Genomic DNA, 115,343 nt, shown 5'->3' on the forward strand with positions numbered 1-115,343 from the left:
ATCTCCAAGGCAAAGGCCATCAAGTTCAAGCTCGGCGGCCGCATGTCTCACGTCGAAACGCCGCCGGACCGCAGCGCAAGGCTCATCCCCATGGTCCGCAAAACCTTCGGCGACAGCATGGTCATCTCCGCCGACTCCAACGGTTCCTACACCCCCGAGCAAGCTATTCCCATCGGCAAACTCATGCAGGAGTACAAGTACGCCTTCTACGAAGAGCCCGTCCCCTTCGACGATTATGACGGCCTCCAGAAGGTCGCCGACGCGCTCGAAATCCCCATCGCGCTCGGCGAGCAGGAGCCCTCCACCTTCAACTTCCGCCACGTCCTCGCTAACAACTCCGTCGGCATCGTCCAGCAGGACATGTTCTACTTCGGCGGCATGGTCCGCTGCATGAAGGTCGCGCGCATGGCCGCCGTACTCGGCAAGCAATGCATCCCGCATATCTCCTCGACCGGCCTGGGCTACGTCTACATGATGCACTTCGTCTCCGCCATCACCAACTCCGGCCCCTACCACGAGTTCAAGGAGTTCAATAACGACCTCCCTTACACCTGCCCTACCAGCACCCTACGCTCCGACGACAACGGAGTCATCACCGTCCCCACCGGCCCCGGAGTAGGTGTAGAAATAGATCCCGACTACATCAAAAAACACGAAGTCATGAAAGTAATCAAACCCGCCAACTTCAAAGACGCCGAGTAACGACTCGTCCTATTTGCCTTTGCCTTTGCCTTTGCCTCTGCCTTTGCCTCTGCCTTTGCCTTTGCCTTTTTTCCTGTTCTTGAATTTCCATTCCGAGCGCAGCAAGGAACCTGCTTCTCGCCCACAGCGCCACACCTGCCAAGGGCGTCCCCTACCAATCCGCCGCCAAATCCTCCCACGTCGGATTCACCTTCTCGATCAGCGCCACCTTCTTTGCCCGCGTCCAGCTCTTGATCTCATTCTCCCGTGCGATCGCCCGGTTCACATATTGAAACCGCTCGAAATAAACCAGCCGATGAATCTCATAGCGCGCCGTATGCGCCCGCGCATTCACCTTTTCCCGATGCTGCCGCACCCGCACTCGAAGCTGCGTAGTGAATCCGGTATACAAATTCCGCGACCGGCTGCTCAGGATATAGACATAAAACTCATAGGTGTATGCCATGTCGACGAGTCTACTCCGCTAACAATCCGTGACTTGCAGAGGAATCGCCTCGTCTTCCAGTTGCTCCTGCTTGCGCTATTGCTATTACTTTGCCTCTGCCTTGCTCTTGCCTCTGCTTTGCTCTTGCTCTTGCCTTTGCCTCTTTTCTTGTCCTTGCCTTTCCATTCCGAGCGCAGCGAGGAACCTGCTTCTCGCCAGTCGATTGCACCGCAGCAAAAGGGGAAGGAACCGCTGTGGCCGTTGTCGTTGGCCTCTTGTTTCCGTTCCCGATGAAAATCCGCGTTTCACAGACGCATCTCTCCCACCGCCGGCCTACGCACCAAACTCCGTCGTCCTGAGCAAAGCGCCTCGCGACACGCGCCGTCGAAGGACCCCGAACCTCCACGCCCCGCCACAACCTCCCAAACCGTCCCGCCACCCGACCACCAGTTGTCATTCCCGAAGGGGATCCGCGTCTGCACTTGCAGCGCATAAGGACGGGAAGCGCGTTGATGGGGTCTTCAGCGCCATCGGCCCGACCCTATACCAGCCTGGGGTGAAGCGAAGCGCAGCCCCAGCTGCACGCCCACCAAATCTCCCGAGCGCTGAAGGCGCGACCCATCGCTGCCTACGAAGCTGACGGGAACGGCGTTTATCATTACTAATCCGATGAGGCAAGCCAGTGCCCACGGCGCGAAAGAGGGCAGCGATTTTATTCCAGCATATGGACGCAGTTGGAACGCTAAGAGGGAGGCCTCTAAAGGTATCCGTTCTTGCAGGCGCAGCTACCGTTTTCGTCTGCAGAGGAGCGGATCGAATTTACGTACCTGTTCCTGACAGTGAAACTCACGATCGGGCGGCGCGAGGTATTGAAATGTTACCCCTAGAACGCCGAGGGCTCGTCTCCTTAGTAGATCGCGAGGGTGAGGTATTTGCGCGAGTCGTCGACTACCTCAGGCCTCTCGGTTTGCAGGCGAAGAAGTGGCCAGAAGATGCGTTCGTTCAATTTGCAGCGGAATTTCTCTACGAAGTAGCTTTAGCCTCGAAGTACAAATCTCCGATTGCGAGCGGCAGCATTCAATGTGTGAGAGAGTTTGTGCCCATTATCGATCCTCGTGCGTTCACCGGCGAGGCGCGGTTTCGGCTGGCCGAATGCATTTCGCTTATCTGCGACTACGATACGGATGTAATCGCGCACGGGAACCTTCAAATTGACGCGCCCGGTTCCCTATCGAAGTCGCCTGACATTTGGAAGCTTCTGGATTTTGCGGAATTTCGCGAGATCGAAGCAGCCACAGGGGCACTGGGGTATCTCAAATCTCCCGCCGCCGGACTTAAACGACTACGATACGCAATCAGTAAGTTCGTTGAGCGTCCTGACGCCAAGGCCTTACTCTCGACTGCGGCGGTTGTAGCAAATCTCGCAGGTGTGAAACGGGCCGAGAAGGTAGGAAAATTGGCCGAAAGCTTGAGCATATTGAACATGCAGCACTTCAGGCCTCCGTTCATACCCTTAGGACCAGTCGAACTAGGGTTATACCGATCAACCTTGGCGGAAGTTTCGCCAGAAGCGGAGCCACCGGAAGGAACGACTCTTGTCTTCGAGGGTAAGCGAGGGACCTCGTGGCTAAGCGTAGGCCAGGAACTCAAACTTGCGACAGAGGCAGCCGATGTCGCGGGCGCTAAAGCTACTGTAGACGCAGCTCGTACCTCGATGGCACGATTCTATTGAGACCATTCATCGTTCTATGTAGCGAGGAGCGTATGTGAAAGTGAAATTCGACCAAAAGACGAAGGATAGCCTATTGAAGCTCTTCCTTCGCTCAATCCCTTTCTTTTCGGCGGGCCCAGAACTGTTCGATGTCATGCGAAATATTCAAAGTTCGCAAACTGCCTTTGACCAGCAAGTGACGGAAGCGGTAAACGCATTGCAGAACACGTCCGCTTTAGTGGCAACATTGCAACAAGGCGTCACGGACCGGATGGCGAAACTCGAGGAACTGCAGAAGGAACACGAAAAGTACTCGCAGCTAGCGCAAATTGAAGCAAAGCAAGCAGAGGCATTAATCAACCAGGTAAAGGACGCTCTGGGTGAGGAACAGACGAAGGAGAGGTGGATTGCTCTGGCGATGCATCTTGGCGTTGGAGTCTTATTTTTTGTGCTGGGGGTTTTAGCGAGCGATCCCTTCAAGGCCTGGTGTGAACGTCTTTTGAGCAAGCTCCCTCATTGATATTTGAGCTGCCGGCACGCCGGAGCATGATCGCTACCGATAAGTCGGCTTATAGTCCGTGACCCTCGCCGACGCGGTCGGCGGACTGACAGCATCGCCAAATCCTCTCCTGCCCGCACCGCATATCGCCCACGAGCCCACCATGCACCCCCTCATCAAACGCATCATCATCTGGCTCTTGATCCTCGCCACGCTCCTGCTCCTCTGGAAGTTCGTCGTCTCGAGCATGGAACGCTCCCGCAAGCACGACGCCGCAGCCTCCGAGCGCACCTTGGACACTACGCACCCACCAGCGTCCTGATCGCCCCGGGAAACGTCCTCCCCTTCACCGGCGGCGTTCCCAGGCGGCCCACGGCCCGGCATCTGGAACACTGGCATCTGGCAACTGGAACTCGAAACCCCCGACGCAAGGCTCGAAACTCGATGCAGACCTCTTTCGAAACCCTCCCGGCCAAAATCTCACCAGACCTCACCACCAAGTGGCAGACTTCCCAGCCCAAATCTCTACAATGGATTCAGAGGCCGTCTCGGCTCACTGGAAAGCGCAGCCACAATCCTCATTCCGAGCCCACTGAGGAACTCCGGCACCCCGGCAGTCCAGCCAAAGCTGTGCGCGAGAGGTCCGGAGCTAAAGTCTTTCCTTTGAACACTTCCACCAAAAGAGGGGGAGGGGGGGTACCCGCCCTCGCCGCCGCAATTCTGCTGTTCGCCAGCCTCGCCGCGTCGGCGCAAACCGTCTCACGAGCCCAGCTCGAGCAATGGCGCGAGCAAGGCATCCACGCGCTCTCCATCGATAGCCCGCTGCCTCCGGTAGCAGCCCACAGCTTCGGCTCCCAACCCGCCGCACCCGGCGTGCACATCGAGCACGTCACCTTCGCGACCCAGTTCGGCCGCCGCGTCCCGGCCATCGTCTACGTGCCCGATCATCCACGCACCCATCTCCCCGCCATCGTCGTCGTCAACGGCCATGGCGGCGACAAGAGCTCCTGGTACGCCGTCTACACCGGCCTGCTCTACGCCACCGGCGGCGCCGTCGTCGTCACCTACGATCCCGTCGGCGAGTTCGAGCGCTCCACATCTCGCGGCTCCGAGGTCGGCGAGCACGACAAGCCCATCCCCGGCCTCACCCACCCCGAGCGAGTCGGCGGCCTCATGATCGAGGACGCCCTCCAGGCCCTGCGCTACGCCGCCTCACGCCCCGACGTCGACCGCAGCCGCATCGCCCTTGTCGGCTACTCCATGGGCTCCTTCCATGCCGCCCTCGCCGCCGCGCTCGCCAGCAAGGACGTACCCCGCATCCGCGCGCTGGTCCTCTCCGGAGGCGGCAACCTCGACGGCAACGGCGGCAGCTGGGACAAGAGCACCGCCATCAACTGCCAGGGTGCCCCCTACCGCGCCCTCAGCTTCATGCCCGACAAAGGCGCAGACCTCTACGCCCTGCGCTCCGAAGCCGGCCCGACGCTGGTCATGAACGGCTACCTCGACCACGTCGTCTCCAACGAGCACGAGTTCGAGCCCTTCTTCGAAGACCTGCGCCGCCGCATCGCCGCCATCACCGGCTCAACGCAGAACCTGCCCCAGAGCGTGTGGTTGCCCAACGTCGGCCATCGCCCCAGCTTCATGACCCGGCCCGCCGCCATCTTCCTCGAGTACCAGCTCCACTTCCCCAACTGGACACCCGAGCAGATCGAGCAGATGCCCACGATCAAAGCCGCCGACTGGGTCAAACGCACCGGCGTCCGCATCTCCAAGGGCTACATCGTGGACGTCAAGGAAGGCGGCATCCCCATCCTCGATCTCAACCTCCCCGGACTCACCCGCGAACAGCTCACCGCCGTGCCCCGCGCCGAATGGGACAAAGACCCCGGCACCTACACCCTGGCAGGATGGATCCCCTTCGCCCTCAAAGCGGATGAGGCAGCGAAGTAGCGCGTGCCCACAGTACTTCCGCTCTCGATAGAATGAAGTTGCATGCCCTCCGATCAACTTCAGACCTCCATCGAGCACTTCTTCTCACTTGGCTCCGCAGCCGTAAGCAATCCCGACGCGCTCAAGGCCTTCCTCGAACTCCGCGACGCCCTCGAGGCCGGTCAGCTCCGCTCCGCTGAGCCCGACGCCTCCTCACCCACCGGCTGGCGCGTCAACGCCTGGGTCAAGCGAGGCATCCTGCTCGGTTTCCGCCTCGGCCATCTTGAGAGCGTAGGTTGCGGCGTGCTGCACTGCGTCGACAAGCACACCTACCCCACCCGCAAGTTCACGCCCGAGCAGAACATCCGCATCGTCACCGGCGGCTCGGCGGTACGCGCTGGAGCCTACCTGGCGTCGGGCGTGGTAGTCGTTCCGCCCGCCTACGTCAACACCGGAGCCTACGTCGACGAAGGCACCATGGTCGACTCACACGCCCTGGTCGGCTCCTGCGCGCAGATCGGCAGGCGCGTACATCTCTCTGCGGCAGCACAGATCGGCGGCGTGCTCGAGCCCGTCAACGCCTCGCCCGTCATCATCGAGGACGATGCCCTCGTCGGCGGCAACACCGGCGTCTACGAAGGCACCATCGTCCGCTCGCGCGCCGTGCTGGCCGCCGGAGTCATCCTCACCCGTGGCACCCCGGTCTTCGACCTGGTCCACAACACCGTCCTCAAGGCCACGCCGGAGATGCCGCTCATCATCCCCTCCGGCGCGGTAGTAGTCGCCGGCTCCCGAGCCATCACCAAAGGCCCCGGCAAAGACCTGGGCCTCTCGGTCTACACTCCCATCATCGTCAAGTACCGCGACGAGAAAACAGACCTGTCCACCGCACTCGAGGATGTCCTTCGCTAACTCGTCTGCCGCTCTCCCTTCAGGTAAACCGAGCCCGCCTGGAACTCATTCCGGTGGGCTCTCGTATCTCTGATCGCGAGGTTTGTGACCCATGATCAACTTCCTTCTCTTCCTGATTCTCCTGATCCTCTGCTGGCCGCTGGCGCTGGTTGCAATCGTCCTTTATCCCATCGTGTGGCTCATCATGCTTCCCTTCCGCATCGTGGGCATCACGGTCAAGGGCGTTCTGGAGCTCATCGCGGCGATCTTCTACTTCCCCGTGCGTGTGCTGCGCGGAGTCTAGCCATCGAGTCGCGCAGCCGCCGGATTTCCGTAAGCTCCGGCGGCCGTCTCTGCTACCCTGTCCGCAATGAACGCCCTGCATGAGCACATCGCGCGGGACGGCTTTCGTCTACGGGGCGTCTCGATGTCCCGGGTCGACGGCTTCTCCGATGTCGTATTCGGCTTCGCGCTGACCCTCATTGTCGTCTCGCTCGAAGTGCCCCGCACCTTCGACGAGTTGCATCAGCTCCTGCTCGGCTTCTTTCCCTTCTCTATCTGTTTCGTACTCTTCCTGCTGGTATGGTGGACCCACTTCCGCTTCTTCCGGCGGTACGGCCTGCATGACCCCGCGACCATCGTCATCAACAGCCTGCTGCTGCTCACCGTGCTCTTTTACGTCTACCCGCTGAAGTTCCTCTTCACCATCGCGGTAGCCTCCGGAGCGGCAGATCACGCCTTTTCCCGACCAGAGCAGCAGCGCGAGTTGATGGTGGTGTTCGGCCTCGGCTTCACCGCCATCTACCTGTGCTTCACCGGCCTTTATGCCAACGCCTGGCGGTTGCGCGGGATGATGCACCTCAATCCGCTCGAAGTCTCGATCACGCTGGGACAGCTCTGGTACAACGTCGGCATTGCCTGCATCGGGCTCCTGACCTGCGCGATCGCCTGCGTGTTACCTGTAAACCGGTCGGGCGAAGCCGGATACTTCTTCTTCACGATCATGATCTGGACGTCGGTCCAACGCCGCGTAATGGCCAAACGCCTCCGCGCCGCACGTGCGCGGACCCCGCCCGACGAGCTCACCATGCCGGCCCACTCCGCCTGAATCGAAACACCCAGCAGAGCAGCCCTCCCGCGGCGGCGGCCAAAGTGAACTACACTGGTAAGTGATGCCTTCTGAGAAGCTGCAACTAATTCCGCTCGGCGGCCTGGGTGAGTTCGGCATGAACTGCCTCGCCCTCCGCTTCGGCGATGACATCCTCGTCATCGATGCCGGCCTTATGTTTCCTGAAGAGGAGCTGCTGGGCGTCGACATCGTCGTTCCCGACATCAGCTACCTCGTTGAGAATCGCGACAAGGTGCGCGCCATCCTCCTTACCCACGGGCACGAGGATCACATCGGCGGCCTGCCGTGGATCCTCTCCGAGCTGAACGTGCCGGTCTACGGCACCGAGTTCACCCTCGCGTATGTCGAAGGCAAGCTCGATGAGCACCGCCTGCTGGACGATGCTGACCTGATCGAGCTGCAGCCTGGCCGCCGGGTCACCATCGGCCCGTTCTCGGTGCTGCCCATCAGGGTGACGCACTCGCTGGTGGATTGCGTCGCGCTGGCCATCCACACACCCGTCGGCATCGTGCTCCACACCGGCGACTTCAAGATCGATCTCTCCTCGCCGGACGGCCACCCCTTCGATCTGCAGGCGTTCGCGGATCTCGGCAAGCAGGGCGTGCTCTGCCTGCTGCAGGACTCGACCAACGTCGACCGCCCGGGCTTCACGCCCGGAGAAAAAGCCGTCATCCCGCGCCTCGACGACATCTTCGCCGCCGCGCCGCGCAAGATCTTCTTCTCCTGCTTCTCGTCTTCCATCCATCGCATGAAGATCGCGATGGACCTGGCGCACAAGCACAATCGCAAAATCGCCATCATCGGCCGGTCTATGGATAACAGCGCGGAGATCGCGCAGGACCTTGGCTATCTCGACCCCCAGCCGGGCCTGCTCATCAACCCTGGCCAGATCCGCGACTACGCTCCCAACCAGCTCTGCATCCTGATCAGCGGAACCCAGGGCGAGCCGATGTCCGCGCTCTCGCGCGCCGCGGTGGACAACCACAAGCACGCCAAGATCGATTCCGGCGACACGGTCCTGCTCAGCTCGCGCATCATCCCCGGCAACGAGAAGGCCATCTATCGCGTCATCGATCACCTCGAGCGCCGCGACGCGCGCGTGATCTCCGACGACGGCAGTAACGGCCTCATCCACGTCTCCGGCCATGGCTCGCAGGAAGAACTGCGCATGATGATCAACCTCGTCAAGCCCAAGTTCTTCGTTCCGGTTCACGGCGATTACCGCCATCTGAAGCGTCATATCGAGCTGGCCAAGGCGACCGGCATTCCCGAGAAGGCGATCCTGCTCGAAGACGGCGAAGTGCTGACGCTGGACAAGGATCACGCCGAGAAGACCGGCAAGGTGACCACCGGCCGCGTCTGCATCGACAACAACTCCACCGCCGATGTCGTCGAGGACACCGTCATCCGCGACCGCAAGCACCTCGGTGCGGACGGGCTGTTCCTTCCGATCATTGCCATCAACAAGGCTACGGGCACCGTCGAGGGCATGCCCGAGATCACCACCCGAGGCTTTGCCGCGGACGATCCGGAACTGCTGCGCAACGCCCGCGATATCGTGGCCCGCACGCTCGAGACCTCCAGCACCGAAGAGCGCCGCGACTACGGTGTGATGAAGGACAAGATCCGCAGCGATCTCAAGCGATTCCTGCAGAAGAACGCGAATCGTCGCCCGCTGATCATGCCCATCATCCTCGAGATCTGACGCTCGCATTCCCTGCCGTCAAAGCCCGTGGCGTTCGCGCTGCGGGCTTTGCGTTTCAGCCCTGCCGGCCCATTGGCTCCGTTACCGCAGGGTCGCCGAGCTCCGCCTCCACGTTGGCCAGCCACCGCATCAGCAGAATCTCCAGCGTCTCCAGGTCTCGCGGGCTGAATCCGTGGCTCGCCACGGCAAACCCGCTCTCGAGCTCCTCGCGGATCTTCGGCATCGTGCTCTCCGCCAACGGCGTGAGATGGATGTACTCGCTGCGACCATCGGCTGGATTCGGGCTGCGGACGATCAGGCCATCCCGCTCCATCCTTGCGAGCGTCTGCGCCATCGTGGGCTGCTCAGTCCCAATGCGCCGCGCGAGCTCCCGCTGGGTCATGCCGTCCTGAATTTTGAGCGCTGCCAGCACAGGCACAGCGGCGGCGGCGACCCCGAGTGGCGCCAGCCGGGTCTCCAGCCAGCGCTGCCCCAGCCGGGCGCTGCGGTTGATGAGCATACCGAGGGTAAGCGGGGCTTCGTGGAACATGCTGAAATTTTACATTGGATCCTATTCATTTGCATTGCATCCTATTTACCTATATTGCATCCTATGTACATATACATAGGAGCCTATACAGATGACACAAGTGCCTCATATCGCGATTGTTGGCGCTGGACCCGGAGGCCTGGTGCTGGCCAACATCCTTCACCGTCACGGCGTCGCCTCTACCGTCTTCGAGGCGGATTCCTCATCCGAGGCCCGGTCGCAGGGTGGGGTGCTGGACATGCATTCTGACGGCGGCCAGTACGCCATGCGCGCAGCCGGCCTCTGGGAGGAGTTCCAGAAGATCGCCCGCTACGACGAGCAGGACTTTATCGTCTACAACCGGGACGGCGAGACTGAAATCTTCCATCCGACGCGACCGGAAGACTACGAACCAGCCCGTGCGCGCCCCGAGACCGACCGCCCTCAGATCCGTGCGGTGCTGCTGAACGGGCTCCCGGAGGGTGCAGTCCGGTGGGAGCATGCCCTACAGGAGATCGCTCAGCCGGTCCCAGGCGGCCCGGTGAGCCTGCGCTTCCGCCACGGCGCAGAGGAGGAGTTCGACCTCGTCGTCGGGGCGGACGGCACGTGGTCAAGGGTGCGCCCGCTGCTGTCCAGCGCCGTCCCGCAGTACACCGGCGTCACGTTCTTCGAGATGCACCACTCGGAAGCTGCAGCGCACGATCCTGCCAGCGTTGCCACGGTCGGCAAAGGCAACATGTTTGCCCTTGGGGAGCGGCGCGCCATCAACGGACACCTGACCGCCTCGGGCGGCTTACACCTCTACGCGGCGACGAGGACGGAACTACCGGCACGCGACGCGATGGTGCATCGCGATGAGGTGCTGGCGCTCTTCCCCGGCTGGTCACCCAGGTTGCTGCATCTGCTCGCCACCGCGGAGCCGGAGGTGACGCCACGACCGCTCTGGGCGCTGCCGGTGGGGCACGCCTGGGAGCACCGCGCCGGCGTGACGCTGCTGGGCGACGCCGCGCACGTGATGTCGCCCTTCTCCGGCGAAGGAGCCAACCTCGCCATGCGCGATGGTGCGGACCTTGCCCATACGATCCTGCGGGGCATACAGGCTGGAGCGGATCTCGACGTCCAGATACGGGACCACGAGGCCACCATGCAAGCCCGCGCTGCCGTAGCCGCGGAAGGTGCGCTGCAGGGACTCGAAGACGCGTTTTCAGAGGACGCAATCGAGCGGCTGCGTGCCGAATTCGCAAGGCACGCAGCCGGGTAGGAGCGAGCCGTTACTTGCCGCTGCTGGGTGAGGTCTTTGCCGGGGTCTTAGGAGCGGTCGACTTGGGAGCCGCAGGCGTCGTCTCCTTCAGCTGCCTCAGGAACTCCTCGGACATCTCGCGCATCCGCGGTTGCAGCGTCACCATCCGTTCCTGCACCACCTTCATCGTCTGCTGGCCAATCTCCGGGGTCTTGTCGAGCAGAGCCTGCCCGGCATGCGAGGCGTAAAAGGTCGTCACCGCATCAATCTCTGCCTCGGAGAACTCAGCCGCGTAGATCTTTGCGTACTCGGGCTCCATCGCCTTCCAGCCCATGGTCTCGTTGGCCAGCGCCATGGCCCGCTTCTGATAGTCAGCGACGAGCTTTTGCTGCTCGGGCGTCATGGCGTCCATCCCTGGCGAGCTCTTGAAGCTCTGCACGATCATCTGCTGCATCATGCCCATCATCTGGTCCATGGTGCGCTCAATATGCATCACGGCGAAGAGCTTCTCGACCTTGGCAAGCTTGGCGGGATCGACCGGAGATGCCGGGCTGGACTGTTCGCTGGTGCCGAGACGAACAGACGGCGGGGTTGTCTGCGCGGCAGAGGCGAGAGAGACGACGGCCAGGGCCGCGACTGCGAGAAGGCGCTTCATGGGAACTCCGATTCCTTGTGGCGGTTGTCCGATTTCTTGTTGCGGTTGAAAGACACGAGAGGAAAACTACTCCGGCCGCTGGCCGTCCTGCTCCTCTACCTGCTCAAGGATAGCCTCGGCGGGCATAGGCTTGCGGGCGAAGTGGTAGAGGCTGAAGCCGAGCAGAGCGAAGCACAATACGCTGACGCCGGCGTTATGCAGAGGATTGTCCGGCGAGAAGTGCGGGAAGGTCTTGTCGAAGGCCTGGAAGGCCACGCCGACGAGGCCCATGATGCCGCCTGAAGCAATGAGCCCCGAGGCGAACAGACTTCCGGGCGAGACTTCGCTCTCGGCGTCGGTCTGCGGAGCGTTGCCCGAGCGAGCGATGGCTTGATCCGCGAGCCAGCGCACCGCGCCGCCGCAGAAGATCGCCAGCGTCGTGCCAATGGAGAGATACGCTCCGACGGCAAAGGTGAGCGACCGCACGCCGAGCAGCTCGATGCCGATGACCAGCGCGACGCCGAGCAGTACCAGCCCCCATGGCAGCTTGCGGCTGAGGATGCCGTTGATGACCGTGGCCATCAGGCGGCCCTGCGGCGCGGCGGCCTTCTCGCTGCCGATGCCCTGCGTCCACTGCACTTCGATCTGTTGTGTGGCAGGGTTGTAGAGATACTTGCCATCTTCCAGCGTGGGCGAGCCAATGGCGTTGAGCAGGATATAGCTGTGCGGGTTGGTGAGATCGCCGACGACAGGCGCGCTGGACGAGGCCGCTGAACGCAGCTTCACCACATCGCGCGTGAATGCGCCCTGGTTCTGCACGCCTTCAGGTAGTGCGGAGAGCGAGAGAGTGCGCGGCTGCGGAAGGCGGCTGAAGCTCTCAAAGCCCTTGTTGACGAGGTTGAGCGTGAGGCCGATGACCAGCGTCGAGATCACTACACCGAACATCACCGCGACCTGCTGCTTCCACGGCGTCGCTCCGATGAGGAAGCCCGTTTTAAGGTCCTGCGACGTGTCACCCGCATTGGACGCCGCGATGCACACGACGCCGCCAATCGTGATCGCGAGAGCACCGAACGCAGGAGCGGTCCAGCCTTTGACGAGGAAGATCGCCGCGGTCGCCATCAGCGTGGCGATGGTCATGCCGCTGACCGGCGAAGCCGACGACCCCACGATGCCAACGATCCTTGCGCTCACGGTGACGAAGAGAAAGCCAAAGACAATGACCAGCAGTGCAGCGGCGAAGTTCGCCAGCGCTCCCACCTGCGCTCCCGGGACAGGCTTGAACTGCAGGAAAACGAACATCAGCAGCACGAGCAAAAGGCTGCCTCCAGCGACGACACTCATCGGCAGGTCATGCTCGATGCGAGAACGTGTAGTAGCGAGCTTGGCCTCGGCCTTGGCTCCCATGTTGGCGAAGCCCGAGGTCAGCGCGCCGATGATGGTCGGTGCGGTGCGCAGCAGCGTGATGAGGCCCGAAGCCGCAACCGCTCCCGCGCCCATGGGCCGCACGTAGGTGCGCCATAGCGAGCTCGGGTCCATCATGCTGATGGGCACTGTACCGGGATACAACGGAGTGGTGAGATGTTTGCCGAAGAAGATGATCGTCGGCATCATGACCAGCCAGGAGAAGACGCCGCCAGCGAGCATGATCGCGGCCACGCGGACGCCAATGATGTAGCCCACGCCGAGATATTCGGGCGTGACGTCGGCGCGGATGGCCGCGCCCTTCATGATCTGCTGGCCGTTGGGATCGAAGTTGAAGTTCTTATTCGGCGTCGCAGGAAACAGTGCCGTCAGGCCTTCGTTCTGGAAGAGCGCATAGAGCGCGCCAAAACCAAGGCCGAGGAAGACACGGCTCGCGAACGAGCCTCCACGCTCACCGGCCTTCAGCACCTCGGCGCACGCAGTGCCTTCGGGATAAGTCAGCGTGCCGTGCTCTTCGACGATGAGCTGACGTCGCAGCGGGATCATGAACAGCACGCCCAGCCATCCGCCAAACAACGCCAGCGCGAAGATGCGGAAGCCCTCGAGGTCGAAGCCGAGGAAGACCAGCGCGGGCAGCGTGAAGATGACTCCGGACGCAATCGACTGACCTGCGTTGCCGGTCGTCTGCACGATGTTGTTCTCGAGAATGGACGCCCTGCCGAACACGCGGAGGATCGAGATCGACAGGACAGAGATGGGGATGGACGCCGCCACCGTGAGGCCGGCCTTGAGGCCGACGTAAACCGTCACCGCACCGAAGATGATGCCGAAGATGGCTCCCAGGAACAGCGCCCGGAAGGTGAGCTCCTTGGGGCTCTCGTCGGCGGAGACAAATGGGCGATAGGTGGACGGTGCGGCCATGCGGCGGCTCTCCCTTACGCGCAGAGATGTGGAGACTGCGGCTCGAATGGGAGTGTATCAGTGGGGACGCGGAGGCAGCGGTGATGCGGGCGCGAACGGCTGCGCTTCTACTTGCCCTTCATGTGACGCCCATGGCGGCAGACGATAGCCAGCGGCTCGGCGGCGAGAATCCGCTTGGCCTGCTGGCGCGCATGGCTGGCCCAGGGGCCGGTGGGGTCGAGCTTGGCGTAGGCCGTCCAGTGGCGGAGCGCCTTGCGCGGCTCCTTCATGCGCTCATACGCCAGCGCGATGTTGTAATGCGCATCGGCATAACCCGGAACGAGCTTCAAGGCCTGCTCATACGACTCGATAGCTTCGGGCAGGCGCTGCTGCTCATCCAGCACATTGCCGAGATCGAAGAACGCCAGCGCGTACTCGGGATCGGCGACGGTGGCCTGGCGGTACATGCCCTCGGCTGCGGCGAAATCGCGCTGGTTGTAATAGATGGTGCCGAGGTTGATGGCCGCAGGAGCATGACTGGGCTGCAGCTCAAGGATGCCGCGGTACATCTCAATGGCGTCAGCCACCGTGCGTGCGCTCTCCTCCAGCCGCACCGCGCGCAGGAACATGTCCTGCGCCTGCGCTGCTATCTCGGGATTGGCCGAGAACGTGCGCCTCGCCGTCTCCATCCCTGCGCAGGGTGCCAGTTCAAAGTCGAACGCCATCTGCCGCGAGATCGGATTCACCAGAGCCCCCCATTGGCGAAAAACTACACCAGAACCCACCCGCAAGGCAGCCGACTGCACCAGTGGGTTGGCCAGCCCGGAGACCTTCTGCATCGCGTCCACCGAGCGGCGAATGCTGGAGACAGAGATGCGGGTCGAGGTCAGGTCGCGGAGCTTTCTGAGCTGAGCGAGGTCCTGGAAGCTGTACTCTTCCGTGCTCGGCACCAGGCCAGCTCGCTCCCACGTGGAGAGCTGACGGCTCGGCAACCGAAGGATGCGGAGGACGTCTTCTCGGCGGTAAGCGGTCACAGGTCCGGGGCTCTCGTTCTAGGAAGCTCGAGCGCAACACAACTGGCTCTTGAGCCGAGTATGGATTGCAAGGCCTGTGGCTTCAAGGCCCTACCCCGGGGTAACGCAAGTTTTCAGTGGATATCGGGAACCAAACGAGGTTCAACCGTTACGCGGCCGTCACAAACGGCGCCTTGAAGCGGTTTGGTTATGCTTGACGCGCCGCGCCGCGGAGAGAGAAAAGGACCCGCGCCATGAGGGTGACGCGGGCCTTTTTCGGTGCGATGGTAGCCGCACCGAACTTGATTTATTGAAACCCTCCCTGCTCCTACAGCTCCGCCCATTGCCGCAGCAGGTTGTGATACACCCCCGTAAGCTGCACCACGCTGCGTTGCACCCCGCCCTCGGGATTGGAGGCGACACGCTGGATCGCGTTGTCCAGGTCGAAGAGCAGCGAGCGCTGCACGTCCTGGCGGATCATGCTCTGCAGCCAGAAGAAGCTGGAGACGCGGGCGCCGCGCGTCACCGGCGTAACGTGATGCAGGCTGGTCGAGGGATACAGGACCATGTCGCCCGCGGGCAGCTTCACTTCCTTGGAGCCGTAGGTGTCCTCGACGACGAGTTCGCCGCCGTCGTACTCGTCCGGCTCGGAGAAGAAGAGCGTGCAGGAGAGATCCGTGCGGATGCGGCCACCGCTGGCCGCATGCGTGCGGATCGCGTTATCCACATGCGTGCCGAAGGTCTGTCCGCCGGCGTAGCGGTTGAAGAGCGGCGGAAATACCTTGAGCGGAAGCGCTGCCGAACGAAACAACGGATGCGTTCCCAGCGCGTGCAGGATGCGCTCGCCGACTTCACGCGCGACGGGATGATTCTCCGGGATCTGCGAGTTGTTCTTGGCCTGCGCGGACTGGTGACCGGCGGTGACGCGGCCATCCACCCACTCCGCGGCGTCGAGCTTGGCGCGCAGCTCGCGCACCTGGCCTTTGGTGAATACCTCGGGGATAACGATGAGCATGGTGCTTCCTTTGCTTCGCGCGTGCGGGCCGCTCCCGCGCAGCCCGCACGCACGTTGATGGTTGTAGCTAGAACTTGTAGTTGATCCCGAACTGCGCGTTGCGGCCTTCGCCGGGTACGAGGTGGTTCGGGTGTGGCTGGTCGATGAAGAAGGCGTTGGTCAGGTTCACGATGTTGACCTGCCCGCTGAAGTGCTCTCCAATGGACCGCTTCACCATGAGGTTCAGCGCGGTGTAGCCGCCGACGACCTTCGGAACAAATGCCACCGTCGAGGGATCGAGCAATGCCTGCGTGTTGTACACGCCGACAAGAGCGGTGGAGCTGGCGCGACGGGCGCCCACGTAATTGCCGCCAAAGCCTCCCACGAAGCCGTAGAAGAGCTTGTGCGTCACCCAGAAGTTGCCGGAGTTCTTCGGCACGTTCGCCAGCGGATAGCCCTTGGGGCTGACGAAGAACGGCGCGGTATTGGCCCGCGGATCCTTCGCCGCAATCAGCACCGTATTGACCGCAACGAACGGCGACGCATTGAGGATCGACTTCTCCACCTCGCCATCGAGGTATGCATAGCCAACGATGAGGTCGAAGCTCGCCGGCATGTGGCCCAGCGCTCCAATCTGCACACCGCGCACCAGCTGATTGCCGGAGTTGACGATGTTGTTGGAGTTGGTGGGATCGGTCTCGCGTGCGTTGAGTTTCTCGGTGCGGAAGATGCTGCCGTTGAGGTTCAGCTTGTCGTGCAGGAACTCCCACTTCGCGCCCAGCTCGAAGGTTTGGTTGTACTCCGGCGGCGAGGTCGCGTTGTTGCCGCTGAGCGAAAGCGATTCGGCTGAGGGATTGAAGGACGTGCCCCAGTCGAAGTAAACACTTCCCTCTGTCCTGGGCTTCACGACAACGGCCGCGCGGTAGGTAGGCTGCTTATCCAGGCGCTCGCCGAAGGTCGCCGCTGTAACCGGCGATGTCCCATTGTTCACCGGGCTCTGCGAGGTGGTGCTGAAGTAATCGAAGCGAACGCCACCGGAGAGCTGCAGCCAGCGGTTGATCTCCATCGTGTCGAGGAAGTCGATGCCGTAGCTCTGCGAGGCCACATGCGTGGTCACGCCAGGCGTTGTCACCGTGGGAGCAAAGGCGTCGTAGGGATTGGGATTCAGCGCGGTGACATAGGGCAGCGTGTACGCGGGCCGGTTAGGGTTGGAGCGCTCGCGGCCACCTTCCACCAGCACCACAGCATTATTGGCGATGTGATGCACGCTGAAGTGCAGCGCCGCGCTGAGCTGATCCCACAGCATGTCCTCGGTGGAGATGCCATTGATCTGGTTGCGTTTGACGAAGACCTGACTGAGCGGCGTGTTGAAGGGATAACAGGAAGACGCGGCGGCGGCCGCGATGGCGCACTGCACCAGGATCTTCGTGCTCGGCCCTTCATACGCATTCTTGCCGTCGGGGTTGCTGTAGACGACCGTCGCCACCGTGTTGATCTGCGGCTCAGTAATGCGGAAGATGCGTGGATAGTTCGCCCAGCGAAAGGAGTTGCGCACCGAGATTCGCGAGCCAAAGTCATGATCCACACGAGCGGTCAGGATGTCCGGCGTGGTCTTCAGGAAGTTCGCATTGGCCAGGCCGTAGTAGGTGTTGTGCGGCACCTTCGCATAGCCCGCGCCAAAGTACGGCAGGCCGTAGTCGGGGATGTCGTTCTCGGCCTCATGCAAATAGCTAACGGTGACGCGCGTCGGCGTCTCCAGCCCAAAGCTCACCGCCGGCGCGATGCCGAAGCGCTTCGCGTCGGTGATGTCGCGGCCAGCCACTCCCGTCTCTTCACCAACGATGTTCAGGCGTGCAGACGAATCGCCCATCACATCATGGAAGTGGCGATTGATGTCCAGCGTGCCGCGCCGCATGGCATTCGTGCCGAACTGCCCGCTGGCGATAGCGAAGTTGCGAGCCTCCGGCTGCTTGCTCTCCTGGTTCACCACGCCGCCGGTCGAGCCGCGGCCAAACTCCACCGATGCCGGGCCTTCGAGCACATCCACCGCGCTGTAGTTGAAGCTGTCGCGATAGTAGGAGCCGAAGTCGCGGATGCCGTCCAGGAAGATATCATTGCGCGCATTGAAGCCGCGGATCGTCAGGCTGTCTCCCTGCGACCCGCCCTCTCCGGCAGCGATGGAGATGCCCGGAACGTTGCGCAGCGAGTCGCGCAGCGTGGTGTCGGCCTGCTCGCTGAGGATGTACTGCGGGACCACGCTGACGCTCTGCGCGGTGTCCAGCAGCGGCTGCGGAAACTGCTGCAGCGTGACCTGCGACGCTTCGCCCGTAACCTCAACGTGTTCGGCATTGCGGATGGCTACCTCGACGCGATCGGGAGCGGCAAACCAGCCATCGAGGCCAGTGGTCCCGAGCAGCTCATGCAGAGCCTGTTCTGGCGTGTACTCGCCCTGCACCCCCTTCGTCTGGAAGGTCGCGAGCTTGTCTGCGGGAACAGCCGTGTGCACGTGGATGCCGGTAGCTTGCGAGAACGCTTCGAGCGCCGGGCCGAGGTCGCCGGCAGGAATATCGAAGCGCTGGGGATGCGGATCGAGACCCGCAGTTGCGGCTGCCAGCAACGCCGGGCCGGCGGCCGGAATCTCCGCGGCAAGCAGGGAGTCTGCATTTTTCCCAGCTTCGCCCTGCGGCGAGGGTCCGGACTGCGCGCTCGCGCCCGCTCCCAGCACGCTCATGGTGGATAGCACGGTCGCCTGCGCAACCTTGCGCCATCGTGCGGGGCTCTCTGCGTTGCGACGTGTCTTCTGCCTCTTCGTAGCCTTCATCGTTCCTTGCTTCCTCTCGTGCTGGTTCCTGGGTCGCGACGCCCCCTCAAACGCCGCCGGGCCGGTTTGGAGACGCACGTCTGCCTGCGACGCAGGACGCGCGCCCTCTTCGTGGGCTAATGAAATGTCAGGGAGTTATGGGCTGCCCCGCAGACGAGTCCTGCGGGAGGAGGGTATTCGGCGCGCACACAGCCCGGTATGCGGGCGCGGCGCCTTCAGAGAAGCGGTCATCGTACTGGCTCCAGGGTACGGTCGAAACGGGCCCCTCAACCCATCTACGACCAATTGAGTCTCATATCTGGAGATAGCATACCGCAAATCTCGGACTACGCAAGTCCGAGATTCGATTTTCATGCGCGAAGCCAGCAATGCTCGCAATTCAGGACGAGAAGACGGTCTTGACGTACGCCGTCAGAGCCCGCTTAAACTCTTGCACCACGAGCGCCTTGTCCGCCTGGCTGGCCGCGGCATAGGTCTCCACCATGCCGCGCACCAGCTGCAGCACGACGCTGGCGCTGATCTCTGCCGCAGTGAGGCTGAGCTTGGGCTGGCGGCGTCGCAAGGCCTCGAGGAACGTGGCGCGGAAGGCGCGCTTGGCCGCGGCGCTGCGGCGCAGGCGAATGGGTGCGGCCTGCAGCTGAAGGTACGCCGGGTTCGCAGCGAGGAAGTCGAGAAAGCGGTCCATGAAGCCCACCGAGAACTCCTTTGCGGAGAGCTTCGTGATCTCGTCGAACAGCGGCTTCCAGTGCGCTTCCATCTTGCCGGCATAGGTATCCAGCAACGCGACCGCGAGCACCTTCTTGTCCGGGAAGTAGCTGTAAAGCGCGCCGATGGAGGAGCCCGCCCGTTCGGCGATCGCGGTCATGGTCGTCGCCTCGAAGCCGGATTCCGCGAACAGCTCTTCCGCCACCTCCAGGATCGCGGTGACGCGTCGCGTCGAACGATCCTGCTGCGGCGAGCGGCGGCCTGGAATTGACGAACGCGAGGGCATCCTCATATTCTAGATCTACGAATGTGAGGATGCTCTCACATTTGTCTTTTGAGGTGATGATGAGCGAGACACTGAAGCTGGACCTGGCAACTACCGCGCTGGTGCTGATCGACCTGCAGAACGGCATCGTCGGCCGCGACACCAAACCCTATACGGCGACCGAAGTCGTCGAGCGCTCCCGCGCGATGGCGGACGCGTTCCGCGCCAAGGGCGCGACGGTGGTCTACGTGCGGGTGGACATGAACGACTTCCACACGTTGCCGTCAGATGAGCCCATGAATGTGCCGAAGGATGTTCCGGCAGCGATGAGCGAGATCGTGGAATCCGCCGGCATGCAGAGTGGCGACCTTCTCATCACGAAGCGGCACTGGGGAGCCTTTGCGGGAACGAACCTCGAAGCGGAGCTGCGCGCGCGCGGCATCGAGACGGTGGTGCTTGCCGGCATCGCCACCAACATCGGAGTAGAAAGCACGCTCCGCCAAGGAACGGGTCTGGGCTTCGCGTTCGTCACCGTCGAAGACGCCTGCACCACCTTCTCGCCGGAGATGCAGGCGTTTGCCTTCAAATCGATCTTCCCTCGGCTCTCGAAGGTCCGGACGACGCAGCAGGTGCTCGAGGCTATCGCCTAGCGCGGCGAAGACTGGCGGGCGCGAGCGATGGCTCCCTGCACCACGGTGACTAGGTGTTCCACGTCGATCGGGTAGCTGAGGAAAGATGTAGCTCCCAGGTCGATCACCCGTTCGCGAGCCGACTGCGTGTCGTGCGTGGCCGAATGAAAGATGACGGGGATGCGGCGCGTCTCCGGATTCTGCTTCAGCCGCTCGCAGATATCAAAGCCGGTCATGTCCGGCAGATTGATATCCAGCAGGACGACATCAGGCTGGTGCGCAGCCACGAGTACGAGGGCTAACGCCTGGGCTCCGGTCTCGGCATGAAGCACCTCAAACCCGGACTCTTCCAGGTGTCGGCCCAGGGAATACTGGTGTGTGCTGTCGTCATCCACGAGCAGGACGGAGTGCTTCTTCACGGGGGCCGGCGTTCTGTAGCAGGATTTGATTCTGTGAAATTCATTTTAGCCCCGGGAGGCATGCAGGTCTATGCCTTGCACAAGAGGCTTAACCAGCTGATCTCAGAAGCGTTAGTTCCCGGCACGAACCGAAATTCGCTATACTCCGAGCAAGTATTCCGCTGATCAAACAAGACCGAGGGCCCGTGACGACATCTCAAATTCCTGAAATCCTCCGCAAATATGAAGCAGACCTGCTGGACGATTGGACAACCGCCCAGTCTTCCATCGGGAACCTCAGTGTCCGGCTCTCCACATCGGAGATCCGCACCCAGTCGCGACGTTTCATTGAGCTTCTCCAGGAAGCGGTGACGCGAGGGGATGTCGCCAACATCGATACCGAGGCCTTCCGCGACCTGCGCAAGTTTCTGGAAGAGATCTCCGCGAGCCGCGCGAATCTCGGCTTCAGCCCCAGCGAAACCGCGATGTTCGTGTTTTCGTTCAAGCAGCCGCTGTTCGGAAAGCTTCGCTCCGCCGTCGAGGATCCTGCGCAGCAGGTAGCCGAGATCTGGAACGCGACCGTACTGCTCGACAAGCTTGGCCTCTTCACCATGGAGATGTACCAGAAGTCTCGTGAGTCGGTGATCCGGCGTCAGCAGGAAGAGATGCTGGAGCTTTCGACGCCCGTGGTGAAGCTCTGGGATGGCGTGCTCGCGCTGCCGATCATCGGCACCCTGGATTCCAGCCGCACGCAGACCATCATGGAGAACCTGCTGGAGAAGATCGTCGAGACCGGGTCGGAGCTTGCCATCATTGACATCACCGGCGTTCCGACGGTGGACACGCTGACCGCGCAGCACCTGCTGAAGACTGTCACCGCAGCTCGCCTGATGGGCGCCGAGTGCATCATCAGCGGCATTCGCCCGCAGATCGCGCAGACCATCGTGCATCTCGGCGTGGAGCTGGGCGACATCGTCACCAAGGCAAGCCTCGCCGATGCGTTCCGTGTCGCGATGCAGCGCACCGGCCACGTCGTTGTTCGCAAGAGCGTCCTCACCGGCAAGGCCTAGGAGCAAACCGTGGAACATATTCCTATTCTCAGGATGGGAGAATTCCTCCTGATCACGGTGCAGGTCGACATGCACGATCGCCTCGCGCTGCAGCTGCAGGACGATCTAACCGAAAAGATCGTGAAACACGGGTCCCGCGGAGTTCTGATCGACATCTCCGCACTGGAAGTCGTCGACTCCTTCATTGGAAGGATGCTCGGCAATATCGCCTCCATGTCCCGTGTGCTCGACGCGCAGACTGTCGTCGTCGGCATGCGCCCCGCCGTCGCCATCACCCTGGTCGAACTGGGCATGTCCTTGCCCGGGATTCGCACCGCCCTCACCGTGGAGCGCGGCATGGAGATCCTCCGTGCCGATGTATCCCGCGCCATGGAGGACTTCGAGGTGCAGGAGCTGGAGGAGACGGCGGATGGAAGTTCTCAAGTCTGAATCTATCCCCGTCCGAACCTCGGAAGACGTGGTGACGGTGCGCACCTCCGTGCGCAAGCTGGCAGCGGAGCTGCGCTTCGGCATCGTCGACCAGACCAAGATCGTCACCGCGGCCAGCGAGATTGCCCGCAATACTCTGGACTACGGCCGTGGCGGCGATCTTCGCATGGAGGCCGTCGACAACGGCATCAAGAAGGGCCTGCGTCTGATCTTTGCCGACAACGGCCCCGGCATCCGCGACATCAGCCAGGCGCTGACGGATGGCTTTACCAGCGGTAACGGCATGGGACTCGGGCTGGGTGGAACGCGCCGTCTCATGGACGAGTTCGATATTGCATCCAAGGTGGATGAAGGGACGACCGTGACAATCACCAAATGGAGCCGCTGACCCAAACCTCGATCATCCCTATCCAGGATTCCTCGCAGATTGCCGTTGCAAGGCGAGCTGCGACCGCCATAGCGCAGCACCTGGGGCTGGATGACCAGCGCATCTCCGCGATCAGTGTGGTCGTGGTGGAGCTGGCGAACAATCTCCTGCAACACGCGGGCGGCGGCGAGCTCTACATCCGCTTGCTGGAGCCCATCGCGGCGCTGGACATTGCTTCTGTCGACCATGGACGAGGGATGCCGAACGTCGAACGCTGTCTCGAAGACGGCTTCAGCACAAGATCGACTCCTGGTCTGGGCTTGGGTGCCGTCCGCCGGTTCGCAACGCGGTTCGCGGCGTACTCGATCCTAGATCGCACAACGGTAATCGCAGCGCGCATGGCGGAGAAAAAAACATATCCCGACTTCTCCGTGGTCTGCACAGCCATCCATGGGGAGACCCTCAGCGGCGACTCCTGGAGCGTCTCGGACGATGGCAACACGATCCTCGTCGTCGATGGCCTCGGCCACGGCGTCTTTGCCGCGGACGCTGCACGGTGTGCCGTGGATGTCTTTCAGAAGCACCAGTCCTCTTCGCCTGCGACGATCATCGAGAGGATGCACGCCGCTATGCGGTCCACTCGCGGGGCCGCTGCCGCGGTGGCGAAGATCAATCCCGAAACCCGGACGCTCGAGTTTGCCGGCCTCGGCAACATCGGCTGCTCCATTCTGAATAGCACTCGCAGCCAGAGCCTGGTCTCGCACAATGGGACGTTGGGGCATCAAATGCGCAAGGTCCAGCAGTTCTCTTATCCCTACCAGGCGGGAGACCTGTTGCTGATGCAGTCGGACGGGCTCACGACCCACTCCAAGCTGGGGATTCCGCCTTCGCTCGTGTTGCAGCCTCCCATGGTCATCGCTCCGCTTCTCTTCTCCGAGCAGGTGCGCGGACGCGATGACGCGACCTTACTGGTAACCCGCCTTGGCTAAGACCACCACATCCCGGCTCCTCTCGGTCACGCTCGCGGCCGAGACAGACTTCCTCCTCGCGAGACAGCGAGCCAAGCAGGTCGCGGGCATCCTCGGCTTTGAGAATCAGGACCAGACCCGCATCGCGACTGCTGTTTCGGAGATTGCGCGCAACGCGTACGAGTACGCCGGCGGCGGGACCGTCGAGCTGCACTTCGATCGCGAAGACAGCCCTGCCCTGCGCATCGTCGTCAAGGACCAGGGTAAGGGCATCGCGAAGCTCGATCAGATCTGGGATGGAACTTACGTCTCGGCCTCCGGCATGGGTCTTGGGATCACCGGCTCCCGCCGCCTGATGGACGACCTGCAGATCGAGAGCGAAAAAATCGGGACCACCGTCACGCTGCGCAAGTTCCTTCCTCGTGGCACAGACGTGCCCACTCCGAAGTCCCTCGCAGATCGCCTCTCCGCGGTCGCCAAGGAGGATCTTGGCACGGCAGCCCATGCGCAGGATCACGAGATGATCCGCCTCCTGAACGAGGTCCGCGAACGCGAGCGTGAGCTCTCCCAACTCAACCAGGAGTTGAAGGAGACCAACCGTGGCGTCATGGTCCTCTACGCCGAGCTGGAAGACCGCGCCCTCGAGCTGCAGCAGGCCTCCGAGATGAAGTCGCGCTTCGTCTCCGGCATCACGCATGAGCTGCGGACGCCGCTGAACTCCATCGTCTCGCTCGCAGGCTTGCTGATCCGCCGCATCGACGGCGAGCTCTCCGCTGAGCAGGAAAAGCAGGTCCTGTTCATCCAGCGCTCCGCGCAGAATCTTACCGAGATGGTCAACGACCTTCTCGATCTCGCAAAGATCGAAGCCGGCAAGGTCACGGCGCGGCCCAGCGAATTCACGATCTCCGAGTTCTTCGCCGCCCTGCGCGGCATGTTCCGCCCGCTGGCCACGAATGAAAATGTGCAACTGATCATCGAAGAGAGTTCCGTGATCGGGGCGCGTCTCTACACCGACGAAAGCAAGCTCGCGCAGATCCTGCGCAACTTCATCTCCAACGCCCTGAAGTTCACGGAGCGAGGCACCGTCCGCGTACGCGCCCACCTCACCTCCGACGGCGGGATCTGCTTCTCGGTCACCGACACGGGAATCGGCATCGCCGAAGAGAACAAAGAGCTGATCTGGCAGGAGTGGGGGCAGATCGAAGCTGACCAGCGGCCTCGCCACAAAGGCAGCGGGCTTGGGCTTCCACTGTCGCGGCAACTGGCTTCCATCCTCGGCGGTCGGACGTGGTTCGAGTCCGAGGCCGGCAAGGGATCGACGTTCTACGTGGAGATCCCCACCGCCGTGGCGAAGGGACCCGAGGTAGCAAGGTCCGATGAAGAAGAACAGACCATCCTCCTGGTCGATGACGACGAGGTCGCGCGCTACATCCTGCGGAGGAACCTGGTCACGCTGACCTCCGCGCGTCTGATCGAGGCTTCGTCGCTGGTTGAAGCCCGGCGATGCCTTGCTACGACTCGCCCCAGGCTTGTGTTCCTGGATATCGTCATGCCGGAAGAGAATGGTCTCGACCTGGCTGGCGAACTCCGCGCCGCGCCCGACACCGCGGACCTGCCAATCGTGCTGGTGAGCTCCAAGACGCTGACGCCGGAGGAGCGGACCTTCATCCAGGATCATGGGCTAACCCATATCGATAAGGATCGCGGCGATGCCGAAGACCAGCGCGTCGCGCTTGAGCGGGTGCTGCTCAATCTTGGCCTCAGCGATCGGCATCAATCGGAGAGCGGCGGTTGATCAACCACACGAAGAGGCCGATTCTCTACGTCGATGACACGGTCGAGCAGCGCTACGCCATGCGCCGCATCCTGGAGACCGAGGGCTTCGACGTGCTCGAGGCAGGAACCGGCAAGCAGGCCCTTGCGATGATGGACAAGCATCCTGCGCTGGCGGTCGTCGATGTCCGTCTTCCCGACATCAGCGGCTACGACCTCACCCGCAAGTTGAAGGGGTGCGATCCCTTCCTGCCCGTGTTGCAGGTCTCTGCGAGCTTCAGCGATCCGGACTTACGCATCGCCGGATTCTCCGGGGGAGCCGACGCCTACATCGCTCAACCCGTGCATCCGGCTGAGCTCGTCTCCCTCATCCAGAGAATGTTGCGCATCTCGGAGGCAGAAGAATCCCTCCGTTTTCTCGCCACGATTGGTCCCCGCATTAGCTCTTCCCTCTCGCTGGTGGAGACGGTCGAGAATATCCGCCATGCCATGATTCCGCAATTCGCAGACAAGTGTGTGCTGTTCCTGGGAGAATTTCCCGGGCACTCCTCATCCTTCTGGCCTGCAGATGTAGAGGCCGACGGCGACCTGAACGAAGCGTTGAAGAGGGCAGCAAGTTCGACCTCGCCTCTCATGGAGACCTCGGGTCCGCTGGCGAATCGGCTCCTGGCTGTGCCGCTCTCGCCGCTCAGGAAGGGCTTTGGTTCGATCGCCTTCGCACTGAACAAAGACCGCGAGTACACCGCAACGGATGTTGTCCTCGCCGTCGATCTCGCCAATCGAGCTGGACTCTCGATCCAGAACTGCACGCTCTTCGCGTCGGAGCAGGCGACGAGATCGGCGCTGATCCAGGCGGAGAAACTTGCGACCGCCGGCCGCATGTCGGCCGCGATCGCGCATGAGATCAACAACCCGCTCGAGGCGCTCACCAACCTCATCTACATCCTGGAGCAATCTCCAGAAGCATCGACGTCGATCCGGGAGACGGCCAGCGCGGCGCTCGCGGAGGTGACGCGCCTGGCGCACATTACCCGGCAGACGCTGGGCTTCTATCGTGAACTCCGCGCGCCCTCCGATCTGGATCTCTCCGAGAGCGTTCGAGAGACGTTGGAGCTGTACAAGAACCGACTGGCAAGCAAGACGATCACAGTCGTTCTCGATCTCCAGGACGGCTTGAGGATTCGCGGCATCAAGGGTGAGATCCGTCAGGTCATTTCGAATCTCGTCGTGAACGCACTGGAGTCGATGGAACAAGGCGGACAACTGACGATCTGCACACGCACCGAGGGCGACAAGGTCACGCTCGAGGTCGAAGACACCGGCCCTGGTATCCCGGAGGCTCTGGTGCCCCATGTGTTCGAAGCGTTCTTCACGACCAAACAGGGCACGGGCACCGGCCTCGGGCTGTGGATCACGCACTCCATCGTCGAAAAGCACGAGGGAACGATCACGCTGGAGACGCGGACGGCCCTTGACGATCATGGAACCACCTTCCGGCTGGAGTTCCCGCTGGTTCGGGACTGACGCTCCCTTCCGAGTGATAGAGTCCTTACGCCGTCGCCTCTCCGCGGTGGCTTCGTGTTGCATCGCGAACCCAAATTCAATAGCTTGGTCACATCTCGAAATTCAGAAGATGTGGGCCGGCCTGTGGTTCGGTTAGGCGCGCCCTTCCTGTCGATCCATGGCCCCAAAACCAGGCCTCATCTTGAAAGGGAAACTATCGTGAGCTCGCTTCGCTTCAGGTTGGCTGCCGCCGCCTGCACCCTGACTCTGTTCTTCACATCGATCGCGCCGGGCCAGGAACAGAACGGCGACAAGGTTGATCTGGCTGCTCTGAACCAGATCAAGAATGAAGCCTTCCAACATTCGCAGGTAATGGAGAACCTCTTCTACCTGTCCGAGGTGTATGGTCCGCGCGTGAACAACAGCCGCAATCATCGCGCGGCTGCCGAATGGGCCATGAAGCAGATGAAGGAGTGGGGCCTGCAGAACGTGCACCTCGAAAAGTGGGGACCCTTCGGCGATGGCTGGCAGATCAAGAAGTACTACGGGGCGCTGGAGTCCCCGGCATACGCTTCGCTGATCGGCTTCCCTCTTGCGTGGACGCCCGGCACCGAAGGTCCCGTGACAGCCGACGCCGTGCTCGCGCCGCTGCACTCCAAGGAAGACTTCGCCAAGTACCACGGCAAGCTCAAGGGCAAGATCGTATTGATCTTCGATCCACGCGAGCTTGCCATGCACACCGAAGTGGAAGCGCATCGCCTGACGGACGCTGAGATCGAAGAGCGCACCAAGACTCCGGATCCTTCGCGCGGAGGCTTTGGCGGCGGTGGCCGGCCCGGCGCCGCTGCTCCTCGCCCTGGAGAATTCACGCCGGCTACGCTCTCGACTGCAGCGCCCACTGGCCGCATCCTGCGCAACCAGGTCAATGCCTTCCTCAAGGAAGAGGGCGTAGCGGTCGCGCTGACCCCCGGCTACAACGGCGACGGCGGCACGATCTTCGCGTCGTACGGTGGTTCGGAAGACCCCAAGGATCCCGTCGGTCCGCCGATGGCCGCCATCACGCCAGAGCAGTACAACCGCATCTGCCGCCTGCTGCAGCACGGCATCACACCGAAGCTGACCTTCGACATCCAAACCGAATACCAGAAGGAAGACCTGATGGGATTCAACGTGGTTGGCGAGATCCCGGGCACGACCAAGGCGGACGAAGTCGTCATGGTGGGCGGCCACTTCGATAGCTGGCAGGGTGGCACCGGAGCGACCGACAACGGCACGGGCTCGTCCGTCGCGATGGAAGCCGTGCGCATCCTCGCGACCATGCACAAGCCGATGGCCCGCACCGTCCGCGTGGCCTTGTGGGGAGGCGAAGAAGAAGGCCTCTACGGCTCGCTGGCGTACGTGCAGAAGCACTTCGCGCCGCGCGACACGATGGTGAAGAGTCCCGAGTACGACAAGCTCGATGTCTACTTCAACGACGACTCAGGCTCGGGCAAATTCCGCGCCGTGTCCGCGCTGGGCAATGCCCAGCTGGCAGAGGTCTTCAAGTCCTGGATCGCACCCATCAAGGATCTCGGCATCGAGGAGGTCACGGGACTCACTGCCGGCCCCACCACGCAGCCCGGCGGTACGGACTCGACGAGCTTCTCGTGGATCGGCCTCGACGGCATCGGCTTCATGCAGGATCCGCTGGAGTACGGCTCGCGAACTCACCACTCCAACATGGATCTGTACGACCGCGTGCAGAAGGGCGACGTGATGCAAGGATCCATGATCGAAGCGTGGTTTGCCTATAACGCAGCGACCCGCGCAGACATGCTGCCTCGCATTGAAACCCCGGCTCCGACGAAGAAGTAGCGCGAACGAATGCAGTGCAGAGGGCAAGGCTTCGGCCTTGCCCTTTGTCGTTCCACTGCCCTCTCTCGCCGCGCCAAGTTACATCGGCCGCTCGCGAAATCTGCGCCGCTGAATATGCCTGCCACGAGTCTGGAACTCGACGGCATCCATCTGAGCCATCTCGACACGATTGCGTCCCTTGGCCTTGGATTCATACAGAGCTTCGTCGGCCAATTCGAGCAACGTACCCAGGCGCGCCCTTCCGGTAGTTGCAGCCACCCCAATGCTCACCGAGGGCCTTATGACCGATTCCAGCTGAATACAACTGACCTGGACGCGAACGCGCTCCGCGAGCTCAAGAGCCTCCCGCGGATGGCACTCGATCAGCAGAATGGCGAACTCGTCGCCGCCGATGCGCGCGCAATAACCAGCACTCAGCACGGCCTCTCTTGCGAGGATCGATGCGATCCGCTCCAACAGCCGATCGCCGGTAGCGTGGCCCAACGAGTCATTGACCTGCTTGAAGTGGTCGGTATCGATCAGCAGCAGAGAGGCGATGCAGTTCTCCTGATCGAGAACGGCGGAGGCGCGCAGTTCGAAGAAACGCCTGTTGCCGATGCCCGTCAAAGGGTCCAGGTTGGCGAGCTGATCGAGCGTCGCCGCCTGCGTCTGCAGCTTGATCTGCGCCTCCAGCAGCCGCTCATACAGCAGCTGCGTCCGCAGGATGAAGCAGACCACCGAGAGCAGGATGGCCGTAGCGCTGAGCCAGCGATACTCAGGCGAGAGGCCAATGGCCAGCAGCACAGACGCCAGCAGGACCGACGCCGGCAACGCGGTACTCGCCAGTACCCTCCGGGGGACATGGAGACGCAAGGGGATCTGCCATCCGCTGTGCAGCAAGGCGATGCTGAAGGCGATCGGTGGAAGACCATAGAGTAGGTCGAACGGCAACTCGCGTGGTGTGGCAAGCCAGAGGTAATCGACGATGTTGATAGAGAACACCATCACGCAACGCGCGATCAGGTAGGCAATGACCACACGGGTGAATTGCTCGCCTACCCCGGATTCCGTTGCCGCCTGAGCGGACCACGCGCAGATCAAGAGGAAGAGCGCGGTGGCGAAGGACATCTGCAGGTGGAAGTTGCTGAAGCCGATGGGAGCCGACGAAAACAAGGCCAGGAAATTCAGAACGCAGAGGATGAGGGCCATCGCGCCATCCAGATAGCGCTTCGCCAGCCGCGCCTCCGACTGGGCCATCGTCAACGCCAGCAGGCAAAACATGGTGGCGGCGCAGCTCGCTCCGCTCAGTAGCCATGAGCTTTCCCGCCGCGCAAGGCCAAACCAGATCTCAGCCGTCGGGATCCAGAGGCTGAGGCTGCGCATGGCGAAGTGACCGGCGAGCAACAACCACTGCGCGCGACCCAGGCCTGCATGTTCGCGGGCGGCCAGCCAGCACAGGCAGAGCGGGATGAGGTCCAGCGCCGCGCCATAGGGATACATCAGGAACCGAGCATCCTTCGGAACAACCCACGGCACGCAAAGCGGGATGCTCAACAGCAGGAGCCCACCCACGAGGAGCACCGGCATCGGAAGGACGAGACGGCGCGTAGGAGATGGGAACACCAGCCCTGCGTCGGGGGATCTGTCCATAAGAGGCCCTTATGCCAACTTCGATTCGGAATCGTTGTGTTCAGGATAGCCCAAGGCTAATCCTTGATCCAAGATCGAGTGAGGCCCCGAATCCCTCCGTGCACTCCATCAGGTACCGTACGGTACCACATAGAAGAGCACCGCCATATACTGCAGTATGCTGCCCGCCAGGACGAACACATGCCATAGGGCATGGAAGTACCGCAGCCGGTCCCAGGCGAAGAACGCGATCCCCAGCGTGTAGGCCAATCCTCCGGCAGCAACCCATGCCATCCCATGCCAGGAGATGGCATGGATGAGCGGCCGCGCCGCGAAGACGATGAACCATCCCATGAACAGGTAGATAACCGCGGACGCCACCTTGAAGCGATGGATGGCCACACTCTTGAAGACGACCCCCGCGACCGCCAGGCTCCAGACGATGCCGAAGAGCCACCAGCCGAGCGGCCCATGCAGCGAGACCAGGGTGAAGGGTGTGTACGTTCCTGCAATCAGCAGGTAGATGGCACTGTGATCGAGCACCTGGAAGACATGCCGCGCGCGCGTTCGCACCAGCGAGTGATACAGCGTGGAGCAAAGATAGACGAGGACCAGGGAAGCTCCATAGATGCAACTGCTGACCATCTGCCATGCCGTGCCATGCGTCGACGCGACGATGAGGTATACGGTGCCGGCGATCGCCAGGGCAGCGCCCACGCCATGCGTGATCGCGTTGGCAAGGATGTCTCCCAGCTTGTAGGGCGAGCTCATGTGTCGATGATAGTGCTCGCGCTAAGGCCAAGCTCGTCGATAGAGACGGACGACCGCTGGTACGCTCGATTACCAGAACAGAGGCATTCTCGCGATGCGCTCGAAGCACCGCGAACTGTACCCCAGCGTCCGCACCGGCGTGACGGGCAGGCTGGTGCGGACGCCGTTAGCGTGTCGGCGGAGCAGCGCTACCGAGCGTATCGAAGAGCGGCTCAGCGGGCGTAGTTGCCGGATTCTCTTCAGCAGCGGAGATCGCCAGGATGCGGATCTTATCGTTCTTCGGAAGCGTAAGCGAGCGCGCTCCGGCAGGAACATCGATGCCATACGCGAACAGATACGAATATTCGTACGGGGCGTTCAACCCATCCGCCGTGTGATGGTGCGAAGCGTACCAGGCAAGTCCCGCAGGCTTGATGTAGCCCTTCTCAAGACTGACGTAGTCCTCAGGATAGCTGGGAGACGGCCTGCGCAGTTCGCGGTCGTCGAGGTCCTTGGGCGGCCACACCGCATGATGTGCAGAGATGTCCCAGTTGAACTTCGGCTCGTTCTTCCATGTCCGCGTGTCCCACTGACCGAGGAAGCCGCCCCAGTCCTGCACGGTAAGCTCCGTGGTCTTCGGTCCAACGCTGAAGCTCGCCCGTTGATCGCCACCGGTCGACGCCGCGAGGATATAGACACGGTTGAAGCGGCCTTCAGGAAGTGCGATCCTCTGTCCGCTGGGAACCACGGCATTCGCGGCCCCCGTTGCGGCTGAGGCCAACGTAAAGCTCACTCCGTTGTAGTCGAGCTGCGATGGAAGCATCTCCGCCGGTATGGCGTTACCCTGGCCATCGAAGCCGCCACCCGGCGTCTTCGTGTCATCATTGGTCGCAACGGCGAGTGTATAGGCAAGCGGGATTGGCTGTGAGCGAATTGCAGCGGCCTTAACTTGCGCCGCCCCTAGTTTGAGCGCGAACGTACGCGGCTGGTATGCCGTAAACGAAGCAACCAGCTTGCCATCCGCCACTGTCGCGGCACCCAGCGACTGCTCCTGCCCATTCATCTCACGCGCTGAGAGCACAGGCGCAGCGAAGGAGAAGTGCACATCGGGTGCAGCCTTGCCGTCTAGCTCCGCAACGCGCAGCACGACCTCATCGCTCGCTTCTGCCTTCTTCAGCGCGAAGACACGAACCCTCGAGTTATCGATGCGTAGCAACGAAAAGCTCTTGCCCAGTAAGCCGGCGTGAGCCTCGGTGGCGAAGGGCATCATCGGATCGTTCAGGCGATAGGCCTGCCAATCCGTCTGTGCCTTACGCCAGTCCCCGGCATGCCCCATGATGCCGAAGGTGATCTCGTGATGTCCCCAATCCTGGTTGGCCTGGTCGCTGTAGGCTCCAGGAGCGCGGTTCGTTGTCGGTTGAATCCCCGGCGAGCGCAGCAGCGTGAGGCGAATCGTGTTGTCGTTGGGTTTGTCGGAGCCGTTCTTATAGTCGGTAAGAAGCGTGACACCGAAGGCGCCACTCTTATCGGTGAGGTCGATCCAGCGGTGCGATCCCACCTCAAACTGTCGGGGTGTCGCAGTGGGGCGCTGGATCGTGCCGAGATCCTGGTTATAGGTTGCGTTCGGATTGTTGGCCGTTAGCGGGAACGTGACCTTGAGATTCGAGGTGAGGCCACGCCAATCGATGGCATTCCTCACCTCAACGCGATTGCCCTCATCGCCCGCGGAAAGACTTACCGTCTGCACGAACGTAGAGCCTTCGGTCTCGCGCGATACCTCCAGAGAGACTCGCACCGGACCGCTCTCCTTGATGCGAATCTTTGCAGGTCCGCTCACATACGCGCGCGGCGCAGCTTCAACCTGCTCATAGTCCATGTTCCACGCGGGATACTGCTTCGGTGTATCGGTAGTAATCGCCAGCTGCACAGGAACCGACAGCAGCTCCTTATTCAGCTGCTTGTCGAAGATGTTCGAGATATCTCCCGCTGCATTGATCTGGACGCGGTAGCGCCCATTCTCCAGCGAGTTGCCCGTCACCTTGAGAGCCGAACTCGCGGACGCAGCCCTCGCAGGCAGCACGTGATACACCGCGTATCCCACCGACGGAGCCTTCGCGACGAAGAGTACCTTGCCATCCTCCATCTGCGCTGGAGTCTCGCGTCCATCGGGACCGATCACTCGCACCGCCGTAGGTGCGCCACTCGGAAATGCGACGGTAGCTTCGACCACATCCTCGCGTTCAATGTTGAGAGAGTTGTAGACGACGAGGGGAATGCCAGGGCCCTGCGTGTCCAGCGTGGAAGCAACGGCTTCGGTCGCGCTGGTGAGGACGCCTTCGAATTGATTCGCTGTGATGACGTCGTCATTCCACGCATAGCGATAGGTCTCCGGCGTCGCTGTGCCCGCGCCCGTGTCGTGAAAGTGGCCGCCAAGCTCCAGCGTCCACGCGTCCGTGAGCCGCTGAATGGGATACGGGCGCGCACCGAGCCACTCCGCAGCGATGGAAGCCTTCTCCGCCGCATCTGCCAACGTCTCGTTCCGCATGATCCAGCGCTTGTGATACGCCTCCGAAGTGAGCGAGCCCGCCGAGTGATTAATTAGCTCGAGATCGCCCTTGTACTCTGGCATGCGGCTCGTATCCAGCGTCGCCATATCGTTGAACATCTGATCGGCAGTCGCTTCGATCACATGCACTGGGCCTTCTCCCACGCGGACCGGCGCGGGATTGTACGAGGCCTGCTCTTTCAGGAAGCTGAGCTGCGACGGAGTCGGCAGCACGGTCTCGGACTTCGTGACGATGGCCTCGAGCAGCTTCACCGTGGACTCTTGCGTCGCGCCCCCGATATCTCCTGTGCCCACGTAGTGGTAGTCCGCAAAGAGGCCCGTGACCTTGCCATCGAGGTTGATCCGCTGCACCCAGTTCGGCTCGATCTGACGGCGCTCATACTGGCGAATCTGCAGTGGTGTGAGCTTCGCCTTCTCCGCATCCGTGAGCACATGCGTCGACGCGGGTGCAGGCTCCTTGCTGAGATCGGTGTACGCGTTGCTGCCATACCCCCCGGGGTTCAGTGCCGCGATCACCGTCTTGCCATCGGGACCAGTCCATAGACCCACGTTGAACGGGATGCCTTCGGGCGTCTGCTCCGGCGAGTCGGGTCCACCCACGATCGGCGACGGCTGCCACACTGCGTTCAGCTTCTGTGTCGAGAAGCCCTTCACACCGGCGTGGGCAAGAATGCTGGGCAGCGATGCCGGAAAGCCGAAGCAGTCGGGCAGCATATATTCATTGCTGGCCTTACCGAAGTCCTTGCGGAAATACTCATTGCCGTACAGCACCTGGCGGAAGATACCCTCCGCGCTGGGAAGATTGACATCACCTTCCTCAACGGATGACCCCGCAGGAAACCACCGACCCGCGGCGACATACTGCTGCATGCGCGCGTAGTCGTCCGGAAAGTACTCCTTCATCAAGCGGTAGCGGTTGGAGCCTGTCCAGTTGAAGACGTAATGCGGGTAGCGATCGATGTAGTCGAAGTTGACGCGCATCGTCTTCAGCAGGTACTCGCTGATGGTCTGCGGCATCTCCCAGCGCCACTGCGTATCCAGGTGAGCATAGGGCACAACATAGAGCGTCGGGGTTCTCGTGATGTCGGGCGCCTTCATCGTCTGGCCCATCGCACTCAACTCGAACAGCAGTGCGGCGGCAGCCAATGGCAGCCGACGCAGCAAGGTCGGTCGCCTCTCCACGGAGGATACAAGTGAGCGCTCGCGGCGCGACCGGCGTGTGTTCTTCATTCTCTGCTCCATCCTCTAAGCACTACAGGTTTGCGTTTGGACAACTCGAGAGTAGCTGGCTGAAAAGAACCCCGCATGGAGTTAGTCTCCGTGCGGGGCGTTTGTCGATGTTAGTACGTGATGTGAAGCCCAACCTGTAAGGTACGAGGGTTCGTGGTGGACTTGCCCGTAACCTGACCGAACTGGCCCGACGTGGGATTCAGATTCGGTCCAGACCAGTTGGGATGGTTGATGAAGTTGTACGCATCGGTGGTGAATTCCATGTTAGCCGTTTCCGTGATCGCGAACTTTTTCTTCAACGAGAGATTCCAGTCCTGGTAGCCAGGCTGATAGATGGAGTCACGAACACCACGCTGCAGGTTGAAGGTGCCTGCAGCAGGCGGAGTGAAGATCGAGGAACCGTCCGGATTCTTGGTGGCGAAGTACAGGCCGGTACCACCGTATCCAGCAAACTGATGCAGTATCTTCGGCTTTCCGTTCATCACGTAGAACTCATTTTCGGAGCCGCAGCCAAAGCTGCCCTCCGCCGTGCCAATACTCGCGTAATCGGTACTGCTGCCGACGCCGCAAGGCGATCCGGTCTGGAACTGCGCCACACCCGCGATACGCCAGCCGCCAAGGATCTTCGCGGTCAGAGTATGTTGCTCGCGCAGGAAGGGCAGAGCCCACACGTAGTTGACGACCACCATGTGCCGGGCATCGTACTCCGACGGCCCGTACAAGTTGCTCGTGTTGAATGTGTCGGGCACAATGTCGCGGTAGTTCGAGCTGTCGTCCATGCTCTTGGAGAACGTGTAGCTCACACCGAACGTGATGTTTCTCGCGCTGGTGCGCTGCAACGAAGCTTGCAGCGAGTGATAGTTGGAGGTACCGTTGCTCTGCTCCTGCTGGATGGCGGCGTACCCTTGATACGGGCGCAGCGCGTTGACACTAACGCCGGGATGCGCCTGCTGCGCACCTGCCGCCGGCTGGTTGATGTCGAAGACGCGCCAGTTGTGAAGACCGCGACCACCCACGTAAGCCAGCGTAAACACGGTGGCGAATGGAAGCTGCTGTTGAACCGCCAAGTTCCAGTTATAGCGGACCGGCGCCTTCAGGTTTTGGTTCAGCGTGGTGATGGTCAAGGACGGAGCAACGGTGCTGTTGAGCGCGTAGCCGGGGTTGTCCACCATCGAGGTCAGATTATTGGCCACGGCTCCGACTCCGATGAACGGCTGGAAGGGCGGATTGCCACCGGGAAAGATGTTGTCCAGAAGACCCATGCGCGTGGCGAAGGTGCCGAATCCCCCACGAACCACCGCCGTCTGATTCAGTTCATAGGCGAAGCCTACACGCGGCTGCACCACGTAGGATGTGTTCACGTAACCATCCTTCAGCTTCGGAGCAAAAAGCAGGCTACAGGAACTGCCGTCGCAGGCAGTGTTTGCCGTGGAAGGTGTCGCTCCGACAACGCCGTGCGCAGCGGCGCTGGAGGGGAAGCTGGAGCGGCCGGGAATGACCATGCCGTTATACGGATTGCCCGTGCCGAGCAGGACGTTACCCGTCGTTGGGTTCACCGTGGGTGCGGCCGACGATTGGTATGAGGCTGGGTCGAAGAAGGCAGCATTCCCCCAAGCGGCCTTATACGGTGTGAGCGCAGTGACACGGAGACCGTAGTCGACGTGCAGGCGCTGAGTCATCTTCCACGAATCCTGCGCAAAGAAGTCATACGACTGTCCCCGCCATTCGGTGTAAGACTTTGGACCGATCTCCGTGTAACTGTCCGAGAGCCCCATCGCGAGGTTGGCCAAGGCCACACCCGTGGTATCCCCAAGAGATCCGTGATTGTCGCTGAATTGGAAGTTGCCGTTCTGGTTGTTCGCACCGCCTGGTACGGTGGACACGTTGATCTGATCGTTGTCGTTCTCTCCCGAGAACATCAACTGGAAGCCGAACTTCGCGGTGTGGCCACCCCACACCTTCGTGAGGCTGTCCGAGTAGGTGTAGATCGGGCCGCCCGAGTGCGATGGATACGGTCCGCCCGCCAGCCCATAGAACGTTCCGAGACCACTCACCGTCGGAATCTTGTTGGGGGCTGCCTTCGCGCCCGGGATGATGTACGGAAAGTTGATGCCCAGCGTCTGGCGGTTGAAGCCAGGTAGCGCCGTGTTCACGGGGATGTAGACCTGATCGAGGCTGTACGTCACGCGAGCCTCGTTGATCATGCTCGGGCTGATGACCCATGTCCAGGTAAGCCCGTTGGTCTGGTTCGGACGGTTGAAGTAGCGCCCCGTCAGACCCGAGCCCTGGTCGAACGGAAGGTACTCATTGTACGTCACGTTCTGACGCCGGAGAGAGAGCGTGTGATGGTCCGTCAGATGAACGTCCACGCTGATCTGCTGCTTGCGCTGGTTGATGGGGTGAGCCGCGCCGGCGATCCAGTTCGAGTTTGAGCTGACGTATCCGGGGGTGGGCGCTGGATAGGCATCGATGATTGCCATGCCATTGGCGCTTTGACGCCCCATCGGGATGGTGTTGTTGTTGAAGGCTACGCAGCCCGGGCCATTGGCGGCGGGGCAGGTCGCAGGATCATAGACATACGTCGGCAACAGATTTCCGGAGCTATCCTTCCGCGTGTAGTAAGGGTTGACAGGGCTTAGCAGCTCGCTAAAGTTACCCTGCCGCATTAGGTTCGTTGGCACCCATTGTGTCTGTGTATCCGTGTAGCGATAGCGGATCCAATCTTCAGCCACGAAGAAGAAGACCTTCTCGCGGAACTTGTCCGTCCAGTGCATCCCCGGGATCCATACCGGGCCGCCGAAGGTGAAGCCGAAGTTGTTGTAGCGGAATGGCGAGGCAAACTTCGTCGTCGGGCTCTGATTGCGCGTCCATGTGTTCGCGTTCATCGCCGAGTTGCGAAGGTACTCATACGCCGACGCATGAAAGTTGCGCGTGCCGCTCTTGGAGACAATGCGAATCTGGCCGCCCGCGGAGCTCCCATATTCCGCTTGATAATCAGAGGTGAGGATCTGCATCTCTTCGATGGCATCCGGATTCGCGACACCGACCACCTGTGTCGAACCGCGCGTACGCACGCCGGGCGCGCCGTCGAAGGTCACCAGCGTGTCCTGTTGACGAGCTCCGTTGACGTTGAATGGCACCGAGGTGCCAATGGCGAAGTTGAAGTCGCCCAGCGTCGTTGCGCTGCGCATGCCCGGGATCAGAGCTCCCATGAACAGCGGATTGCGGCCATTGAGCTGCTCATCCATGACCGTCTGGCCGCTGATCTCGGCTTGGGTCGAGCCGGACTCCGTCTGCAGGATCGTCGCACTGGCAGTGACCTCCACGGTTTGGCTCACTTCGCCCGGGACCAGCGCCCCGTCGATCGCCATCGCCGTGCTGGCGGCCAGAGGGTTATGCACGCTCACGTACTTTTGGAAGCCGCTTGCTTCCACGGTCATCGAGTAGGTCGCCGGCGGCAGGTTCGGCACGGTGTAATGGCCGTCTGAATCTGTCGTCACCGCAAAGGCCTGGTTGGTGCCTTCATTGCGAACGGTGACCCGGGCGCTGGGAACAACCGCTCCGGACTTGTCTCTCACAAATCCGCTGATGCTGCCGACGTCGGATTGTGAATAGACTGTGACGCTAACGAGAATGAGAACGGCGAAGGTGATCCACGAGCGCAGGGTTCTCTTCCATTCGACGGTGTTCATTGGCTCTCCTAAAGTTTTTTGACGCAACTGGATTGCTGATTTTCGCGTACGGGTATGATTGCGCTATCAGAGCGGGACAGCTTATACGCCGCTGGAAAATCGGTTGTCAACAGCTTTATCCGCTAACGTAGGCCGGGAGTTTGCAGAGTCTGTTAGCGTTCTGAGAGCACAACGTTAACGGTCCTCATGCGCAAATCTTCATCGAATCGAAAAGCAACGCTGGTAGATGTGGCAAGGGCCGCAGGTGTCGGACCCATGACCGTCTCCCGCACGATCAACGGTCATCCCTACGTCTCCGAAGTGACCGCGAAGCGCGTGCGTGCGGCCATTCGTAAGCTTGGATACCGCCCCAACCAGGCCGCACGAATGTTGACCGGCCAGATGTCGAAGTCCATCGGGCTCATCGTTCCCGATGTAGCCGACCCATTCTTCTCGGTTGTCAGCCGAGCCGTGCAACAGGCTGCGCGCGAAGCGGGCTATACGGTCTGGCTGGCAGTATCCGACGGAGACACTGCCACCGAGAAGGCCGAGATCGAACAGATGACCAACCACCCGGTGGACGGCATCGTGCTCGCCCCGGTGAACAGCCGTGCGAGACATCTCACCCGAGCCGCAGCAGGTTCGATCCCCATCGTCACCATCGATCGTCCCATTGAGAGCGCCTCCACCGATTCGGTAGAGGTCGAAAATTCATCCGGGGCACATATGGCGATGGCCCATCTGCGAAGTCACGGCTATCGCAAGATCACGTGCGTAGCGACAGACTTCCACCTGCGTCCGATCAAGCTGCGGGTATCAGCATACGAAGAACACCTGCGACGCGAAAAGCTCCCCGTCAACACTCTGGTGCTCAAAGAGGAAGGAGACGTTCTTCCCGCCTTACGCGCACTCTTCAAGTCGAGGTCACGGCCCGATGCGCTCTTTGCTACCAACAATGCCTGCACGATCCGGGTCATTCAGGCGCTGCAGACCTTGGGAATTGAGACTCAGAAGGATGTCGCTCTGGTCGGCTTTGACGATGTGGATTTCTACACCCTACTGCGTCCGTCGATCACTGCCGTAAGCCAACCCGTTACGGAGATGGGCCGAGCGGCCGCGCGGCTTCTCTTCGACAGGATCCGCGGCGAAGGCCCAGCGTCCCAGGCCCGCGTCACGCTGCCGGCCACGCTCATCGTTCGTGAGTCGTGCGGATGCAGTAAATAACGCCCACCACTGAACGCCCTAAGGCTGAAACGAAGGAGGCGCATCCTCCGGCGCTGTTCCCCAATTCTTGTTGGGTACCCCGCCAAGTTCGAAGCTAAGCGTTCCTCCATGCTCGACAAAGCTTTGCGGCAGCCAGGTCTTATCGGAAGCTTTTCCATCCACCTTGAGGCTTTGCACATACGGCGCGTCGGTTCCCGCGCCGTGTGCCGTTACCACGATGTCACCCTGTGCGCGGCGCACCGTGACGGATTGGAACAAAGGACTTCCCAACACAAGCTCCGCGCGCCCAGGAATCTCCGGATACATGCCCATTGCCGCCCACACATACCAGGACGACATCTCGCCAAGATCATCGTTTCCAGGAAGACCGTTGGGAGTATTCGTCCATATGCAGTTCAACACCTTGCGAACTGCCTCTTGCGTCTTCCACGGCTGACCGAGGAAGTCGAACAGCCAGGGCGTCTCGATGGAGGGCTCGTTGTTCAACTCCGCGTGCAACGGACCTGACTTCGTCACCGCAAGGCTACCGTCGGCGTTATAGAAGAACGCGTTCAGGCGCTGGCTTGCCTTGTCACTGCCACCCATCATCGTGAAGAGGCCCTTCTCGTTGAACGGCACCATCCACAGGTACTGCGCGGCGCTGCCCTCGACGAACCCCTCTCCAGTGGCAGGCGTGAACTTGGGCCATGTCCCATCGGCATTGCGGCTCTGGAGATATCCTCCCTCCGGCGTCGCCTGCGGGTTGAAGATGTTCTTCCAGTACTGCGCTCGCTCCAAAAATTGCTTATGCATCGGCTCATCGCCCATGCGCCGCGCAAGCTCCGACATCGCAAAGTCGGCCGCCACATCTTCCAGCGTATCTGCAGCCGCCCCCCACGCGTTAGCTCCCACGGGAATGTAATGCAGCTTCAACCATTGGTCGAGCGACGGCCGCTGCCCGATGCATTCCACCGGGCATCCCTCGTTGCTGAGATCATGCGCTGTGGGCACGGTGGCCGCCTGCAGCAAGGATCGATACGCAGCCTTCGCATCAAATCTCGTGCCGCCAAATGCAAGGATGTCAGCGATCGCAGGCGCAGCAGGATCGCCATTCATCACATGCGTAATTCCCGAGTTATGCGTCCAGCGATCCCACTCGCCACCATTCTGATTGGCCTGATTCAGCAGCGACTGTGCAATATCTCCGGCAACATCGGGTTCGAGCAGCGTAAGAAGCTGTAACTGCGATCGGTAGACATCCCATCCCGAAAACGTGCCATACTGTGCCTTCTGCGGAGCCGCGACCGTGTGCACCTTTCCATCCATGCCCAGGTACCGGCCATCCACATCGCTATACAGGTTCTCGCCCATCAGCGAGTGATACAGAGCCGTATAGAAGACAACACGCTCATCCTTCGTGCCGCCATCGATCGCGATGCTGCTCAGCGCGCGATTCCATGCCTCATGTGCCCTCTCGCGAGTGGCATCAAAGCTCGTTCCTGCCGGATTCTCTGCACGCAAATTCGCTTCCGCGTTCTGCTCACTCACGTATGAGATACCCACGCGCACGCCCACAGGCTTTGATCCTGAGGTGTCGAGCACCACCCAACCACCCGATCCTTTGCCCGGTGGGATGAATCCCTTGACCCCGTATGTCGTTCCACCGCTCGCCTGGGTCGAGCCCGAATGCACAGCCGAATCCTGCCACGTCCCCGTGGACAGGAAGGGCGCATCGAAGTGCGCTACGAAATACAGCGTGTAGTAACTACGGCGGTCAGCGGTGCCGATATATCCGCAGAAGTTACCACTCGTCACCGAACCCGACACGGTGCGCCGCGCGACATCGATTTTCACCTGCGCTTCCGAGCTTCCAGTCTCGGAGTTTGCCGTTCGGATCAGCATGACGGCAGGCTTGCCATTTGGGTAAGTGAACTGTCCCGAGCCAGTGCGCAGCGTCGCGGTCAACTCGGCAAGCACGCCGTTGGCGAGCTTCACCTTGTAGTAGCCCGCCTTGGCCGTCTCGTCCCCATGTGTAAACGTGCTGCCATAGACCTCCGCGCTAAGATCCTCCGCAGGCGAAGAAGTAACCTCGCCAACGAACGGCATGAAGGGAATATCTCCACTCGCGCCAGCACATCCCGTGCCCATCAGGTGCGTGAGTGAGAATCCACTGATGCGGTTCGATGAGTACTCGTAACCGCCCGGAGCCGCGGGCCGTCCAGGATCATCCCGCATCGAGCCCGGGATACCTTCCACGCGCTGCCTCAGCCGATTGCGCGGCTCCTCCGGACTCCACGCCAGCATGCCCAGCGGTAGCGTGGCGCCCGGATAGTCATTGCCTCCGTTGGTCGTGCCGATCAGTGGATTCACCAGCCCCGCGGGATCACCATGCGCTTGCATGCTCGCCTGCGACCACGAGCTTCTATTGCATGACCAAAGCACGCTCAGCAAGCCAACCGAACACACCATCCAGCGACGACGATCCTTCACTCCGCGCATCTTTGCTCCAATCGAACTTGCCACCGTACACACCATGGAACTGGCGCACTGCACCGGAGTCTCCGATGCAGAGCGCCACGCAAGTGTATGCCCGTTACTCTCCCTTTGCGGAAGTGGCAACCGGCGTCATCGGCTTCACGTAAGTATCCAGCCAGCGATTCATCTCCCACAGCATGTGCTGCAGGCTCTCATGCGCGCCGTAGTGGTGCGGCTCCAGTGGCAGGAACACCAGCCGTACAGTCGCACCCTGCCCCTGCAGCGCCGCGTAGAAGCGCTCGCTCTGGATGGGGTAGGTCCCTGTGTTGTCGTCGGCCTCGCCATGGATCAACAGGATCGGAGTCTTGATCTTGTCGGCAAAGCTGAACGGAGACATATCGAAGTACACCTGCGGGGCCTGCCAGTAGGTGCGCTCCTCGTTCTGGAAACCATACGGCGTGAGCGAGCGGTTGTATGCGCCCGACCGCGCAATGCCCGCGCGGAAGATATCCGTGTGCGCCAGAAGGTTCGCCGTCATGAACGCGCCATAGCTGTGCCCCATCACGCCGATGCGGTTGCGATCCACCGCGCCAGTCGCGACACCGGCTTCGACCGCGGCCTTCGCACCAGCGACAAGCTGCTCGACATAGGTATCATTCGGCTCCTTGTCACCTTCGCCGATGATCGGGATCGCTGCATTCTCCAGCACGGCATAACCAGTCTGCGTAAAGTACACCGGCGACCCGCCCCAGCCGAAGCTGGGGAAACGGTTCGTCGATCCCGCCACCTGCGCCGCCGCTGCCCGCGTCTTGAACTCCGCGGGATACGCCTCGAGCAGCGTAGGCAGCGGGCCCTGCGACTTGTCATAGCCCGCCGGCAGCCACAACGTCGCAGTAAGTTCCACACCATCGGCACGCTTGTAGTGCAGCAGTTGGTGCGTCGGCATGGCAATCCCGGCATAGGGCGAAGCGAAGTTCGTTACCTGGCGGAAATCTGCGGCATCCGGCTTCAGCGACACCGCAAAGTAATTCGGCGACTCATTGGCGGACTCACGACGCACCAGCAGCTGCGTGTTGCCCGCAAGCAATGCCGTGGGCTGCGCGTAGTACGGATCGGCGGAACGGAACAGCACCGTCTCTTTGCCGCCCGTCACGGGCATCACGCCCACGAAGGGATGATCGCCCTTGGTCGACGCGCCTTCCGAGACGAAGTAGATCCCCGCAGCATCCGGCGAGAGTTGCAGCACCGGATACCCCGCAGCATTGCGCTCCGTCATCGGCCGTCCCGGCGAGTTGTAGCGGTCCTGCGACGAGCCCTGATAAAGCATCGTCGTCTTCCCCGGCGCGCTCGGATCGAACGCCACGATCGCTGTCTTGCGATCCGACCAGCGGGACTCCGTCACAATCGCAAGATGCTCATTGCCCCACTGCACCGGATCTCCACCATTGGGTCCGAAGCCACGCTGCACGCGCATCCCGAGCTCCACGAGCGTCGTTGCTTCGCCGGTGAACGGCGCAGCCAGTGCCTTCACACGATCGCGCACATCGGTCTTCACCTTGGGATCGCCATTGTCCGCCGCTTCAACCCACACAACGGTCGCCGGAACATCCGAACGCCAGCTGTAGTCACGCGGCCCGGGCTGCACGGCATCGCGATTGATGGGCAGGTTATCGACCGCCGGCCGGTCCTGCAGAACATGCGGCGCAGCAGCGCTCTTCAGCGCAACGATCTCCGTGAGCTGCGGGAAGCGCTCGTAAGGAATGGTGTAGCTGAAGGGAGTGTGGATCGTGCTCACCAACGCATAGTGGCCATCGGGCGAAGGCTTCGCGTGTTCCACCAGACCCTTGACAGCCAGCGGCTTCGCCACGCCGCTCAGCGGCACCGCGGCAAGCTGCGACGTCGCGTAGTACGCGAAGACCGCCGAGTCGTCCGGAGTCTTCAGCAAATCCTCATAGGTCGGCGCCGGACGCTTCGTGCCGAGGTTCTCCTGCACATGCGGCCCGGTTGGCACGTCGCTGACCTTCGGCGCCGGACCTCGGCCTGCAGGCACCGTCTTGCACAGCAGACCCGTCGAATCTGGCAGCCACTCACACGGCGTTCCGAGGATCGAGTTCAGGTGCACCGTCCCAACGCGATGCGCTGCGGATGTTGCAACGTCAATGACCCACAACTCCTGCCCGGCCAGCGCTGCGGGAGCATCCACCGTGCGCACAAACGCAATGTGCTTTGCGTTGGGAGAAAAGCTCGCATCCGAGGCCTTCAACTTTGCCGGAAGACCGGACACGGACTTCGCTTCACCGCCTGTGACCAACTGCAGCTTCAATCCGACGTTATAGGTCGCCACGCTCGGGCCGCTGGTCACGGGATTGAATCGAATGCCCGCCAGGCGGTAGCGCGGAGCAGCTACGTCCACAATCGTCGGGAAGGTTGCAGGCTGCTCCACCAGTAGCACCTTACGATCCGGCGAGACCCGCGCCACCGGCGTGGGCTGGGCATCCAGCAACTTCTCAATGGCTGCGGGAGGCTGCTGGTACTTCAAGTCGGTCTGCGCGACGAGCGGGACAGCGAGAAACGGCGCGAGCGCCAGGGCAAGCTTGCGATCCATGAGATTGCCTCGAAAAGAAGTAGGGGGAACCTGCTGTAACAATATCGGACTTGCGCCATGGAGCGGCGTCAGCGCTGAAATAAAGCAAGCGCAGCGGCTCAACACAAATCGATCGCTTCGATTCACGAGGTGTCCGCGAGAACCTGACGAACGGTTCCCGCACGCGGCCACATTCGCATTCCTGACCACAATCTGTGGCACGCTTAAATGAGCGTGCCATCGACTCAGGGGAACCATCGTCAAACCTGGATCGCGCTTCGGAACCTCTCCAGAGGCGCGGGGATTCTTTTCGCCCTCAGCTGCTTCGTCGCTGCCACGGCACAGCAGACGTCGCAAGCTCCTCGTCCTCCTCTCTCAGCAACAGCACCCGGCGATAAGCTGGCTCAGCTGGCGGACTTGAACTTCGACCTCATGGGAGCCAAGCAGGGGCTGCCGCATGACTCGGTCTACGCCTTTGCGCAGGATACGCGCGGGTTTCTCTGGATCGCATCCTTTGGTGGCCTTTCACGGTACGACGGCTACACCCTGCACAACTTCGTCCACAACGAGCACGATCCGTCCTCGCTTCCGGACAACAACATCCGCGTCGTGCTTCCCGGCCCTGGAGGAGGACTGTGGATTGCCACCGGCAACGCGGGTGTCCTCACCTACGATCCTTCGGACGGCTCATTCCATCCCCTGCCACACCTTCCAGCCTCGCTGCAGCGGAGCCACATCTTTTGCATGGTGTCCGACGGCTCCGACGGCATATGGTTCGGCTCGCAACTGGGCCTCGCGCATTACTCGCCAAAGCCCCAGAGCTATGAGGTCTTCGGCAAAGCAGCAGGCAAAGCGGCGCAGTCCGCTGCACCGGACTTCTCCCAGGGAAGCGTCTTCTCTGTCCTGCCGGATAGTCACGGCAACCTCTGGGTGGGTGGCGATCATGGGCTGCTCCTGCGCCGCGCCGGCGCAACGCGCTTTGAGCAAATCCTCGGCCTCGACGTCCCCGCGCAACCGGATTCCTTTCCGCCCGTCTGGACGATCTTTGAAGACCGCGAAGGCCGGATCTGGGTCGGCACCGACAAGTTCGGCATGGCTCTCCTCAACCGCGCGACCAATCGCATCGAACCCGTGCCTGGCCTCTCCGGAGACGATTCACTCATCGGGACGGCAACCGTTCGCGGTATCATCGAGATCCGCAAGGATACCTTCTGGATCGCCACCTACGGCAGCGGCCTCATTACCTACAACGCTTCGACGAAGCGCGGGCAACGCTATCTCCGCGACCTCACCGCGCCTGCGCCGTTGAGTAACAACTTCATCCGCAGCATCTTCCTGGACCGCACCGGACTCGTGTGGCTAGGCACGGACCGCGGCCTCTCAAAGATCAGCTCGATCGCCGACGGCCTCATGACGATCCCTTCGTCTCCGCTTCGCACCGACGGTCTGCGAGGCAATGAGGTGCGCAGCGTCAGCGCACAGGGAGATCGCCTGTGGGTCGGCTTCGATCAGGGCGGCTTTGCGGTCATCGAGCCCGACGGCCACATCCGCAACGTCGCTCCTGCAACCGGCGTCGCGCCGGCAAACCAGTCGCAGCGTGAAGTGCTGGCCATCAAGGCCGCGGACGACAACACCATCTTCGCCGGCGGCCAGGGCCTCTATGAGATCGACGCCCATCGCCTCACCTATCGCCCCGTGTCCGATCCCCTGCTGGCGAAGCAGGTGGTGAACGCTCTGCTGATAGACAACAACGATGTCTGGGCCGCGACTTACAACGGCCTCGTGCGCTACAACCGCGCGACCCACACGGCAAAGCTCTACGCACACAGCGTCAGCGACGCCGCAAGCGTCTCGGACAATTACGTTCGCGACCTGATCAAGACCTCCGATGGCAAGCTCTGGATCACCACTCGGCTCGGCCTCGATCTCTTCGATACGGCCACCGAAAAATTCCTCCACCTTCGGCATAACGATCGCGTCGCAGACTCTCTACCCAGCGACAATATTCAGCCCATCGCGCAGGACCTCAACGGCAGGCTGTGGATCGGCACCATCGGCGATGGCCTCACCGTGTTGATGCGGCGCGACCCCGATGGTCGCGCCCACTTCCGCACGCTGCGCCGCGAGGACGGCTTTCCATCCAACATCGTGCTGACCGTGATGCGCGGCGTCGATGGCCGCATCTGGAGCGACACTCCCGGCGGCCTCGCGGTCGTCGATCCGAACACCTTCCGCATCCATACCTACACCGCCGCGGACGGCCTCCGCACCAGCTCGCAGAACCTCTTCACCTCCGCCACACTCCGCGACGGCGCCATCGTCTTCCCCGGCGATCAGGGCCTCGTCGTCGTTCGCCCCAGCCTGCTGCAGCAGAACAAGCTCGCACCCACTCTGGTCCTCACCGACGTCGCGGTTCCTGGCGAGCAGCGCTCCTCCGCTGCGCTGGCATGGCGCTCCGCTGATCACGGCATCCTGCTCCGGCCTCGTCAGCGCGCCTTCGAAGCCAGCTTTGCTCTGCTGGACTTCAGCGCATCAGGCTCGGTGCGTTACAGCTATCGCCTCGACGGCTTTGACAACCTCTGGTCCGAACCCTCACCCGCGCGGCGCACTGCCACCTATACCAACCTCCCGCCCGGCCACTATCACCTGTTGATCCGCGCAATCGATCACGACGGCATCGGCGCGATGACGCAGATCGATGTGCCCGTCACCGTCGCGCCTTCCTGGAACCAGACCTGGTGGTTTGATCTTCTCTCCGCTATCGGCCTGCTTGGCCTGATGCTGCTCGCGATCCGCTGGCGCACTGCCGTAATTCAGCGCCGCAAGGACGCCCTGGAGCACGAGGTTACGCTTCGCACCGCGGAGCTCGCACGCAAGCAGGATGAGCTGGTAAAGGTAAATCAGCAGCTGGAGGAACTGGCCACGCGCGATCCCCTTACCGGCATCTTCAACCGCCGCCACTTCGTCACCAACGCCGACAGCGAGTTGCGCCGCATGCGCCGCACCGGCAGCCCGTTCACGCTTCTCCTGATCGATGCCGACCACTTCAAGTCCGTCAACGATCGTTATGGGCACGTGGCAGGAGACGAGGTCCTGAAGCACCTCGTGCGGCAGCTCTCAGGACAGATGCGAAAGAGCGATGTCATCGCGAGATATGGCGGCGAAGAACTGGTCGCGCTACTCGTCGATACCAGGCTGCAGGAAGGTATCGTTCTCGCGGAACGCCTGCGCGAGCATGTGGAGAGTTCCCCTGCGGAGTTCGCCGGCGAGCACATCCCGCTCACCATCAGCATCGGCGCCGCCCAGGCAATGGTCGACGAAGGGATCGACGCGTTGCTGACCCGCGCGGATGGAGCTCTCTACGCAGCCAAGAGCAGCGGAAGAAATCAGGTCGTCGCCGCTAAGTGAAGCGGCATACGGTTGCGATCGCCTGACAGGTTGCGACTGCCTGCTACCCCCTTTGCGCATCGGCAACCTTCAATCACCGAGAGCCGCTCGATCGCTCCCGGATTGTGGAGTACATCGTCAATCGCAACGTCATGCGCGCAGCCTGGAAGCGGGATCTGTACGCGAGACATCAATCGATCAGGAACTCTCGATCCACTGGAATCTGCATCGCATTCGCCAGCGTGTTCGTCTCCGCCGCCAGTCCGATGACCGCGAGAAACTCCGCGTGCTGCTGCTCGGAAAGTCCCTTCGCCCGCGCCGCCGCCGTATGCGAATGAATGCAGTAGCTGCAGCTGTTCACGGTGGACACAGCGATATAGATCAGCTCCTTCGTCACGGGATCCAGCACGCCGGGTTCGAGCATCACCGCCTTCACGCTCTCCCATGTACGCACGAGAAGGATGGGCTGATTCGCAAGAGCGCGCCAGAAATTATTGATGAAGTCCGACTTGCGAACCAGCCTGATGTCGTCGAATACTGCCTTGATCCTTGGGTCCGACTCGGCTTCCGCATCGGTCCACAGTTTGACAGTTGCCATCCTCAAGCCCTCCGCTCTGATGATAAGGGCCCGCGTCTTCACATCTCGAGATGTCCGCGGTTGTACCGCCGTCAATATGTCGAGCCCTTGCTCTCCGAAAGCCATAGGGCATCATTCCGGCTCATTGGTAGGGGTCCGTTGTGGCTCCAAAGAGCTCTGCACAACGTCCCCCGAAGTGGTCTCCAACAGGACTCCGCGTCCACGTACCTTTAGATGACCGTTCGGTGAGGGCGTAGGAAGCTCAAGCACGGCATCCTCATGGCGTCGCTCGCCTTCGGCGCTCTCGGTTACACCGGCAACCCGGCACTGGACGTTGTGCCTTCTGCTGCATAGGCAAATATTGCTTCTTGCCCGACTCCACGCTCGCCAACCCATTAAGGACATCATGACGAACAACATCAATATTCTGCTGGTACACGGCGCATGGGCCGACGCATCATCCTGGAGCAAAGTCATCCTTCTCCTGCGCGCGAAGGGTTACAACGTCATCGCCGCTCAGATTCCGCTCACCTCGTTGAGCGATGACATCGCCGTGACGCGCCGCATGCTCGCGGACAACAAGGGGCCGACCATTCTCGTGGGCCACTCCTACGGCGGCGCGGTCATCACCGGCGCAGGCGCCGACAGCCCCGACGTCAAGGCGCTCGTCTATATCACCGCGTTCGGGCTCGATGAAGGCGAAAGCCTCGCGTCGTTGGCGGCGCAAGGCCCTCCCTCGCCAGGCTCTCAAGCGGTCGCGCCCGATCAGTTTGGCTTCCTCTGGATCAACCGCGAGAAGTTCCACGCCTCCTTCGCCGCCGATGCCACGGATGACGAAGCCGCGGTCATGGCCACGGTGCAGCGGCCGCTGAGCGTCGCAAGCTTCACCGATGCCGAGACTTCAGTTGCTTGGAAGACGCTCCCTTCCTGGTACCTGATCTGCACGGACGACCACATGATTCCTCCGCCGGCACAGGAACTGATGGCCACGCGCATGAAAGCGACCGTCCGCAAGGTCGCCTCGAGTCATGCTCCGTTCATATCTCATCCGCAGGACGTCGTGGACATCATCGTTCTCGCGGCGGAATCGCTCAAGTAGCTGGCACGTGGGTTACACGCTCGGTGGCAACGAACGTGTAACCCACATCAACAGACAACCTGCGTCACGAACGGAAGCGCCCTCGGAAGGATGACGCATGCGGCCAGCCACGACGTGCGGTAATGTTCCTCCATGATCACAGGTCCTCCTTGCCCCGACTGCTCGCCGCGTCCGCGAGAAACGGAACCGAGACCCGACAGCCACGCTGCAAGCTGGATCCTCGCAGCGACAGTCCTCGGCTCGAGCATGGAATTCATCGACGGCACAGTCGTCAATGTGGCGTTGCCGAGCCTTCAGCATTCCTTCGGTGCCACGGGAACGCAGGTGCAATGGGTCGTCGAGACGTATGCCCTCTTCCTCGCGTCCCTGCTGCTCGCGGGCGGCTCACTCGGCGACCGCTTCGGGCTGCGGAGAACATTCCTCACCGGCGTCATCCTGTTCGCTTGTGCCTCGGCGTGGTGTGGCCTCGCCCCAAATCTCATGGAGCTTCTGGCAGCGCGTTCGCTTCAGGGCGTCGCTGGCGCATTGCTTGTGCCGAACAGCCTCGCCTTCCTCAGTGCAAGTTTCAGCACCGAACAGCGCGGCAAAGCCATCGGTACCTGGTCCGCCTGCGCATCGATCATGACGGCTCTCGGCCCGCTCATGGGCGGTTGGATGGTGCAACACAAGTCCTGGCGCTGGGTCTTCTTCATCAACATTCCAATCGCCTTGATCACGGTCATCCTTGTACTGACGAAGACGCCAAACACCGAAGAACACGTTGCATCGAGAGCCATCGACTGGAGAGGCGCGGCACTGGGCACCGCCGGACTCGCCGCCGTCACCTTTTCCCTGATGGAGTGGGACTCGGCTGGCGCCTACGTACACGTCCTTGGAGTCGTGGGGTGCATTCTGCTCGCAATGTTCGTCTTTGCAGAAGCCCGCGCTCACTCGCCGATGATGCCAATCGAGTTATTTCAAAGCCGCACCTTCAGCGGCGCCAATCTCTTCACATTCTTTCTCTACGCCGCATTATCCGCGACGTTGTTCTATCTCCCCCTGAATCTCATTCAGATCCATAGATACACACCCACGCAGGCCGGCGCAGCCATGCTGCCGCTCGTCCTCACACTTTTCTTCCTTTCACAATGGGCCGGCAGCCTCGTTACCAGATACGGCGCCAGGCTTCCGCTCACAGCCGGCGCCCTCATCACCGCGGCCGGATATGCGTTACTGGCTCTCCCCGGAGCATCTGGGCCTTATTGGAAAACTTTTCTTCCGGCGTTGATCGTACTTGGGTTCGGGATGGCCGTCAGCGTGGCTCCTCTTACAACCACGGTCATGAGCTCCGTGCCGCCGGCCCGATCAGGCGCGGCCTCCGGGGTCAACAATGCTATCTCGCAGACGGCTGCTCTGCTGGCACTGGCCATCAGTTCCCCGCTGTTCTATCAGAGATTCTCCGCCGTGCTTCCAAGCCGTCTGGTGGAGAATAGCGTCGCAGCGTCGGCAAGCTCACAAGTAACTGCCCAGGTGCGACGGCTGGGAGCCATTGAAACCCGCGACACCGCAGCGCGATCCGCGATCGATGAATCCTTCGTAAGCGCATTCCGGCTTATCGTGCTGCTCGCTTGTGGCTCGGCAGCCGCGGCAGGGCTCACCGCGGCGTTGGCTGTCTCCCACGAGAGCCGCAAATCTGGAAGCACTCCGGCATCCTCTCCAGCCACCACGGTGCGGGGTTAGCACAACCGGCGGCAGTCTCCTGATGGGACTGCTGTGGATCTTCCACCTCGTGATCCACGGACTCGCCACGCCTCGGGGCGCTCCAGCACACCCTTCGCATCCGACATCGTCTTTGGGGCATCTATTTTGATGGCTACCGCCTCAACCCGTGAGTGACGCCCATCACCAAGCCCGCAGTTCGGAAGACGCTACGATCCCGTGGAGGATGAGGCACCGACGCTTTTCCATCAAGCCGCGCCGCGTGAACTATCCTCGTAGTACGCCCGCCGGAGCAGGGGTGGAGGAACAGCTTCGACTCGGCGGACCAGGCAAACGAAGTTCGCACAGCGCCAAGGCGCATACTGAAAGTTCAACAGGCGGATTCCACGGCCTCAGATCGAGGGGTAGATTCGCCTGCAGCCATGAGTCTCGGGATCGCACTAAATTCACGGGCGGCGATGTCGCTGCCCGATTCAGAATGGTCCCCAATCCCTTTGGCTCGGTTTCCTACCAGCCTCTTATCGGATGTGCAACGAGGAGATGTATGGTAAACCAACAAGAAAGTCAGATTGCCCTTCATTTCTCGGCCAACAACTGTGAGCAAGAGGTCCATTGAGTATGCATCGTGACGTTCAGCTTCGGCGTGCAACGCTTTCCCGACGAACTGTGCGGCGATGGGCGAACGCCGGAAAGATATCGATAGGTTCCATGGTGCTCGCAGCCTCCCACGTTGCCTCTGCAAGCTCGCCGACGAACATCTTTGCTCCCGCTGCGACCCCCGCGCGTTCGATATTCAGCCTCTCCATGCTGGTGCTGTCGGTCACACTGGCCATCTTCCTCATCGTCGGTGGACTGCTGGTCTATGCTCTGATCAAGTTTCGCCATCGGCCCTCGGATTCGGAGCATGAGCCTGCCCAGATCTATGGCAGCACCCAGATCGAGCTTTCCTGGACGGTAATCCCGATTCTCATCGTGGTCACCTTGTTTCTGACCACCACGCGCTTCATCTGGCAGACCGAAGCCGCGCCGAAACCCTCCGGGGCATTGGACGTCATCGTCGTCGGCCACCAGTTCTGGTGGGAGTACAAGTATCCGAAGCTGGGCGTTGTGACGGCCAATGAGCTGCACATTCCAGCCAGTGACCCCAGCAATCCGACCCCCACGTATCTCGAGATGTCTTCGGCCGACGTCTCCCATAGCTTCTGGGTTCCGCGCCTCGCAGGGAAGACCGACCTCATCCCGAACCGAGTCAACACCATGTGGATGGACCCCTCCCAGCCCGGTCTGTACCTGGGCCAGTGCGCGCAATACTGCGGAACACAGCACGCCAAAATGCTGCTTCGTGTCTACGTCGACTCGCCGGCTGACTTCGCCGCCTGGATCAAGAAGCAGCAGCAGCCTGCGACCAACGATCTCTCCGGCAACCCGCTGGCGCAGGAAGGCCAGAAGATCTTCCTGGGAACCGCCTGCATCAGCTGCCACGCCGTGGCGGGAACGCCGGCCAACGGGCGCTTCGGCCCTGACCTGACGCACCTGGCGAGCCGCGATACGATCGGTTCAGGAGCGGTCAAGAACACCCCGGAAAACCTCCGCGCCTGGGTCGCGAACCCGAACGATCTCAAGCCGGGATCCTTGATGCCCTCGATGCATTTGAACGATCACGACCTGGACGCCATCACCGCCTATCTCAAGACGCTTCAATAATCAGCAACGGGAAAGCAGCACGCATGGCTACTTCGACTACAGACCTCCAAGCAATCGACGTCACGGCTCCGCCGACCCATCCGCCTGGGCCGAGCCTGATCTATCAGTGGCTGACCACGGTCGATCACAAGAAGATCGGCTTGATGTACATCGTCTATGCCCTGCTGTTTCTGGTGGTCGCGGGCATTGAGGCAATGGTGATGCGCCTGCAGCTGGCGGTGGCGAACAACCACGCGGTCAGCCCCCAGGTCTTCAATCGCCTCTTCACCATGCACGGCACCACGATGATCTTCTTCGTGGCTGTGCCCGTGTTGTTCGGCTTCGGAAACTACCTGATCCCGCTGATGATTGGCGCGCGCGACATGGCATTTCCGCGCCTGAATGCCTTCAGCTTCTGGGTCTCCGCATTCGGTGGCATCCTGCTGTACCTGAGCTACTTCGCGGGCAGCGGACTCTATGGCGCAGGCTCGGCGCCCGACGTCGGCTGGTTCGCCTACGCTCCCCTCACTGCCAGGGTCTTCTCGCCCGGCCACAGCAGCGACTACTGGACGCTCTCCGTTCTGCTCAGCGGTATCGGCACCACCGGCACCGCCATCAACATCGTGGCGACTGCTTTCTGCATGCGCTGCAAGGGTATGACGCTGATGCGAATGCCACTGCTGGTGTGGCTCTTCGTGGTCGCGAGTTGCATGGTGTTTGCGGCGGTCAGCCCGCTCACCGCCTGCCAGATCATGCTCTGCCTCGACCGCTATCTTGGCTCTCACTTCTTCGATACCCAGGCCGGCGGCTCTGCCGTCCTGTGGATGCACTTCTTCTGGATCTTCGGACATCCCGAGGTCTACATCCTCATCCTGCCCACGTTCGCGTTCGTCAACGAGATCATCCCGGTATTTTCACGGAAGGCGATCTTCGGCTATCCCGCGATGGTGGCTGCCTCGGTGGCCATCGGCTTCGTCAGCCTGAGCGTGTGGGCGCACCACATGTTTACGATCGGCCTCGGCCCCGCCGGCAACACGTTCTTCGTCTTTGCCACGATGGTGGTGTCCGTGCCCACCGGCATCAAGATGTTCAACTGGCTGGCCACCATCTGGGGCGGCAAGGTCATCTACAGCGTCGCCATGATGTTCTGCGTCGGCTTCCTGTTCCAGTTTCTGATCGCAGGCCTGACCGGCATCATGCTCTCCGCGGCGCCGTTTGATTGGCAGCTGAGCGCGTCCTACTTCGTCGTCGCGCACTTCCATTACGTCATCGTCGGCGGCATCCTGTTCTCCCTGTTCGCCGCCTTCTACTACTGGTACCCGAAGATCACCGGTCGCATGATGAGCGAGACGCTGGGCAAGTGGCATTTCTGGCTCTTCGTCATCGGCTTTCACCTCACGTTCGACCTGATGCACATCCCAGGCCTGCTCGGCATGCCGCGCCGCATTTATACATATGAGGCCGGCCGCGGTTGGGATATATGGAACCTGCTCATCGGAATCGGAGCGATCATTCAGGGCATCGCGACGTTGATCTTCGTCTACAACCTCATCTATTCCTACTTCCGCGGGAAGGAAGCCGGTCCGGATCCATGGGATGCCTGGACCCTGGAATGGGCGACGACCTCACCGCCTCCGGACTATAACTTCGCGATTGAGCCAACCGTCGGCAGCGCCCGTCCGCTATGGGATCTCAAACACCCAGAAGATCAAGACTCGAGATACGAATGATGCAGACCAATACGATTCCCATCGCTGTCGACGAACAGCCCTGGGTGCTGCCCAACAAGGGCATCGTCGGAATGTGGTGCCTGATTGCGGCTGAAGCCGCCATCTTCCTCATCTTCGTAACGGCCTATCTCTTCTACCTGGGCAAGAGCCTCTCCGGCCCAACGCCCTCCCAGGTATTGGAACTACCCATCCTCGGCACGATCTGCCTGCTCTCGAGCAGCGTTACCGTGCACATGGCGGTCGCGGCGTTGCGCAAGGGCAACATCCGCGGATGCACGCTCGGGCTCGCTGGAACGGTCACGCTCGCCGCCGCGTTCCTTGCCACCACGGCCCAGGAATGGCATCACCTCATCTATGACGTGGGCCTGACCATCAAGACCAATCTCTTCGGCACCACCTATTACTCCCTGGTCGGCCTGCACGCGACCCACGTCATCGTCGGCCTGCTTCTGCTGATCGCGGCCTTCTTCTTCAGCCTCAGTGGGCGAGTGACGGAGCATCACGCCGAGCGGCTGGAGGTCCTGTCGCTGTACTGGCACTTTGTGGACGCAGTCTGGGTCGTTGTCTTCCTGGTTGTGTATGTGATCGGTCGATGACGACGATGAGCGAACAGAAACGGACGGAATGCTGATGGCAGACCACAATATCGACGGGACTCACGGTCCCTCAGACGCACTGAACCAGCACGATTCGACGGTGCATCTCCCCGCATCGACCCCGTGGCCGATGGTGCTCGCGCTGGGCATCGCGCTGGTCTGCACCGGCATGGTCACGCACTGGGTCATCGCGTTGCTCGGGCTGCTGCTCATTCTTCCCGCGATCGTCGGCTGGTTCCTGGAAGTGCTTCCAGCCGAGAACGTCGTCCACATTCCCGTCAGCATGGAGATCGTGCCCGTCACCAGCACGCGCACCACGCGCACACACGCCCCGGTCGGCGAATCTCATCGCAAACTCTTGCCCGTCGAGACCTTCAACGTGATGGCCGGCGTCAAGGGAGGCCTCGCTGGAGGCACGGCCATGATCCTGCCCGCCGCCCTCTACGGTCTCATCCGCTATCACAGCATCTGGTACGCCACGAATCTGCTCGCCGCGGGTGGCTTCGTCAGCTGGGCCGGACAGAGCGATGCCTTCCTTGCCCAGTTTCGTCTCCTCGGTCTCGTGGCTGCGTCTGCCATCCACTTCACGGCCTCCGTCCTGATCGGCCTGCTCTACGGTGCGATGCTCCCCATGTATCCGAAAAAGCCCATCCTCACTGCCGGCTTTGTAGCGCCCTTCCTTTGGACCGGACTGCTCTACTCGGCGCTCGGCATCATCAGCCCCATCATGAATCAGCGCATCAACTGGGCATGGTTCGTCGTCTCGCAAATCTTCTTCGGCCTGGTCTGCGGATTCGTCGTCAACCTTCAGGTCAAAGTGCGCACGCCTCAATTCCAGGCACTGCCCTTCGCGGTCCGCGCCGGCATCCACACCACGGCGCTGGACGAAGAGGACAGCCAATGACCTTCAAAACCTTCAAAGTCTGCAGCACTGCCCTCTCGCTCGCGATGACTCTCGCGCTGGTCGGATGTGACCATGCTCCCGGACGCCCCGGCCCTGGTCCGGAGGTCATCCGCCCCGAACAGCAGCTGGATTTCGCCACGCTATACAAGACCAACTGCGTTGCATGCCACGGGACAAGCGGTGGTCATGGTCCAGCGATCTCCCTGGCCAATCCCGTCTATCTCGCCATCGCCGGCGAAGATAAGATTCGGGACGTCACGGCCCGCGGCGTTCACGGAACGCTGATGCCTGCATTCGCCAAGAGCTCCGGCGGCACGCTCACCGACCAGCAGGTCCAGGTGCTCGCTCACGGGATCATGCAGACCTGGGGCAAGCCCAACCTGCTCGCGGGACAGAATCCCCCGCCCTACCAGGCCACGCTCACTGGAGACGCGGCGCGAGGACAGCAGGCGTTCGCTGGCTCCTGCGCTTCGTGCCATGGAGCCAACGGAGCGGGAACGCAGAAGGGCAAGGAAAAGATCGGATCCCTCGTCGATCCTTCCTACCTCGCTCTGGTCAGCGATCAGGACATTCGCAGCTTCATCCTCGCGGGTGCGCCGGATGAGGGCATGCCCGACTGGCGATCCGACTCCGCGACCCCTCTGACCGACCAGCAGATCACTGACATCGTCGCGTGGATGGCCTCGCTGCGCAGCCCGAACGCCGGGCAGCCGTATCCCACCCATCCGTAAACGCGACCAGGACACCACACCGGAAATTGACCAGGAGCAAGAGCATGAACCCGAACGAGGCGCCGCAGCCGCCGATTGACGTCACCGCCGAGCAGGCCATCCTCGATGAGGCCGCGCGCGTGCGCAAGGCCGGCCATTCCCGGAGAACGTTCCTCTTCAAGCTGTCGCTCGCTGCCAACGGCGTGGTCGGCGCCATCATGGCCGTGCCGATCCTGGGCTACCTGTTCGGTGGAGCTACGAAGAAGGCAGAGGCGCAGAACTCCTGGATCGATCTTGGCCCGCTCTCCAACTTTCCTGAAGGCGAGACCCGGCTTGCAACCTTCCGCAATCCCGTGACGACCTCGTGGGATGGGCAGACCGGGGACATCCCCTGCTGGGTACGCCGTGTCTCGGGCACCACCTTCCAGGTCTTCGCGATCAACTGCGCACACCTCGGCTGTCCGGTCCGCTGGTTCGCGGAGTCCAAGCTCTTCCTCTGCCCCTGCCACGGCGGAGCCTACTACGAGGACGGCTCGCGAGCTTCCGGTCCGCCCGAGCGCGGCCTGTTCGAGTACGAACACAAGCTTTCCGGCGACTCCCTGATGATCAGCGCGGGCCGCATGCCCACGCTGGCCGCCTCGGTCACCACGCCTCCACAGCTGACCCAGATCGCCGGCGTGACGCCATCCTCCGCAACCCCCACGCCCAAGCCGAGGTGCGCATCGTGCCAGGACTAAAGCCAACCGGACTAAAGCAGACAGGAATCGCCGTCTACCAGTGGCTGGAACACCGCCTCGGTCTCGGTGGTCCCGTCATGGAAGCCGTCTCGCACGAAGTTCCCGAGAGCACCGCCAGTTGGTGGTACGTCTTCGGCAGCGCCGCCACCGTCCTGCTCGTCATGCAGGTGATGACCGGCATCCTGCTCGGCCTGGTCTACGCTCCCTCCGCGGGCCATGCCTGGGCCAGCCTCGAGTTCCTGAATCACAGCGTCAAGCTCGGCTGGTTCCTGCGTGCCCTGCATGGCTGGGGTTCGGACTTCATGATCGCCATCGTGCTCATCCACATGGCGCAGGTCTTCCTCTTCGGAGCCTACAAGTTCCCCCGCGAGCTGACCTGGATGGTCGGCGTCCTCTGCCTGCTGCTCACCCTGGGCATGGCGTTCACCGGACAGGTTCTCCGCTTCGATCAGGACGCCTACTGGGGCCTTGGCATCGGCGCTTCCATCATGAGCCGCGTGCCCGTCATCGGCGGCGCTCTGGTCAACGTGATGCTGGGCGGACCCATCATCGCTGGCCCCACCCTCACGCGCTTCTTCGCACTCCACGTCTTCATCATTCCCGGCCTGCTGCTCGCATTCGTGGGCGTACACCTATGGATGGTCCTCCGCCTCGGCATCAACGACTGGCCCATGCCCGGACGCATCGTCAGCAAGACCACCTACGAGCGCGACTACCACAAGCTCACCCACGATACGGGAATCCCTTTCGTCCCCGACGCGGCCTGGAAGGACGCCATCTTCGCCGCAGCCATCATGCTTGCCGTCATGGCCTGCGCCTTCTTCTTCGGTCCGTTCGGCCCCACCGGCCAGCCCGATCCGACGATCATCCAGACCGCACCCAAGCCTGACTTTGCGTTCCTCTGGATCTATGCTGTCCTCGCCTATCTGCCGCCCAGCATGGAGACACCGGTGCTCTTCATCGCTCCCGTGCTGGGTATCGGAGCCATGCTGCTCCTCCCACTGCTCTCTCCCCAGGGCGAGAAGCACTGGTCCCGCCGCCCCGTCGCCGTCCTGATGGTGTCGGTCATCGCCGTGGTCCTCGGCGTCTTCACGCACCTTGGCACCTACACGCCCTGGAGCCCGCTGATGGATGCCTGGAGCAGCGACACCATCCCGGCTAGCTACCTGCACAATCGCACCCCGCTGGAGCGTCAAGGCGCGCTCGTCCTTCAGGACAAGCAATGCCGGAATTGCCACTCTGTCGGCGGCTCCGGAGGTCTACGCGGGCCTGCGCTCGATGGCATCTCCACCCGCATGACCCAGGATCAGATCATCCGCCAGGTCTTGCAGGGCGGCGGCAACATGCCCGCCTACGGCAACGCCCTCAATCCCTCCGAAACTTCGGCCCTGGTCAGCTTCCTGATGACGCTCGACAGCCACAACGAACCCAATGCCGTGGATACCTCCCGCGACGTGGTGAACGGAACACCGGCAAACGCTGCTCCGTCCGGCGCGAAGTAGCGCCGCCGGGACTCATGATGGAATCTGCTTCACAAGCAATCTTTGCAGAGTGGTCGCCGCCGGTCTTTCTGACGGCGGCGATCCTTCTTAGCGCCGCGCTCTATCTCCGTGGCTGGCTGCTGATTCGGCAAACGCGCCCGGAACAGTTTCCCACCTGGCGGCTATGGTCGTTCCTTCTCGGCCTCGCCACCATCTGGATCGCGATCGGCTCGCCTATGGACGGCTTCGCGGATGCGCTGCTCAGCGCCCACATGGTCGAGCATCTGCTCCTGATGTCCTTCGTTCCACCGCTGCTGCTCCTCGGACAACCGGTCGTTCCCCTGTTGCGCGGCTTGCCCCTCGCTGTGCGAAAGACCGTGCTCGGCCCCTTGCTTCGCACCGCCTGGCTGCGCCACCTCGGCGAGTGGCTCACCACCCCGCTCGTGGCCTGGATCGCGATGAACCTCGTCTTCCTCGGCTGGCACATCCCCGCCGCCTATGACTTCGCGCTCGAGCACGAGCACTGGCACGAGTTCGAACACCTGTGTTTCCTCGTCACCTCGATCCTGTTCTGGTGGCCGCTCATTCGCCCCTGGCCTACGCGATCAGCTCCCCTCGGATGGTTCGCGATACCGTATCTCGTGCTGGCAGACATTGTGAACACAGCCCTCTCGGGATTTCTCGCCTTCTGTGACCGCCCGGTCTATGCCTACTACCTGAAGGAGCCAAACGGCTTCGGAATCCCACCGTTGACAGACCAGCGCGCCGGCGCCGCCGCCATGTGGGTCATCGGCTCGATGGTGTTCCTCATACCAGCGGTCCTCGTTCCCATGCGGCTTATCAGGCACAACCCCAGAGTCCGCTCTTAGTTCCCTGCTCAAGTCTGGCCCGCAGAGCACAATGAGCGAATCAGCTCAGTATTCAAAGCGATGAAGGCAGAAGATCGGGTTATATAGACGCTCAGGATCAGCCCCAACAGGATTGGTCCGGACTCGACCCTCCAGCGCGCTAGAGCCTTTTTCCTGTAGGTGTACAGCGGTGGCTCGACTCCAATGGGCGTTTTCCCCAATGAAAACGCCACCGCACGTCACTCCCGGATTACCTATCAACGGGAAAACGCTCTAAAGGAGTCTTTATGACCTACCCGAAAGCTTTCGCCCTCGCCGCAACCAGCGCGGCGCTTCTCCTCGCTGCCGCCACCGTTTCCCCCGCTCAGATTGCCATCGGTATCGGCATAGCGCCGGCATGCCCCTATGGCTACTACGACTACGCTCCCTATGATTGCTCACCCTACGGCTACTACGGCCCGGACTGGTTCAGCGGTGGCGCCTTCATCGGCGCGGGCCCCTGGTTCCATGGTTCGCGCGGCTTCTATGGCCATGTCGACAATCGCTATGATCGCCGCCAGGGCTATTCCGGCCCTTTACCCGAGCGTGGATCCCAGCCCTTCAATCACTTCCAGGGCAACGAAGCTCGTGATGGTCAGGGCCACGTAGGTACGGCAAGCCATGACGCCGGCCGAGAGCACAGCGCCGGTGCCCAGGGCGGCAACCGCGGCGGCGGCGGCGGCAATCGTGGCGGCGGCGGTGGACATCCGCGCTAGGCATACAAAACCCCACGGCCCGATCCGCGGACGTGGGGTTCGCCTTTTGCTCCTCAGTTGATCTTGGGGGCTGTCCGAAACGGTGCGCAATCGAATCATCCCCACCGCCGGGGCCTGACCCGGAAGGATCCGTCCATACTCCCACCTCGACGAGGACATCGGAATGCGCCGGATCATCCCGCATCCTTCCGTGGGCATCTTCGTCGCAATCTCCTCGACAACGTGCCGATGAAGTCCCTCGAGGAAGACATCTCCACCGACTTCCCCGCCACGATCCTGAAGCGACATCCCAACGCCACGCTGTATCTCGATCAGCATTCCGCGGCCCACATCCCATCGCTGCTCACGATGAAAGAGTCGGCCCGATAGCGACGCAGTCACCCTGTGTGGCCAGGGCAGCTATCCCGCGCTATGGCTTGGCAACGTCCGTCGGGATCGGGTCAGGGTGCGCCCTCCGGTAGCCGAGCCCCATGGCGCGCATCTCGGCGCCAAGCTCTGCTCCCTCCCGGCGGTTCCACTCCGGAGGCTGCAACTCATAGTTCGCCTGCTCTTTCATCCAGGCCTTCACCGTTTCGCTCCGCATTCCATAAAGGTAGCCTTCCTCGTTCCACCAGACGACAGCGTCGTGAATGTGTCCCATATCAGCCCCGGCGATCCGGTACCACTGGTTCGTCTGCGGCAGGAAGTACGATAGCCCGTCCTGGCTGATGCGGCCTTCTTTCTTCATGCGCTCGATTACCTTCTGCCCAGTCTCGCTGCCGCGATTCGGTGTCGGCCCCAACGCTTCCTCGCGAGTGAGGTTCGCCTCCGCCGGCGCCTTGTAATGCGAAAAGTCCATCTGACGCGAAGTCTTGGCCCCGGTCCCACTGCCCTCCGCCGCCTGCGTTTCGATAACAGTAATTTTCTCGTTGAGCCGGGCCACAGCCGTCGTCAAGTCGCGCTGCATAAACTCCAGGTAGGCCTTGGGGGTAGGAAACACTTCTGGGACGAGAAGCATTTTGTCCCGATCAAGGCGCTGCTTCGTCCGCGTCATTCCGGTCAGCTGGTCGGTGGCTACGATGTCCTCGCGAAGCTTGCCCGTAATCTCAGGAGCCAGAGTCGAAGTCGCCGACGGACTGGCTTTCTTAGCAGGTTTGGTGGCAGGTGTGGCTTTCACCGCCTCGGCATTCGGTAACGGCTCGGGAACAGCGCTCGGGCTTGCCGGCGCTGGTGGAGCGGACCCGCCCGGCGTCACGGAACGGCCGGGCGCAGGCGTCGGGGCCTCCGCAGGCGCCGCAGCCACGGGTTCATCCGGCACACCGCGCTTGCGAAGCCAGTCCCTGTAGTCGGAGTCCGCTTCCCATGGCGGTTTCTCAAACGTGACCTCCGGCGGCCCTCCGTGTTGGTCGATAAACTTGATGTAGTAGCCATCGGGACGTCCGGGCCGGAAGCCGATCTCGGTCAGGTGCTCGATCTTCGTCACCGGGTCCGTCCATCGAATCAGCGTGGAGACCGGCGCCTCCGCGTGAACTCCCGTCGTCTGCCAATGCATCATCGCCTGAAAATCTTTCGGCGAGGCGAGCCGCGCGAACGGATCGTCTCCCGGATGGCTGTGTTCGATGAGCACCCAGACCCCCTCGTAACCTTCCTTCCACAGATGCTGGATGTCGACCTCAGTCGCCGAGCCCTGCGCCACAATGTACTCGCCGGTCTTGGGATTGAAATAGAGCCCAACCTCGCGAGTCTTGTCCGCAACGACCGAGCGGTTGTATTCGATCCGCGCTTCGAGCTTCGTCATCCCGTGTTGGACCAGCCCCGTATCGTCGTGAGATACCGTGCCAGGCTCGGGAGCCTTTCCCCCACCGCCTTCCCCGGCTGCGGGGCTCTTCGCATTGGGCAGAGCCTCGGGCTTGACGACCGTCTCCCTGGGTGCGGGCTCTGCCGTCGCGCGACTGAGGGCCTCCTGCAGGAAAGCACGCTCCTGTTTGCTCAACGCCCGGTCCGTCGAGAGAGTCTCACGAATCTCCACTGGATCCCGGTTGTCGGCAACTGCCTTCACGCGCTCGCTGACGGTGTACTCGACAGGCGGCTCGCCGTGGGGGCCAGGCATGAAGCCGTGAGTCGTAATCTCAGCGACACCATGGGCTGTGGCGATCACAAGGAAGCCGCCATTGACGGCGAAGCTGGCGATCAGTGCGCCCTCTTCCTGGTCGCGCTGCTGCAGGAGCTTCGCGCGCTCCTCCTGGGACTTGCCCGCCATCTGCAGCGCGTAACTGGTCTCGATTTTGCTGAGAGCGTTGCGGCACTCCATACTCATCAGGATGCCTTGCCCAACGCCGAGAGACGTTGTCGCCACAAGCAGCCGCCCATCGCTCAACACCTTTGCCACGCCCTCCAGCTTGGCGAGCTTCGCAATCCCGCCAAAGCCTGCGATGGTTGTAACGGCGACCGCCGCATCAATGGCGGTGGTGCGATCGGCATGCATGGTGCCCGTCTTGGTCCTCTGTTCGATACGCAGGCCAATATCTCCCAGCGCAGCTGCACCCGCTGCCGCACCCGCAATCGTGATCCCCACTCCGAGTGCCGACCCCGCTTCAATGAGCGCCACACCGGCAGGCGCCGAGGTCTCTCCCACCAGCGGCGACGCGACCAGCGCGACCGCACCTAAGGTCATCGATGCAACACCCAGCGCCGCCTTCGCCTTCTTGCGCGCATTCGCCGTATTGATGGTCGCATTGTGCGTCGTGCCATCCGACAGCTCGACCACCATGTGAATCGTTCCATTCGGATAGCTGTTCTGCGCCCGAAGCTGCTCTTCCGCCTCGTCGATCGCTTCCACTTCCGCGGCGCGCATCGCGGCCGCCGTATCCAATTCAACCTTCGCTTCGCCACGGTAGACCGGAGGTTCTTCCGACGAAGAGGTCACATCAAGAAGCTGCATCGTATAAGTCTTATTGCCGTCTTTTTCCTGCACACCTCCGCGAGCAATGAACTGCAGCTGCATCGATTCCGAGGTCTCGCGGTCGAGCAACGTGCCATAGGCTCGATACGCCCGCGTCCCGGTGAGCACGCCCTGTTTTTTCTCGAACATCTCGAGGCGCTCATTGATCACCTTGCGGTACTCCGTCGCCTGTTCGGGTTCGATCTGCTTATCCTTCAACAGCTGGTCCACTTGTTCGAGCATCTTCTTAAGCTTCTCGGCTTCACCCTCTACCGTTGCAGCGGGTCCGGCATCCTGCTTGAACTTCAGCTGGCCGTTCACGCGCTCCAGCGGACCATCCTTCCCTAGCAGCGTCGACTCGAAGACCTCACTCTCGCGCTTCGCCTCGGTGTCCGAGGTGAAGACCATGTCCGTCGGCGAAAAAGCCACCGTCGTGAAGTACTCGCTCGTGACGCGCACATGGATGCTATAGATACCCGGCGCCGGCGCCTTGAAGCTGTAGTCGATATCGCCCCGACCCTCGAGGATCGGGCCCGAATCAATCTCCTTGCCTGCACTGTCACGAATGGACCAATTGAACAGCGCACGCCCGGGAAAGACATTGATCGAGGCGTTATCGTAGTCGTCGCTCTTGAACTCCACTACCGCCCGCATGCTCGCGCCAGTAACATACTTCTCCACCTTCGGGTAGATGGCGAGCTTGGCTTCGGGCACGAACTTGTGGATTCCCTGCTCCGCGCTTCCCGCGCCACCGGCATCAGGCTGCACCGAAGTCTTCCCTTGCGCCCACTGGTCCAGGAATGACTGGAAGAAGTCCGGCGGCAGCTTGGACAGATCCGTGATCTTGGGAGCGTTGCTGCCTCCCTGCTTCGCCAGATACTGAATAAGATCCTCCAGCTTGGCGCCGCGCTCCTTGAACATCGGATGATCGGGAAACTTCTTGAACAGGTAGTCGTAGAGCTGCTCCACCTTCATCAGCCCCCGCGACTCCGCTCCTGTGCTCGACGCTGTGGTCTTCACCGTATCCGCAGGCGGCGCAGCCGGAGCCTTCCCCGGCTTCTGGTCGAGATTGAATTCACCCGGCGTGGGCGACGACGGCGTCACTGCAGGCCGGTTCTTCAGGAACCACGCTTTGGTCCCTTGATGGAGCGAAGGTGTGATCTCGTACCGGACAATAGGCATCTGCTCGAGCGCCAGAGGGTCAAACGGTGTGGTCCAGTGGATCTGTAACGACTGCCCTGCGGCAGTCACATCGTCAGCACTTGCCGAAGGGAAAACGTGGTGGATGTAGCGGCTGTAGAACTCGACCGTCGAGTCTGTCCAGGTACGCACATCCTGGGAGTTGAACCCGAAGACATATCCCCCCGCCTTGGTCTTCCCCGCAACGTACGTACCTCGTGCGATCACCAGCGGCTTCACCTGCTTCGGATCCTGCTTCGCAGGTGCCGTCGCATCCAGCACGAAAGGCTTCACGTCCGGCAGAGAGCCTTCAAGCACCTGCATCGCCGCGGCATCCGCGTTCTCTTCCGCGGGGTCCGTCGGAGTCTGCCCCTCCGCAGCGGCTTCCGTCTGCAGATGAACCGACCCATGATGAAGAGCCGGCGGAGTCGGACGTATTCCCGGCATTCCACCCCGCCCCTGCACAACATGCGCAAACTCATGCGCAATGGTGAACAGGCCTTGCGGCGTCTCTGGACGAAACACATCCGGAGCAAACCCTATCTCCGTCCCATCCGTATAAGCGCGTGCACCAAGCGACCGCGCGCGGCTACCCGCTTCGGTATCGGTCCGCAGTTCCACGTCGGCAAAGGATGTGCCGAACGCGCGTTCCATCTTGCCCACCACCGCTTGCTGAGCCGGTCCCCGTGCGCAACGCGGGCATCCTCCACCGCAGGGACACGGCTTGCGCAGCGCAGTGTTGGAAGGCGCCTGCGACTCGCCCGTGGAGTGCCGGCGTTCGCTGCCCTCTCGCCCTCCGGTTGCAGTGTCGCGTTTCGCGTTGGCAAACATCCCAATGCACTCCTCAAAACGTAGCGGGCCGAAGAGAACGCGAGAACCCTGCGCAGGAGTTCATAAGCTCGGAAGTTCAGAAGCTCAGGAGATATCGTCCACCAGAGATGCATACGCATCCGGCATCTTCAGCATCACCGGCGGAATGTCCGGATAGTTAGTTGCGCCTCGGTACTTCTCCGATCCTGTCGGAATCGGCGGCAACACAAGATGGAAGAACTCGTGGAGGACGCCATGCGCCTGCTGCGGCGCGCTAAGACCGAAATACCCCGGACAGAAATCGAAACAGTTGAACTGCAGGCAAGACTCCGGTGTAGCCGGGCCATCCCCTGGCTTGCGAGCCCGATGAATCATGGCAAGATCCAGCTCGCTCCCGCACTCTGGACACTTGATGCAAAGATTCTTCGCTCCCATGCGAGCCAGGCAGCTGTTCAAAACCGCCAGCACCTTCGTCGGCAGATCGCTTGGGCCCAGCCCCTTATGCCAGCCGTAGTTATCCTGGAACGACTTCACCACCGCCGCGGAGTCAGGATGCTGGCTTAACGCGTCAATCGCCTTGGCAAGCTTTTCGCCCGCCTTCTTCGTAGCCGCGTTGACCGCTTTCGTCTGATCGTCCGTGCAATGTTCGCCAGGCATTTGCTTGCAGTTGTCGCCTTCGCCGCACACCTCCGCACAGGTCTCGGGCCGGTTCGCCTGCCGTTGAATAGCTTGCACTCCTCGGCCGCGCTGCTGCACCACGTGAGCCAGCTCATGCGCCATCAGGTTCGACCTGCCCGCGGACGCCCCCGCACCCAGCACGATGTGATCCCCGGTGGCATAGGCCGTCGCGTGGATCTCCCGCGCCGACCGTGCCGCGTGTGTATCGGAGTGGACGCGCACGCTACTGAAGTCAGCATTGAATCTCGGCTCGAAGAACTCGCGCACCGATCGATCCAGCGGCTGCCCTGCAGTGGCAAGCACAGAGTGAACACTCGGCGGAGCTTCCCCACTCGCCGTGTGCGCATCATCCTCGCCCTTCTTCTGTACCTTCTGCGTCTCTTCTTCCTCTTCGCAAGCCGCACATTTGCGTTGCACCACTGGCCCTTCCGTATGCGAAGCAGATGTAGGAGCCTCCATCCGCATCACCTGATCCGCAACGTGATCGGCCTCCGCCTCCAGCGGATCGTGAGTCGCCCCAATCTCGAGTTTCTTCTGCAACGGTGCGGGCTCCGCAGAGCCTTCACTGTGACTGGCAGCCGCGCATCGCGGACACCCGCCGCCGCAGGGGCATGGCGTGCGCCGGACCATCGGCACAGCGCTCGAGTCCACGCTCAACCGAGGAGATGCCTGTCGCTTGTGCCACGCAGGCCCAGCGCTGGAGCGGGTTTGTGTCGCAAAGCTCAACATGGTCAGTCTTTCTTCAACTCCTCCGGAAGCGCTTCACGACGAACGGGCGGTGGCGGATCGCCGATGGCCTGGTCACCCCTCGCGAGCAAAATCGTGCGATACAGCGCACTCCCCGCAACCGGCGTGAACGAAGTCGTATCCAGGTACACCGGCTCCGCGTCCGTGTTCGCAACCTCCAGGAACAACGCCGGCTCGCTCTCCGCCTTGGCCTCACCGCCTGCATAGTCGATGGTGAAAGCGCCCGACGCATCGGTGTACGCAAAGCCATACTGATGCTGAAACGTCTTGCTCGCGTCCACCAGGAACACGGTAAACCGCGCCGCCGCGGAATGGTCCGCATGGTTCACCACCCCATACACAGCCCAGCCATTCGCCGTCACCTTCGGAGGCGCCGCCGTCAGTTGCTGATGCACCGCGCTCAATCGATACGCCGTCGTCGTCGTTGCCGAAACCTGCGCAACAGCAGCCTTCACGGCGGGATCCTTCGCACCATACTGAGCCTGCAGTCGCGCAGCCGTGCGGGTCTGTTGCGCAAGACGCGCCTTCTGGACCAGCGATGCCGTGCTGACCCGCTGCTGTACCAGCGTGTTCGCGCTGGTGAGATTCGACGACACCTGCGTCTTCACCTGCGTGGGATCGGGAGCAGTCGATGGAGGAGTCGATGAAGCAGTCGACGCAGTAGTTGCCATGGTGAAATCGCCTCTTCTGGTTAGTAACCGGACAATTTCTTGAATGGCGCGCAGATCTCAGAAAGACCCGGCGCCATCGAGATCACGGTCAGGTTGTTCACGTTCACCACCTGCACTCCAAGCACCAGCAGGCAAGCGGTCGAGACATTCAGCGAAGTAATATTCAGCAGCGCAAACACGAAGCCGGACAGCAGCACCGAGCCCCACGCCTCCTGGAATCGGTTCGAGGTGACATTCGCCGTGAAGCCGACAAGGATCACGTCAGCGAGTGCGCTGCCCGTGCTGCTATCCAGCCAGCAATGGTTGTTGGAGAAGATGAGGTGATCGAGCGTGTAGACCAACACCGACGCCAGCTCCGTCTCACCACCCGCGCGCGCCTCGAGCTGGCAGATGTTACCCGTAAACACAGTCGCTCCGCTGGAGACATTCGCAAACGCATCGCGCGCGCCGAACAGCGGATCCTGATACTCGGTGTCGTTCGAACTCGGTGGCGCGATGAATTCGAGCGGCGTGCCCATGTTGACGATCAGTACCGCTTGCGCAACCTGTAGCCCCGTGTCCTGAATCGTGCCTCCGGTCGAGAAGTGATTTCCCGAGAAGTGAAACGGCCCCGTACCAATCGCAAACATCGAGTACCCAATCGCGATACGCACCACATTCTCTTCGACGCGCAGGGCAGGCAAACCCGGCTCATACAGTGGATTGGCCAACTCATCCGTGGCAGCAGTGGAAGTGCCGCCGGAGCTGTCCCAGATCATCGAAAGGATCACCGCCTTGAAAGCCGGCGGCGTGACATACAGGATCACGATGCCACCCGCGTTGGTGACCGTCACCGCCTCTTCATCGGCCTCCGCCCAGTCCCTCGTTTCGATCACCTGGTTGCGGCTGATCTCCACCATCTCACCGTGAAGCACAAAGATGCCGCAGACATTCGCGCGCGGACTCGCCCCCGTGTCGGTAATCGCGTTGTCGCGAACGATGAGGTTCATCACGTCAGGCACGCAGATCGCGCCGTAGCCCAGGCTCAAGCTCTCAATCGCACTCATCGACGCCAGGTCTTTCCGCAGCGTGTTCGAGATCGCATTCTCTGTAATCGTCAGCCCATCGATCGTGATGACCTCTAGCGTCTCGACCAGGTTGAAGAAGCCCACCGGCCCAATGCCGCAAAGCCCCAACGTGCGCAGCCGGTTGCGATGAATATGAATGTTCGCCAGCGGTCCGCCAGAGACAATCGTCTCTCCCGAAGTCGTCGTCCCTGGTTGCTGCAGGGTCCATGTGCAGCAGTCTCCAACGCCGAACGTCACACCGTTCAAGCCGCCGGTGTTGTTGCCGTTGGCATCCAGCACAGCTATGCTGCCGAGAGTAATCCCATTGCCGCCCCCACCTTGAATCTCGTTCTCGAGGAGGTACACATCGGTCGACCATCCTGCCACCTGAATGCCGCCAGGATGTGTCCCCACGGCCACCGAGGACGATCCACCGCCTGCGCCACTCCCCTGCCCAGCGAACAGGTCCTTCACCACGCTCGTAGGGCATTCACCAAGATTGGCCTCATTCCACACGCCAATCCAATTGCCCTCGATGCGAAGCTCGGTGCCGCTCACATACACGGACGACCACACACTGCGCACATCCACCGCTCCGATGCGGCTGCCTTCAATCCGAAGCACCTGCACCTGGTTGGCGATGACAGCAGGTAGCGTAGACGCCACGAAGAACATGCCGCCGATGGTGATGTCGACGGCCCCCGCTCGAGGAATGTCAATCCTGACTTCGTTCTCTCCTTGTTGGGACACTGCTTGCGGATGAAACAGCGCGCCATCACCATCGATGGCAATCCCCGCCTCATTTGTCCCCGCCTCCACAACAAAGGACTCGAACTTGATGTGCTCGGAGCGCGATACCTTGAAGACCGCCTGCATCGCCGCAGTGCCATCGTAAGCCGCTGTCGGCGTCCCCGAAAAGTTAGGAGCAAGCTCTACTGACGCCACACGCGTCTGCCATCCACACCCGTGGATGACGATGTCCTTGCGCCCCTTGATGCTTACATTCTCGAAGAACCGTCCAGGAAGCAGACACACTTCACCGCCAACGCCTTTGGGCAGCGAATCAATTGCCTTCTGGATCGACGTAAACTGACCGAAGCTTTCGACGCCATCGCCCACCGTGCACGTGCAGCACCCTGCACGCTCCGTCAGCGGCTGAATAATAGCCCGGCAGTCTTCGATCGTGCCAGCCTTCCACGTCCCGCTGCCCGAGCTCGCCCACGTGATCTCAGCAAGCGGCACGCGCGTATACACGATGCCCTGTGGCTTCGCCGCGTTGATCAGCGTCTGCGGATTGCTGACGCCCTGCGCGCGCACCGGAAACATCCAGTAGTCGCCCGGCAGATACTTCCCTGCGCCATCGGCCTCGAACTGCAGCAGGATGCCGTTCTCCAACTGCACCGGACTCGCTTGCACGGGAAAGTTAGCCACCGGCGAGATCCCATCCCACAGCCGAAAGAAGACCGTGCCCGTACTCCCCGGGAACTGCCCGAACATTGCAGCCGAGCACTGCAGCGTAGCTCCGGTAAGCGTTGCCGGAGCGCCCAGCGTCACCTGCGTAAATCCAAACTCCTCCGAGTAAGTCTCTATCTCGAGATAGAAGCTCGACTGGTTGACGCCTGTAATTGCCGGCAGGTTCGCCGTAATCGCAATCGTCTGATCGACGGCATTGAACGTTCCCCGACCCACCAGGCCGCCATTGATGCGCGACCACTTGAACTGGCTCGCGTCACCCGAGTTAACATTCGCGACCTCGATGCGGTACAGCTGATGCTCGAACCCGCTGTACCCTCCCGAGCCCACCGTCGGGCAATCCCCCGAAACAGTGATCGGCGGAACCAGCGATGCCGTCAACGTTCCCCGCCCGCTCTCATCGTAGTGCAGCGACGAGCACGTCTCGCCCGCGTTGAGGCGCGCCAGCCGGAACGCGAAAGCAGTCTGCAGCCGCTCCGCCGTATCGGGGCCACCCAGCGCAGGCTCGATCAGTTCATTCGGCATCTGGAAGCCGCTCACCGCCTGCTGCCACACCTCCAGCACAACGGCATCCATCGTTCCATCCGCTACCGTTCCGTCCGCAGCATTCGCAACCAGCGGCGGCTGCAGCCACGTGGCCTCGCGCTGCACCTTGGAGCCGGAGCCGCCATGCAACCGCACCAACCTCCCATCCGCCCACAGGTGTCCCACATCTACCGTCAGCACCACCTTGTCATTGGCCCACGAAGCGGCGCTGATCGCGAAGCTCTCGGGGTTCGTCGACGGCACGCCCGCCATGTCACCCACAAAGTCGCGCGCCGCCGTGTTGCGCCAGTCGTTCTCGATCATGGTCTGCGCAATGCCGTCGCTATCCAGCAACACCTTGCCCTGTTGCGGCAGGATGCCGTTGAAGTTCAGTCCCGACCCATCGCGCCAACGTGAAAAATCGCCCTTCATCTTGAGTCTCCTTACGTGACCGGGATGATCTCCGGGCGGGATCCGGCAGGCATATACTCGCGCAACCGGATTTGAAGATTGATCCACTTATGAGCCTCGAGCAGCGGGCCGAACGCTCCCATCTGATCGTCGTTCGGTCCGCTCGCCAGCACGCGTTCGTCCGTATCGAACGTCAACTGCGCGTAGCCCGGTTGGTTGAAGCGGTCCGCGGTGAAGTCCAGTGCAACGCCCGTGACGCAAGCAAAGTTCTGCGGCAACCGGTTGGTCTCGCCCGCAAACGAAGACTGGCGGATGCATCCCACCTGGTTGTTCCACGCCTCGAGCGCATGACAGAAGATGCCGCCGGAACCGCTCGCACTCCGCACCCGCAAACTCCCCAGAAACGTACTTTGCTGGAACGAGAGCGGCGACCCATAGCCGTTGATTGGATCCTGTGCCGAGCCAATAGCAATCGCCGTCGATCCGCTCACGCCCGGCGGCGCTCCGGCATCGACGATCGAACCCTGCACCGTCAGCTGGTACGCCGCCTCCATCAACAGAGGCCCAGTGATGGATTGCCCAATCACAATCTGCGGCGTCACATTGAAGTTGTCGTAGTCATCAGAACCCGCCGTGAAGCCGAAGTCCGCATCGAGTGTCATCGCCGTGATCATCGGCCCCACCGTCCCATTCAATTCCTGCGTAGACCCCGGGTCGAGCGTGCATCCACTGATCTCCAACGTCGCCACCGCCGCGCGAGCGATCAGCGGTCCGGCGCCAATCGTCTCCGGCGTCAGATACAGCCCCTGCAAACGCACATCGAGGTTCGTAATCAGTGCATCAAGCGTCGCTTGATCCTCACCACCCGAAGCCGTCACCACCGCCGGACGGAACGCAAGCGGCACCTTCAACCGAATCAACGGACGATTGCCATTCACCGCCGCAATCGCCAGCGGATACTTCAGGTTCAGCGTCACGATGCCGTTCTCCGTCGTCGCTCCGCTCACCGCGCTAAGGTCAAGGTCATACGTAAGGCTGTCTTCAATCGCAACAAGAACAGGACCCGTCGCGTTCTCCAGATCGTCCAGCGCATGCTGCAGCCCCAGCGGACCCTGCAGCCGTTGCACGTTTCGCCGGTTCACCGAAGCGGCAGTCCATTCAGCCGGCAGATCCATGTCGATAGGCTGAGCTCCCACCGCCTGCACTCCCGGCCCTCCGGGTGCGCCATACGTAAACGTCACCAGCATCGACTCTTCCAGCGCCGTCGCTTCCGCCGCCGTCTCGACCCCGAAGACCACCCGCCCATTCCGCGGATCAATCGCAATCTCGCGGTTGTTCAGCTCCGGCGTCAACCCGTTCTCCCACGCGCACAGGTTCGCTCCGCGAATCGTCCACACATCACTCGGGAACTCCGCCTGCGGCAGATGAAACTGCAGCCCCACGTTGGTCACATCGACCGAGTTGAGATCCATCGCCGTCGCGTCCCACGTATTCACCGACACATACTCCAGCGGAACACCCCAGGGCGAAGCCTGTGTAAGTCGCGGCATCGGAATCGGCCCCGGAACCTCATCGATCGTAGACAGCACCGGCGGCACCGCGTTCGGATCGCTTCTCGACGTGTTGAACAGCACGATCGGTTTGCCTGAAGGCTCCATCGCAAATCGCGCAGCGAACTTCGCTCCCGCCGCTGCGGTCGGCGCAAGCGCCTCCTGGCCTCGCGCTACCGGCATCGAAACCGGAGCCTGGTACGCCTGCAGCCTCCACAGAAAGATCGCCAGCGATGGCAGGTTCGGCCGCAGCGTGCCGAGCGAGATCGCCTTCAAGTCCGGATAATGCGCAAACGGATCGAACGGCGTGCCCAGCAGGCTCAGCAGCGCCGGGTCTTTGATCGCGACGGTCCCGCCGCGCGCGACTCCCGCAAGATACGGCAGCGTCGTTTGCAAATCCGGCCGCTGATGATTCAGGTGCTGATGCCACGTGAGGATCTCGCGCAGCTCCACGCAGTGCGCTGCCCATCCCGTCAGGTCATACGCCAGCAGCTCGATCGCATGAATCGTCCCCTTCATGCGCCGCAGCTCGATCGTGTCGGCTACATCCGCGCGCAGCGTCCACGTCTCGCCGGCAAGTGGCGAGACCCCGAGCAGGTCGCCGAGGTAAGGAATCACCCACGGGCTGCAGGTCTCGATAAAGAAATTGCGATACAGCTCCCCGATGTTGTCATGAATGTCCCCGAAGACTTCTTCGACCAGTGCAAGATAAGCCTGCAACTGACCCGGCGGCGTCTGCTGGCTGTCGCGCAGACGATAGATCTCTGGCAGCCGGCTATACAGAGGAACAGTCGGCGTACTCATGCGGCACCTGCGGCAACAGCAAATTGCGCAGCATACAACGCAAGCACGCGATTATTGGCGCACGCGATCGTCGTCGCCAGCCCAGGCGAAGCTGGCATCAGCAACGTGGAAGGATCGCTCGCCGTGCCCAGCTCTCCCAGCGCCGTCACCACAGCCCACGCGACTCCCGCAACGTTCTGGATCGTCCCTTGGATGCGGCTCGCATACTCCTCCTGCCCCAGCGATCGCTGCTCGACCGAGAACAACCCGCCAGTCGGAGCCACACTGCCATCGCTCGGCAACACGCCAAGCGCCGTCGCAATGCTGGCTGTCACTGGCACAGCCTGATATCCACTCACCAAACCGATCGTGACCGCAAGATACACATAGTCCAGGCTCGCGTCCTGCACCAGCACCGGGCACCGGTTGGCGCCGCGAGCCACATTCGCCAGACTGATCGCCGACTGCACCGAGCTAAGTTGCGCCGGCGTATCGTCCGACATCAACACCGTCAGCGTCAGCAGCGGTATGCTCTCGTCCGTGTCCCACGCAGCAAGAGCTTTTTCGACACCATTGATCGTCAGCGCCTCCGCCTCGAAGTCGCTCAGGCTGACGATCCTTCCCAGCTCCAGCACCCGGCCCGGCGCAGCCTGCTGCATGTGGCTCGCCTCTTCATCCGCCGTCCCGCCCGTCACCTCGTCATAGAGCCGCAGATTGGTGAGATTGGGAACGCGGCCATTGGCCTGCGGCTTCGCGCCTGACTGCCTCCACCCATTCGCCGCATTGCCCACACGATACGTTGCCGTCACGTTGCCCACGCCCGAAGGCAGCGTGGCCCCGTTGACGCCATCGCCAAAGCTCACCCACGTATTGCCAAAGGCATCCTCGCGCAGGATATACACCTGATCGTTCGGTCCGCTCCCAAACAGCGAGTCCATCTGCGTCCACGCCACCTGGTTGACCAGAATCGTCACCTGCGGCGCGCGCGGCGGCGTCAACGCTTCATCCTCAATCCACGTCAGCGGCGACTTCGGAAGCTGGAAGCTTTGGTACGTCTGGCGAGCGTCGCCATTGCCGAGGATGACGCTGGCCTGCGTCTTCCCCTGCGTCATCGCCGCGACGTTGCCAAACACCACGATCTGCGGATTCGACAATGGAAAGTCGCTGAGCTGAAACTGCGTCAACGGCGAATCCAGCGAGAGCCGCCTCACCGCAATCGTCGCCACATCGCCCACCGCGTTCGGGTCGATGCTCACGGTCTTCTCTTCCACGCGCGCCGCGGTATCGTCCGGGTTCGGCGCAACAATCTGCACGGTGCGTCCATCCAGCGCCTGGTAACTCACCCCATCGCCAAAGTAATCCAGCTCGCTGCCATCCGTGCCGCTGATCAACTGCCGCACCCCGCTAACTGGGAACACGCCGCCCACAACCTCATAGCAGACAGCCGTGCGACGATCCACCGACTCCAGCTCCTGCAGCACATGAGCCCAACTCGCCTGGCCGCTCTGCTGAAACCCCACACGAGTGATTCCGCCCTGCAGCGGTCCGACAGAGTCCGTGTCGCTCTTCACCGTAAGCGCCGTCGCGCTGCTGAAAGAGTTGAAGGTCTTGGAGAGGAACGGATCAGTCACCGTAAGGTCGAGCAGCATCGTGATGCCGGCCGAGAGATCGTCGACCTGCCGCTCCAATGGAAAGCCGTCAAGGATATCCGCGAAGCTCATCGTCGTGTCCACCGCCGTGCTCTGCAGCGTGTTGCCACTGCCCAGGCTGAAGCTGTTCGCCGGCGCGTTATACCCAAACGCGCGGAACGTTCTGCCCAGCTTGTAAGCCGACATCGTCGCGCCACTCAGGTCGCCCCCCTGCCACGTCCCGGCAATCGTAATCACGGTCTGATCGAGCACCGTGGCCAGGCTCTGCACCACCGCAATCTGCCGCTTCGAGTTATCCGAGTTATTCACCAGCATCAGCCGGTCATTCACCTTCAGCGTGACGTTGGCGCTTGCCAGGTCCGTCGCCTCCGCCCCGAAGACACTCGCACCCGCATAGATCCCCGGCACGCTGGAAGGCTGATACAGCGACATCCGCCCGAGTGCAGGAATCGCCAGCAGACTCTCAGCCGTCTCGAAGTTAGCCGGCGCGCTCATCCCTACGATCTGCGCGCTGAATGGAAACCCCGCCGGCACCGTGGCCGACGAGTTACCCATGATCTCGAAACACACATACCCCGTGCCGCCCAGCCCCGGCGCCGCACGGTAGCCGATCAAACGCACCAGCGATGCAATGCTCTGCGGCCAGGTCGCCGTACGCAGCCATGCCTCGTTCGCATAGAGCTCCTGGCAAAACGTCAGGATGTCTCCCAGGATCGCCGCACCTTCGAGCAGCGCAATGCCCGGATCGTCCGCCTCGCGATGCGTCCAGTTCAACAACAGCGGCGACGTATCCAGGCTGCGCAATAACTGCGTACGGAAATCCGAATACTGCCCGATGCGGTACTGAATCCGCGGCAACGATGGCCGGTTCGTGATCGTCGCCGGAAAGTTCAGCGGAGTGACGCAAGGGCTGCTCATTGCCGTCCCCCCTGGTAGCTGAACGTGATGGTTCCTTCCTCGAGACGGCTCGGATCATTGCTCACCAGCACGATCTCCTGCGGCGCAATCGCGATCATCGTGCCCGATTGCACGCTCTGGTTCCACCACCGCGCCATCTCGATCGACACCACATGCTCCACTCCTGGAATGCCCGCAAGAACGCCTTCGATCTGGCTCGCATACAGCGACTGACCGAAGCTCCAGTTATCGGGATGGAAGAACGCCATCGCGCCGCTCGAGGTGTAGCCGTTCGCGAACGCCTCATCGATCTCCGGCGACACATCGTCAATCCAGAACTCGCTCGAGAGACACACCACCACCGTGATCGTCAGCGGCACATAGTCCGGCGCGCGCACCTCCACGTCTTCACCGATCAGGTGCACCGCGTCAACCTGCTGCTCCACCGCGCTGCGCAACGCCGCGCTCAACGTGGTCGTTCCCTCGGGATCAACCACCACGCGAACCGTACGCCAGCTTCCCGTCCACTGATAGAACGCCGCCGCCTGCGCCACTCCGGCAACCTCCTCCGCACGGGCCACATAATCAGCCAGCGTCACCGCGCGCGACTGCTGATAGAGAAACGCCTCTGGAACGCGCCGGCGAATCACATCCGGCGATTCCGGCGCGAGGCCATCCGTCACATCCAATGGATTCCACACCGTCCCCAGCGAAAGGTTTGGCATGCCCGGTGCCGTAAGGTTCACGATCGAGTCTTGCCCGATATTCCCATCCGGCCCGTACCCACTCAGCCAATTGATGGTCACCGTCGCGTCGTCCGGCAACTCCATGCCATTCGTGCCATCTCCAAAGCGCACCAGCGTGCGAAGGCTCTCATCCGTCTCCACCACGAAGTGCCGATCGCTGCTCTCGCTGTGAATGAGATCGGGCTGCTCCGCCCATCGCATCGTCCCGCTGGCATCCGTCGACGTAATGCTCACCGTGCTGACAGAGTTCTCATAGCCTCCCGGCGTCGTCTTCGTCCAGAGCACAGGAAACGCCGGAGGCAGCCGGCATTCCGCAGCGCCCGCAGCATTAATCTGGAAGTGATAAGTCGACGTCGTCAGCGGCACGCCGGGCGCAACGTAATAGAACGTCTGCGGCGTTCCCTGCACCATGTTCAACAGGTTGCCGTGAAACAGCGATACACCAGGAACCCGAACGCCATTCAGAAACACGACGAAGCAATACGGAAACAGCAGCCCATCCTGCGGCTGCCACGTCACACGCACTACAGGATCGTTGGTCAGCGGATCCGTCAGCAGCGTTGCGCCCGTCAGCCTAAGGATCTGCCGCTTCTGCGGATTCCGATCCGCCGCCATCCCCGTCGCAGGATTGAGCCACTCCTCGATCAGCAACCGCGGGATACTTCCATTCGCAATCAGCGTCTGCGCAAGCTGCGCCGCAGCAACCGTGGGAAACGCCAGGTCCGCCTGCGTCGCGCCCATCGCCAGCGAGGGAATCGCATCGCTCCACGTGTAAAGAGACACGCTGCTGAAGAGCCCTGAAACCGTCTGCGCCCCTGAAGTTACAAACGCAACCGAGGTCGACGCCGCGGGGTTCGCGCCGCTCCACGCCATCATTGGCGGCTGCCCCGCTACCGCAAAACTCGCCGTATCCGGGACAAGGTACTGTGCGGTACCAGGAAAATTCAGCGCAAGCACCGTGCTCGCCTGGTTGCCTTCGTTGATCGCATAATCCATCAGCCGAGCATGGCGACGCAGCGAGATACGCTTCGTAGCCGTGGTCCAATACGCCTCCTGCATCACGCGATCCTGGTAGTTACTCAACTCATCCGCCGCAGCGCTGAACAGGTCGAGCAGCACCACATCCAGCGACGCCTCCGACGTTGGCTGCCAGCCCGGAACTCGCTGCATCATCGCGGCAATGATCGTATGCCGGAACGACGCATAGTCCTTCGCCAGGTAATCGATCGCCGGCTCCACCACCGCCGCCGCATAACTCGGCGCCGGCGTGCAGTTACTGCTGAAGCAGCCCGGCCGGAAGCGAAAAATAAACTGCGAGAAGATAGGATCGATCCACGGCGTCGCTCCCGGCGAATCAATCGTCAGCGTGTACCGGCTGTAATCCCCCACTGGCGCAAGCGTCACCGCCAGCACCTGCGACCCCGTATGCACGATCTTCGTAACCTGCACCTGCCCCGATAGCGCCCCCGCCAGAATTCGGTCTCCACCAGTAATGGGTAGCAGCGTAGTCGACGCGCCCGGCGATGCAGCCGCAGCAACCAGATCGTCAAGATGGTTATCGTTGAAGAAGTGCAGCTCCAGCACGCCGTACTGCGGCGGACTCGCAGAGTCGAGTTGCATCACACCGAAGTCGATGCCGTTCAACGAACCAAGCACCCGCGAACGCGCCGCCAGCGCCGACGAATCGTAGAGGACGGTGCTCATGAGCCGCTCCTCTGGAAGACCGCCTGTGCGGTCTCCGTGCTTCCCGCCACCTGGTACGTAATGGTGATCGAGATCGTCGTTCCCGACGTCGCGACCTTGAGGCTCTGCAAATTCACGCGCGTCGCCAGCCAGTTCTGAATCGCCTGCGTCAGCGTCGCCTGCGCCAGCGACGCCGTGTGTTCGTCAATCGACTCAAACAGCAGCCGCGTCGCGCCTCCGCCAAACTCCGGAAGAAACAACCGCTCTCCCGGACTCGTCAGCACCAGCTGTTGCAACTCCTGCAACACCTGGTCCGCCAGCGTCGGCGGAGATAGCGTCCGGCCATCGCCGCCGATGCCGAACGGAAATGCGAGATGCCGCGCCACGCCGCTCATATCGCCTCCAGCGAGGGCGCGGCGCCGCTCACAATCGCGATGCCCTGTGGCGCGCCCGCCGCATTCAAGCATTCCCCGATGCTGGTCGCCGTCAGCACCCCCGCACCATTCACCATCAGCGACGTCGCCGCGGCCTGCCACTGCACCGTGACGCACGGCATATACACCACCCCCACCGTGAACGGGCACCCCGCCACCGTATGGATGTCCGTCTGCAGCAGCACCGGCGCGCCTCCCGCCATCAACACGGAGTTCGACGTCGTCAGCATCACCATCCCTCCGTGCATGCACTGGGCCTGGCTCGCGGTGGTCAGCACGGGAGGCATCAGGACCCCACCTTCACGTTGCCCGTAATGCCAATGCCCTGGGCATCTAACGTCACCTTCGCCGTTCCCGCCTGCAACGTAATCCCATCCGCCGTCATCACGATCGACGGCCCCGAAGGATGCACCAGCGAGATCTGGTTCTGCTTGTCATCCAGCAACAACTGCAGTCCGCCACTGGTGATCCAAGCCCGCACTGTCGTGTCGGCCGCGGTAGGCACATCGCCTGCAGCCCACCAGCAGCCCGTCCACACAGGCTGCGCCGGATTGCCGCTCTCGAATTCCACCCAGACGCCGTCACCCACCTCCGGAATCGCGACGAACCCATGCTTCGGGCCGGCGAACGGAACGCACGGCCACGCCGTCGCCGCCTGGTCGGCGAGCACATCCGGCACCGACACGCTCAGCTTGCCGAGGTCGCTGCCCGTCAAGGCGTCAAGCACCGTCCCGCGGTACTTCCCAAAGAAACGTGTGCGGCGGTCTTGCGCGGTTTGTTGCAGTGTCTGCTCTGCCTGGGGATCCATCGCTTAGAAAACTCCTGCCGGAACTTGCGGCGCGGGGCTGTTCGTCCCCGCCGACTGTGCATTGCGAATGACGCGGAACGTCTGCCCATAGCTGTTGCGCGTCAGGGTGTGCGTCACCTGTTGAATCAGCCACAAACCACTCAGCGATCCATTGATCCCCACCACCTGCACATTCTGGTAGGGCTGCAGGATCGAGCTATACGTATCCTTCATCACCTCGCCATGAGCCTTCAGCGCATACGCCGCGCGCTCCGACGCCGCCTGCACCGCCCGCGCCAGCGACAGCGCATCCGGCTGCCCCGGCGGCAGCAGCCGTTTCACCGAGTTCCCCGGTGGCGGCGTCGTTCCCTGCATCGAGATATCGCTCGGGTCGGCCGTGCGCGTGTCCTTGCTCGAGTCGTTCAGGTTCACCTGGCCGGAGCTGTACGTCGCCGTCTGCCCGGAGGCCGAATCGCTCTGGAACCGGAAGATGTTCTGCCCGCTGCCCACCAGCACCATCGGAGCGAGGCCGAAGTCCTTGTTCGGATCGGGATCAAGCTTGAAGCAGCCCACGCTCTGCCCCGGTGTATCCCCGGGCGTCACGTACACGTGCATGTGCTGCCGTTGTGCAAGCTGTTTCAACAACTCCATCTGTGTGCCCCGCAGCACCGTCGTGTTGAAGCCCGGGTTCGACGGTGACGGCACAGGGTCCACATCCGTCGACGAAATCTGGCTCACCTCATTGAAGATCTGCGACGCAATCTGATCATCCGACTGCCCTTGGAAGCTGGACACCGATTCGTCCCGATGCAGGTAGAACGTGTCGTCCGTCACCACCAGCGTCAGCATGCTTTTGCCCGGCTCGTTGAACATCGCCGCCTGCACATTGGTGATCGTTCCATCGATCAGCGGAACCCAAGGCCCGCTCTGCAGCTGCAGCTCCAGCCGGATGCGGCTCATCCCTTCCAGGAACGCGTCGGTCTCGCCATCCCACATGCCCGTCGTATCCATGCACAGCGGCACCTGGAACTTCGCCTCCGTCGCGATGTCCATCTGCTGCTCGATCGTGATGTCCTCAAAGCGCGCCAGTTGGTCCGCCGTGGCTGGCGTCGAGTTGAGATAGAGCCGGTACTGAGCGCATCCCATCCTAGGTCTCCGGCACCGCAATCGTGAGCTGCTGCGCGTTCTGATCGTTCGCCAGCCACTGCTCGAAGAGGTCATTCGAGTCCAGCGCCGGGTTCGCATCCGCGATGTGCCAGTACCGCGTCGCATCGCCGTACTTACGGTCCGCCATCACATCGAGCCGATCATTGGAAGTAATCGGCGTCACGTCCCCGCTGGTCGCCGGAATCGTGCGCAGTTGCACCGCCGAAATCTGCGTGCCATTGGCCAGCGTTAACTGCACCTGCGGCGTCTTGGCATATCGTGACGTGTTGAGAAACATAGTCAGCTCTCCTAGAACGGAATCAGGTGCGTAATCAACATCGCGCTGTTGACCAGGTTGATCGTCGCCATCGTGTCCTGCGCCATCTGCGTATACGCCAGCGCACCTTGCCCGATCGTGTCGCCGCAGCACGAGCACGGCGTAATGATCGCGAGCCCAATCGAGACCTGCGCCTCCAACGGATTGAGCATCCCGTCATAAATCAATTCGGTGATCGTCATCGACTCGATAATCACCGGCACAATGCGCGTCAGGCCCCAGATGAACAAAATGCGCGGCGTCTGCTGGCGCGGTATCGGCTGCGTCGGCGGTGGACTCGACGATCCAAGCAACGACCCAATCGCATCGATCGCCGCACCGATCAGCCCGCCCGGCGTCTGCACCGGATACACCATCGCCTCCAGCGCCGCGAGCTGCGGCCCCACGCCGAACAGAATCCCGATCGGGTTCGAGCTGTTGCGCTGGTCCGCCGCGCTGAAGCTCGCCGTGATCGTGAACCGCTCGTACGGCGGCTCGCCCGCCTGGCTCGTCTCCCGTTGCGTCGCATCCACCGCACGCGGAGGAATCGTAATCGTCCGCGTCATCGTCTCCGGATTGAACTGGAAGATGACCACGTTCGGAATCGGCCCCAGGAAGTCCGTTCCGTACTCCACCAGCGCGCCAAGCATCGGGGTAGGCATCGTTATCGCCTTCCCTTCTGCGACATAGACCCAATGCGCCGCACGATCGATTTCTGCACCGCCTGCGCAATCTGCTCGGCGCTGGACCTGGCCGCCGGCACCCTCGCATGGATCGTGCCCAATGGCGGCAGACCCGCAGCCGCGTGCTCTCCTGCCGCGAGTCCCTTGGCCAGCTGCCGCGCCACCTCGTTCGCAAACGTCTCCGCCGCTGCTCGGCTCTGTGCCGCCGCAACGGTACGCGGCAGCGTCAGCTCCATCCGCTCAATCTGGATCTCTCGCGTCATCGCAGAGCGCCTCCGTTCAGGGCCTGCCACTGGCTCTTCTGCGCCAGCGTGAACGGCCGCCCCATCTTGTCGAACTCGCGTTCCACCGCGGACAAAACCGTTGGCATATCGAGTTCTGGCTGCTTGCTGCGCGCAGCCGCCTGCAGACACGCGTTCAGCACGATCGACCGGATATTCCCGCCAGGGATCGCAAACTCTCGCGCCAGCAACGCAAAGTCGAGATCCCCGACCGCCACCTGAGGAGGTATCGATCGCTGCCAGATGCTGCTCCGCTCCTTCTCTCCCGGCAGCGGAAACTCGATCACATACCGCAGCCTGCGCAGGAACGCTTCATCCAAATCCTTCTTCCGATTCGTGGCCAGGATCGCCATGCCGCGGAAGCTCTCCATGCGCTGCAGCAGATAACTCACCTCGAGGTTCGCAAAGCGGTCATTCGAGTTGCGCACCTGCGTCCGCTGACCGAAGAGCGCATCCGCCTCATCGAAGAACAGCAGCAGGTCCGCCTGCTCCGCCGCGTCGAAGAGCCGCCGCAGGTTCTTCTCCGTCTCGCCGATGTACTTGTTCACCACCTGCGACAGGTCCACGCGATACAACGGCAGCCGCAGCTCGGCAGCCAGCACCTCCGCCGCCATCGTCTTGCCCGTGCCGGAAGGCCCGGCGAACAACGCGGAGATCCCGGCCTCGCCCCACGCCTTGCCCGTGCCCCACTCCGCATGGACCTGCGACACCGTGCGCGCCGCCGCCAGCAGCTGCTGGAACTGCGTCGAACGCTCTGCATCCAGCACCAGGTCCTCCGCAACAAAGCGTGGCTCAATCAACGTCGCCTGCCCGCCAATGTGCACACCGACCTGCTGATAACAGGCCTCCAGAACGTGCTGCTGCGTCAGCGCCTGCTGCGTGAGACTGAGCGCACCAACCACCTCCTCGATCGACACCGCATCCAGCCGAAAGCGATACGAGACCTCCGCGATCACTTCCTTGTCGACCGTCATCCCGCGCCGCGCAAGCTCCGCCTCCCACACCGCCACGCGCTCCGTGTAACTCAGCGGAAGAATCCGCAGCGCAGGCAGCAGCTTCGCGGAGCCTTGACTGCTCTCCTCGTGAGCCGCCGCAAACGCATAAATAGGAAACGGCAGCAGGGCCATCTGCCACTGCGCCTCACTGCCCAACGCACGCGATGGCAACAACAAATCCGCCCCGCTCAACCAGCAATAACTCCCTGCTCCTTCCAGGATCGCGGAAGTCACCTGCACATTCTCCCGGATCGCCAGGATCCTGCGCCCGGTCACACTGGCGATCTTCTTCAGCACCACCCGAGCCCGCTCCGCATCCAGCGCCTCCGGCAAAAATGGCAGCGAGACAGGCACCACCTCCAGCGCCCGCGGCAGCCCACACATGCGCCGCGCGAGCAGCTCGGTATCGAACGGCATCGCCTCATCCGCATCGTCTTTCCCACCCGCAGCGATGCACTGCAGTTCCGGCGGCAGCGGCTCCAGATGACCCTCCATCGCCAGCGCCACCACCGACAGCATGGAGATCGGCACACTCCACTCATCGCCGGCGATTGCCTCTCCACGCTGCAGAACGCCCAGGCTGTACAGACGATGCGTCGGCGAAAGCAGCGGCAGCAGGGCCGCTGGCTGATCCCATAACCACTGCGCCAGGCCCAGCGTAGGCAATGTGCGGCGCGTGTCTCCCTGCAGCACGGCGATCATGTTGCCAACGGCAGCATCCCGCGTCGCAGCCAGCGCCAGCGCCACGACGAAGATCTCCGCATGCGACAGGGTCAGCTCCTCGGCCAACCAACCCAGCGTCGCGCGCTTGGCGTTGCGGCTGCGCGCCCTCGGCTTGTTGCCTCGAATCTTCCCGTCGAGAAAATGCGCCGTCTCATCCTGCGCAAAAAACTCCTGCCGCTGCTTACCAGTTGCGCTGCGTTCGATCGAATCCGCAATCCGGTCTGCCGGCTGATGGTGGCGCCACAGCCAGCAAAGCTCGCGCCGCATCCGCAGCACAGCCTGTTCCAGCCACTGCCCCGTGAATCGATCGCTTGACCACATGCCCTCCGTCAGCGACGTCATCAGCTCCGCGTTGTGCTGCGTCCCCTTCATGGCGTCACCATGTTCAGCGTGAAGGGCTGCCTCGCCTGTTGTCCGTTCACCCGGAAGATGACGTAGTACAAACCTGGAGCCACCGCGCTGGCCACCGGGATCGCGAACTGCTGCGCTGTCTGGTCCGCAGGTGGCGTAAACGACGGATCTCCCCCATCGAGCAACAACGCCACCACGCCACTCTGTACCAGCGCGAACTCCACATAATCGTTAGGCCCACCCAACAGCACGCCACTCAGGTGGATCGTTCCATACACATTCGGATTCGTCGCAGACACCGCCGCCAGCGAGACCGCGGTCATCGCATTCACCGTCGGCGTCAGCGCAACGCTGGTCGCCTCGCTGCTGATCGACAAGCCATTCGCCAGCAACTGCACAATCGTCACCGTCACGTTGCCGGCAGACATCGTCGATGGATCGAGGCCCGCAATCACCACCGCCAGCTGCTGCTCCTGCTGCATCGTCGGGGTCAGCGTCGCGCTTCCAAACAGCACCGTCAGCCCAGGCGAGTTAAGCGCGCCTCCGCTGAGCACCAGCGTGTCTCCCACCTGCACCGCCGCTGGCTGCGCGCTCTCCAAATGCGGTCCCAGCGTGGGCAGAACAAAATTCTGGATACCCTGCGCGCCAATCGTCGTTCCCAGCAGATAGTTGATGCCCACCAGCTGCAGGTTCACCGGTGGCACCGGCTGCGCGATCAGCACCGGCCGAATCTGAAAAGGCACCGAGCACCGGTACTTATCATCCGGCCCCTGCATCAGCCTGGAAAGCAAATCCGGCGTGCCCTGGTCAAACGTCAGCTTCAGCGGCTCAGGATTACTCGTCAGCGCGTTGTACAGGCCAACGTCGGGCAGCAGATCATTCAGCCCCGTCAGCACCTGCATCCCCATCCCCAGGATGTCGTGGCTCTCCGCCGTATCGCTCTCGCCCGAGGTATCGAACGCCGTCAGCACATACCGCAGCACTACCCACAAGGGAGCAGGCACTCCGGGAGTGAGCTGCACGTTTCGCATGGCTGCGTCGATCTCCACCTCGTACAGAAACAGGTTCAAACGCCCCTGCGCTACCGCCGATCCCGTCGGCGGATCCTGCTGCGGCCGCTGCACCGTGATCAGCGGGTTATACGGCGCATTGGTCAAGGCAGTCGTCAGCAGTTGCGTCAAGAAGCGGCTCACCGAGCCAACGGCCAATCCTGTATCCGCCAACGACACCTGGGTTCCCCTCTATCGATCAAGAAAGCTGCGAGCCCAGAAGTTACTCGTCTCAGGCGCCGAATAGGCCTTGGCTTGGGGCGGCGGAGTTGCCGGTCTGGGTGGTGCCACCGGCTCAGGCTCGACCCGCACCACGATAGATCCGATGTTCAGGCTCACCTCGCGCGCCCCCTCATCCAGCCGGCTGCGAACCTCACGCTCCTGGCTTGCAGCCCGTGGCTTCTGTAACTCGAACTCCGACGCTCGCTGCCGGAGACCGGGCTCTATCTCCCTCCGCTCGCGTGTCTGCGGCTCCCTCGCCTGTTGCGCGTCCAACTCGCGCTGCCGCTCCGCCATCACCGCCAGAATCTCCTTCAACGTCACAGGCGGAGGAGCAGGCCTCGCCTCCTGTTGACGATTCCGTCCCCGCTCACCCTCATCGCGAGACCGCTCCACTCCAGGCTCAAGCGGCGAAGCAAGCTCCACCCGCTCCGAAGTAACTCGGGCTTCACTCCGCTGTTCTGGAGTAATTCGTCGTTCCCCCCGCCGCTCCGGCAGGTCGGCAGTGACACTCAAGCCCTCTACCCTCTGAGGAACCGCAGCCGCTGCTCGTTCCATCCTGCCCGGCCGCGCTGATTCTTCCTCAAGGAAGCTCACAGTCTCTTCGTGTTCGTGATCGCCCCTCGCTTGAGCATCACGAGCATGTGCCTCGAGAGGCGTCTCCGTCGGCTCCATCGCTCCAGGAAGAGAAGGCAATCGCGCCACAGACTGACGAGCCCTGGCCGCACTCTCCCTGCTCTCTGCAGCCTCCGAGATCTCTGTGCTCCCCATGTCCCCAGCAGCCCGCCCGATAGCCGATGACGGTCTCCGCGGCACGCTCTGGCCCGGTCGCACATGTCGCGCTTCCTCGTCCACGGCGGTCTCCAACGTATCGCTCCCGCGCGTTTCGATCCCCGCGCCTGCTCGACGCGACGCCTGCGGCGCAGAATCATCCGGCGACATCCCAACCTGTGCGGGCTCCGCGTGCGACCGTGCCTCGCCGCCCGACGCCCCCTGCGCCACACCGCCCGCAGGCCACTCCACCACCTGCTCTTCCACCATCGCAGCCATCGGAGCCATTGCCGGCTGCCACGAACGCCCACGCAAAGGCTTCAACCTCGCCGTCGTCTCATACGCCAGCTGCGCGAGATATCGCATTTAATACGCTCCGCTCTCGATCAGCTCGAGATACACCTGCCGCCGCCAGTCCGGCAACTCAACAATCTCGCTCTCGCTCCAGTGATAACTCGCCGCCAGCCGATGCACATCCTGCATCAGCTCGAACTGCACGCGCTCCAGGCGCTCCAGAGCCGCCCCTGCAAGGTCCGGCGAACTCTCGTGCGCCATCCCGCACTCCGGGCACACCACGCTCACCACAAAGCCCAGCAGAGGATCGAAGCTGTCCATCGCCGCATCCACGGCCAGCGCGACCGCTTCAATGCTGGCGCCATCCGCCACAAGCGTCTCCAGCGCAGGCTCGACCAGCACGGAGCTAATCATCTCCTCCGGCCTAAGCCCTGGGCCCAGTTCCGGACTCAGCGCATCGCTTCCCTCCAGCCACTGCATCTGGTCCCACCCCGTCGGCCGTCGCAACACCACGCTATGTTCGCCCACGCTGCAAGTCGTGGTCTCCCTGTCGCGCGACGTGGGCGAGATAGAAACAATCTCCTCCGGAGTAAGTTCAAATTCGCTCTCGCAAAGGCAATCGCCCGCCGGGCAGCGAACCCTCCAGCTGAAAGGCTGCGGACTCGCCAGCGCGGCCACCATCAACAGCGCCTCCATCCGCCAGCTCACCGGCATGCGCCAGATCAGGTCCGCCGCCACCGGCGACCCCTCCGCATCCTCCGCGCAGGCCTGCAGCAACTCCGTGATCAGCTTCGGCCGCCGCGCCTGCCGGAACGCAATCGTCAGGTCGCCCGCATCGCTGCCAAACTTCCGCAGCGCCACAGGTCGGCTGCCCGTGCTCTGCGCCAACAGCCAGTCTGGAAGCTGCGGAAATGTGCGCTTCGCTCTCATGGATCCTCAAATGCCTCAGGCGGTAAGCGACCGCGACTCCGCGCACGATCAAACGATCGCCCCTCTGGCTAAGCTCAAGGTCACTGCGATTCGTTCGGTTCGGTCGCGCTCGGATCGCGCTCCCAGCCTTCCATCTCCAGCTTGATCGTCTCGATGGCGATGGCGTTCGCGCTGGAATCCAGCGCCGGCGCCGCCTGGTACTCGCTCACCCAACAGCCATGCAGCAGGAACCGCCTCGCCACCTGGCCCTTCTCGTTCAGCACCTCCAGAGCACACTCCTTGCGGAAGTTCACCAGGTCCATCGAGGTGTCGCCCGCATACGGATGCACCTTGTTCGCCCAGTTCTCGAAGTCCAGGTCCCACGTGATGCCACGCTCCAGCGTGACACCGTCGTAAGTCGTGCGACCTGGAGTCTTATGGTCGACGCTGTTCTCACCGCCGCTGCGATGCGTGATCACATTGGTCGTCCGCTTCAGCGCACTGGCCTTCATCACGCCCAGCACAGTCTTCCCGTCCCACTTCAGCTGGAACTTGAAGGTCTTGTACGGATCGATCCGCTTCGCATTAATTTGAAATCCATTCGGCATCGTCCACTCCTCGCGCTTAGCTCAGGCTGCCTGCAATCTGCTGAATCGTGATCACCACAAACTCCGCCGGCTCCAGCGGAGCAAATCCCACAATGATGTTGACCACACCCTGATCGATGTCCGCCTGCGTCGTCGTCTCCGAGTCGCACTTCACGAAGTACGAGTCGCTCGGAGTGGTCCCCGCAAACGCTCCCTGCGTGAACAGCCCCATCATGAACGCTCCAAGGTTCATCCGGATCTGCGACCACAACGGCTCCGCATTCGGCTCGAAGACCGCCCATTGCGTGCCCTGGTACAGCGACTCTTCCAGGAACAGCGTCATGCGCCGCACCGGAATATAAGTGAAGTCGCTATTGCCCGAGTTATCCGTTCCCGCCAGCGTCCGCGCACCCCATACCAGGTAACCCGCCGGCATGCGTCGCAGGCAGTTGATCGCCTGCGGGTTCAGCACGCCGTTCTGCGCATCGGTCAGGATCACGGCCAGCCCGGTCGCTCCGGTCAGCCCCGCATTGGTCCCCGCCGGAGCCTTCCATACACCCCGCGTTGCATCCGTCGCTGCATAGATCCCCGCGATCATTCCCGACGGCCCCACGTAACGCAGCGTGCCCCCATCGTTGAACTGCACCTGCGGGTAGTACACCGCGCAGCTGATTGCCAGATCCGGCCCAATCGCATTCGAAAAATTCTGAAGATCCGATTGCTGAGCCACCAAAAGATTGGCGCTCAGGTTCGTCCAACCCACCGGAGCATCCAGGATCAGGAAGGCTCGCCGGCTCTGGCAATACCCCGCCGCCGCGACGCGCACTGCCTGCCACTCCGTCTCGCTGCCGATGCCGTCGCCCGGAAGCACCATCAGGTTGAAGAGGTCGACGCCATCCAGCGCATAGAAGCCGGTGCGGTTCAGCTGGCTGCCGAGATAGTCTGCCTGCGTCGGCGGATTCCCATCGCTGGCCACGTTTGCCCCCGGCGTGAAGTAAGTGCCCGCCGCGCTCGCCCCCAGCGAATAGGCCGGCAAGTTATTGGTAAATCCACCCGCAAACGCTGCAGCACCGCCTCCGCCCGGAGCAAAGCTGATGGTATCTGCCGTGGGAGACGACAAACTCGGATTCAGGTTCTGCACAAACAGCCGGTAGCCGTTCACCGTCGCCTGGAATTTATTCGGGAAGCCCGTGTTGATCGAGTTCGCGATCGCCTGCAGGTTCTCCTGAATGCCGTCCATGTCCGTCGCCGAAGCGCCCTGCCAGAACTCAGGACCCGCTAGCGTAAACGTGATCGGCACCGTCACACCATTGATCGTCACGCTCGTCAGCGTACTCAAATTGGCGGTCGCAAACTCATCCATCGCCGTCAGGATCTCGCCCGTCCCCGAGGGCGCAAAGGCCATGCCCGTAGGCACAGGACGCAGGTCCGAATACCGCGCCACCTCAATCCCGCCTTGATTGACGCCCAGCAGCCAAAGCTGCGCCAGGTCCACCGCCGGCGACGCGGAGCGGATCTGCACGCTGCTCTTGAGCGTGCCGGTCGAGGTAATCAGCAGAAACCCCGCCGGCGTCGCACTTACTGCCACTTTCGTACCCGAAGTAAGTCCCAGCGCCAGGTTGATCTGTGTCGTCAGATAGCCAAATGTCGCTGCGTCCGAGCCCGAATTGGCCGCGGACGTCAACGCCGTCTTGCTCAGATTCACCGGCGTCCACGGGCCGCCGTCCACGCTGATCTGAAAGCTGCCCTGATCCACGGCCGTCCATTGCGCCGCCAGACGTTCATTCCAATCGCCGGGCGCAGGAGCTACCGGAACCGCAATAACCCCACGTGCCTCGCTATATCCGTTCGTAATCCCGCTGGCTGTCGTCGAGGTCGCCGACACCGTAAGATATTGCGACGACTGCGTGATATATGTTGGCGCATAGCGCGCGTTACCAGGATCCATCGACAAATTCGTAAAGGATTCTGTCTTCATGCCGCTGCTGCCGTTGTAGCTCAGCTGCAGGTTGAACGTACTATCCGGCGTCGGCGTGTTATAGTCCACCGTCAGCGAAATACTGTCTCCCCACACCCCAGGGGAGTTAGCGCTCACTTGCAGCACCCCGGTTCCGTTGCGGTCATTCAAGCTGATCACCGCCGGATATGCCCCGTCTGCTAGCCGGACCACAAAGCAGTCCGAGCCGCCGTTACTGAAGAACTGCTGCACGCTCTGCGCCAGCTGCGCATTCACCACAGGAGGTCCGAAGTTACGCGTGTAATCCGAGTAGCTTAAACACTCGATCGGAGTATTCAGCGGCCCAATCGAAGCCTGGCCGAAGAAGGCTCCAATCGACGTCGCAACGCCAGTAATCGTATGAACGCCGCTCGATGCTTCAGCGATATACACGCCTGGATAGGTGTAAGTGGACGCCATGCTGATCTCCCCTGCGCGAATGAAAACGATGTGCGCTGCCGGCCCAATATGCTCACGACGTAATAAGGCCCAGGACCCGAATTCTTATCTCAGCAAAGCTCGCTCGTACGAGTTACAAGCGGCGCGAGACCGGAACAGCCGGAATGAGGATCAAGATATATTCCTGCCGCTGGGGGAAGTAAAGAAAAAAAACAATGTTTTTCGATGCGGTTCCATGCCTTCCGTAATCGATACTTGTTAACAATTCCCCTAAGGTTCTCTCGGGACGCGACGTTGCGCATTTTGCGGGAACCAGCCTCGCCTGTTCCCCCTGGCTCCGTTCGTTTGCTAGAGTGGGAAATCCCATGGTTCCATCGCGGGAGTACCTGCGGCCGCCAAAAGCCGCCGTACCAACCGCGCGCACCAGCTTTGCCTGAACACGAGGTTCCCCTTTGTCCGTGACCCGATCCCGTACCACCCCGCGCACGCAGCGGAATCTGGTCACAGCGACGGCGTGGTTCGTGTTGGCCTTCGTCGCGCTCATCGCCTTCTGGGCGCTCAAGGTCCGGCCCGCCTACGTCGAGCCCGAGTATGCCGAGCTCGTCAACACCACCCGCATGTATCACCCGCACCTGGCCGATTTCTTCCTCGGCCCCGTCAATCGCTACTCCATCACCTACAGCGAATGGACGCGCCTCTCGCGAGACCTCATCCGGCCCGTCGTCGCGTTCAACTACTACCTCTGGTCCCGCCTCTTCGGCAGCAACTTCGCCGCTTACCTCGTCGGAACCTATCTCTGCATGGCCGCCCTCTGCGGCATGACCTTCTACATCGCCGCTGAGCTCCTCGAGCTCCCACTCGCGCTCTCCCACCTCGTCGCCTCGCTCGTCTTTCTCTCTCCCGCCTTTGGCGAGCAGGAACTCTTCCAGGCCACCTTCGCTCCCGATCCCCTCGCCGCCTTCTGGATCCTCGCCGCGTCGCTGCTCTTCCTCCGTCGCAACTACCTGACCTCTTGGCTCTGCATCGCCCTCGCCGTCGGCGCGAAAGAAACCGCCTGGCCCGTCTCCATCGGGATGGCCATCCTCTATCTCTGCTTCGCCGATCGCTCCCGCTCGAAGCGAATCCTCGGCAGCCTCGCCTACCTGCTGCCGCTGGCCATCATGCTCTGCCTCCGCGTCCATGCCTTCGGCATGCGCGGCATCGTCAAGGGAGACCAGGCAGACTCCACCATCCACAGCACCCCGGCCCTCGTAGCAGCCCACGTACACAGCGGGCCACACTGGCTGGCGGCGTTGTCATCTGGCCCCATCGCTGCACTCGCCCTGCGTCTCATCCGCTGGCCCTTCGGCATCATCCTGGACTCATTCCAGTACGACGACCGCCTCCTTCGCCCCTTCACCTGGCTCGGCATCCTCTTCAACATCTGCTTCTGGCTGCTCGCCGCCGGCTTCACCATCGCCGTCCTCGTCCGCCTTCTGAAGTCGCGCCACGCAAGCACACGGCAGCCAACCCTCAAGAGCATCCGGACATCCCCAGCACCTCAGGATCGCCGCCTTGCCCTCCGCATCACGCTCGCCTGGCTTACCCTTTCCGGCCTCTTCTTCCTCCTGCGCTTCGGCTCGCCACCCAGATACGCAGCGGCCACCTATCCCCTCATGTTTCTCTGCGCAGCCACCGTCGTCGCATCCACCGCCGCAAGCTGGCAGCGCGCCATCGCATGGGTATTCCTCCTCGGCGTAGGTCTCAATGGGCTCACTCTTCGCCTCAGCGATATGACCCACGGCGTCTACGTCTATCGCAGCCTCGGCCAGCTTGAGCAGAGCTTCCTCACCGCGATTCAGTCCGCGCCCGGAGCTCCCATCTTCCTCGTCGACGATGTAGCCGGCGGCGAGAACAACACCGAGGCCTTCCGCCGCGCCTTTGGCCCGCTCGTCAACGTCATCCGCGTCAACGATCTCGCGACCAGCTGCTTTCCGATGCCGGACAATGTCCCCACGCCCATCGCGCTCACCCTCGACGCCACGCGCGAAGCCGACCACACGCTCCGCCTCCACTCGTCAGTAGCAGGGTGCGGTGGACATGAATTCTTCGAGGTGCCAGGACTGCCCGACGGTCCCATCACGCGCAGCAGCGGCGGCTACACGTTTACCTACGACCTCACGCCGCGCGCCAATCCCCAGCCCACCAGCGGCCCTCCACGAGAGATGACAGTCACCATCGAAGGCGTACCCGCCAACGCTGTCCTCCTCGCGCCGGACTTCTCCCGCCACGCCTACGTCTCGATCCCCATCCACTGACGGGAGAGTTCCTCTAGGGAATCGCTGAATAAGTCCGGGCTTTGTCAGGGGGGACTTCAGTCCCGCCGCAAAGAAGTGCTGGCAAGGCGTCTTCACCAGCTCAGGTTTCAGGTTGGCTCAGAACTGAATCGGGCCGGCCTTAGTTCGTCGCCGAAAGATGCGTGTCGCCGAGCACCTGCCCAGCCTTCGCCACCTTCGCGCTCCATACGGCCCGTTCAGCGATTTCAGCCTGGTTCGATACCGTCGTCGAACTCGTCCAGCAAGGATCATCGAAGGCCGACCCGGTCATCGAGTTGTTGTCCGCCATGCTCACCGCCGGCGTCCAGGTGTCCGCCTCCATCGGCGCCCCGCCCACCGAGACCGGCCGCACCAGTCCGCCGGTCGAGCCAGTGATGTGGTTGTTATAGAAGTTCGGAAGATTCCAGTTCGACATCCCGAATGCAACCCCGCTCAAACCCTCATACCAATTCCCACTGCTGTCCACACCACACGAAACCACGCGGTTCCCCGTCACCGTAATGTCGTGTCCATACGCCAGGCCAATGCCATAATTCGCCGAGTGCACCACCACGTTGTTCGTGATGAGCAGATACGCATTCACCTGTGCAAAGTTCGTGCTGTTGCCTTCGCTCATGATCCCGCCACCGGTGTAGTCATACCCGCTGGTGCCAGCCGAGAACGCGCCTTCAAGATAGTTATCGTGAATATTGATCGGGTTCGCCGCCGAGCTCGCGAGGCTCTGCGCAATGTCGATGATGTCCTCCACCGAAGCTTGCCCCGGTGTATCGATCACCTGGTTCCATCCCAGGTCCGCACCGCCCGACAGAATCACCTGGTTCAGCTGAATGAAATGCCCTTTCACTGAGCGCGAAGGCGTCAAGCCTCCCTTGCCGTCGCTGGGACGGTCCTCCATGTTGTACGCAATGTTGTTATCCACCGTGACCCGCGTCGCCAGCGGAGTCGGCGCGATATACACCCCGAAGCTCACGCCCGTCATCGTGTTATTCGTCACCGTAATAGTGCCTGCCTCTTCCACCTTCACGAAGATGCCGCGCGACCCGCCCACCACTCCCGGGTCGATCGCCTTGCCCGTAACGTTGCGCACCGTCACATTGCTTCCAATATGTGTGCCCATCGACAACACATGGATCAAGTCACTCGCGCTGGTCACCGTGGAGTTTTCAATCACCACAGGATCGGTCGTCTTGACCGTGATCGCAGCTACGTTAGGATCGCTGCTGCTGAAGTTGCCGCTGTACGTGCCGCCCTTCGTAATCACAAGTGGCGTCGCTTGACTCGGATTCGCCACCGTCGCCGAAGCCGTCGCAGTCGCACCATTGCACGAAGCCGTCACCATCGCCGAGCCCACTCCCAGCGCATTGAATCTTCCACCACCTGCGGAGCTCAGCACATTGTTGTCGTTTGACGCCCAAACACAGTCCGACACCGTCGCGCTTGCCCCTGTGTTCTCTTCCACCGAGAAGCTCACGCTGTTGCCCTGCATCGTCGTCGCCGTCGTTGGCGAGAGCACAATCGCCGCGGATCCATTCGACGATGTCGCCGCAGCGCTGGCCACTGGAATACTGATCCCCGCTCCACATCCCGTCAGAGGAGCCACCGGGCAAAGTAAGAACAGGGCCGCGATCACCATGGCCACAGCATAGTGCACACGTGGTCGCTCAACGCCGCTGTGAGCTCTTAAAAAAAATCGAATGGACGAGAGTGTTGCAAGCATGAGTGGTTGCCTTTCGCTACAGCACTGGGCAACCTATCGACGGTGACAAGGGGGCCCTCCATGACCCCTTCGGGCCATAGATACAGAAGTGAAATTTCGCGGCATCAAGCCGAGAAGGGCCTCCTGAATCGAGGCGCATTGACACACAACCGCCTTCTCGCGCGCAAGGGTTCGATATCTCGACAGCCCCTTCTCGGGACGCAGGACATCACCCCCATCGCCATTCGAGATAGCAGTTAGGGCTTGGAATTTCTTTCTTTCTTTATTGCTTCAATCGCACAGGTTCACAGCACTCCCGCGCAGAAAGATATCTCTGCCGGGCCATGAACGGGCTTGAAGCTTCTCTTCGATTGAGATAGCGAAACAGAGCCAACTTCGAACACCACAAGTCACACTGGGGCACAAGGCCGCCTTGATGCGGGAGCAACACCTTCATACAGGAGCTGTCGCACATTAGGACAATGTTTGAAGTTGAAACATATTCGAGCGCACGAAAACGACCCACGCGTCTTCCGCTCTTAGTACTACTGCGTCGCTATTTGAAACACCTTGCTTGGCCGCCTGTTACAAATTGAAACAACGTACGGCGGGAGAGGTCGTTCCTGCCCGAATTTCGGGCTCGCTTACCTGAATCGACCGTTTCAGTCAGACCCGCCTGCAGCAATTCCAGACGGACATTGTCCCGGTCATCCTCTGTTCGTCCCAGTTCGCTCTTGAGACAAACACCAGAAGAGACACTGCCTTCATCGTATCACGATCATACCCACGAAAATCAATAGAGCAATAATCCTCGCCGTTCCACTGCATCGTGCCTTTGGGTCCCTGTCGTCTCAGCTGCGGCCGCGCTCCTTTCTATAATGTGGAGCGGAGAAGATATCCATCATGTCCAAGCAAGAGTTCCAGACAGAAGTCAGCCAACTGCTCCAACTGATCATTCACTCGCTCTACTCGCATCCGGAGATCTTTCTCCGCGAGTTGATCTCCAACTCCTCCGACGCGCTCGACAAGCTTCGCTACCTCACCCTCACCGACGAGCGCTTCAGAGGTGTAGCCTTCGATCCCCGCATCGAGCTCGAGCTCAACGAGACCCTCAAGACCCTCAGCCTCTCCGACTCCGGCATCGGCATGAACCAGGAAGACCTGATCGCGCACCTCGGCACCATCGCGCGCTCCGGAACCAAAAACTTCCTCAACCAGCTCTCCGGAGACGCCAAGAAGGACTCCAACCTCATCGGTCAGTTCGGCGTCGGCTTCTATAGCGTCTTCATGGTCGCCGACAAGGTCGAAGTCATCTCCCGCAAGGCCGGCGAAGACCAGGCCTGGAAGTGGACCTCCGACGGCAAGTCCGGCTTCGAGATCGAGCCCGCCGAGCGAGCCACCGCCGGCACCACCGTCCTGCTCCACTTCAACGCCGACGGCGAGCCCTACGCCAACGCCTGGCGTCTCAAGGAAATCGTCACCAAGTACTCCAACCACATCGCCTTCCCCATCTTCCTCACCTACGACAAGAGCGAGTGGAACGAGGAAGAGAAGAAGTCCGTCACCCAGCGCGTCACCGAACAGATCAATACCGCCAGCGCGCTCTGGCGTCGCCCCAAGTCCGAGCTCACCGACGAGGACTACAAGGCACTCTACAAGTCCCTCACCGGCGACTGGGAAGACCCGCTCGCCTGGTTCCACACCCGCGCCGAAGGCTCGCTCGAATACATCACCCTCTTCTTCATCCCCGCCAAGGCCCCCATCGATCTCTATCAGCAGGACTACAAGGCCGGCGTCAAGCTCTACGTCAAGCGCGTCTTCATCATGGACGACGCGCGCGAGCTGCTCCCGCAGTATCTCCGCTTCGTCCGCGGCATCATCGATAGCGAAGACCTCCCGCTCAACGTCTCCCGCGAGATCCTGCAGCAGAACAAGATCCTCAACAGCATCCGCACCGCCTCGGTAAAGAAGATCCTCTCCGAACTCAAGAACCTCAGCGAAAACGATCCCGAGAAGTACGGGCAATTCATCGCCCAGTACAACCGCCTGATGAAGGAAGGCCTCTACGGCGACTTCGCCAACCGCGACACGCTCCTCGAGCTCGTTCGCTTCAAGTCCACCGCCGTCGAAGGCATGACCTCGCTTGCTGAGGCGAAGTCCCGCATGAAGGAAGGCCAGACCGCCCTCTACTACATCACCGGAGGCACAGGCACCGGCAACTCCGAATCCCTGCTCCGCAACTCGCCGCTGCTCGAGGTCTACAAGAAGAAGGGCTACGAAGTCCTGATCCTCGATGACGACATCGACGAGATCGTCTTCTCGCAGATCGACAAGTACGGCGAAACCGAGTTCAAGAGCGTCAACAAAGCCCCCATCACCGACGACCTCAAGGACGAGACCGAGCCCGCCAACTCCGAGCACGTCCAGCCCCTCATCGACAAGCTCAAGGCCATCCTCGGCGACCGCGTCAAGGACGTCCGCGTCACCTCGCGCCTCGCCGACTCACCCTCCGTCCTCGTCACCGACGAAGACGAACCCACCCTCCGCATGCAGCAAATGATGCGCGCCATGGGCCAGAAGCTCCCCGACCTCAAACCCACGCTCGAGATCAACCCCGACCACGAGATCGTCAAAAAACTAGCCGGCCGCACCACCGACGAGATCGCCGAAGACGCCGCCTGGCTCCTCTACGACCAGGCCCTCCTCATGGAAGGCGTTCCCCTTACCGACCCCGCCGCCTTCGTCCAACGCCTCAACCGAGTCCTCAACCAGACCGTATAGTCCTCCGCTGTGTCATCTCGACCGGAGCGGGACAGCTTCACCGTCGCGCGTAGTGGAGAGACCTGCTTTTCACCGAATGCCCCGGGTCCCCCCAAGGGACCCGGGCTCGCATTGCACGATGCCCGCCCAACACCAAGCCCTTCCTCAAACCTCCAGCCCGCAACGCGGGCGACCTGTTCGCCTTATCGCTCTACAGAAAACCTGCCTCGCACATTGCCCCGCCCGATATCCGCGCAGATACCGTTTCCCCTCCGCGGTCCTTCAGCCGCCATATATCCTGTGGGTGTTCGCGCCTCGCACGCGCTAACCCACCCTCGACCAGGCCTGGCTCCCAGGAGACTCCCAACGCATGACGTGTGCCGCATGAAGATCACCCCATCCTGTTCCCCCATGCGCCGCACCCTCGCCGCCGCAGCCCTGCTGGCCACCGCTGCCCTCGCCGGCTGCCGCCAGGACATGCACAATCAGCCCAAGTTCTTCCCCCAGCGTGGCACCAACTTCTACGAAGACGGCCGCTCCGTCCGCCCCCAGGAAGAAGGCACCGTCGCCCGCGAACAGGGCGACCCCACCAGCTACTTCCTCACCGGCATGATCGACGGCAAGGAAGCCGACGGCCTCCCACTCCCCCTCACACCCGAGCTCATCGCCCGCGGTCAGGAGCGCTACAACATCTACTGCACGCCTTGCCACTCGCGCACCGGCTACGGCCACGGCATGATCGTCCAGCGCGGCTACGAGGCCTCCGCCAACTTCCACTCCACCCGACTCCGCGACGCCCCGCTTGGCCACTTCTTCGCCGTCATGACCAACGGCTTCGGCGCCATGCCCGAGTACAAGGCGCAGATCACTCCGGAAGATCGCTGGGCCATCGCCGCCTACATCCGAGCCCTCCAGCTCAGCCAGAACGCCAAAGATTCCGACGCCCCAAGCCCTGCCGCTATCAAGCCGCTCAACCAGATTGCAACCACCCAGGGCATGCCCGCCGAATGGGCCAACACCCGCTTCTGGACCTCCAGCGTCGCCAACCTCCCCACCTACACCACCGGCGAGGTCGCCTCGCTCCACCCCGGACCCGTCCCCGGAGTTCCATCAGCGCCCTCAGTACCTTCAGCAGCACCGCCTGTCCCGGCCTCGGCACAAACTGGCCCCTTAGCATCTGGACAATTGGCATCTGGACAACTGGCGTCTCGGTTGACACCCAAAGCTGCCGTACCTTCCACCGGCCCCACCGGAGCCACCGCCAAAACTGGCGCGCCTGTCGCCCCAGCCAAACCTGCAGCCCCCAAGGCCAACGCCGCCGCCGGCAAGCAGATCTACCTCGATAACTGCGCCATCTGCCACCAGGACACCCTCGAAGGCCGTCCGCCCAAGATCCCCGCCATCCTCAACATCGTCGCCCGCACCGGCGAGGACCACGTCCGCACCACCATCCACGAAGGCAAGCCCGACGCGCGCCCCATGATGCCCTCCTTCGCCGAAAAACTCACCGACGCCCAGGTCGACGACCTCATCGCTTTCCTGAAAACCGGCAAACCCGCCGCCGAATAACCCTGGCAACTGGAGACTGAAAACCGCCAGCTCGATACTCCAGACCCGATCGCCCGATCTCGCCCCAAACCAGCAATAGTCCCGGGGCCACCACAATCCGAGTGTCCCGGGTCCTTCAAGGGACCCGCGCTCGAAGTCCTTCCTCAAACCTCCAGCCCGCATCGCGGGCGCCCTGTTCCCCTCGTAGCTCTACAGAAAACAGGACCCGCAAGATCCCGGGTGCCCCACCTCTCGCACCTGAGAGGTGGGTTCGCAGGATCCCTCCTTACAAGCCCCCCCAAAAACAAAAGGCCGCGCAAACATCGCGCGGCCTCTGCTTCTGCTTTTCTTGTTGTCATCCTCGTGGAGGATCTGCTTCGAACAACTACAGAATCGACCCCAGCTCCGTATACTCCCGCCCCTGAGCCTCAGCCACAGCCTTGTACGTCAGCTTGCCATCGATCGTATTCACGCCTTCGGCAAAGCCCTTATCCGCCTTCAGAGCCGCCTTCGCCCCCAGCTTCGCCAGCTGCATCACGTACGGGAACGTAGCATTTGTCAGCGCCAGCGTGCTCGTATTTGGAACCGCGGCCGGCATGTTGGTCACGCAGTAGTGCACCACGCCGTCCACTTCGTAGCTCGGGTTAGAGTGCGTCGTCGGCTTCGCCGTCTCGATGCATCCACCCTGGTCGATCGCCACGTCCACGATCACCGCGCCCTTCTTCATCTTCGCGACCATCGCCTTCGTCACGATCTTCGGCGCCGCCGCACCCGGAATCAGCACCCCGCCGATCACCAGGTCCGCCTCGCACACCGCGCGCTCCACGTTGTAGCTGTTTGACGCCAGCGTAAACAGCTTGCCGTTGAACACATCATCCAGCTCGCGCAACCGGTTCAGGTTCAGGTCCAGCAGTGTCACCTTCGCGCCCATGCCCACGGCAATCTTCGCCGCGTTCGTGCCCACGATCCCGCCGCCAATCACACAAACATTCGCCGGAGGAACTCCCGGGACACCGCCCAGCAGCACACCGCGTCCGCCGTGCTCCTTCTCCAGGTACGCCGCGCCCACCTGCACGCTCAGCCGTCCTGCAACCTCGCTCATCGGCGTTAGCAGCGGCAGCGTGCCGGCCTTGTCCTTTACCGTCTCGTACGCTATACCCGTCACCTTGCTGTTCAGCAGCGCGTCCGTCAAATCTTTGACCGGAGCCAGGTGCAGGTACGTAAACAGCGTCAGGCCCTCGCGAAAGAACCCATACTCCTTGGCGACAGGCTCCTTCACCTTCACCACCATGTCGGCCGCCCAAACCTCTGCCGCCGTTGCCTTCATCTCCGCGCCAACCGCCACATACTCCGCATCCGGAAAGGACGACAGCGCGCCCGCGTTCTGCTCCACCAGCACCGTATGGCCGGCTTCCGTCAGCGCCTTCACACCGGCGGGTGTAATCCCAACGCGGCTCTCGTGATCCTTTACTTCCCGGGGAACTCCAATAATCATCGGCTTCCTTGTACCTCGCTTCCTCCTTGATTCTAACGGCTCCCGCCAGCCTGCAAAGTCCTCGCCCTCCGCGTGTTAAACTGCCACCTGTCGATGTCTACCCAGGCGATTCCTACGGGCACCACGGCATCCGTGCCTCCATTTCGCCAGACATGGGCCTCGGTCATCCTTGACCTCGTCCGCGGACTCGCCGCCTTCCTCGTCCTCATCGACCACATCCACCACCTCTACTTCGGATTCGAGCCCCAACCCCTCCCCGGTGGTTCACAGCCCTTCGGCGCCTGGTTCTTCTTCGTGCTCACCTCCGCTGGCATGCAGGCGGTCGTCATCTTCTTCGTCCTCAGCGGCTACCTCATCTCCGGCAGCGTCTTCCGGGCGCTCGAGCGCAACGAGTTCACCTGGCGCTGGTACCTCACCCACCGGCTCGTCAGGCTCTGGCTCGTCCTGCTGCCCGCCCTCCTCATCGGCGCACTCTGGGACTCCGGTACGGTCGCCTGGCAAGCCCACACCGGGCTCCATGGCTGGTTTTCAGAGCTCCGCCTCACTGACCCCGGCCACAACCTCACCTGGCGCGGTCTCTTCGGCAACATGTTCTTTCTCCAGACCATTCGCACGTCCATCTTCGGCTCCAACCGCCCTCTCTGGAGCCTCGCATTCGAGTTCTGGTACTACCTCCTCTTTCCCTTCGCGCTCTTCGCCATCCGTAAGGGAACCCCTCTTCGTCTCCGGATCCTCTACATCGCGCTCTTCGTGCTCACAGCCGCTATCGCCGAACACAACGTCATCGCCCTCTTCCCGGTCTGGCTACTCGGCACACTGCTCTCCAGGCTCACGCCGCCGCGCGTCAACGCCCCTTGGCGCGCCGCCGCTGCGGTGCTCTATACCCCGATGATCTTCGCCTGCGTCCTCTGGCCCTTCCATTCCCACCTGTTCAAGATGGACTACGCGCTGGGCCTCGCCACCCTGGGCTTCTTCTGGGTCATGCTCTCCGCGCAGAACAAGGTCCCGGAACCCTCCTGGCGCGATGCTCGCTCCTGGCGCGTAGCCATATCGCGCCTGCTCGGAGGCTTCAGCTACTCCCTCTATCTCGTCCACTATCCCGTAATCTTCTTCCTCGCCCATCTCCTCGCCCCCAGCCTCCCCTGGCCGCTCGACGCCTCGCACCTGTTCCGAATGGCCCTGATCGCTCTCGCTGCACTCGCTTACGCGTGGCTCATCTCCCTCCTCACCGAGCGCCACAACGACGCCGTCCGCCACTGGGTCGACGGCCACCTGCCCGCCTGAATATCGGGCGTCTAGCCTCTCGACTCTGAGAGGTGGTCCGTCGGACGCACGTGCCCGGCCCATACCGCGCTCCGCACGTATACTCAGACCCAATCGCGTTCCGGAGCCGATGATCCCCCCTCAGCCCAAGTCTTCGACACGTTTCGCCGACACCAACGCCGCCGTACTCCTGGACCTGCTCCGCGCCCTCGCCGCATTTCTCGTTCTCTCAGAACACTGCCGCGACCTGCTCTTCGTGGATTACCACAGCCTGGCTGCGCACCGCGCCGCATGGCTGCTTCCCTACCTGTTCTCGGGCGCCGGGCATCAGGCAGTCGTCATCTTCTTTGTACTCAGCGGCTATCTCATCGCTGGCAGTGTCCTGCGGCTCTTTCAGTCCGGCCGCTGGAGCTGGAGCCTCTACCTCACCCACCGCCTCGTCCGCCTCTGGGTCGTGCTTCTCCCCGGCCTGCTGCTCTGCGCCCTGTGGGACCACCTCGGCCTCTGGCTCCATCGCGCCCCCCTCACCTACGCCGGACACGGCCCCAACCACATGATCCCCGACGTCGCGTCGCACCTTGGCTGGGGCGCTTTGCTCGGCAACGCCGTCTTCGTCCAGAGCATCCTCTCCCCCACCTTCGGGTCCGACGGTGCCCTCTGGAGCCTCGCCAACGAGTTCTGGTATTACATCCTCTTTCCCCTGCTCATGCTGGTCTTCTGGCGCGGAGGAACCCTCGTGCGCCGCGCCTTCTCTGCCCTGGGCATCGCCCTCGTGGCAAAGTTCGTCGGCGTTGGCATCCTGCTCGGCTTCCCGATCTGGCTGATGGGAGCCCTCCTCGCCTTTGTGCCGCGACCCCATCTCCCCGTATGGGCACGCTGGGTCGCAGCTGCGCTCTACCTCCCGCTGTTCCTCGGCCTCTCACGCGCCCATTCGATGATCGGCTGGCTCAACGACACCCTCCTCGGCGTCGCAACCGCGCTCTTCTTGTGGATCCTCCTCAGCGCTCGCGGCGAGGCCAATCCCCACGCGCGCTGGGTTGCGACTTCACGGCTGGCTGCCCGCGGAAGCTACTCGCTCTACGTGCTCCACACTCCGTTCCTGCTGCTGCTCGCAACTCTCACCATCCGGGAGACACGCTGGCAACCGACGGCATCTCACATCGTGATCGCGTCAGGCCTGCTCTTCCTCGTCGTGGGGTACGCCTTCGCCATCGCCTGGCTGACCGAGTTCCGGACCGACGCAGTCCGCCGCCAAATCGAGGGTAGGATCCTTCCAAAGCGGGAGTTACCCCCCTCACAACTCTGATGCCCCCCTCCACACTCCGCCCGCTCCATGCCTCTACAATAGAAATTGCCCGACTTCCGGCATCGAACCAGAGGATTCCCCAGAAACAATGGCATTTTCGAATTCTTCCTCGCGCGGCGGCATGCGCAGCATCTTTTCGCTCTTCTCCAGCGACCTGGCCATCGACCTTGGCACGGCCAATACCCTCGTCTACGCGCTGGGAAAAGGCATCATCGTCAATGAACCTTCCATCATCGCCGTCAATCGCGTGACCGGCGAAGTGGAAGCCGTCGGCAAAGAAGCCAAGGAAATGCTCGGCCGAACCCCAGGCAACATCATCGCCATCAAGCCCATGAAGGACGGCGTCATCGCCGACTTCAAGCAGACCGAAAAGATGTTGAACTACTTCATCCAGAAGGCCCACAACCGCAAGATGATGGTCCATCCCCGCATCGTCATCGGTGTGCCCTCTGAGATCACGCAGGTAGAAAAGCGCGCCGTCATGGACAGCGCCTACCGCGCCAAGGCCAGCGAGGTTCACCTCGTCGAACAGGCCATGGTCGCCGCCATCGGAGCCGGCCTACCCATCACCGAGCCCGGCGGCAACATGGTCGTCGATATCGGCGGCGGCACCACCGACATCGCCGTCATCTCTCTCGCCGGCATCGTCTACTCCCGCTCCGTCCGCATGGCCGGCAACCAGATGGACGAAGCCGTCGGAACCTACCTCAAGCGCAAATACAACCTCCTCGTCGGCGAGCGCACCGCCGAACAGATCAAGATCGAGCTCGGCTCCGCTTATCCCCTCGATAAGCCGCTCACCATGGAGATCAAGGGCCGCAATCTCATCGAAGGCGTCCCCAAGACCATCACCATCGAAGACTCCGAGATCCGCGAAGCCCTCGGCGAGTGCATCGCCACCATCATGAACGCCATCCGCGTAGCCCTCGAGCGCACCCCGCCCGAGCTCTCCGCGGACATCTCCGACCGAGGCATCGTCCTCACCGGCGGTGGCGCCCTCATCAAGAACCTCGACAAACGCATCCGCGAAGAAACCGGCCTCCCTGTCTCCATCGCCGACGATCCCCTCGCCTCTGTCGTCCTCGGAACCGGCAAGATGCTCTCCGACTTCCGTCTCCTCCGCAAGATCTCCATCGACTAACTGGTATCTGGAACACTGGCATCTGGCATCTGAAGCTCCTAACTCCAAGCTCCGGACTCCTAACTCGACCGAACATTTCTATCCAACAGCAAAAGCCGCCCAACCGGGCGGCCTTTCTATTACCCATATCCGCGCTTGCACTGCAGGATGCCGCCGCAAACAAGCCTTTCCTCAAACCTCCAGCCCGCATCGCGGGCGCCCTGTCCCCCTCATCGCTCTACAGAAAACCCGAACCCGCAAAATGCTGGACGCTTCGGTCCTTCGCAGGATCTACGCGCTCTCCACCCGATTCCGCCCCTTGCCCTTCGCACGATACAGCGCCTGATCCGCCGCAGCCACAAGCGCCTCAGGAGTCCTTGGCGCGCCAGGCGTGGCCGTCGCTATCCCCACGCTCACAGTAACCACCCCCGACTGCGAGCCGGCGTGCGCAAGCGCCAGGGCCTCCACCCGCGCACGAACCGCCTCACCAATCCGCGCCGCTTCACGCGCGTCCGTTGCCGGAAGAACCACCGCAAACTCTTCCCCTCCAATCCGCGCTGCCAGGTCGATCTGCCGTCGCGCAATCAGGCTCAGCAGACGGCCAAGGTGCATCAGGTATTCATCGCCCTTCTGGTGCCCTGCCGAATCGTTCAACGCCTTGAAGTGATCCACATCCACCAGCAGCAGCGACAGCACCGAATCCGACCGCCGCACACGCTCGCATTCGGATAACAAGGTCTGGTCGAAGTGCCTCCGGTTCGCGATGCCGGTCAGCGCATCGACATTGGATAGCAGCAGCAGCTCCTCATTGGCCCTGCGAAGGTCCGCTGTCTTCTCGGCCACGATCCGCTCAAGCTGCACCTCGCGGCGTACAGCAGCGAGCGAGCGAACGCGCAACACAATCACCGCCACCAGGAACGGCACAAGCGCAAGCAGCGTCAGGAACCAGCCCCGCCGATACCACGGCGTAAGAATGGAAAACGCATACGTGGCCTCATGCGGACTCCACTCGCCACGGTTATCTCGAACCTGCACCTGCAGCTTGTACGAGCCCGGAGCCAGCGCCGCAAACTCCACCTGATGCTCCGCGGTCTCCGTGAAGTGACTCGTCGCGCCGCTAAGCCGATAGCGAAACAGAATGTTCGAGTCCTGCAGCGCATCGGGCGCGGCAAAGTGCGCGACCAACGCTCCGGCATTGAGCGGGAACGAGGGCCGCTTACGCCCCGAGACATCCATCGTCCCCACTGTAAGCCCCGTGAAGAGCACATGCGGAGCGTCGGTAGAGGCAGGCGGCTGTGGATGAAGGTGCGACAGACCACCACTCGTCCCGATCCAGAAGGAACCATCTCCCGCCGCTGCGAATCCACCCAGGTCGCAGTCATCCCACACCAGCCCGTCCGTGCTGTCGTAGTGCATCCAGCGCGCTCCATCGAACACTTCGACGCCATGCTCCGTACCTGCCCACAAATGACCCGACCGGTCGAACGTCAGGAAGTAGATAAGACCGTCCGTCCCCGGCCGCTGTAACCCGGTCTGTATCTCCATCCCCTTGGTGCTAAGTCGAACCCTGTCGATCCCTCCGCCATGGTGATACCCCACATACACCGAGTTATCCGGCGCCGCACCCAGAGAAACCACATCCTGATTCGAAAGTCCCGAAGCACGGTCCCAATGCCGCCACTTCCCGGCTGCCAGCGCAAACAGCCCTTCCGTACTCGCCGCCCACAACGTGCCATCTGGCGTCTCGGCAATCGTCCAGAACCAGCTCGCGGGAACACCCTCCGCGCGCGCAAACTTCTTGTACGGCGCATCCGAAAAGAACAGCCCCGCTTCGGTAGCAGCCCACAGCCGCCGCTTCTGGTCGAAGCGAACCGTCAGCGCCAGCTTCCCCGTCAGGCCCTCGGCAGGGCCGAACCATTGCACATGCCGCGTCTTCACGGAGTAGCGCGCGATGCCCTTCGCCGCCGTGCCAACCCACAAGTCTCCCTCTGGAGTCATCTGCAGCGAGTGCGCCGGCACTGCGCCTATCTCGGAAGAGGGACGCCATTCGAACGATTCGCCCCGCGGCTCCCCATGCACCACGCCCGATTCTGTCGCAGCCCACACCGAACCATCCGCCAGCGGCAGGACCTCGAACACGCTGTCATTCGGCAGCCCGCTCAGCGACGTGTAATTCTCCCAGTCGCCATAACCCCGCCACTGCGTCAGCCCGCGCCCTCCCGTCCCCAGCCACAGCGAATGCTGCCGGTCTTCAAGAATCGAAAAAATGTCCCCTCGAATACCAGCGCGACGATCCAGAAACTGCCATCCCGACCCGGCATGAATCAACAGTCCCGACGAGGATGCGATCAGAACCCGTCCCGAATGGTCCAGCCCCAGCGCTCCGTTATAAACCGACAGCGGCCCCTCAGGACGCCGGAACCGAGTCTCGTTCGCCGGAAGGACCAGCACACCTTTGTTGCGAGGCCGAATCCAGACAGCTCCATCGCGATCCTTCACGACGAACGCAATCGCAATCCCCGGAAGGCCATCTTCGGAGGTGTATGTCTGCACGCCGGAGCTCGTCAGGTGGCATACGTTGAGCCCACAACCAAACCAGAGCGAGTCGGAATTGGGCTCCCGGAAGACCGAATACACAGGCTGCGCCGCATCGGCAGATGAAGGATACAAACGGCGATAGGTGTAAGGCTGAGGCGATCCGGACGTGGCAGGAGTCAGCTCGTAAAGACCCTGGTCCGTCGCCAGATACGTCCTGCCCGTCGGAACGAGAGCAATCCCCTGCCCCCAGAACACCGTGTGAAACGGTGTAGTAAGGTGCTCGAAGCCCACGCCACTCAGACGATACAGGCCCGTCGTAGCACCCGCCAGAATTCGCCCGTCAGGCGCTTCTCCCATCGCAAACGCAAACTCCGACGGCAGTCCCTGCGCCGGCCCAAACGCCTCGAAGCGATCGCCGCCATAGCGGAACAGCCCATTCTCCGTGCTCACCCACAGGAAGCCCTCATGGTCCTGATACAGGCTCTGGATACTGAGGTTCGCCAGCCCGTCCGCGCCGGTAAAGTGACGCAGCGAATATTCCTGCGCAGGCAACGCGACGCCCGCGCACAGGAGCAGCACGGCGGCGGAAACAAGGCCGTCCCGGAATACCCGACGGACCGCCAGAAAGAATGTTCGATAGGAGCCCAGGAACTGGGTGAGGCAGCCGCGTGCGGATCGCATGCTTGGAAAGTATGCCCATCCTATCACTTCGCTCTGCAGGCGACCGGAACCCCAGCCCAGCAAAGAGCAACCTCCACCCTCCAGGAAAATCGCACGCAGCTGTTAACCAAACGCACGTCTGCTTCGTTGTTACGGGTACAGGCCTGAAACAACGAAGGAGTTCCAATGATCGCAATGATCTCAAGAATCAATACGAAGCGAGTGAGTAGATGCGTAGTGACCGCGATGCTGGCTTGCCTGTGCCTGGCGTCCGAAGTACAAGCGCAGCCCACCAAAGCCGCACCGCAGTTAACGGTGCCAGACGCTAATTCCCAGGCCACCAGCGTGGCCGATCCCGAAGCCACCGACGCCACCCGCGAACAGCTGTTGAAGCTCCTCCGCATCAGCCCGACCCTCACCGCCGTCGTCGCCTCCGACCCTTCGCTCCTCGCCAACCAGGACTACGTCGCCAAGACCAACCCTGAGCTCGCCGCCTTCCTCGCGCAGCATCCCGAGATCGGCCGCAATCCCGACTTCTATCTCTTCGCCGACATTCATGCCCGCGGCCCGAATCGCGCCGAAGCACTCCAGCGCCGCGTCTGGACCGGCGAGTCCGAGCCGCGCCGCGATAACGACGCCGCGCACGTCGTAGACCAGATCGTCCCCATGCTCGTCGCCTTCGCATTCTTCGGCGCATCGGCGTGGCTCACCAAGGTGCTGCTCGCGAACCGCCGCTGGAACCGCGTCTTTCGCCTCCAAACCGAGGTTCACGGCAAGCTCATCGATCGCTTCGGCTCCAGCCAGGAGATCCTCAGCTACATGCAGACCGACGCCGGCAAGCGCTTCCTCGAAGCCGCTCCCATCACCGTCGAAGTGCAACAGGACGGACATTGGCCCGCAGTTCTGCAACGCGTCCTCATGCCACTCACCGCGGGTATCGTGCTCACGCTGCTCGGTACAGGACTCCTCTTCCTTCGCCACACCGTCCTCGGCGGCGAAACGCCTCTCCTGCTCTTCGGCGTAGTCGCCTTGATGCCTGGCCTCGGCTGTATCATTTCCGCTGGGATCACGTGGGTCCTCGCGCAACGCCTCGGGCTCCTGCCCGGCGCATCTCGGGACGGGCAGTGAGTTGGCGGAACAGGCATCGGAGCCAGGAACATGATGATGAGCTGGAATCAGGCCGTTCTCGACAGGCAGGCAGCGGCGCAAGCCGCTGCCCTGCTCGCCCAACCCGCGATGGATAGCGCAGAGTTCGCCGCCTTCTACGAGCGCTCGGCGCGGCCCCTCTGGGCCTATCTCGTGCGCTGCTCGGGTGACCCCGCACTCGCCGAGGACCTCATGCAGGAATCCTACGTGCGCTTCCTCGGCGCAACCCAGCCCGCCGACGCCGAGCTCGCCGCCCGCCGCTACCTCTTCCGCATCGCCAGCAACCTCCTCCGCGACCACTGGCGTCGTCCCAGGCCCTCCTCGCTCGAAGACCTCCCCGAGAGCTTCTTCGCCACCTGCGCCAGCGCCGACGAGATCGCCATGCAACAACAACTCTCCCAGGCCATGAGCCACATGCGCGCACGCGACCGCCAGCTCCTCTGGCTCGCCCACGCCGAAAACTACTCCCACCACGAGATCGCCGAGATCATGGGCCTCGCCTCAGCCAGCGTGCGCCTTCTGCTCTTCCGCGCCCGCCGCCGCATGCGCCAGTTGATGGAGGGCTCGCGATGAACGCTTGCACCCGCCGGGACGAACTCATCGCAGTCGTCCGCGCCGGCCAGTGGCCGCAAGGCTGTGCCCCCGAACTTCGCGAGCACGTCGCCGCTTGCGCACGCTGCGCCGAAGAAGCCCGCATCCTCTCCGCCTTCGCCACCGCCCACGATAGCGCAATGCAACTCGCCCCGCTGCAAAGCCCCGGCCTCCTCTGGTGGAAGGCCCAGCTGCGCCGCCGCCACGACGCCATGGAACGCCTCGAACGCCCCGGCCTCGCCATCCCCACCGCAACCATCGCAGCCAGCATCGTCCTGCTGCTCGCCGTGCTGGCTACCGCATGGAAACACGTCCAGTGGTCTCAACTAGCGGCCCAACTAGCGGTCAGACTCTCCCCCACCGGATGGAACCCCTGGATGCTGGCCTCAATCGCCGCAATCCTCTGCGGCTTCGCCGTAGCCGCCCTAGTAGTCGGCCTCGGGTTGTCAGAAGAGCGCAGCTGAGTTCGACTCGTATCAAGCGCGCTCGCCGATGATGCCACTCCCGATCGTCCAGCTACGCCCCGCCCCGCAACATCCCCAGCCCCCAACGGACGCCATCGGCGTAAACGGACGGGCTGATGACGCCAAGCCGACTTGTCTTTACGAATCTCTCGATGAGCGCATCGGCGATTTCGCACTTATTGAGAATCACTACTGACAGAGGCTCGTTTGTCGATACCAACCACGTTTATTGCCGAGGACTCCTCCGCTAGGCTCCCATTGTTCTTTATATCGACGAACCCGCAAGCTTGAATTCCATCCTTCGACTCCCCGAGCCACCCTAACTTTCTTTATCTTTTGGCTCGAGTTGGCTCAGGATTTTGCGAAGATCCAAAAGAGGCGCAACAGTTTGTCTCACAATGGCCATGACGAGATCACCGTCCCGGAAACCTCTGCCCAGCTTCTGTGGCTGACAGCCATCATGGATGGATTACAAGTAAGGCGACTCCGTGGGGAGTGACAAGGAAGTTTCTGGAACCTTGGATGGGCGCCAGATCTTTGTGCTGCCATACATCTCGCACCCTGGTCGCTCTCTGTAGTCCGAGCAACTTGACGTCGAGAGGCATTTCGACCGGTCCCTGATTCCGGTTGAAGAGTCCAACTGCAACGGACCCGTCGGCGAGATCTCGCGCCCAAATTTCTAAAGGGCCCTCGGTCCAAACCCGATTCGCTTGCCGCCCCGCTGGGTCTTGATCGATACGCAGAACTTCGCGATTGTTGAGAATGTCCAGAGAGTCGGAATCCATCTTTGACAAGTCGTTGCCAGCGAGCAGAGGCGCAGCTAGCAATGACCAGAGGCTCAATTGCGTCCGGGCCTCATCAGGCGTCAGTCCCCCATTGCCGATCTCCAGCATGTCGGGATCGTTCCAGTGGCCCGGTCCGGCAAATTGCGAGAGTCCACTCTGGGCGAAGCCGATCTCTGTGATGCTGAGGTAATTGTCGCGAACGTCGTCCCCCGTGCGCCACATGTTTGCGCCCGTTTGATTCGCCCAGGTCCAACCGCGCGAGAGTCCATGCTGGCTAAGGCTATACACGATGGGCCTTCCAGTATCCTGGAGGGCAGAGTGCATTTTCGCGAACACGGCGAACATCATCTTCTGTGCGAGCCAGGGGTCGCCATGCGCGTCTCGCTCGAGGATCTTGCGATACGAGCAAATGTCATACTTCAGATAATCGACGCCCCACTTGGCGAACGTCTTGGCATCAAGCTCTTCATGTCCCATGCTGCCAATCTTGCCGGCGCAGGTCAGTGGCCCCGGTGATGAGTAGATGCCCAGCTTCAATCCGCGTGCATGAACGTAGTCGGCGAGAGCCTTCATGTCCGGGAACCGCTCATTTGGGACCAATTCACCAGATTCCAAACGCGCCCCCTGCCAGCCATCGTCGATATTGACGTATACATAGCCACTGTCGCGCATTCCGGTCGCGACAAGTGCATCAGCGGCTGCACGAACGTCCGCATCGCTGACATTCGCCTTGAAGTGATTCCAACTGTTCCACCCCATCGGCGGGGTCAGCGCCAATGGAGCTTGAGCCGGCAGAGCGGTTGCGCTGAAGAGCACAATCAAGATTGTGAGAAACGCAACCCTCTCCAACCATTCGAGGGAGAATGAAAAAGGCATTGTTGTGTTTTCGATCTTCGGGTTCGCTGCCATCCAAAACCACTTTGACCGGCAAGAAGCGGAGAGCAACAGGGGTTTCACGGGATGACCCCTGCGATTCCAAGGCATTCCGTCCTATCCCGTTCAGCCACTGGAACGGATTCACCAATCGTTCATGATTTGAAGATACCTTTGGAATTCAAGGAATTTCTCAATGGGTCTCGCACCGACTGTCGAGCCGGAAAGTCCTTCGCGTATCGAGAAGCCTGACGAACGATCTGGCGGTGGCAACGCGAACTCTTTCGTTGGTCTTCAAGAGGACCCACGCTGGCTCTCGGTCCAGCGGCTCATCCACACCGAGAGCTTTGCTAAGGCTTCGCGGCTCTCGTCTTTCCTCCTCTATATCGTCGAGCGCTTTCTGCAGGGGCGAACCGAAGAGATTACCGAGCAACAGATTGGCGTGAATGTCTTCGGACGGCCCACGAATTACAATCCGGGCGACGACAATATCGTCCGTCAAACCGCGCGGCAACTACGGCAACGGTTGGCCCTTTATTACCAGGAAGAGGGCCGCACTGAGCCGATTCAGGTTGTCATTCCTCGCGGCGGCTATATTCCGCAATTTCAATACACGACCGCGGCGACTACACCAATAGAGAGTACGAACGTTGATCCAACGTCGGAGGCACCACCCGATAGAGACTCAACTGGCTCACGAGAGAATCTGCCTCCCACCCCGCTCCCCACGACGGGCGCAGCCGGCCGGCGAGTAAAACCGGCGGTGTTAGTCGCCTTGGGTGTGATCCTTGGCGTGGGACTCGCGCTGCTTGGAAGCTACGGAAGACATCGGCTGCTTTTTCCCTGGACTGAACGAGACAAGCTTTGGAACCTGCTGCTCACAGCCGACCAGCGCACCCTCGTTGTACCGGGCGACGCTGGCATCAATATGTATGGCAACCTCGCCCGGACTCAAGTCGATGTTTGGGAGTACGGCTCGAGCTCGTACCTTAGCAAACCGGAAGCACAGACTCCGCCCGGCTTTACGTGGTCTCCCTTTGCTGACAGGAGATATACGACGATTTCAGATTTGAAGTTCGTCTCTGCGTTGCAGGACCTCCCAAATGCAAACCGCTCGCGGATGGAGCTCCGATTCGCGCGCGACATCAAATCCCAAGATTTGAAGGATGCAAACGCGATTCTGATAGGTTCTCCCAACTACGACCCATGGATACAGCTTTTCGACAAGGACCAGAACTTCAGGATGGTCTACAACGGGACCCAAAACACCATAACCATCTTCAATCGCGCGCCGCTCAAGGGCGAGCAAGCAAGCTATAAATGGAGTGAGTCCGACCCACAAAGGACTGGATACGCTCTCATCTCGCTAACGGATAATCTGGGATCTACGGGTAAGGTTCTTCTAGTGGAAGGGACAACGTTGGGTGGAGTCGACGCCGCGACCGATTTCCTCTTTCATTCGCCTCAAATGGACATGATCGTTCGAGATGCGATCGGCAAGAGCGGCAAACCATCGAACTTCGAACTACTGCTGGAGACCACGCTTTACTTGGGCGATAGCGAGAGGGCGAAGGTCGTTGCCGAAAGAGTTCACCCCATTCCTTAGTGCGGTTCGGGGTTAGACCAAACATTGGGCCAATTTGCACGCTTTCGCGGTCGATACTCCTTGGGAGAGCCAAGTGACATTCGGCCTGCCTGCGTATTTGTCCCGTGGTTTGCAGGCCGTACTGAGAAGCTTACCCCTCCCTGGATATGGCGCGCCCGATGACGCTTGCATCAGGCTTTCCAGCCAACAAGTCTTGAAACATCCTCACTCTAGAGCACGCTGTCCCCTCAACATGCCTTGTCACTAACCCACGGCCGATCCGCCGATCTCCATCGGAGCGGACGTAGGGCGAAATGTGGATTCACGTGGCATTCACGCGGCAGGAGACGACCATTCATATGCACAAACAACGAGCACTGTAATTCACCGGATGGTCCCTGTTGCGGCCTCCTCGCGAGGTGATGAACTCTCCATGTGAATTCTGGAATCGGCCGAAGACTGGGGTCGAAACAAGCCGGCACAGAACTTCAGGTCGATTTCTTGGAGGAAAGTCATGGAGCAGCTCATGCAGTCTTGCGGTTCATTTCCTGGAAGTGTTCTGCAGGATACGCCGGCTTCGGAACGTAATCCGCAACGAAGGTCTTCAGACAAGAGAAGGCAACATTGGACAGGCTGGATTGCTCCATTGCTGGTCCTTCTCTTGATCATTACCTCGCACAAGATGGGCTTCGCTCAGCAGGGATCGAACGCTGGGTTGACTGGAACGGTGAGCGATAAGAGCGGTGCGGTTGTGGGCAATGCTCAAGTCGTTGCGACGAACCAGGCGACGAATGTGATCTACAAGTCGACCGCTACGGGAGCGGGCATCTATTCCATTCCCTCGCTGCCGCCAGGCATCTACAACGTCTCCGCAACGAAGCAAGGGTTTAATACAGCGGTTGTCACGAACGTCACGTTTCATGTGGGGGAGCTGCTAACGGTCGACCTCAAGCTCGATGTCGGATCATCGGCGGAAACGGTGACCGTGTCCGGAGACGCGCAACTGATGGAAACCGCGTCAACGCAGATCAACTACATCATCGGAGAGAAAGAGCTGGAGGACTGGCCTATATCGGCGACGGCAGGTTCCCCGGGCGGCGAGAGGGACATCTCGGAATATATCTACAACAATCTACCGGGCGCCACGGGCGTCTCGTTCGTAGGTTCGATCAACGGCGGTCAGACCAAGTCAAATGAGATCTATTATGAAGGTGTTCCCCTTGGTACGACGGACACTGCGGAAGAAGGCTCGAGCGTTGATGCCGTTCGGGAATTGAGTGTGCAGGTCGGCGTCATGAATGCTCAGTACAACGGCGGCGGGACCGCCGTTACGAATGTAGCGCTCAAGTCTGGAACAAATGATTATCACGGCAAAGTCGTGGCAATCATACAGAACGAGGACATGAACGCCAACGGTTATGCCGCAATTCAGGCAGGTCAGCCGCGTGCGGAGGATCGCTATCAGCTATACAGCGGATCGCTCGGCGGGCCTATCCGGATTCCTAAGCTCTATAACGGACGAGACAAGAGTTTCTTCTTTGTCAACTTCGAACGGGATGAACAGTCGAACCTGGGTTTGGGCGGCACAAATGCAAGTATGCCTACGCAGAACATGCTGGTCGGGAACTTTTCGGACTGGTTGAACCCGGCGCTGACGCAGAAATCTACTTCAGGAACCGTTGCTACCCAGGATATTCTCGGTCGAAACGTGGTTTACGGGCAGATTTACGACCCAGCTACCACACGGTTGATGGCCAAAGGGCAAAAAGACACGGTGACCGGGCTGACTGCCACGGCGAACGGCTTTGTGCGCGAACCATTCCTCAACAACCAAATTCCCATAGGACGATTTGATCCGGTCGTCGCAAATATCCTTAAGCTAAGATTTCCCACTAACTATCTCGGATCTCAGGTTGTCAGCAATATCCCAACCGTGGCCAATCCACAGCCAATCCTAAGTCAGTACTTCTTTACGATAAAGGGCGATCAGGTTCTAACGTCAAAGCAGAAACTATCCCTGCTCTACGACTACAACTACCGCGGGCTGCTTGACAAGGACTCGACCTGGTCGGTGGGCGGCGCACCGAACGTGCTGGATGAGGGCTATAATCAGTATATTCGCTCGCAAATCGCACGCGTGAATCACTACTGGACACTCACGCCCACCATATCCAACCATTTCGGTGCTGGGTATTTCTTTGCCCCTATCAGTTTTGCGAGCGTCTCTCCCGTGCAAAACTGGGCATCGGAGCTCGGCATCCCCAACTTCAATGGCATAGGCTTCCCGACGATTACTTTCTCCGGCGCGTCGGCTCTTGGCGGTGGAACCAGCACGCTTGGTACCTCCGCGGCAGATCAGGGCGAACTGCGCAGCAACTCGGATTACATGCTGATCGACCAGGTCTATATTGCACACGGCGCTCATCAGTTTCAGGCCGGCGTTGAAAGCCGCTTCTACTTATCGAACTGGACCGTTCCAACCGTCCCCGGTACGTACGCGTTCTCGAACGCCATGACCGACGACGGAACCAACACCTCCGGCTATGCAGGCAACGCGTTCGCCAGCTTCGAACTCGGTCAACTGAACTCACTCGCCGGCACCCTCTACGCCGGTAACCAGCACTACCGCCGGCACGAGCAGGGACTGTACTTTCAGGACGATTGGAAGGTCACACAGTACCTTACCTTCAATCTCGGCATCCGTTGGGAGAT

83 protein-coding genes (1 of these 83 running past the window's edge) are annotated in these 115,343 nt (G+C 61.8%); 43 read left to right on the forward strand and 40 right to left on the reverse strand.

All coding sequences use genetic code 11. From position 1 onward, the window contains the following. On the forward strand, positions 1-702 hold a 702-nt coding region (locus AC5E6W_RS03385; protein ID WP_491750850.1), incomplete at its 5' end, for an enolase C-terminal domain-like protein. A 151-nt stretch (positions 703-853) separates the two neighbouring features. Here the strand turns inward: AC5E6W_RS03385 and AC5E6W_RS03390 are convergent. Next, positions 854-1,147 (reverse strand): GIY-YIG nuclease family protein, encoded by a 294-nt coding sequence (locus AC5E6W_RS03390; protein WP_491750851.1) that lies wholly within the window; start codon positions 1,145-1,147, stop codon positions 854-856. Between the two features lie 946 nt (positions 1,148-2,093). On the opposite strand from AC5E6W_RS03390, the gene AC5E6W_RS03395 reads away from it, so the two are divergent. The 8 genes from AC5E6W_RS03395 to AC5E6W_RS03430 all read left to right on the forward strand — a co-directional run bounded on the left by AC5E6W_RS03395 (position 2,094) and on the right by AC5E6W_RS03430 (position 8,990). Next, the gene (locus AC5E6W_RS03395; RefSeq protein WP_491750852.1) at positions 2,094-2,858 is read left to right on the forward strand and encodes a hypothetical protein; all 765 of its coding nucleotides are present in this window, start codon (positions 2,094-2,096) and stop codon (positions 2,856-2,858) included. Positions 2,859-2,931: 73 nt separating this feature from the next. Continuing rightward, a complete protein-coding gene (locus AC5E6W_RS03400) occupies positions 2,932-3,357 on the forward strand; it encodes a hypothetical protein (protein ID WP_491750853.1) in 426 nt (141 codons plus the stop codon). Between the two features lie 58 nt (positions 3,358-3,415). After that, positions 3,416-3,658 (forward strand): hypothetical protein, encoded by a 243-nt coding sequence (locus AC5E6W_RS03405; RefSeq protein ID WP_491750854.1) that lies wholly within the window; start codon positions 3,416-3,418, stop codon positions 3,656-3,658. 341 nt (positions 3,659-3,999) lie between these two features. Further along, on the forward strand, positions 4,000-5,286 hold the full coding sequence (locus tag AC5E6W_RS03410) for an alpha/beta hydrolase (RefSeq protein ID WP_491750855.1): 1,287 nt from the start codon (positions 4,000-4,002) through the stop codon (positions 5,284-5,286). A 42-nt stretch (positions 5,287-5,328) separates the two neighbouring features. Then, on the forward strand, positions 5,329-6,177 hold the full coding sequence (locus AC5E6W_RS03415; protein ID WP_491750856.1) for a 2,3,4,5-tetrahydropyridine-2,6-dicarboxylate N-succinyltransferase: 849 nt from the start codon (positions 5,329-5,331) through the stop codon (positions 6,175-6,177). Positions 6,178-6,268: 91 nt separating this feature from the next. Continuing rightward, positions 6,269-6,460 (forward strand): hypothetical protein, encoded by a 192-nt coding sequence (locus tag AC5E6W_RS03420; RefSeq protein WP_491750857.1) that lies wholly within the window; start codon positions 6,269-6,271, stop codon positions 6,458-6,460. A gap of 66 nt (positions 6,461-6,526) precedes the next feature. Next, complete coding sequence (locus AC5E6W_RS03425; protein WP_491750858.1) at positions 6,527-7,264, forward strand: TMEM175 family protein; 738 nt, start codon at positions 6,527-6,529, stop codon at positions 7,262-7,264. A gap of 64 nt (positions 7,265-7,328) precedes the next feature. Beyond that, entirely contained in the window at positions 7,329-8,990 is a 1,662-nt protein-coding gene (locus AC5E6W_RS03430; RefSeq protein ID WP_491750859.1) for a ribonuclease J, read from the forward strand. A 55-nt stretch (positions 8,991-9,045) separates the two neighbouring features. Here AC5E6W_RS03430 and AC5E6W_RS03435 read toward each other — a convergent pair whose 3' ends face one another. Further along, a complete protein-coding gene (locus tag AC5E6W_RS03435; protein ID WP_491750860.1) occupies positions 9,046-9,519 on the reverse strand; it encodes a MarR family winged helix-turn-helix transcriptional regulator in 474 nt (157 codons plus the stop codon). A gap of 91 nt (positions 9,520-9,610) precedes the next feature. Here AC5E6W_RS03435 and AC5E6W_RS03440 point away from each other — a divergent pair, with 91 nt between their 5' ends. Further along, a complete protein-coding gene (locus AC5E6W_RS03440; RefSeq protein ID WP_491750861.1) occupies positions 9,611-10,759 on the forward strand; it encodes an FAD-dependent oxidoreductase in 1,149 nt (382 codons plus the stop codon). Between the two features lie 10 nt (positions 10,760-10,769). Here AC5E6W_RS03440 and AC5E6W_RS03445 read toward each other — a convergent pair whose 3' ends face one another. From AC5E6W_RS03445 to AC5E6W_RS03470, 6 genes are all read right to left on the reverse strand, one after another. Continuing rightward, positions 10,770-11,393: a DUF2059 domain-containing protein gene (locus AC5E6W_RS03445; RefSeq protein WP_491750862.1), complete on the reverse strand. Its 624-nt coding sequence runs from the start codon at positions 11,391-11,393 to the stop codon at positions 10,770-10,772. Between the two features lie 66 nt (positions 11,394-11,459). Continuing rightward, on the reverse strand, positions 11,460-13,718 hold the full coding sequence (locus AC5E6W_RS03450) for an OPT family oligopeptide transporter (RefSeq protein WP_491750863.1): 2,259 nt from the start codon (positions 13,716-13,718) through the stop codon (positions 11,460-11,462). A 107-nt stretch (positions 13,719-13,825) separates the two neighbouring features. Continuing rightward, positions 13,826-14,731, reverse strand: coding sequence for a tetratricopeptide repeat protein (locus AC5E6W_RS03455; protein WP_491750864.1), 906 nt, complete (start codon positions 14,729-14,731; stop codon positions 13,826-13,828). A 307-nt stretch (positions 14,732-15,038) separates the two neighbouring features. Continuing rightward, positions 15,039-15,725 (reverse strand): Fe2+-dependent dioxygenase, encoded by a 687-nt coding sequence (locus tag AC5E6W_RS03460; protein ID WP_491750865.1) that lies wholly within the window; start codon positions 15,723-15,725, stop codon positions 15,039-15,041. 67 nt (positions 15,726-15,792) lie between these two features. Then, the gene (locus AC5E6W_RS03465; RefSeq protein WP_491750866.1) at positions 15,793-18,525 is read right to left on the reverse strand and encodes a TonB-dependent receptor; all 2,733 of its coding nucleotides are present in this window, start codon (positions 18,523-18,525) and stop codon (positions 15,793-15,795) included. Between the two features lie 379 nt (positions 18,526-18,904). Beyond that, positions 18,905-19,516: a TetR/AcrR family transcriptional regulator gene (locus AC5E6W_RS03470; protein WP_491750867.1), complete on the reverse strand. Its 612-nt coding sequence runs from the start codon at positions 19,514-19,516 to the stop codon at positions 18,905-18,907. Positions 19,517-19,557: 41 nt separating this feature from the next. On the opposite strand from AC5E6W_RS03470, the gene AC5E6W_RS03475 reads away from it, so the two are divergent. Beyond that, positions 19,558-20,145, forward strand: a complete 588-nt coding sequence (locus tag AC5E6W_RS03475) for an isochorismatase family protein (RefSeq protein ID WP_491750868.1) — start codon at positions 19,558-19,560, stop codon at positions 20,143-20,145. Here AC5E6W_RS03475 and AC5E6W_RS03480 read toward each other — a convergent pair. Then, positions 20,142-20,543, reverse strand: a complete 402-nt coding sequence (locus AC5E6W_RS03480) for a response regulator (RefSeq protein ID WP_491750869.1) — start codon at positions 20,541-20,543, stop codon at positions 20,142-20,144. The two genes, AC5E6W_RS03475 and AC5E6W_RS03480, sit on opposite strands and share 4 nt — an antisense overlap. A 185-nt stretch (positions 20,544-20,728) precedes the next feature. On the opposite strand from AC5E6W_RS03480, the gene AC5E6W_RS03485 reads away from it, so the two are divergent. The 7 genes from AC5E6W_RS03485 (at position 20,729) to AC5E6W_RS03515 (ending at position 28,486) form a co-directional block, all read left to right on the forward strand. Beyond that, a complete protein-coding gene (locus tag AC5E6W_RS03485; protein WP_491750870.1) occupies positions 20,729-21,592 on the forward strand; it encodes an STAS domain-containing protein in 864 nt (287 codons plus the stop codon). 9 nt (positions 21,593-21,601) lie between these two features. Continuing rightward, positions 21,602-22,021, forward strand: coding sequence for an STAS domain-containing protein (locus AC5E6W_RS03490; RefSeq protein WP_491750871.1), 420 nt, complete (start codon positions 21,602-21,604; stop codon positions 22,019-22,021). Continuing rightward, complete coding sequence (locus AC5E6W_RS03495) at positions 22,002-22,409, forward strand: anti-sigma regulatory factor (RefSeq protein ID WP_491750872.1); 408 nt, start codon at positions 22,002-22,004, stop codon at positions 22,407-22,409. Before AC5E6W_RS03490 ends, AC5E6W_RS03495 begins: the two co-directional genes overlap by 20 nt. Further along, entirely contained in the window at positions 22,397-23,377 is a 981-nt protein-coding gene (locus AC5E6W_RS03500; RefSeq protein ID WP_491750873.1) for an ATP-binding SpoIIE family protein phosphatase, read from the forward strand. The genes AC5E6W_RS03495 and AC5E6W_RS03500 overlap by 13 nt, the downstream gene beginning before the upstream one ends. Further along, positions 23,370-25,151 (forward strand): ATP-binding response regulator, encoded by a 1,782-nt coding sequence (locus AC5E6W_RS03505; protein ID WP_491750874.1) that lies wholly within the window; start codon positions 23,370-23,372, stop codon positions 25,149-25,151. Before AC5E6W_RS03500 ends, AC5E6W_RS03505 begins: the two co-directional genes overlap by 8 nt. Next, the gene (locus AC5E6W_RS03510) at positions 25,148-26,653 is read left to right on the forward strand and encodes an ATP-binding protein (protein ID WP_491750875.1); all 1,506 of its coding nucleotides are present in this window, start codon (positions 25,148-25,150) and stop codon (positions 26,651-26,653) included. The genes AC5E6W_RS03505 and AC5E6W_RS03510 overlap by 4 nt, the downstream gene beginning before the upstream one ends. A gap of 198 nt (positions 26,654-26,851) precedes the next feature. Beyond that, positions 26,852-28,486 (forward strand): M28 family peptidase, encoded by a 1,635-nt coding sequence (locus AC5E6W_RS03515; RefSeq protein WP_491750876.1) that lies wholly within the window; start codon positions 26,852-26,854, stop codon positions 28,484-28,486. A gap of 78 nt (positions 28,487-28,564) precedes the next feature. On the opposite strand, the gene AC5E6W_RS03520 is transcribed toward AC5E6W_RS03515, so the two are convergent. From AC5E6W_RS03520 to AC5E6W_RS03535, 4 genes are all read right to left on the reverse strand, one after another. After that, positions 28,565-30,115 (reverse strand): GGDEF domain-containing protein, encoded by a 1,551-nt coding sequence (locus AC5E6W_RS03520; protein WP_491750877.1) that lies wholly within the window; start codon positions 30,113-30,115, stop codon positions 28,565-28,567. Between the two features lie 108 nt (positions 30,116-30,223). Continuing rightward, positions 30,224-30,865 (reverse strand): PAQR family membrane homeostasis protein TrhA, encoded by a 642-nt coding sequence (gene trhA, locus AC5E6W_RS03525; RefSeq protein WP_491750878.1) that lies wholly within the window; start codon positions 30,863-30,865, stop codon positions 30,224-30,226. Positions 30,866-31,031: 166 nt separating this feature from the next. Further along, a complete protein-coding gene (locus AC5E6W_RS03530) occupies positions 31,032-34,574 on the reverse strand; it encodes a beta-sandwich domain-containing protein (RefSeq protein ID WP_491750879.1) in 3,543 nt (1,180 codons plus the stop codon). A 176-nt stretch (positions 34,575-34,750) separates the two neighbouring features. Next, positions 34,751-38,332 (reverse strand): TonB-dependent receptor, encoded by a 3,582-nt coding sequence (locus tag AC5E6W_RS03535; protein ID WP_491750880.1) that lies wholly within the window; start codon positions 38,330-38,332, stop codon positions 34,751-34,753. 186 nt (positions 38,333-38,518) lie between these two features. Here AC5E6W_RS03535 and AC5E6W_RS03540 point away from each other — a divergent pair, with 186 nt between their 5' ends. Then, the gene (locus tag AC5E6W_RS03540) at positions 38,519-39,535 is read left to right on the forward strand and encodes a LacI family DNA-binding transcriptional regulator (protein ID WP_491750881.1); all 1,017 of its coding nucleotides are present in this window, start codon (positions 38,519-38,521) and stop codon (positions 39,533-39,535) included. Positions 39,536-39,553: 18 nt separating this feature from the next. Here the strand turns inward: AC5E6W_RS03540 and AC5E6W_RS03545 are convergent, their stop codons facing one another. Together AC5E6W_RS03545 and AC5E6W_RS03550 are read right to left on the reverse strand one after the other, a co-directional pair. Next, positions 39,554-41,914: a GH92 family glycosyl hydrolase gene (locus AC5E6W_RS03545; protein WP_491750882.1), complete on the reverse strand. Its 2,361-nt coding sequence runs from the start codon at positions 41,912-41,914 to the stop codon at positions 39,554-39,556. A gap of 193 nt (positions 41,915-42,107) precedes the next feature. Next, positions 42,108-44,594 carry a S9 family peptidase gene (locus AC5E6W_RS03550; protein ID WP_491750883.1) on the reverse strand — a complete coding sequence of 829 codons (2,487 nt, stop codon included), beginning with the start codon at positions 44,592-44,594 and terminating at the stop codon, positions 42,108-42,110. 207 nt (positions 44,595-44,801) lie between these two features. Between AC5E6W_RS03550 and AC5E6W_RS03555 the strand changes: the two genes are divergently transcribed. Further along, positions 44,802-47,981 carry a ligand-binding sensor domain-containing protein gene (locus AC5E6W_RS03555; RefSeq protein WP_491750884.1) on the forward strand — a complete coding sequence of 1,060 codons (3,180 nt, stop codon included), beginning with the start codon at positions 44,802-44,804 and terminating at the stop codon, positions 47,979-47,981. A gap of 169 nt (positions 47,982-48,150) precedes the next feature. Here AC5E6W_RS03555 and AC5E6W_RS03560 read toward each other — a convergent pair whose 3' ends face one another. Continuing rightward, positions 48,151-48,558, reverse strand: coding sequence for a carboxymuconolactone decarboxylase family protein (locus AC5E6W_RS03560; RefSeq protein ID WP_491750885.1), 408 nt, complete (start codon positions 48,556-48,558; stop codon positions 48,151-48,153). A 385-nt stretch (positions 48,559-48,943) separates the two neighbouring features. Between AC5E6W_RS03560 and AC5E6W_RS03565 the strand changes: the two genes are divergently transcribed. The 12 genes from AC5E6W_RS03565 to AC5E6W_RS03620 all read left to right on the forward strand — a co-directional run bounded on the left by AC5E6W_RS03565 (position 48,944) and on the right by AC5E6W_RS03620 (position 61,147). Then, the gene (locus AC5E6W_RS03565) at positions 48,944-49,636 is read left to right on the forward strand and encodes an alpha/beta hydrolase (protein WP_491750886.1); all 693 of its coding nucleotides are present in this window, start codon (positions 48,944-48,946) and stop codon (positions 49,634-49,636) included. 132 nt (positions 49,637-49,768) lie between these two features. Next, the gene (locus AC5E6W_RS03570; protein WP_491750887.1) at positions 49,769-51,355 is read left to right on the forward strand and encodes an MFS transporter; all 1,587 of its coding nucleotides are present in this window, start codon (positions 49,769-49,771) and stop codon (positions 51,353-51,355) included. Between the two features lie 687 nt (positions 51,356-52,042). Further along, on the forward strand, positions 52,043-53,038 hold the full coding sequence (coxB, locus tag AC5E6W_RS03575; protein WP_491750888.1) for a cytochrome c oxidase subunit II: 996 nt from the start codon (positions 52,043-52,045) through the stop codon (positions 53,036-53,038). A gap of 23 nt (positions 53,039-53,061) precedes the next feature. Beyond that, positions 53,062-54,747 (forward strand): cytochrome c oxidase subunit I, encoded by a 1,686-nt coding sequence (gene ctaD, locus AC5E6W_RS03580; RefSeq protein WP_491750889.1) that lies wholly within the window; start codon positions 53,062-53,064, stop codon positions 54,745-54,747. Next, the gene (locus AC5E6W_RS03585) at positions 54,744-55,343 is read left to right on the forward strand and encodes a cytochrome c oxidase subunit 3 (protein ID WP_491750890.1); all 600 of its coding nucleotides are present in this window, start codon (positions 54,744-54,746) and stop codon (positions 55,341-55,343) included. The genes ctaD and AC5E6W_RS03585 overlap by 4 nt, the downstream gene beginning before the upstream one ends. 34 nt (positions 55,344-55,377) lie before the next feature. Continuing rightward, positions 55,378-56,247 (forward strand): hypothetical protein, encoded by an 870-nt coding sequence (locus AC5E6W_RS03590; protein WP_491750891.1) that lies wholly within the window; start codon positions 55,378-55,380, stop codon positions 56,245-56,247. Further along, positions 56,244-56,978 (forward strand): c-type cytochrome, encoded by a 735-nt coding sequence (locus AC5E6W_RS03595; protein WP_491750892.1) that lies wholly within the window; start codon positions 56,244-56,246, stop codon positions 56,976-56,978. Before AC5E6W_RS03590 ends, AC5E6W_RS03595 begins: the two co-directional genes overlap by 4 nt. A 44-nt stretch (positions 56,979-57,022) precedes the next feature. Then, on the forward strand, positions 57,023-57,694 hold the full coding sequence (locus tag AC5E6W_RS03600) for a QcrA and Rieske domain-containing protein (RefSeq protein WP_491750893.1): 672 nt from the start codon (positions 57,023-57,025) through the stop codon (positions 57,692-57,694). Continuing rightward, positions 57,682-59,196 carry a cytochrome b N-terminal domain-containing protein gene (locus AC5E6W_RS03605; protein ID WP_491750894.1) on the forward strand — a complete coding sequence of 505 codons (1,515 nt, stop codon included), beginning with the start codon at positions 57,682-57,684 and terminating at the stop codon, positions 59,194-59,196. The genes AC5E6W_RS03600 and AC5E6W_RS03605 overlap by 13 nt, the downstream gene beginning before the upstream one ends. 14 nt (positions 59,197-59,210) lie before the next feature. Next, entirely contained in the window at positions 59,211-60,044 is an 834-nt protein-coding gene (locus tag AC5E6W_RS03610; RefSeq protein ID WP_491750895.1) for a cytochrome c oxidase assembly protein, read from the forward strand. Positions 60,045-60,310: 266 nt separating this feature from the next. Continuing rightward, on the forward strand, positions 60,311-60,778 hold the full coding sequence (locus tag AC5E6W_RS03615; RefSeq protein ID WP_491750896.1) for a hypothetical protein: 468 nt from the start codon (positions 60,311-60,313) through the stop codon (positions 60,776-60,778). Positions 60,779-61,006: 228 nt separating this feature from the next. After that, positions 61,007-61,147 (forward strand): hypothetical protein, encoded by a 141-nt coding sequence (locus AC5E6W_RS03620; protein ID WP_491750897.1) that lies wholly within the window; start codon positions 61,007-61,009, stop codon positions 61,145-61,147. 40 nt (positions 61,148-61,187) lie between these two features. Here the strand turns inward: AC5E6W_RS03620 and AC5E6W_RS03625 are convergent, their stop codons facing one another. From AC5E6W_RS03625 to AC5E6W_RS03720, 20 genes are all read right to left on the reverse strand, one after another. Then, positions 61,188-65,708 carry an eCIS core domain-containing protein gene (locus AC5E6W_RS03625; protein WP_491750898.1) on the reverse strand — a complete coding sequence of 1,507 codons (4,521 nt, stop codon included), beginning with the start codon at positions 65,706-65,708 and terminating at the stop codon, positions 61,188-61,190. Between the two features lie 84 nt (positions 65,709-65,792). Beyond that, positions 65,793-66,905 carry an eCIS core domain-containing protein gene (locus AC5E6W_RS03630; protein WP_491750899.1) on the reverse strand — a complete coding sequence of 371 codons (1,113 nt, stop codon included), beginning with the start codon at positions 66,903-66,905 and terminating at the stop codon, positions 65,793-65,795. 191 nt (positions 66,906-67,096) lie between these two features. Continuing rightward, positions 67,097-67,783, reverse strand: coding sequence for a hypothetical protein (locus AC5E6W_RS03635; RefSeq protein ID WP_491750900.1), 687 nt, complete (start codon positions 67,781-67,783; stop codon positions 67,097-67,099). Positions 67,784-67,803: 20 nt separating this feature from the next. Beyond that, complete coding sequence (locus AC5E6W_RS03640; protein ID WP_491750901.1) at positions 67,804-71,259, reverse strand: DUF6519 domain-containing protein; 3,456 nt, start codon at positions 71,257-71,259, stop codon at positions 67,804-67,806. Positions 71,260-71,270: 11 nt separating this feature from the next. Continuing rightward, positions 71,271-73,592 (reverse strand): hypothetical protein, encoded by a 2,322-nt coding sequence (locus AC5E6W_RS03645; protein WP_491750902.1) that lies wholly within the window; start codon positions 73,590-73,592, stop codon positions 71,271-71,273. Then, positions 73,589-76,138 (reverse strand): baseplate J/gp47 family protein, encoded by a 2,550-nt coding sequence (locus tag AC5E6W_RS03650; RefSeq protein WP_491750903.1) that lies wholly within the window; start codon positions 76,136-76,138, stop codon positions 73,589-73,591. Before AC5E6W_RS03650 ends, AC5E6W_RS03645 begins: the two co-directional genes overlap by 4 nt. Then, positions 76,135-78,567: a baseplate J/gp47 family protein gene (locus tag AC5E6W_RS03655; protein WP_491750904.1), complete on the reverse strand. Its 2,433-nt coding sequence runs from the start codon at positions 78,565-78,567 to the stop codon at positions 76,135-76,137. The genes AC5E6W_RS03650 and AC5E6W_RS03655 overlap by 4 nt, the downstream gene beginning before the upstream one ends. After that, entirely contained in the window at positions 78,564-78,941 is a 378-nt protein-coding gene (locus AC5E6W_RS03660; RefSeq protein ID WP_491750905.1) for a GPW/gp25 family protein, read from the reverse strand. The genes AC5E6W_RS03655 and AC5E6W_RS03660 overlap by 4 nt, the downstream gene beginning before the upstream one ends. Beyond that, a complete protein-coding gene (locus AC5E6W_RS03665; RefSeq protein WP_491750906.1) occupies positions 78,938-79,267 on the reverse strand; it encodes a hypothetical protein in 330 nt (109 codons plus the stop codon). Before AC5E6W_RS03665 ends, AC5E6W_RS03660 begins: the two co-directional genes overlap by 4 nt. Then, positions 79,267-79,788, reverse strand: a complete 522-nt coding sequence (locus tag AC5E6W_RS03670; RefSeq protein WP_491750907.1) for a phage baseplate assembly protein V — start codon at positions 79,786-79,788, stop codon at positions 79,267-79,269. Before AC5E6W_RS03670 ends, AC5E6W_RS03665 begins: the two co-directional genes overlap by 1 nt. Before the next feature lie 3 nt (positions 79,789-79,791). Continuing rightward, entirely contained in the window at positions 79,792-80,913 is a 1,122-nt protein-coding gene (locus tag AC5E6W_RS03675) for a hypothetical protein (protein ID WP_491750908.1), read from the reverse strand. A 1-nt stretch (position 80,914) separates the two neighbouring features. Beyond that, on the reverse strand, positions 80,915-81,211 hold the full coding sequence (locus tag AC5E6W_RS03680; RefSeq protein ID WP_491750909.1) for a hypothetical protein: 297 nt from the start codon (positions 81,209-81,211) through the stop codon (positions 80,915-80,917). A gap of 11 nt (positions 81,212-81,222) precedes the next feature. Continuing rightward, positions 81,223-81,891, reverse strand: a complete 669-nt coding sequence (locus AC5E6W_RS03685) for a hypothetical protein (RefSeq protein ID WP_491750910.1) — start codon at positions 81,889-81,891, stop codon at positions 81,223-81,225. Positions 81,892-81,893: 2 nt separating this feature from the next. Continuing rightward, positions 81,894-82,175 (reverse strand): hypothetical protein, encoded by a 282-nt coding sequence (locus AC5E6W_RS03690; RefSeq protein ID WP_491750911.1) that lies wholly within the window; start codon positions 82,173-82,175, stop codon positions 81,894-81,896. Continuing rightward, positions 82,172-84,283 (reverse strand): ATP-binding protein, encoded by a 2,112-nt coding sequence (locus AC5E6W_RS03695; RefSeq protein ID WP_491750912.1) that lies wholly within the window; start codon positions 84,281-84,283, stop codon positions 82,172-82,174. Before AC5E6W_RS03695 ends, AC5E6W_RS03690 begins: the two co-directional genes overlap by 4 nt. Further along, a complete protein-coding gene (locus AC5E6W_RS03700; protein ID WP_491750913.1) occupies positions 84,280-85,455 on the reverse strand; it encodes a Pvc16 family protein in 1,176 nt (391 codons plus the stop codon). Before AC5E6W_RS03700 ends, AC5E6W_RS03695 begins: the two co-directional genes overlap by 4 nt. Before the next feature lie 48 nt (positions 85,456-85,503). Beyond that, a complete protein-coding gene (locus AC5E6W_RS03705) occupies positions 85,504-86,667 on the reverse strand; it encodes a hypothetical protein (protein ID WP_491750914.1) in 1,164 nt (387 codons plus the stop codon). Beyond that, the gene (locus AC5E6W_RS03710; protein ID WP_491750915.1) at positions 86,668-87,525 is read right to left on the reverse strand and encodes a hypothetical protein; all 858 of its coding nucleotides are present in this window, start codon (positions 87,523-87,525) and stop codon (positions 86,668-86,670) included. It abuts the gene before it with no gap. A gap of 80 nt (positions 87,526-87,605) precedes the next feature. Continuing rightward, a complete protein-coding gene (locus AC5E6W_RS03715; protein ID WP_491750916.1) occupies positions 87,606-88,112 on the reverse strand; it encodes a phage tail protein in 507 nt (168 codons plus the stop codon). A gap of 16 nt (positions 88,113-88,128) precedes the next feature. Further along, positions 88,129-90,507, reverse strand: coding sequence for a phage tail sheath family protein (locus AC5E6W_RS03720; protein WP_491750917.1), 2,379 nt, complete (start codon positions 90,505-90,507; stop codon positions 88,129-88,131). Positions 90,508-90,944: 437 nt separating this feature from the next. Between AC5E6W_RS03720 and AC5E6W_RS03725 the strand changes: the two genes are divergently transcribed. Further along, positions 90,945-92,783, forward strand: a complete 1,839-nt coding sequence (locus AC5E6W_RS03725; RefSeq protein WP_491750918.1) for a glycosyltransferase family protein — start codon at positions 90,945-90,947, stop codon at positions 92,781-92,783. Between the two features lie 139 nt (positions 92,784-92,922). Here the strand turns inward: AC5E6W_RS03725 and AC5E6W_RS03730 are convergent, their stop codons facing one another. Then, on the reverse strand, positions 92,923-94,452 hold the full coding sequence (locus AC5E6W_RS03730; RefSeq protein WP_491750919.1) for a right-handed parallel beta-helix repeat-containing protein: 1,530 nt from the start codon (positions 94,450-94,452) through the stop codon (positions 92,923-92,925). 948 nt (positions 94,453-95,400) lie between these two features. On the opposite strand from AC5E6W_RS03730, the gene htpG reads away from it, so the two are divergent. Beyond that, positions 95,401-97,278 carry a molecular chaperone HtpG gene (gene htpG, locus AC5E6W_RS03735; RefSeq protein WP_491750920.1) on the forward strand — a complete coding sequence of 626 codons (1,878 nt, stop codon included), beginning with the start codon at positions 95,401-95,403 and terminating at the stop codon, positions 97,276-97,278. A gap of 363 nt (positions 97,279-97,641) precedes the next feature. Then, positions 97,642-98,826 carry a c-type cytochrome gene (locus AC5E6W_RS03740; RefSeq protein ID WP_491750921.1) on the forward strand — a complete coding sequence of 395 codons (1,185 nt, stop codon included), beginning with the start codon at positions 97,642-97,644 and terminating at the stop codon, positions 98,824-98,826. Between the two features lie 364 nt (positions 98,827-99,190). On the opposite strand, the gene ald is transcribed toward AC5E6W_RS03740, so the two are convergent. After that, positions 99,191-100,300: an alanine dehydrogenase gene (gene ald, locus AC5E6W_RS03745; protein ID WP_491750922.1), complete on the reverse strand. Its 1,110-nt coding sequence runs from the start codon at positions 100,298-100,300 to the stop codon at positions 99,191-99,193. Between the two features lie 93 nt (positions 100,301-100,393). Here ald and AC5E6W_RS03750 point away from each other — a divergent pair, with 93 nt between their 5' ends. The 3 genes from AC5E6W_RS03750 (at position 100,394) to AC5E6W_RS03760 (ending at position 104,010) form a co-directional block, all read left to right on the forward strand. Next, positions 100,394-101,584, forward strand: coding sequence for an acyltransferase family protein (locus AC5E6W_RS03750; RefSeq protein WP_491750923.1), 1,191 nt, complete (start codon positions 100,394-100,396; stop codon positions 101,582-101,584). A 109-nt stretch (positions 101,585-101,693) separates the two neighbouring features. Next, a complete protein-coding gene (locus AC5E6W_RS03755) occupies positions 101,694-102,869 on the forward strand; it encodes an acyltransferase family protein (protein WP_491750924.1) in 1,176 nt (391 codons plus the stop codon). Between the two features lie 88 nt (positions 102,870-102,957). Next, positions 102,958-104,010: a rod shape-determining protein gene (locus tag AC5E6W_RS03760; RefSeq protein WP_491750925.1), complete on the forward strand. Its 1,053-nt coding sequence runs from the start codon at positions 102,958-102,960 to the stop codon at positions 104,008-104,010. Positions 104,011-104,280: 270 nt separating this feature from the next. Here AC5E6W_RS03760 and AC5E6W_RS03765 read toward each other — a convergent pair whose 3' ends face one another. Beyond that, the gene (locus tag AC5E6W_RS03765) at positions 104,281-107,208 is read right to left on the reverse strand and encodes a diguanylate cyclase domain-containing protein (RefSeq protein ID WP_491750926.1); all 2,928 of its coding nucleotides are present in this window, start codon (positions 107,206-107,208) and stop codon (positions 104,281-104,283) included. A gap of 216 nt (positions 107,209-107,424) precedes the next feature. Here AC5E6W_RS03765 and AC5E6W_RS03770 point away from each other — a divergent pair, with 216 nt between their 5' ends. Genes AC5E6W_RS03770 through AC5E6W_RS03780 form a run of 3 tightly spaced genes read left to right on the forward strand, consistent with a single transcriptional unit; the run spans position 107,425 to position 109,388 of the window. Then, positions 107,425-108,315 (forward strand): hypothetical protein, encoded by an 891-nt coding sequence (locus AC5E6W_RS03770; RefSeq protein WP_491750927.1) that lies wholly within the window; start codon positions 107,425-107,427, stop codon positions 108,313-108,315. 30 nt (positions 108,316-108,345) lie between these two features. Further along, the gene (locus tag AC5E6W_RS03775; protein ID WP_491750928.1) at positions 108,346-108,906 is read left to right on the forward strand and encodes an RNA polymerase sigma factor; all 561 of its coding nucleotides are present in this window, start codon (positions 108,346-108,348) and stop codon (positions 108,904-108,906) included. Further along, the gene (locus AC5E6W_RS03780) at positions 108,903-109,388 is read left to right on the forward strand and encodes a hypothetical protein (protein ID WP_491750929.1); all 486 of its coding nucleotides are present in this window, start codon (positions 108,903-108,905) and stop codon (positions 109,386-109,388) included. The genes AC5E6W_RS03775 and AC5E6W_RS03780 overlap by 4 nt, the downstream gene beginning before the upstream one ends. A gap of 458 nt (positions 109,389-109,846) precedes the next feature. Here the strand turns inward: AC5E6W_RS03780 and AC5E6W_RS03785 are convergent, their stop codons facing one another. After that, the gene (locus tag AC5E6W_RS03785) at positions 109,847-111,082 is read right to left on the reverse strand and encodes a glycoside hydrolase family 27 protein (protein ID WP_491750930.1); all 1,236 of its coding nucleotides are present in this window, start codon (positions 111,080-111,082) and stop codon (positions 109,847-109,849) included. Between the two features lie 160 nt (positions 111,083-111,242). Between AC5E6W_RS03785 and AC5E6W_RS03790 the strand changes: the two genes are divergently transcribed. Further along, positions 111,243-112,652: a hypothetical protein gene (locus tag AC5E6W_RS03790; RefSeq protein ID WP_491750931.1), complete on the forward strand. Its 1,410-nt coding sequence runs from the start codon at positions 111,243-111,245 to the stop codon at positions 112,650-112,652. Between the two features lie 493 nt (positions 112,653-113,145). Then, positions 113,146-115,343, forward strand: partial view of a carboxypeptidase-like regulatory domain-containing protein gene (locus tag AC5E6W_RS03795; protein WP_491750932.1) — the 5' portion only. The gene runs 1,522 nt beyond the window's last position; only the first 2,198 of its 3,720 coding nucleotides appear in the window; it begins with the start codon at positions 113,146-113,148; its stop codon lies off the right edge, out of view.

The organism is Bryocella sp., assembly GCF_058498515.1.

Coding starts and splice junctions, on each gene's coding strand:
- AC5E6W_RS03615 (WP_491750896.1), top strand. CDS start 60,311: ATGACCTACCCGAAAGCTTTCGCCCTCGCCGCAACCAGCGCGGCGCTT.
- AC5E6W_RS03540 (WP_491750881.1), top strand. CDS start 38,519: ATGCGCAAATCTTCATCGAATCGAAAAGCAACGCTGGTAGATGTGGCA.
- AC5E6W_RS03415 (WP_491750856.1), top strand. CDS start 5,329: ATGCCCTCCGATCAACTTCAGACCTCCATCGAGCACTTCTTCTCACTT.
- AC5E6W_RS03570 (WP_491750887.1), top strand. CDS start 49,769: ATGATCACAGGTCCTCCTTGCCCCGACTGCTCGCCGCGTCCGCGAGAA.
- AC5E6W_RS03775 (WP_491750928.1), top strand. CDS start 108,346: ATGATGATGAGCTGGAATCAGGCCGTTCTCGACAGGCAGGCAGCGGCG.
- AC5E6W_RS03440 (WP_491750861.1), top strand. CDS start 9,611: ATGACACAAGTGCCTCATATCGCGATTGTTGGCGCTGGACCCGGAGGC.
- AC5E6W_RS03445 (WP_491750862.1), bottom strand. CDS start 11,393: ATGAAGCGCCTTCTCGCAGTCGCGGCCCTGGCCGTCGTCTCTCTCGCC.
- AC5E6W_RS03590 (WP_491750891.1), top strand. CDS start 55,378: ATGGCAGACCACAATATCGACGGGACTCACGGTCCCTCAGACGCACTG.
- ctaD (WP_491750889.1), top strand. CDS start 53,062: ATGGCTACTTCGACTACAGACCTCCAAGCAATCGACGTCACGGCTCCG.
- coxB (WP_491750888.1), top strand. CDS start 52,043: ATGGTGCTCGCAGCCTCCCACGTTGCCTCTGCAAGCTCGCCGACGAAC.
- AC5E6W_RS03390 (WP_491750851.1), bottom strand. CDS start 1,147: ATGGCATACACCTATGAGTTTTATGTCTATATCCTGAGCAGCCGGTCG.
- AC5E6W_RS03715 (WP_491750916.1), bottom strand. CDS start 88,112: ATGCCGAATGGATTTCAAATTAATGCGAAGCGGATCGATCCGTACAAG.
- trhA (WP_491750878.1), bottom strand. CDS start 30,865: ATGAGCTCGCCCTACAAGCTGGGAGACATCCTTGCCAACGCGATCACG.
- AC5E6W_RS03755 (WP_491750924.1), top strand. CDS start 101,694: ATGATCCCCCCTCAGCCCAAGTCTTCGACACGTTTCGCCGACACCAAC.
- AC5E6W_RS03520 (WP_491750877.1), bottom strand. CDS start 30,115: ATGGACAGATCCCCCGACGCAGGGCTGGTGTTCCCATCTCCTACGCGC.
- AC5E6W_RS03780 (WP_491750929.1), top strand. CDS start 108,903: ATGAACGCTTGCACCCGCCGGGACGAACTCATCGCAGTCGTCCGCGCC.
- AC5E6W_RS03650 (WP_491750903.1), bottom strand. CDS start 76,138: ATGAGCAGCCCTTGCGTCACTCCGCTGAACTTTCCGGCGACGATCACG.
- AC5E6W_RS03765 (WP_491750926.1), bottom strand. CDS start 107,208: ATGCGATCCGCACGCGGCTGCCTCACCCAGTTCCTGGGCTCCTATCGA.
- htpG (WP_491750920.1), top strand. CDS start 95,401: ATGTCCAAGCAAGAGTTCCAGACAGAAGTCAGCCAACTGCTCCAACTG.
- AC5E6W_RS03720 (WP_491750917.1), bottom strand. CDS start 90,507: ATGGCGTCCACTTACACCTATCCAGGCGTGTATATCGCTGAAGCATCG.
- AC5E6W_RS03640 (WP_491750901.1), bottom strand. CDS start 71,259: ATGAAGGGCGATTTTTCACGTTGGCGCGATGGGTCGGGACTGAACTTC.
- AC5E6W_RS03430 (WP_491750859.1), top strand. CDS start 7,329: ATGCCTTCTGAGAAGCTGCAACTAATTCCGCTCGGCGGCCTGGGTGAG.
- AC5E6W_RS03465 (WP_491750866.1), bottom strand. CDS start 18,525: ATGAAGGCTACGAAGAGGCAGAAGACACGTCGCAACGCAGAGAGCCCC.
- AC5E6W_RS03450 (WP_491750863.1), bottom strand. CDS start 13,718: ATGGCCGCACCGTCCACCTATCGCCCATTTGTCTCCGCCGACGAGAGC.
- AC5E6W_RS03495 (WP_491750872.1), top strand. CDS start 22,002: ATGGAAGTTCTCAAGTCTGAATCTATCCCCGTCCGAACCTCGGAAGAC.
- ald (WP_491750922.1), bottom strand. CDS start 100,300: ATGATTATTGGAGTTCCCCGGGAAGTAAAGGATCACGAGAGCCGCGTT.
- AC5E6W_RS03625 (WP_491750898.1), bottom strand. CDS start 65,708: ATGTTTGCCAACGCGAAACGCGACACTGCAACCGGAGGGCGAGAGGGC.
- AC5E6W_RS03500 (WP_491750873.1), top strand. CDS start 22,397: ATGGAGCCGCTGACCCAAACCTCGATCATCCCTATCCAGGATTCCTCG.
- AC5E6W_RS03665 (WP_491750906.1), bottom strand. CDS start 79,267: ATGCCTCCCGTGCTGACCACCGCGAGCCAGGCCCAGTGCATGCACGGA.
- AC5E6W_RS03550 (WP_491750883.1), bottom strand. CDS start 44,594: ATGGATCGCAAGCTTGCCCTGGCGCTCGCGCCGTTTCTCGCTGTCCCG.
- AC5E6W_RS03425 (WP_491750858.1), top strand. CDS start 6,527: ATGAACGCCCTGCATGAGCACATCGCGCGGGACGGCTTTCGTCTACGG.
- AC5E6W_RS03670 (WP_491750907.1), bottom strand. CDS start 79,788: ATGGATCCCCAGGCAGAGCAGACACTGCAACAAACCGCGCAAGACCGC.
- AC5E6W_RS03560 (WP_491750885.1), bottom strand. CDS start 48,558: ATGGCAACTGTCAAACTGTGGACCGATGCGGAAGCCGAGTCGGACCCA.
- AC5E6W_RS03585 (WP_491750890.1), top strand. CDS start 54,744: ATGATGCAGACCAATACGATTCCCATCGCTGTCGACGAACAGCCCTGG.
- AC5E6W_RS03785 (WP_491750930.1), bottom strand. CDS start 111,082: ATGGCAGCGAACCCGAAGATCGAAAACACAACAATGCCTTTTTCATTC.
- AC5E6W_RS03545 (WP_491750882.1), bottom strand. CDS start 41,914: ATGCAAGCGCATGGTGATCCCGCGGGGCTGGTGAATCCACTGATCGGC.
- AC5E6W_RS03655 (WP_491750904.1), bottom strand. CDS start 78,567: ATGAGCACCGTCCTCTACGATTCGTCGGCGCTGGCGGCGCGTTCGCGG.
- AC5E6W_RS03675 (WP_491750908.1), bottom strand. CDS start 80,913: ATGGGATGCGCTCAGTACCGGCTCTATCTCAACTCGACGCCAGCCACG.
- AC5E6W_RS03645 (WP_491750902.1), bottom strand. CDS start 73,592: ATGAGTACGCCGACTGTTCCTCTGTATAGCCGGCTGCCAGAGATCTAT.
- AC5E6W_RS03695 (WP_491750912.1), bottom strand. CDS start 84,283: ATGAAGGGGACGCAGCACAACGCGGAGCTGATGACGTCGCTGACGGAG.
- AC5E6W_RS03600 (WP_491750893.1), top strand. CDS start 57,023: ATGAACCCGAACGAGGCGCCGCAGCCGCCGATTGACGTCACCGCCGAG.
- AC5E6W_RS03470 (WP_491750867.1), bottom strand. CDS start 19,516: ATGCCCTCGCGTTCGTCAATTCCAGGCCGCCGCTCGCCGCAGCAGGAT.
- AC5E6W_RS03420 (WP_491750857.1), top strand. CDS start 6,269: ATGATCAACTTCCTTCTCTTCCTGATTCTCCTGATCCTCTGCTGGCCG.
- AC5E6W_RS03680 (WP_491750909.1), bottom strand. CDS start 81,211: ATGTTTCTCAACACGTCACGATATGCCAAGACGCCGCAGGTGCAGTTA.
- AC5E6W_RS03435 (WP_491750860.1), bottom strand. CDS start 9,519: ATGTTCCACGAAGCCCCGCTTACCCTCGGTATGCTCATCAACCGCAGC.
- AC5E6W_RS03705 (WP_491750914.1), bottom strand. CDS start 86,667: ATGCGATATCTCGCGCAGCTGGCGTATGAGACGACGGCGAGGTTGAAG.
- AC5E6W_RS03710 (WP_491750915.1), bottom strand. CDS start 87,525: ATGAGAGCGAAGCGCACATTTCCGCAGCTTCCAGACTGGCTGTTGGCG.
- AC5E6W_RS03750 (WP_491750923.1), top strand. CDS start 100,394: ATGTCTACCCAGGCGATTCCTACGGGCACCACGGCATCCGTGCCTCCA.
- AC5E6W_RS03635 (WP_491750900.1), bottom strand. CDS start 67,783: ATGGCAACTACTGCGTCGACTGCTTCATCGACTCCTCCATCGACTGCT.
- AC5E6W_RS03685 (WP_491750910.1), bottom strand. CDS start 81,891: ATGCCTACCCCGATGCTTGGCGCGCTGGTGGAGTACGGAACGGACTTC.
- AC5E6W_RS03460 (WP_491750865.1), bottom strand. CDS start 15,725: ATGCTCATCGTTATCCCCGAGGTATTCACCAAAGGCCAGGTGCGCGAG.
- AC5E6W_RS03620 (WP_491750897.1), top strand. CDS start 61,007: ATGAAGTCCCTCGAGGAAGACATCTCCACCGACTTCCCCGCCACGATC.
- AC5E6W_RS03555 (WP_491750884.1), top strand. CDS start 44,802: ATGAGCGTGCCATCGACTCAGGGGAACCATCGTCAAACCTGGATCGCG.
- AC5E6W_RS03790 (WP_491750931.1), top strand. CDS start 111,243: ATGGGTCTCGCACCGACTGTCGAGCCGGAAAGTCCTTCGCGTATCGAG.
- AC5E6W_RS03690 (WP_491750911.1), bottom strand. CDS start 82,175: ATGACGCGAGAGATCCAGATTGAGCGGATGGAGCTGACGCTGCCGCGT.
- AC5E6W_RS03595 (WP_491750892.1), top strand. CDS start 56,244: ATGACCTTCAAAACCTTCAAAGTCTGCAGCACTGCCCTCTCGCTCGCG.
- AC5E6W_RS03760 (WP_491750925.1), top strand. CDS start 102,958: ATGGCATTTTCGAATTCTTCCTCGCGCGGCGGCATGCGCAGCATCTTT.
- AC5E6W_RS03740 (WP_491750921.1), top strand. CDS start 97,642: ATGAAGATCACCCCATCCTGTTCCCCCATGCGCCGCACCCTCGCCGCC.
- AC5E6W_RS03610 (WP_491750895.1), top strand. CDS start 59,211: ATGATGGAATCTGCTTCACAAGCAATCTTTGCAGAGTGGTCGCCGCCG.
- AC5E6W_RS03565 (WP_491750886.1), top strand. CDS start 48,944: ATGACGAACAACATCAATATTCTGCTGGTACACGGCGCATGGGCCGAC.
- AC5E6W_RS03535 (WP_491750880.1), bottom strand. CDS start 38,332: ATGAACACCGTCGAATGGAAGAGAACCCTGCGCTCGTGGATCACCTTC.
- AC5E6W_RS03660 (WP_491750905.1), bottom strand. CDS start 78,941: ATGAGCGGCGTGGCGCGGCATCTCGCATTTCCGTTCGGCATCGGCGGC.